Origin of the sequence: Vreelandella halophila, from assembly GCF_009856365.1 — a bacterium.
GTDB lineage: Bacteria > Pseudomonadota > Gammaproteobacteria > Pseudomonadales > Oleiphilaceae > Halospina > Halospina utahensis_B.
Window position 1 is genome coordinate 344226 of sequence record NZ_WMEX01000001.1, and the last position, 113449, is coordinate 457674.

General features: G+C 62.0%; 111 protein-coding genes (2 of these 111 only partly in view). 58 read left to right on the top strand and 53 right to left on the bottom strand.

Going from position 1 to position 113449, the window contains the following annotated elements; genetic code table 11:
• A protein-coding gene (locus tag GLW01_RS01465) for an adenylosuccinate synthase (RefSeq protein ID WP_151441086.1) crosses the window boundary here: on the top strand, positions 1 to 999 show its 3' portion. The gene continues 297 nt to the left of window position 1, outside the view; 999 of the gene's 1296 nt are visible here — the last part of the coding sequence; the start codon falls outside the window, past its left edge; its stop codon occupies positions 997 to 999.
• A 3-nt stretch (positions 1000 to 1002) separates the two neighbouring features.
• On the opposite strand, the gene cmoB is transcribed toward GLW01_RS01465, so the two are convergent.
• Genes cmoB through GLW01_RS01485 form a run of 4 tightly spaced genes read right to left on the bottom strand, consistent with a single transcriptional unit; the run spans position 1003 to position 4246 of the window.
• The gene (cmoB, locus tag GLW01_RS01470; protein ID WP_160897898.1) at positions 1003 to 2001 is read right to left on the bottom strand and encodes a tRNA 5-methoxyuridine(34)/uridine 5-oxyacetic acid(34) synthase CmoB; all 999 of its coding nucleotides are present in this window, start codon (positions 1999 to 2001) and stop codon (positions 1003 to 1005) included.
• Positions 1998 to 2765 carry a carboxy-S-adenosyl-L-methionine synthase CmoA gene (gene cmoA / locus GLW01_RS01475; protein WP_160897899.1) on the bottom strand — a complete coding sequence of 256 codons (768 nt, stop codon included), beginning with the start codon at positions 2763 to 2765 and terminating at the stop codon, positions 1998 to 2000. Before cmoA ends, cmoB begins: the two co-directional genes overlap by 4 nt.
• A gap of 29 nt (positions 2766 to 2794) precedes the next feature.
• On the bottom strand, positions 2795 to 3790 hold the full coding sequence (locus tag GLW01_RS01480) for a serine/threonine protein kinase (RefSeq protein ID WP_151441089.1): 996 nt from the start codon (positions 3788 to 3790) through the stop codon (positions 2795 to 2797).
• A 3-nt stretch (positions 3791 to 3793) separates the two neighbouring features.
• Positions 3794 to 4246 (bottom strand): hypothetical protein, encoded by a 453-nt coding sequence (locus tag GLW01_RS01485; protein WP_151441090.1) that lies wholly within the window; start codon positions 4244 to 4246, stop codon positions 3794 to 3796.
• Positions 4247 to 4327: 81 nt separating this feature from the next.
• On the opposite strand from GLW01_RS01485, the gene GLW01_RS01490 reads away from it, so the two are divergent.
• Positions 4328 to 5428: an NAD(P)/FAD-dependent oxidoreductase gene (locus GLW01_RS01490; RefSeq protein WP_160897900.1), complete on the top strand. Its 1101-nt coding sequence runs from the start codon at positions 4328 to 4330 to the stop codon at positions 5426 to 5428.
• A 3-nt stretch (positions 5429 to 5431) separates the two neighbouring features.
• Here GLW01_RS01490 and GLW01_RS01495 read toward each other — a convergent pair whose 3' ends face one another.
• Positions 5432 to 6127 (bottom strand): ComF family protein, encoded by a 696-nt coding sequence (locus tag GLW01_RS01495; RefSeq protein ID WP_160897901.1) that lies wholly within the window; start codon positions 6125 to 6127, stop codon positions 5432 to 5434.
• Positions 6128 to 6234: 107 nt separating this feature from the next.
• Here GLW01_RS01495 and bioB point away from each other — a divergent pair, with 107 nt between their 5' ends.
• From bioB to GLW01_RS01540, 9 genes are all read left to right on the top strand, one after another.
• Complete coding sequence (bioB, locus tag GLW01_RS01500; RefSeq protein WP_160897902.1) at positions 6235 to 7290, top strand: biotin synthase BioB; 1056 nt, start codon at positions 6235 to 6237, stop codon at positions 7288 to 7290.
• Positions 7283 to 8446 (top strand): 8-amino-7-oxononanoate synthase, encoded by a 1164-nt coding sequence (gene bioF, locus GLW01_RS01505; RefSeq protein ID WP_160897903.1) that lies wholly within the window; start codon positions 7283 to 7285, stop codon positions 8444 to 8446. Before bioB ends, bioF begins: the two co-directional genes overlap by 8 nt.
• Positions 8443 to 9156 (top strand): hypothetical protein, encoded by a 714-nt coding sequence (locus GLW01_RS01510; protein ID WP_160897904.1) that lies wholly within the window; start codon positions 8443 to 8445, stop codon positions 9154 to 9156. The genes bioF and GLW01_RS01510 overlap by 4 nt, the downstream gene beginning before the upstream one ends.
• Positions 9153 to 9956, top strand: a complete 804-nt coding sequence (gene bioC / locus GLW01_RS01515; protein ID WP_160897905.1) for a malonyl-ACP O-methyltransferase BioC — start codon at positions 9153 to 9155, stop codon at positions 9954 to 9956. The genes GLW01_RS01510 and bioC overlap by 4 nt, the downstream gene beginning before the upstream one ends.
• 21 nt (positions 9957 to 9977) lie before the next feature.
• Positions 9978 to 10679: a dethiobiotin synthase gene (gene bioD / locus GLW01_RS01520; RefSeq protein ID WP_160897906.1), complete on the top strand. Its 702-nt coding sequence runs from the start codon at positions 9978 to 9980 to the stop codon at positions 10677 to 10679.
• 80 nt (positions 10680 to 10759) lie between these two features.
• A complete protein-coding gene (locus GLW01_RS01525; RefSeq protein WP_160897907.1) occupies positions 10760 to 11029 on the top strand; it encodes a flagellar biosynthesis protein FlgE in 270 nt (89 codons plus the stop codon).
• An 18-nt stretch (positions 11030 to 11047) separates the two neighbouring features.
• Positions 11048 to 11983, top strand: coding sequence for a putative metalloprotease CJM1_0395 family protein (locus tag GLW01_RS01530; RefSeq protein ID WP_202405509.1), 936 nt, complete (start codon positions 11048 to 11050; stop codon positions 11981 to 11983).
• 105 nt (positions 11984 to 12088) lie between these two features.
• On the top strand, positions 12089 to 13888 hold the full coding sequence (locus tag GLW01_RS01535) for an acyl-CoA dehydrogenase C-terminal domain-containing protein (protein WP_160897908.1): 1800 nt from the start codon (positions 12089 to 12091) through the stop codon (positions 13886 to 13888).
• A gap of 105 nt (positions 13889 to 13993) precedes the next feature.
• Complete coding sequence (locus tag GLW01_RS01540) at positions 13994 to 15787, top strand: acyl-CoA dehydrogenase C-terminal domain-containing protein (protein ID WP_151441099.1); 1794 nt, start codon at positions 13994 to 13996, stop codon at positions 15785 to 15787.
• Here the strand turns inward: GLW01_RS01540 and holA are convergent.
• The 3 genes from holA to leuS are packed head-to-tail and all read right to left on the bottom strand — an operon-like array spanning position 15784 to position 19943.
• On the bottom strand, positions 15784 to 16788 hold the full coding sequence (holA, locus tag GLW01_RS01545; protein WP_160897909.1) for a DNA polymerase III subunit delta: 1005 nt from the start codon (positions 16786 to 16788) through the stop codon (positions 15784 to 15786). The two genes, GLW01_RS01540 and holA, sit on opposite strands and share 4 nt — an antisense overlap.
• Positions 16785 to 17339 carry an LPS assembly lipoprotein LptE gene (gene lptE / locus GLW01_RS01550; protein WP_151441101.1) on the bottom strand — a complete coding sequence of 185 codons (555 nt, stop codon included), beginning with the start codon at positions 17337 to 17339 and terminating at the stop codon, positions 16785 to 16787. Before lptE ends, holA begins: the two co-directional genes overlap by 4 nt.
• 18 nt (positions 17340 to 17357) lie before the next feature.
• Positions 17358 to 19943: a leucine--tRNA ligase gene (leuS, locus tag GLW01_RS01555; protein ID WP_151441102.1), complete on the bottom strand. Its 2586-nt coding sequence runs from the start codon at positions 19941 to 19943 to the stop codon at positions 17358 to 17360.
• 122 nt (positions 19944 to 20065) lie between these two features.
• Between leuS and GLW01_RS01560 the strand changes: the two genes are divergently transcribed.
• Positions 20066 to 20623: a zinc ribbon-containing protein gene (locus tag GLW01_RS01560; RefSeq protein ID WP_151441103.1), complete on the top strand. Its 558-nt coding sequence runs from the start codon at positions 20066 to 20068 to the stop codon at positions 20621 to 20623.
• Between the two features lie 78 nt (positions 20624 to 20701).
• A complete protein-coding gene (locus GLW01_RS01565) occupies positions 20702 to 21685 on the top strand; it encodes an aspartyl/asparaginyl beta-hydroxylase domain-containing protein (RefSeq protein ID WP_160897910.1) in 984 nt (327 codons plus the stop codon).
• Here the strand turns inward: GLW01_RS01565 and lnt are convergent.
• The 13 genes from lnt to GLW01_RS01630 form a co-directional block, all read right to left on the bottom strand.
• The gene (gene lnt, locus GLW01_RS01570; protein ID WP_160897911.1) at positions 21682 to 23193 is read right to left on the bottom strand and encodes an apolipoprotein N-acyltransferase; all 1512 of its coding nucleotides are present in this window, start codon (positions 23191 to 23193) and stop codon (positions 21682 to 21684) included. The genes GLW01_RS01565 and lnt overlap by 4 nt on opposite strands.
• Positions 23194 to 23206: 13 nt before the next feature.
• Positions 23207 to 24046, bottom strand: a complete 840-nt coding sequence (locus tag GLW01_RS01575; RefSeq protein WP_151441106.1) for an HlyC/CorC family transporter — start codon at positions 24044 to 24046, stop codon at positions 23207 to 23209.
• 32 nt (positions 24047 to 24078) lie between these two features.
• Positions 24079 to 24528 (bottom strand): rRNA maturation RNase YbeY, encoded by a 450-nt coding sequence (ybeY, locus tag GLW01_RS01580; RefSeq protein WP_160897912.1) that lies wholly within the window; start codon positions 24526 to 24528, stop codon positions 24079 to 24081.
• Positions 24525 to 25496 (bottom strand): PhoH family protein, encoded by a 972-nt coding sequence (locus tag GLW01_RS01585; RefSeq protein WP_151441108.1) that lies wholly within the window; start codon positions 25494 to 25496, stop codon positions 24525 to 24527. Before GLW01_RS01585 ends, ybeY begins: the two co-directional genes overlap by 4 nt.
• Positions 25497 to 25508: 12 nt before the next feature.
• Entirely contained in the window at positions 25509 to 26852 is a 1344-nt protein-coding gene (gene miaB, locus GLW01_RS01590; RefSeq protein ID WP_160897913.1) for a tRNA (N6-isopentenyl adenosine(37)-C2)-methylthiotransferase MiaB, read from the bottom strand.
• 674 nt (positions 26853 to 27526) lie between these two features.
• Complete coding sequence (locus tag GLW01_RS01595) at positions 27527 to 28546, bottom strand: nucleoid-associated protein (RefSeq protein ID WP_160897914.1); 1020 nt, start codon at positions 28544 to 28546, stop codon at positions 27527 to 27529.
• 3 nt (positions 28547 to 28549) lie between these two features.
• Positions 28550 to 30214 carry a sulfate adenylyltransferase subunit CysN gene (gene cysN / locus GLW01_RS01600; protein ID WP_151441111.1) on the bottom strand — a complete coding sequence of 555 codons (1665 nt, stop codon included), beginning with the start codon at positions 30212 to 30214 and terminating at the stop codon, positions 28550 to 28552.
• Positions 30215 to 30248: 34 nt separating this feature from the next.
• On the bottom strand, positions 30249 to 31232 hold the full coding sequence (cysD, locus tag GLW01_RS01605; protein WP_425356587.1) for a sulfate adenylyltransferase subunit CysD: 984 nt from the start codon (positions 31230 to 31232) through the stop codon (positions 30249 to 30251).
• Positions 31233 to 31265: 33 nt separating this feature from the next.
• A complete protein-coding gene (locus GLW01_RS01610) occupies positions 31266 to 31685 on the bottom strand; it encodes a PilZ domain-containing protein (RefSeq protein ID WP_160897916.1) in 420 nt (139 codons plus the stop codon).
• A gap of 111 nt (positions 31686 to 31796) precedes the next feature.
• A complete protein-coding gene (gene gatB, locus GLW01_RS01615) occupies positions 31797 to 33251 on the bottom strand; it encodes an Asp-tRNA(Asn)/Glu-tRNA(Gln) amidotransferase subunit GatB (protein WP_160897917.1) in 1455 nt (484 codons plus the stop codon).
• A 4-nt stretch (positions 33252 to 33255) separates the two neighbouring features.
• Entirely contained in the window at positions 33256 to 34710 is a 1455-nt protein-coding gene (gene gatA, locus GLW01_RS01620; RefSeq protein ID WP_160897918.1) for an Asp-tRNA(Asn)/Glu-tRNA(Gln) amidotransferase subunit GatA, read from the bottom strand.
• A gap of 8 nt (positions 34711 to 34718) precedes the next feature.
• Positions 34719 to 35006: an Asp-tRNA(Asn)/Glu-tRNA(Gln) amidotransferase subunit GatC gene (gene gatC, locus GLW01_RS01625; RefSeq protein ID WP_151441116.1), complete on the bottom strand. Its 288-nt coding sequence runs from the start codon at positions 35004 to 35006 to the stop codon at positions 34719 to 34721.
• Positions 35007 to 35065: 59 nt separating this feature from the next.
• Complete coding sequence (locus GLW01_RS01630) at positions 35066 to 36208, bottom strand: hypothetical protein (RefSeq protein WP_160897919.1); 1143 nt, start codon at positions 36206 to 36208, stop codon at positions 35066 to 35068.
• A 292-nt stretch (positions 36209 to 36500) separates the two neighbouring features.
• Here GLW01_RS01630 and GLW01_RS01635 point away from each other — a divergent pair, with 292 nt between their 5' ends.
• The 7 genes from GLW01_RS01635 to GLW01_RS01665 all read left to right on the top strand — a co-directional run bounded on the left by GLW01_RS01635 (position 36501) and on the right by GLW01_RS01665 (position 45937).
• Positions 36501 to 37541, top strand: coding sequence for a rod shape-determining protein (locus tag GLW01_RS01635; protein ID WP_095618296.1), 1041 nt, complete (start codon positions 36501 to 36503; stop codon positions 37539 to 37541).
• 94 nt (positions 37542 to 37635) lie between these two features.
• Complete coding sequence (gene mreC, locus GLW01_RS01640) at positions 37636 to 38505, top strand: rod shape-determining protein MreC (RefSeq protein WP_160898113.1); 870 nt, start codon at positions 37636 to 37638, stop codon at positions 38503 to 38505.
• Between the two features lie 2 nt (positions 38506 to 38507).
• Complete coding sequence (gene mreD / locus GLW01_RS01645; RefSeq protein ID WP_151441119.1) at positions 38508 to 38987, top strand: rod shape-determining protein MreD; 480 nt, start codon at positions 38508 to 38510, stop codon at positions 38985 to 38987.
• Positions 38988 to 38992: 5 nt separating this feature from the next.
• The gene (locus tag GLW01_RS01650; protein ID WP_160897920.1) at positions 38993 to 39607 is read left to right on the top strand and encodes a Maf family protein; all 615 of its coding nucleotides are present in this window, start codon (positions 38993 to 38995) and stop codon (positions 39605 to 39607) included.
• Positions 39600 to 41075 carry a ribonuclease G gene (gene rng / locus GLW01_RS01655; RefSeq protein ID WP_151441121.1) on the top strand — a complete coding sequence of 492 codons (1476 nt, stop codon included), beginning with the start codon at positions 39600 to 39602 and terminating at the stop codon, positions 41073 to 41075. Before GLW01_RS01650 ends, rng begins: the two co-directional genes overlap by 8 nt.
• A 33-nt stretch (positions 41076 to 41108) precedes the next feature.
• Positions 41109 to 45098, top strand: a complete 3990-nt coding sequence (locus tag GLW01_RS01660; RefSeq protein ID WP_160897921.1) for a YhdP family protein — start codon at positions 41109 to 41111, stop codon at positions 45096 to 45098.
• Positions 45095 to 45937: a carbon-nitrogen hydrolase family protein gene (locus GLW01_RS01665; RefSeq protein ID WP_151441123.1), complete on the top strand. Its 843-nt coding sequence runs from the start codon at positions 45095 to 45097 to the stop codon at positions 45935 to 45937. The genes GLW01_RS01660 and GLW01_RS01665 overlap by 4 nt, the downstream gene beginning before the upstream one ends.
• Here GLW01_RS01665 and GLW01_RS01670 read toward each other — a convergent pair.
• The 13 genes from GLW01_RS01670 to GLW01_RS01730 form a co-directional block, all read right to left on the bottom strand.
• Positions 45934 to 46227 (bottom strand): ComEA family DNA-binding protein, encoded by a 294-nt coding sequence (locus tag GLW01_RS01670; protein WP_151441124.1) that lies wholly within the window; start codon positions 46225 to 46227, stop codon positions 45934 to 45936. The genes GLW01_RS01665 and GLW01_RS01670 overlap by 4 nt on opposite strands.
• Positions 46228 to 46486: 259 nt before the next feature.
• Positions 46487 to 47011 carry a ribosome biogenesis factor YjgA gene (gene yjgA / locus GLW01_RS01675; protein ID WP_151441125.1) on the bottom strand — a complete coding sequence of 175 codons (525 nt, stop codon included), beginning with the start codon at positions 47009 to 47011 and terminating at the stop codon, positions 46487 to 46489.
• Positions 47008 to 47277 (bottom strand): HPr family phosphocarrier protein, encoded by a 270-nt coding sequence (locus GLW01_RS01680; RefSeq protein WP_151441126.1) that lies wholly within the window; start codon positions 47275 to 47277, stop codon positions 47008 to 47010. The genes yjgA and GLW01_RS01680 overlap by 4 nt, the downstream gene beginning before the upstream one ends.
• A 16-nt stretch (positions 47278 to 47293) precedes the next feature.
• Positions 47294 to 48166, bottom strand: a complete 873-nt coding sequence (gene rapZ, locus GLW01_RS01685; protein WP_151441127.1) for an RNase adapter RapZ — start codon at positions 48164 to 48166, stop codon at positions 47294 to 47296.
• Positions 48167 to 48199: 33 nt separating this feature from the next.
• Positions 48200 to 48679 (bottom strand): PTS IIA-like nitrogen regulatory protein PtsN, encoded by a 480-nt coding sequence (gene ptsN / locus GLW01_RS01690; protein WP_151441128.1) that lies wholly within the window; start codon positions 48677 to 48679, stop codon positions 48200 to 48202.
• 15 nt (positions 48680 to 48694) lie between these two features.
• Positions 48695 to 49003 carry a ribosome hibernation-promoting factor, HPF/YfiA family gene (gene hpf / locus GLW01_RS01695; protein ID WP_077530637.1) on the bottom strand — a complete coding sequence of 103 codons (309 nt, stop codon included), beginning with the start codon at positions 49001 to 49003 and terminating at the stop codon, positions 48695 to 48697.
• Positions 49004 to 49069: 66 nt separating this feature from the next.
• On the bottom strand, positions 49070 to 50635 hold the full coding sequence (locus GLW01_RS01700; protein ID WP_160897922.1) for an RNA polymerase factor sigma-54: 1566 nt from the start codon (positions 50633 to 50635) through the stop codon (positions 49070 to 49072).
• 152 nt (positions 50636 to 50787) lie between these two features.
• The gene (gene lptB / locus GLW01_RS01705) at positions 50788 to 51513 is read right to left on the bottom strand and encodes an LPS export ABC transporter ATP-binding protein (RefSeq protein WP_160897923.1); all 726 of its coding nucleotides are present in this window, start codon (positions 51511 to 51513) and stop codon (positions 50788 to 50790) included.
• Between the two features lie 9 nt (positions 51514 to 51522).
• Entirely contained in the window at positions 51523 to 52065 is a 543-nt protein-coding gene (lptA, locus tag GLW01_RS01710) for a lipopolysaccharide transport periplasmic protein LptA (protein WP_151441131.1), read from the bottom strand.
• A gap of 23 nt (positions 52066 to 52088) precedes the next feature.
• Positions 52089 to 52694: an LPS export ABC transporter periplasmic protein LptC gene (lptC, locus tag GLW01_RS01715; protein ID WP_160897924.1), complete on the bottom strand. Its 606-nt coding sequence runs from the start codon at positions 52692 to 52694 to the stop codon at positions 52089 to 52091.
• Positions 52691 to 53221, bottom strand: a complete 531-nt coding sequence (locus GLW01_RS01720) for a KdsC family phosphatase (RefSeq protein ID WP_160897925.1) — start codon at positions 53219 to 53221, stop codon at positions 52691 to 52693. The genes lptC and GLW01_RS01720 overlap by 4 nt, the downstream gene beginning before the upstream one ends.
• Positions 53222 to 53230: 9 nt before the next feature.
• The gene (locus tag GLW01_RS01725; RefSeq protein WP_160897926.1) at positions 53231 to 54205 is read right to left on the bottom strand and encodes a KpsF/GutQ family sugar-phosphate isomerase; all 975 of its coding nucleotides are present in this window, start codon (positions 54203 to 54205) and stop codon (positions 53231 to 53233) included.
• Positions 54206 to 54213: 8 nt separating this feature from the next.
• Positions 54214 to 55197 (bottom strand): calcium/sodium antiporter, encoded by a 984-nt coding sequence (locus GLW01_RS01730; RefSeq protein ID WP_160897927.1) that lies wholly within the window; start codon positions 55195 to 55197, stop codon positions 54214 to 54216.
• Positions 55198 to 55326: 129 nt separating this feature from the next.
• Here GLW01_RS01730 and GLW01_RS01735 point away from each other — a divergent pair, with 129 nt between their 5' ends.
• The 8 genes from GLW01_RS01735 (at position 55327) to GLW01_RS01770 (ending at position 61983) form a co-directional block, all read left to right on the top strand.
• Positions 55327 to 55776, top strand: a complete 450-nt coding sequence (locus GLW01_RS01735) for an outer membrane lipid asymmetry maintenance protein MlaD (RefSeq protein ID WP_237416469.1) — start codon at positions 55327 to 55329, stop codon at positions 55774 to 55776.
• Between the two features lie 36 nt (positions 55777 to 55812).
• Positions 55813 to 56502, top strand: a complete 690-nt coding sequence (locus GLW01_RS01740) for an MlaC/ttg2D family ABC transporter substrate-binding protein (RefSeq protein WP_202405510.1) — start codon at positions 55813 to 55815, stop codon at positions 56500 to 56502.
• Positions 56503 to 56616: 114 nt separating this feature from the next.
• Positions 56617 to 56862, top strand: coding sequence for a BolA family protein (locus GLW01_RS01745; protein ID WP_077530645.1), 246 nt, complete (start codon positions 56617 to 56619; stop codon positions 56860 to 56862).
• A 28-nt stretch (positions 56863 to 56890) separates the two neighbouring features.
• Positions 56891 to 58153, top strand: coding sequence for a UDP-N-acetylglucosamine 1-carboxyvinyltransferase (murA, locus tag GLW01_RS01750; RefSeq protein WP_151441137.1), 1263 nt, complete (start codon positions 56891 to 56893; stop codon positions 58151 to 58153).
• A 23-nt stretch (positions 58154 to 58176) separates the two neighbouring features.
• A complete protein-coding gene (gene hisG / locus GLW01_RS01755) occupies positions 58177 to 58821 on the top strand; it encodes an ATP phosphoribosyltransferase (RefSeq protein ID WP_095618276.1) in 645 nt (214 codons plus the stop codon).
• Positions 58822 to 58831: 10 nt separating this feature from the next.
• Positions 58832 to 60139 (top strand): histidinol dehydrogenase, encoded by a 1308-nt coding sequence (hisD, locus tag GLW01_RS01760; protein WP_160897929.1) that lies wholly within the window; start codon positions 58832 to 58834, stop codon positions 60137 to 60139.
• Positions 60140 to 60148: 9 nt separating this feature from the next.
• The gene (hisC, locus tag GLW01_RS01765; protein WP_160897930.1) at positions 60149 to 61225 is read left to right on the top strand and encodes a histidinol-phosphate transaminase; all 1077 of its coding nucleotides are present in this window, start codon (positions 60149 to 60151) and stop codon (positions 61223 to 61225) included.
• Positions 61222 to 61983, top strand: a complete 762-nt coding sequence (locus tag GLW01_RS01770) for a Nif3-like dinuclear metal center hexameric protein (protein WP_160897931.1) — start codon at positions 61222 to 61224, stop codon at positions 61981 to 61983. Before hisC ends, GLW01_RS01770 begins: the two co-directional genes overlap by 4 nt.
• Positions 61984 to 61989: 6 nt before the next feature.
• On the opposite strand, the gene GLW01_RS01775 is transcribed toward GLW01_RS01770, so the two are convergent.
• Entirely contained in the window at positions 61990 to 62457 is a 468-nt protein-coding gene (locus GLW01_RS01775; RefSeq protein ID WP_160897932.1) for a YhcB family protein, read from the bottom strand.
• A 165-nt stretch (positions 62458 to 62622) separates the two neighbouring features.
• Here GLW01_RS01775 and zapE point away from each other — a divergent pair, with 165 nt between their 5' ends.
• Positions 62623 to 63747 carry a cell division protein ZapE gene (gene zapE / locus GLW01_RS01780; RefSeq protein WP_095618271.1) on the top strand — a complete coding sequence of 375 codons (1125 nt, stop codon included), beginning with the start codon at positions 62623 to 62625 and terminating at the stop codon, positions 63745 to 63747.
• A 5-nt stretch (positions 63748 to 63752) separates the two neighbouring features.
• On the opposite strand, the gene GLW01_RS01785 is transcribed toward zapE, so the two are convergent.
• A complete protein-coding gene (locus GLW01_RS01785) occupies positions 63753 to 64943 on the bottom strand; it encodes a thiolase family protein (RefSeq protein ID WP_160897933.1) in 1191 nt (396 codons plus the stop codon).
• Between the two features lie 182 nt (positions 64944 to 65125).
• Here GLW01_RS01785 and GLW01_RS01790 point away from each other — a divergent pair, with 182 nt between their 5' ends.
• On the top strand, positions 65126 to 67066 hold the full coding sequence (locus GLW01_RS01790; RefSeq protein WP_160897934.1) for a DUF1302 domain-containing protein: 1941 nt from the start codon (positions 65126 to 65128) through the stop codon (positions 67064 to 67066).
• Between the two features lie 61 nt (positions 67067 to 67127).
• Positions 67128 to 68486, top strand: coding sequence for a DUF1329 domain-containing protein (locus GLW01_RS01795; protein WP_160897935.1), 1359 nt, complete (start codon positions 67128 to 67130; stop codon positions 68484 to 68486).
• Positions 68487 to 68576: 90 nt separating this feature from the next.
• Here GLW01_RS01795 and GLW01_RS01800 read toward each other — a convergent pair whose 3' ends face one another.
• From GLW01_RS01800 to pilB, 12 genes are all read right to left on the bottom strand, one after another.
• On the bottom strand, positions 68577 to 69488 hold the full coding sequence (locus tag GLW01_RS01800) for an acyltransferase (protein ID WP_160897936.1): 912 nt from the start codon (positions 69486 to 69488) through the stop codon (positions 68577 to 68579).
• Positions 69489 to 69585: 97 nt separating this feature from the next.
• Positions 69586 to 70479, bottom strand: a complete 894-nt coding sequence (locus GLW01_RS01805; protein ID WP_160897937.1) for a glucosaminidase domain-containing protein — start codon at positions 70477 to 70479, stop codon at positions 69586 to 69588.
• Between the two features lie 48 nt (positions 70480 to 70527).
• Complete coding sequence (locus GLW01_RS01810) at positions 70528 to 72627, bottom strand: hypothetical protein (protein WP_160897938.1); 2100 nt, start codon at positions 72625 to 72627, stop codon at positions 70528 to 70530.
• An 89-nt stretch (positions 72628 to 72716) separates the two neighbouring features.
• Positions 72717 to 73301, bottom strand: a complete 585-nt coding sequence (locus GLW01_RS01815; RefSeq protein WP_151441149.1) for a YfaZ family outer membrane protein — start codon at positions 73299 to 73301, stop codon at positions 72717 to 72719.
• 73 nt (positions 73302 to 73374) lie between these two features.
• Positions 73375 to 74085: a tRNA (N6-threonylcarbamoyladenosine(37)-N6)-methyltransferase TrmO gene (gene tsaA, locus GLW01_RS15775; protein ID WP_160897939.1), complete on the bottom strand. Its 711-nt coding sequence runs from the start codon at positions 74083 to 74085 to the stop codon at positions 73375 to 73377.
• On the bottom strand, positions 74082 to 75152 hold the full coding sequence (locus GLW01_RS01825) for a hypothetical protein (RefSeq protein WP_160897940.1): 1071 nt from the start codon (positions 75150 to 75152) through the stop codon (positions 74082 to 74084). The genes tsaA and GLW01_RS01825 overlap by 4 nt, the downstream gene beginning before the upstream one ends.
• Complete coding sequence (locus GLW01_RS01830; protein ID WP_151441152.1) at positions 75149 to 75835, bottom strand: LrgB family protein; 687 nt, start codon at positions 75833 to 75835, stop codon at positions 75149 to 75151. The genes GLW01_RS01825 and GLW01_RS01830 overlap by 4 nt, the downstream gene beginning before the upstream one ends.
• Positions 75832 to 76176, bottom strand: coding sequence for a CidA/LrgA family protein (locus tag GLW01_RS01835; RefSeq protein WP_160897941.1), 345 nt, complete (start codon positions 76174 to 76176; stop codon positions 75832 to 75834). Before GLW01_RS01835 ends, GLW01_RS01830 begins: the two co-directional genes overlap by 4 nt.
• Positions 76173 to 76790: a dephospho-CoA kinase gene (coaE, locus tag GLW01_RS01840; RefSeq protein ID WP_160897942.1), complete on the bottom strand. Its 618-nt coding sequence runs from the start codon at positions 76788 to 76790 to the stop codon at positions 76173 to 76175. The genes GLW01_RS01835 and coaE overlap by 4 nt, the downstream gene beginning before the upstream one ends.
• A 1-nt stretch (position 76791) precedes the next feature.
• A complete protein-coding gene (locus tag GLW01_RS01845) occupies positions 76792 to 77724 on the bottom strand; it encodes a prepilin peptidase (protein ID WP_202405512.1) in 933 nt (310 codons plus the stop codon).
• A 23-nt stretch (positions 77725 to 77747) separates the two neighbouring features.
• Positions 77748 to 78965: a type II secretion system F family protein gene (locus tag GLW01_RS01850; RefSeq protein ID WP_160897943.1), complete on the bottom strand. Its 1218-nt coding sequence runs from the start codon at positions 78963 to 78965 to the stop codon at positions 77748 to 77750.
• Between the two features lie 4 nt (positions 78966 to 78969).
• Entirely contained in the window at positions 78970 to 80697 is a 1728-nt protein-coding gene (gene pilB / locus GLW01_RS01855; RefSeq protein ID WP_160897944.1) for a type IV-A pilus assembly ATPase PilB, read from the bottom strand.
• A gap of 305 nt (positions 80698 to 81002) precedes the next feature.
• Here pilB and GLW01_RS01860 point away from each other — a divergent pair, with 305 nt between their 5' ends.
• The 13 genes from GLW01_RS01860 (at position 81003) to GLW01_RS15715 (ending at position 93127) form a co-directional block, all read left to right on the top strand.
• Positions 81003 to 81446, top strand: a complete 444-nt coding sequence (locus GLW01_RS01860; protein WP_160897945.1) for a pilin — start codon at positions 81003 to 81005, stop codon at positions 81444 to 81446.
• Between the two features lie 123 nt (positions 81447 to 81569).
• Positions 81570 to 83288, top strand: a complete 1719-nt coding sequence (locus GLW01_RS01865) for a PglL family O-oligosaccharyltransferase (protein WP_160897946.1) — start codon at positions 81570 to 81572, stop codon at positions 83286 to 83288.
• Between the two features lie 70 nt (positions 83289 to 83358).
• Positions 83359 to 83976 carry a sulfotransferase family 2 domain-containing protein gene (locus tag GLW01_RS15820; RefSeq protein WP_353653836.1) on the top strand — a complete coding sequence of 206 codons (618 nt, stop codon included), beginning with the start codon at positions 83359 to 83361 and terminating at the stop codon, positions 83974 to 83976.
• Positions 83977 to 83979: 3 nt separating this feature from the next.
• Positions 83980 to 84825, top strand: coding sequence for a sulfotransferase domain-containing protein (locus GLW01_RS01875; RefSeq protein ID WP_160897948.1), 846 nt, complete (start codon positions 83980 to 83982; stop codon positions 84823 to 84825).
• Complete coding sequence (locus GLW01_RS01880) at positions 84818 to 85612, top strand: glycosyltransferase (RefSeq protein ID WP_160897949.1); 795 nt, start codon at positions 84818 to 84820, stop codon at positions 85610 to 85612. The genes GLW01_RS01875 and GLW01_RS01880 overlap by 8 nt, the downstream gene beginning before the upstream one ends.
• A 16-nt stretch (positions 85613 to 85628) precedes the next feature.
• Positions 85629 to 86942, top strand: a complete 1314-nt coding sequence (locus tag GLW01_RS01885; RefSeq protein ID WP_160897950.1) for a lipopolysaccharide biosynthesis protein — start codon at positions 85629 to 85631, stop codon at positions 86940 to 86942.
• On the top strand, positions 86929 to 87504 hold the full coding sequence (locus tag GLW01_RS01890; RefSeq protein ID WP_160897951.1) for a phosphoribosyltransferase family protein: 576 nt from the start codon (positions 86929 to 86931) through the stop codon (positions 87502 to 87504). The genes GLW01_RS01885 and GLW01_RS01890 overlap by 14 nt, the downstream gene beginning before the upstream one ends.
• A 14-nt stretch (positions 87505 to 87518) precedes the next feature.
• Positions 87519 to 88145 (top strand): HAD family hydrolase, encoded by a 627-nt coding sequence (locus GLW01_RS01895; RefSeq protein WP_160897952.1) that lies wholly within the window; start codon positions 87519 to 87521, stop codon positions 88143 to 88145.
• A 3-nt stretch (positions 88146 to 88148) separates the two neighbouring features.
• Positions 88149 to 89504 carry an exopolysaccharide biosynthesis polyprenyl glycosylphosphotransferase gene (locus tag GLW01_RS01900; RefSeq protein WP_160897953.1) on the top strand — a complete coding sequence of 452 codons (1356 nt, stop codon included), beginning with the start codon at positions 88149 to 88151 and terminating at the stop codon, positions 89502 to 89504.
• Positions 89505 to 89594: 90 nt separating this feature from the next.
• The gene (locus GLW01_RS01905) at positions 89595 to 89978 is read left to right on the top strand and encodes a histone-like nucleoid-structuring protein, MvaT/MvaU family (protein ID WP_095618254.1); all 384 of its coding nucleotides are present in this window, start codon (positions 89595 to 89597) and stop codon (positions 89976 to 89978) included.
• 158 nt (positions 89979 to 90136) lie between these two features.
• Positions 90137 to 91552, top strand: coding sequence for a mannose-1-phosphate guanylyltransferase/mannose-6-phosphate isomerase (locus GLW01_RS01910; protein ID WP_160897954.1), 1416 nt, complete (start codon positions 90137 to 90139; stop codon positions 91550 to 91552).
• 55 nt (positions 91553 to 91607) lie between these two features.
• Positions 91608 to 92648, top strand: a complete 1041-nt coding sequence (locus tag GLW01_RS01915) for a hypothetical protein (protein WP_160897955.1) — start codon at positions 91608 to 91610, stop codon at positions 92646 to 92648.
• 8 nt (positions 92649 to 92656) lie between these two features.
• The gene (locus tag GLW01_RS15715) at positions 92657 to 93127 is read left to right on the top strand and encodes a cold-shock protein (protein WP_151438858.1); all 471 of its coding nucleotides are present in this window, start codon (positions 92657 to 92659) and stop codon (positions 93125 to 93127) included.
• A gap of 18 nt (positions 93128 to 93145) precedes the next feature.
• On the opposite strand, the gene dapE is transcribed toward GLW01_RS15715, so the two are convergent.
• The 5 genes from dapE to map form a co-directional block, all read right to left on the bottom strand.
• Positions 93146 to 94297 carry a succinyl-diaminopimelate desuccinylase gene (gene dapE, locus GLW01_RS01925; protein WP_160897956.1) on the bottom strand — a complete coding sequence of 384 codons (1152 nt, stop codon included), beginning with the start codon at positions 94295 to 94297 and terminating at the stop codon, positions 93146 to 93148.
• Between the two features lie 8 nt (positions 94298 to 94305).
• Positions 94306 to 95337, bottom strand: a complete 1032-nt coding sequence (gene dapD / locus GLW01_RS01930) for a 2,3,4,5-tetrahydropyridine-2,6-dicarboxylate N-succinyltransferase (protein ID WP_151438860.1) — start codon at positions 95335 to 95337, stop codon at positions 94306 to 94308.
• Positions 95338 to 95355: 18 nt separating this feature from the next.
• A complete protein-coding gene (gene dapC / locus GLW01_RS01935; protein ID WP_160897957.1) occupies positions 95356 to 96567 on the bottom strand; it encodes a succinyldiaminopimelate transaminase in 1212 nt (403 codons plus the stop codon).
• Positions 96564 to 99284 carry a [protein-PII] uridylyltransferase gene (locus GLW01_RS01940; protein ID WP_160897958.1) on the bottom strand — a complete coding sequence of 907 codons (2721 nt, stop codon included), beginning with the start codon at positions 99282 to 99284 and terminating at the stop codon, positions 96564 to 96566. The genes dapC and GLW01_RS01940 overlap by 4 nt, the downstream gene beginning before the upstream one ends.
• A gap of 109 nt (positions 99285 to 99393) precedes the next feature.
• Positions 99394 to 100164 carry a type I methionyl aminopeptidase gene (gene map, locus GLW01_RS01945; RefSeq protein WP_160897959.1) on the bottom strand — a complete coding sequence of 257 codons (771 nt, stop codon included), beginning with the start codon at positions 100162 to 100164 and terminating at the stop codon, positions 99394 to 99396.
• A 316-nt stretch (positions 100165 to 100480) separates the two neighbouring features.
• On the opposite strand from map, the gene rpsB reads away from it, so the two are divergent.
• The 14 genes from rpsB to lpxB all read left to right on the top strand — a co-directional run.
• On the top strand, positions 100481 to 101230 hold the full coding sequence (gene rpsB, locus GLW01_RS01950; protein ID WP_077530678.1) for a 30S ribosomal protein S2: 750 nt from the start codon (positions 100481 to 100483) through the stop codon (positions 101228 to 101230).
• 54 nt (positions 101231 to 101284) lie between these two features.
• A complete protein-coding gene (gene tsf, locus GLW01_RS01955; RefSeq protein ID WP_151438864.1) occupies positions 101285 to 102145 on the top strand; it encodes a translation elongation factor Ts in 861 nt (286 codons plus the stop codon).
• 120 nt (positions 102146 to 102265) lie between these two features.
• Positions 102266 to 103000 carry a UMP kinase gene (gene pyrH / locus GLW01_RS01960; protein WP_077530680.1) on the top strand — a complete coding sequence of 245 codons (735 nt, stop codon included), beginning with the start codon at positions 102266 to 102268 and terminating at the stop codon, positions 102998 to 103000.
• Between the two features lie 17 nt (positions 103001 to 103017).
• A complete protein-coding gene (gene frr, locus GLW01_RS01965) occupies positions 103018 to 103575 on the top strand; it encodes a ribosome recycling factor (RefSeq protein ID WP_151438865.1) in 558 nt (185 codons plus the stop codon).
• Between the two features lie 22 nt (positions 103576 to 103597).
• Positions 103598 to 104380 carry a polyprenyl diphosphate synthase gene (gene uppS / locus GLW01_RS01970; RefSeq protein WP_160897960.1) on the top strand — a complete coding sequence of 261 codons (783 nt, stop codon included), beginning with the start codon at positions 103598 to 103600 and terminating at the stop codon, positions 104378 to 104380.
• Positions 104381 to 104389: 9 nt separating this feature from the next.
• Positions 104390 to 105226, top strand: coding sequence for a phosphatidate cytidylyltransferase (locus tag GLW01_RS01975; RefSeq protein WP_160897961.1), 837 nt, complete (start codon positions 104390 to 104392; stop codon positions 105224 to 105226).
• 25 nt (positions 105227 to 105251) lie between these two features.
• Positions 105252 to 106445 (top strand): 1-deoxy-D-xylulose-5-phosphate reductoisomerase, encoded by a 1194-nt coding sequence (gene ispC / locus GLW01_RS01980; RefSeq protein ID WP_160897962.1) that lies wholly within the window; start codon positions 105252 to 105254, stop codon positions 106443 to 106445.
• Positions 106442 to 107791, top strand: coding sequence for an RIP metalloprotease RseP (rseP, locus tag GLW01_RS01985; RefSeq protein ID WP_160897963.1), 1350 nt, complete (start codon positions 106442 to 106444; stop codon positions 107789 to 107791). Before ispC ends, rseP begins: the two co-directional genes overlap by 4 nt.
• Positions 107792 to 107928: 137 nt before the next feature.
• The gene (gene bamA / locus GLW01_RS01990) at positions 107929 to 110250 is read left to right on the top strand and encodes an outer membrane protein assembly factor BamA (RefSeq protein WP_160897964.1); all 2322 of its coding nucleotides are present in this window, start codon (positions 107929 to 107931) and stop codon (positions 110248 to 110250) included.
• Between the two features lie 86 nt (positions 110251 to 110336).
• Positions 110337 to 110867: an OmpH family outer membrane protein gene (locus GLW01_RS01995; RefSeq protein ID WP_160897965.1), complete on the top strand. Its 531-nt coding sequence runs from the start codon at positions 110337 to 110339 to the stop codon at positions 110865 to 110867.
• Positions 110868 to 110895: 28 nt separating this feature from the next.
• The gene (lpxD, locus tag GLW01_RS02000) at positions 110896 to 111921 is read left to right on the top strand and encodes a UDP-3-O-(3-hydroxymyristoyl)glucosamine N-acyltransferase (RefSeq protein ID WP_160897966.1); all 1026 of its coding nucleotides are present in this window, start codon (positions 110896 to 110898) and stop codon (positions 111919 to 111921) included.
• 17 nt (positions 111922 to 111938) lie between these two features.
• Complete coding sequence (fabZ, locus tag GLW01_RS02005; RefSeq protein ID WP_151438872.1) at positions 111939 to 112373, top strand: 3-hydroxyacyl-ACP dehydratase FabZ; 435 nt, start codon at positions 111939 to 111941, stop codon at positions 112371 to 112373.
• Complete coding sequence (gene lpxA, locus GLW01_RS02010; protein WP_151438873.1) at positions 112373 to 113164, top strand: acyl-ACP--UDP-N-acetylglucosamine O-acyltransferase; 792 nt, start codon at positions 112373 to 112375, stop codon at positions 113162 to 113164. Before fabZ ends, lpxA begins: the two co-directional genes overlap by 1 nt.
• 6 nt (positions 113165 to 113170) lie before the next feature.
• Positions 113171 to 113449 carry the start of a lipid-A-disaccharide synthase gene (lpxB, locus tag GLW01_RS02015; RefSeq protein WP_160897967.1) on the top strand. The gene runs 936 nt beyond the window's last position, so the window shows 279 of its 1215 coding nt (coding positions 1-279); it begins with the start codon at positions 113171 to 113173; the stop codon falls past the right edge of the window.

A 113449-nucleotide genomic window follows, 5' to 3' on the forward strand; every position in this document is an offset into this window, starting at 1 on the left:
GTCAGCGAGGCCTGCCCGCTGATCCTGCCCACCCATGAGCGCCTTGATCAGGCCCGTGAGCGTGCCCGAGGCAAGGACTGCATTGGTACCACCGGGCGTGGTATCGGCCCTGCCTATGAGGACAAGGTATCCCGGCAGGGCCTGCGCTTCGGTGACCTTGCGGATCCGGAAGCCTTCGAAAGGGGCCTGCGCCACCTGATGGGCTACCACAACTTCGTACTCACCGAGTACTACGGCGAGGAGCCGGTGGATGTGGAAGCCACCCTGGCGGATTTTCGCGCCTACGCCGAAGAGCTGCTGCCCATGGCGGCGGATGTTACGGACATGCTGCATGATCTGCGCAAGCGCGGTGAGCACATCCTGTTCGAAGGGGCCCAGGGGGCGCTGCTGGACATTGATCACGGCACCTACCCATTCGTCACCTCGTCGAACACCACTGCCGGTGGCGCGGCAACGGGCACCGGTTTCGGGCCCCAGTACATGGACTATATCCTGGGGATCACCAAGGCCTACACCACCCGTGTTGGTTCCGGTCCCTTCCCGACGGAGCTGTTCGACACCTGCGGTGAGCACCTGGCGCGCCAGGGGCACGAGTTCGGCACCACAACCGGGCGCGCCCGGCGCTGTGGCTGGTTTGACGCGGTAGCGCTGCGCCATGCCATCCAGGTGAACAGTGTCTCCGGCATCTGCCTGACCAAGCTGGATGTTCTGGACGGCCTGGACGAGGTGAAGGTCTGTGTGGGTTACATCACCCGTGAAGGACGCGTAACCCGGCCGCCGATCCGCGGCGCCCAGTACGAAGCCATTGAGCCGGTGTATGAGACGCTTCCCGGCTGGTCGGAAAGCACTTCGGGCATCACGGCCCTGGATCAGCTTCCCGAGAATGCGCGCAATTACATCCGCTTCCTCGAAGAGCAGATCGAGGCGCCCATCGACGTCATCTCCACAGGGCCGGACCGGATCGAGACCGTTACCCTGCGCCACCCCTTCAACGCCTGAATCTCAGGCCGGCTTGCGGGCCACCAGGGTGGCCCGACGGGGCGCCGGATAGCCTTCAATGGTCCGGTGCTCGTCCTCCGGATCCAGGAAATCGGGCAGTGACTGGAACTGCATCCAGTCCGTGGCGCGCTGTTCGTCCGTGGTGGTGCGCGTTACATCCACACACTCAATCTCCCGGTAACCGGCACGCTGCAGCCAGCGCTTCAGGGTGGGGACGCTGGGAATGAACCAGACGTTGCGCATGCGCGCGTAGCGGTCTTCCGGCATCAGCGTCTCGCCCATTTCGCCCTCAATCACCAGTGTCTCCAGTACCAGCTCGCCGCCGGGCTTGAGCGTGCCCTTGAGTTCGATCAGGTGGTCGATGGGCGAGCGCCGGTGATAGAGCACCCCCAGTGACAGGGTGGTATCGAACAGCTGGAGCTGGTGGGGCAGGTCCTCCAGCCGCTGTGGCAGCAGGTGGGCATGTGGATCACCCAGGTAGGTACGCACCGCCTGGAACTGCATCAGGAACAGCATGCCGGGGTCGATGCCGACCACCCTCTGGGCCCCGGCTCCCAGGATGCGCCAGCAGTGGTAGCCGGAACCGCACCCAACATCCAGTACGGTACGGCCGCGCAGGTCACTCAGACCGGGCCGGACCCGTTCCCACTTCCAGTCGGATCGCCACTCGGTGTCGATATGGGTCCCGAAGAAATCGAAGGGCCCCTTGCGCCAGGGCATCAGGCCCCGCAGCCCCTGTTCAAGCTGCTCCCGTTGGGCCTCCGTCAGGGGCTCGGGTGTTGTGAGCGTGACCGTCGGTTGATCGAGGTCCGCTTCGGCGCTGGGGATCCGGGGAAGCTGATTGAGCGCCGCCATCCAGCGCGGCAGGTCGCCGTGCGGGTGGGTCTCGAAGACGCTGGTCAGGCGCTGTTGCAGTTGCTCGTGCCACTCTGTTCGGCCGCTGTCGTGCAGCCAGTCCAGCAGGTTGGCGTATTCGCTGCGCCAGTCAAAGTCCGTGCTCATGCCGTCGCCTCCGGCGCAATGGCGAGGATGGAGACAAAGTTCAGCGACTGGTGCCAGAGCGTGACCTGCTCAAAGCCGGCCGCTTCCAGCCGCTGGCGGTGCGTCGCTATGGACTCGGGGATCAGCACTTCTTCCAGCGCGTTGCGTTTGCGGCTGATCTCCATCTCGGAATAGCCCTGGGCACGCTTGAAGTCCAGGTGCAGCTCCTCCAGCAGTGACTGCTCGGCGGCATCCGCGAACGCCACCTTCTCCGAAAGCACCAGGGCGCCGCCCGGTGTCAGGGCCTGGCAGAGGCGCGCCAGAAGCGCGTCCCGGTCCTCCGGGGGCAGGAACTGGAGGGTGAAGTTCAGGGCCACCACGCTGGCGGGCTGGTAGTCGATGTCGCGGATGTCGGCGCACTGGAGAGCCACCGGCAGCTGGCCGTCGTCCAGGGCAATGTAATGGCGGCAGCGCTCGACCATGGAGGCAGCGTTGTCGACAGCCACAATGCGGGCGCCATGGACTTTCACGCTGTGGCGCATGGCCAGGCTCACGGCCCCCAGTGAGCACCCCAGATCATAGAGCGCCGTGTCCGGCCGTGCGAAGCGCGCGGCGATCACCCCGATCATGGGCACAATGGTGGTGTAGCCGGGCACAGAGCGCCGGATCATGTCCGGAAAGACGCGTGCGACTGCCTCGTCAAACCGGAACGGGTCATCGGAGGCGCTGGCGCCGGCATACACGGCATCAGTTTCGGTATCGAAGCGACCGGTTGGATCATTCATGGTGCGGTTTCCGTTGTTCGTGGGCGCTGTCAGGGCCCGGGAGGCCGGACCGGTGGCTGCTGCAGGCTGGCGAGCTGTTCGCGCAGCATCAGAATATGGTCGGACCAGAATCGTGCCTGGCCGAACCAGGGGAAGTGCATGGGGAAGGTGGGGTCGTCCCACCGCCAGGCCAGCCAGGCGGCCTGGTTGATCAGTCGCATGGTGCGAAGAGGCTCAATGAGGTGGCATTCCGCCGGGTTGAACTGGTTGAACTGCTCGTAGCCCTCGATGAGCTCTCCCAGCTGCCAGCGCTGCTCCTCGGCGTCGCCACTGAGCATCAGCCAGATGTCCTGGACAGCCGGGCCCTGACGGGCGTCGTCAAAGTCCACGAACAGCAGCCGTTCCTCGCGCATCAGGATGTTGCCCATATGGCAATCCCCGTGCAGCCGCTGGATCGTCACCTCGCCGGCGCGCTCCTGGCAGGCGCGGATGGCATCGAGCAGGTCCGGGATCAGGCTGCGGTAGGCCGCCACCAGATCGTCCGGCACAAATCCGGCATCCAGGACATAGCGCTGCCCCTCATCAATCACCCGGACCGGGTCAATGGTGGGGCGGTGCTGGAAGTCCCTGCGCGCGCCAACCTGATGGATGCGCCCGAGCCACTGGCCAATGCGGAACAGTGTGTCCGGAAGCGTGATGTCCGGGGCCTGGCCGCCGCGCTGGGGGTAGAGCGCCAGCGTGAAACCGCCGTAGTCCGCCAGGTAGCCGCCGCCGGGCATGGGGAGCGCACCAACCGCCGGGATCTCGGCGGACTCCAGCTCGGCCACAAATCCGTGCTCTTCCTCCAGCTGCGGTCGGGACCAGCGTCCCGGGCGATAGAACTTGGCGATCAGCGGCTTCTGGTCCTCAATCCCGACCTGGTAGACACGGTTCTCATAGGAATTAAGCGGGAAGAGTCGGCCGTTAACCGCGTAGCCACAGGCCTCTACCGCATCGAGAACCAGGTCGGGGGTGAGGTGCTGGTAGGGGTGCGCCATCGTCTCCATGGGTCAGCTGCCTGTCGCGGGGTTGATGGGGGCCGCGTGACCGGGGGTGCGACGGGTCTCCATGTTATTGAGGTAGTACCAGTTCTCGTCCAGCTCCCAGCGTACCCGGCGGATGCTGCCCGAGGCGGTGACGGTCTCACTTGCCCGTGCCTGAAGGCGGGCGTACTCCTGTTCAGCGCGGCGGAATTCGCGGCTGGTTTCCGGTATCCGGCGCAGGTCAGGGAACAGTTCCCGCATGGCCTGGGCGGTGTCCACACGGGGCGAGCGAAGTGTGCTCATGACGGCCGTGTCTCCTTCCACGCGCAGCACGCGGAAAGGATAGGGGTAGTCCGCCAGCGCGGACTGTTCGCGCAGCGTTTCATTGAGTTCCATCACGGTATAGCCGCGCCAGCCCAGCCAGCTTACAAACAGGGCTGCCACGATCATGACCGCAATGAACTGGCGGATGTCCGACATACTTCCCCCGCTGAAATGGCCAGGTCACCAGTATAACCGCTTGGGCGTTTCAATCAGAGTCCCGGCTGGTATCCTTTGCCCATGGATTCAGAACAGGTTGATGCGGTCGTCATTGGTGCGGGGGTTGTGGGGCTGGCCGTGGGGCGGGCCCTGGCCAGGGCCGGACACGAGGTACTGGTGCTTGAGCGCCACGCTCTCCCCGGTGAGGAGGTCTCCTCGCGCAACAGCGAAGTCATCCACGCGGGCATCTACTATCCGCCGGGGTCGCTCAAGGCGGAGCTGTGCCGTGAGGGCCGGGACCGGCTGTACGCTTTCTGCGAGCGTCACGCTGTCGCCCACCGGCGCTGCGGCAAGTGGCTGGTTGCCACCGGTGAGGCTGAAATTCCCGCCCTGGAGCGACTGCGCCGCAATGCCGCGGACAACGACGTGGTACTAGAGTGGCTCAGCACCCGTGAAATCGCCCGGGAGCCGGAGCTTCACGCGGCGGCCGGGCTGGCGTCCCCGATGAGCGGCATTGTGGATTCCCACGCCTTTATGCAGGCTCTGCTCGGGGATATGGAAGCCCATGGCGGCTGGCTGGTGCGCCAGGCGCCGGTGGAGCGGATTGAGACCGTGCAGGGGCGCCACCGCGTCCAGGTGGGCGGCGATGCACCCTGCGAACTCAGCGCCGCCATCGTGGTTAATGCCGGTGGGTTGGGGGCTGTGCCCGTTGCCCGGCGATGGGAAGGGATGCCTGCAGAGGCTGTGCCGCGCCAGTGGTTCGCCAAGGGCCACTACTTCGCCTACAGCGGCCGTCACCCCTTCCAGCGCCTGATCTACCCGTTGCCGGCTGCAGGTGGGCTTGGCGTGCACCTGACCCTTGATATGGCCGGTCAGGCCCGGTTTGGGCCGGACGCGCACTGGGTGGATGCCCTGGAATGGTCCGTGCCGGAATCACTGGCTGCCACTTTTGCCGACGCCGTCCGCCAGTGGTGGCCCGGGCTGGACCCCGCGCGCCTGACGCCCGCCTATGCCGGCATCCGTCCCCGCATTCACGGCCCTGACGACAAACCGGCGGATTTCATGATCCAGGGGCCGAGGGAGCACGGCCTGGCCGGGGCGGTGAATCTGTTCGGTATTGAGTCCCCGGGGCTCACTGCTTCCCTGGCGCTCGCCGACCGTGTGCTCCAGCAGCTGTACTGACGCCTAGGGTGTTCTTGCCAGTGCCCAGACCTCCAGGCGTTGCACTCCCGCCCGGCGCAGGCAGTGCCCCATGGCCTCCGCTGTCGCGCCGGTGGTGACCACGTCCTCGATCAGGGCGACATGCTCCGGAAGGGGCGCGCTGCCGGCAACGAAGAAAGCCTCCCTGAGGTTGCGCCGTCGCTCGGAGCGCGACAGGCTGGCCTGGGCACGATAGCCGCCATGGCGCTGGAGCCGGCTGGGCAGCACCGGTATCCCTGTGGAGCGACCGAGCCAGTCCGCCAGCTCCGCCGTCTGGCTGAAGCCGCGCTCGCGCAACCGTTCCGGATCCATGGGCGCCGGAATCAGGGCCAATGGTCGCGGCTCGGGCATGCCAGCGGCCCGCAGCCAATTGCGGGCCAGAGCGGCGCCCTGGGCGCGTGTGCCGTGGTACTTGTAGTTCTGGATCATGCGGTCCACGGGGCACTCGTAGCGCCAGGGAATGCGGCTCCGGTCCTGGGGTGGGTCGGTGCGCTCGCATTGCCGGCACAGGCTTGCTCCGCGTTCCCCAATGGACAGTGGCAGGGCGCAGCGCCGGCAACAGGGACCTGTTGCCGGAAGGTCAAGAAGGCATGCGTGGCAGAGTCCGCCGCCCTGGTCCGGGCCCAGGCAGATGACGCACCGGCTCAGCCTGGGGCGGGTTGTGTTCACCCTGTTAACCATCAGGGTTGCTCTGGTTGACAGCCGTCTGGCCATCCTTATCATGGTTTCCATTCCGTCTGGACACCTCCGTGTGGCAGACCATTGATCAGCAGGATAAGGACACCAGTATGACCACTTCCGATGCCATCCGTCACGACTGGACCCTGAAGGAGGTCCGTGAACTTCTGGATATGCCGTTCAACGACCTGGTCTTCCGGGCCCAGCAGGCGCACCGCCAGTGGTTTGATCCCAATGAAGTGCAGGTTTCAACCCTGCTCTCCATCAAGACCGGTGCCTGCCCCGAGGACTGCATGTACTGCCCGCAGAGTGGCCATTACAACACCGGTCTCGAAAAAGAGAAGCTGATGCAGGTCGAGAAGGTCCTGGAGCAGGCGAAAGCGGCCAAGGAAACCGGTGCAACCCGCTTCTGCATGGGCGCGGCCTGGCGCAGCCCCACGAAGAAGGATCTGCCGCACGTGCTGGAAATGATCCGTGGCGTGAAGGACATGGGGCTCGAAACCTGCATGACTCTGGGCATGCTCACGGAGGACCAGGCCGGTGAGCTGGCGGAAGCAGGGCTGGATTACTACAACCACAACCTCGACACCTCCGAGCGCTACTACAACCAGATCATCACCACCCGGACCTACCAGGACCGTCTGGATACCCTGGAGAACGTGCGTAATGCGGGCATGAAGGTCTGCTGCGGCGGCATCATGGGGATGGGCGAGGATGAGGATGACCGGGCAGGGCTGCTGCTGCAGCTGGCCAACCTGCCGGATCACCCGGAAAGTGTGCCCATTAACATGCTGATCAAGATTCCGGGTACACCGCTGGAAGACGTCGAGGACCTCGATCCGTTCGAGTTCGTGCGTACCATTGCCGTGGCGCGCATTCTCATGCCGAAGAGCCATGTCCGCCTGTCCGCGGGGCGTGAAGAGATGAACGACCAGATGCAGGCACTGTGCTTCATGGCCGGCGCCAATTCCATTTTCTACGGCGATCAGCTGTTGACCACGGAAAACCCGCAGGCCGAGCAGGACAGGGCGCTGTTCCGGCGCCTTGGCATCGTGCCGGAGCCGCTGGCCACGGACCGTTCGGACGAGGACGAGGTCGACGAGCTGACCCGCCGCATGGAGCAGGAGCGCCAGAGTGCCCTGTTCTACGACGCGGCCAATGCCTGATTACAGCGCCGAGCTCGAAACACTGCGGCAGCAGGGGCTGCTGCGGGATCGCCGGGTTCTGGATTCCGCCCAGGGCCCGGAGATTGTTGTGGATGGCCGCAGCATGCTGGCCTTCTGCAGCAATGACTACCTCGGGCTTGCCAACCACCCCGGTGTGATTGAGGCGCTCACAGACGCAGCCCGTGAACACGGGGTGGGCAGCGGTTCCTCGCATATGGTGAATGGTCACCACCGGCTCCATCAGGAGCTCGAAGAGGCACTGGCGGCACATACCGGCCGGGAAGCGGCGGCGCTGTTCTCCACGGGGTATATGGCCAATCTCGGTGTCACTGCCGCCATGGCCGGGCGCCATGACGTGATCCTGCAGGACCGCCTCAACCACGCCTCACTGCTGGACGGTGCCCGTCTCGCGGGTGCCCGCCTGAAACGCTATACCCACGCCGACACCAGCGCCGCCGCCCGGCTTCTGGAGGCGGAGTCGCGCTGTGCGCTGGTGGCAACGGATGGGGTTTTCAGCATGGACGGCGACCTGGCACCGCTGGACGGTCTGTCCGCGCTGTGCCGGGAGCAGGGTGTGCCCCTGATGGTGGACGACGCCCATGGTCTGGGCGTGCTGGGCAGCAAGGGCGGCGGTATCGCCGAGGTCCGCGGTCTTGACCAGTCCGCAGTGCCCATACTGGTGGGCACACTGGGCAAGGCACTGGGTGTCGGTGGCGCTTTTGTTGCCGGCTCACGTGAATTCGTGGATTACCTGGTGCAGAAAGCGCGCACCTATATCTACACCACCGCCATGCCGCCGGCGATGGCGGCCGCAACCCGGCGCAGCCTGGAACTTTGTCGGGAAGAGGGCTGGCGGCGTGAACGCCTGGCGAAGCTGGTGGCGTGGTTCCGGGATGAGGCAACCGCGCTCGGCTACCGGCTGATGGAGTCCTGGACGCCGATACAGCCCCTGATCTTGGGGCCATCGGACCGTGCCATGGCCCTGAGCGGGGCACTGGCGCGGCGGGATATTCTGGTGCCGGCGATCCGTCCGCCCACGGTTCCCCAGGGTGAAGCGCGTCTGCGCCTGACCTTCAGCGCCAGCCATACGGATGAACATATGGAGCGGCTCCTGGAGGCGCTCAGGGCGGCGCGCAGCGAAACGGGGGCGGCATGACCAGGGCGGTTGTTGTCGGCGGCTGGGGTATCCCGGCGGAGGCGCTGCGGCCACTGCTGCCCGCTGAGGTGGAGCCCGTGCTGCTGGAGCCGGCACGGATGGCGATCGGGCATCAGGATCTGGAATCCGCGCTGGACGCTGTTATGGCCCGTGTTCCCTCGGGAGTGCCCTGGCTGGGCTGGTCCCTGGGCGGACAGGTGGCCATGGCGGCCCGTGAGCGCTTTCCTGGAACGGTGAGCGGTGTGGTGACCCTCTGTTCGACTCCCCGCTTTCTGGAGGGGTCGGACTGGTCCGTGGGTATGGCGGATGCCGACTTCCGTGGTTTCCGGGAGGGTATGCGGGTGGATGTGGAGCAGACGCTCGGTCGTTTCTGCGCCCTGGTCAGCCAGGGCAGCGCATCTCCCCGGCAGGTACGCCGTGAACTCCAGGCCCTGGATTGGCCGGAGCTGACCCTGGACTACCGGCAGGGTCTTTCAGACAGTCTGGAGTGGCTTGCCCGGCTCGATCAACGGGCGCTCTGGCAGCAGGCAGGGGCATGGGCACAGCACCTGTTCTGCGGGCGTGATGCGCTGGTCAGTGGGGCGGTACCGGAAGCACTTGGCCTGGTCGGTGAACGCTGTCATCTGGCGGCTGAATCCTGCCACTGGCCGGCTTCCGCCGCTGGGGCAACGGATTGGATCAGCGGGGCTATGAAGCAGGTGGCACCATGAATGCGCGGCAGTTCAACCAGGTCAGTCGCCAGCGCGTATCCGATGACTTCGGCGCGGCCGCTGAGAGCTATGACGCGGCGGCACGGCTGCAGCAGCGCGTGGCGCTGGATCTGCTGGCCCGCATGGAGGCTCCGAGCGGTGGTGTGGGACTTGATCTGGGCTGCGGTACCGGTTTCAGTCTGCCGGAGCTGGAGCGCGAGCTGGCCCCCGAGGAACTGATCGCCGCCGACCTGTCTCCCGGAATGGTCGATTATGCCCGGGCGCACCGGGGCGTGGATGCGCGCTGGCTCGTGGCTGATGCCGCGAATGTGCCGCTGGCCTCGGGCAGCCTGGATTGGATCCAGTCGAGCCTGATGATCCAGTGGTGCGAGGACACCGGTGCCGTTGCCCGGGAGATGGCAAGACTGCTTAAGCCCGGGGGCGGGGCCCATCTCGCGACCCTGGTGGACGGAACCCTGACCGAACTGGAATCCGCGTGGGCGGAGGCCGATCCCGGCCGTCGCCACGTCAATCGTTTCCTGACCCGGGCGGAGCTGGAGGCGCGGCTGGCCGAGGGCTTTGAGAGGGTGACTGTTGATGTTGAACCGCTGGTACTGTGGTACCCGGATGTCATGGCGCTGCTGGGAGAGCTCAAGACCCTCGGGGCCCGCTACAAGGATGAACACCGCCACCGGGGTGCGCTCGGCCCCGGGCGCCTGAGAGCCATGCGCCGTGCCTATGACCGCCACCGGGATTCCCGGTATGGTGTGCCCGCAACCTGGCAGGTGGCTTTTGCGCACCTGACCGGCCCCAGGCAATAACCGGAACCTTCCATAACGCCCATGCCACGACAATCCTACTTCGTCACAGGTACTGACACGGACTCCGGCAAGACGGTGGTCACGGCTGGCCTGCTGCGCCTGGCAGCCCGCAATGGCCTGCGTACCCTGGCCATGAAGCCCCTGGCTTCCGGCTGTGAGCAGACCCCTGAAGGCCTGCGCAATGCCGATGCCCTGGCGCTGTCACAGGCCATGACCGAGTCCATGCCCTATGAGTCGGTGAACCCGGTGGCGCTGGAACCGGCAATCGCGCCCCACGTAGCGGCCCGGGAAGCCGGGCGCCGGGTCAGTGCCGAGCGCCTGGCGGGGTTTTGTCGGGGTGCCATGATGCGCCCTGCGGACCTGTTCCTGGTTGAAGGCGCCGGTGGCTGGCGTGTGCCGCTCAATGACCATGAAACCTGGGTGGATCTGGTGAGCGATCTCCAGTTTCCCGTCGTCCTGGTTGTCGGATTGCGCCTGGGCGCCATCAACCACGCGCTGCTCAGTGCCGAGCTGATCCAGCGTGACGGCTGCCGCCTGGCGGGGTGGGTGGCCAATCGCTGCACTCCCGAGCCCATGGCGCGGGAAGACGAGACGTTCGAGACGCTCTGCGAGCGCATGCCCGCGCCGTGCATGGGGCGTGTGCCCTGGCTGGCTTCGCGGGATCCCACCGCCATGGTGGAAGAGGCCTCCCGGCACCTTTCGCTGCCCCTGCCTGGAGCGTAAACAGGCCTGCTCCGTCTGTTTGAATTTTGAACACTGCTGTGGTGTAATGTTCATGAACGTTCTGGGCGGGAGGTGTGCCCATGATCAGTAATGCCCTGTCCATTGGTGTGAACGGTGTTCAGGATGCCCAGCGCGGCATGCAGGATGCGGCCAGCCGTATTGCGCGTTCGGGAACCACAGAGGCGCCTGCCCGGGAAGCCGCTGCTCCTGATGGTGCTGGTGCCGTCGAGGACAGCCTGGCGGGCTCCATCGTGGATCTTAAGGTCAACCAGCGGAATGCCGAGGCTTCCATCGAAGTGGTTCGGACAGCGGACGAGATGGTGGGGACGCTGCTCGATGAACGTGCCTGACGCCGGAATGGAATCGCCGTGCAGCTTACATCCATCCAGCCCGCGATCAGCAACGCCGGCGGTGCTGTAACCCGAAGCGCCGCTCCTCCAGGTACGGCTTCCGGCAGCGTGCCGCAGACCAGCACGCCCAATAACAGTACGTCACCGTCCTATTCCAGTGCTTCTGTCAGTCCGGTAACGCCCTCCAGTCCGACGGCGCCTTCCAGGTCTGCGTCTCCCGCAACGCGTGGTGACAGCAGCAGTCGTGGTGGCGTCGAGGTTTCCATCAGTGAACAGGCCCGCCGGCAGAACCCGCAGGAAGGGGGGCGTAACGCCCGGGGGGCAGACGATGAGACGTCGCCGCCGCGCCCGGAAAGTCCCCGTCGTGAGGCGGGTCAGGAACCCGGATCGGAGAACCGCGAGGGCGAGCGGCAGCAGCCGGAACAGGGTTCTGATGGGCCATCCCCGGAACAGCAGTCGGCCGTCCAGGAACTCAGAGGCCGGGACCGGGAGGTGCGCCAGCATGAACAGGCGCATCAGGTCGTGGGTGGCCAGTACGCCGGGGCGCCTACCTACACCTACCAGCGCGGACCGGATGGCCAGCTCTATGCCGTCGGCGGGCAGGTCTCCATTGATACCAGTGTCATCGCTGATGACCCGGAAGCCACCATCAGCAAGATGCAGACCGTGCGCGCGGCTGCGCTTGCCCCGGCCGAACCGTCGCCCCAGGATATCCGCGTCGCGCAGGAGGCGACCCGTCAGCTTCTTCAGGCCCAATCGGAGCTGCGTTCCTCGCGCCAGGACGAGGGCAGCAGTGGGGAAGGGCGGGTGGAGCGCGCTCAGGAAACGGACGCCTCTGCTTCCGAGCGTCCCGGCGGAGATGATACCCGTATCAGCCTCTTCCGTGACGTGGATGAAATGCCCTCCACCGATTCTGCTACCGCCACTACTACAGGCTTCCGTGCCACAGCCTGAGCGCCCCTCGGAATGCATTCACAGCGGTTATGTCTCTTGACACGAGGCCCGCCCCAAACGTATGTTTCAAACAGCCGTTTAATTGCATGAACCGAGGTACGAGCCATGCCCCAGTACAAAGCACCGCTGCGCGACATCCAGTTTGTTATGAACGAGCTTCTGGATACTGAAACGCATTACCAGCATATCCCGGGTGGCGAGGAAGCTACGCCGGACATGGTCAATGCCATCATCCAGGAAGGGGCCAAGTTCTGCGAGCAGGTGCTGTCGCCGCTGAACCAGACCGGCGACCAGGAAGGCTGTACCCTGGAAAACGGGGAAGTGAAGACCCCGACCGGTTTCAAGGAAGCCTACAAGCAGTACATTGAGGGTGGCTGGCCTTCGATGACGGCCGATGAGCAACTTGGCGGCCAGGGGCTGCCCGGCTCTCTTTCCATGGTCATGAGTGAAATGGTGGGGACGGCCAACTGGTCGTTCGGCATGTACCCCGGCCTCAGTCACGGTTGCCTGAACACGCTGGAAGCCCATGGCTCGGAAGAGCAGAAGCAGACCTACCTGCCCAAGATGATCAGTGGCGAATGGACAGGCACCATGTGTCTGACGGAATCCCATTGTGGCTCTGACCTCGGCATTATGCGCTCCAAGGCGGAACCCAATTCTGACGGCAGCTACAGCATCTCCGGCGAGAAGATTTTCATCTCCGCGGGCGATCACGACATGTCGGACAACATCATCCATCTGGTACTGGCCAAACTGCCTGATGCGCCCAAGGGCACCAAGGGCATTTCGGTTTTTGTGGTTCCCAAGTTCATTCCCGACGAAAACGGCAACCCGGGCGAGCGCAACAGCGTCTCCGTTGGCTCCATCGAGCACAAGATGGGCATTCACGGCAACGCCACCTGCGTGCTGAACTTTGATGGTGCCAGGGGCTTCCTCATCGGCGAGCCGCACAAGGGCCTGAATTACATGTTCACCTTCATGAACATTGCCCGTATCGGTACCGCCATCCAGGGGCTGGGCTCCGCGGAACTGGCCTTCCAGGGGTCGCTGGAATACGCCAAGGACCGCCAGGCCATGCGCTCTCTCTCCGGGGCCAAGAATCCGGACGGCGCGGCCGACCCCATTATCGTCCACCCCGACGTCCGGCGCATGCTGATGACCCAGAAAGCGCTCGCTGAGGGCGGTCGTGCCATGATCTATTACGCCGCTCAGCAGGCGGACATCGCCACGCGTGGCCAGGACGAGGACGCCCGCAAGGAAGCTGATGAACTGCTTGGATTCCTGACGCCCATTGCCAAAGCATTCCTGACTGAAACCGGCGTTGAGGCGGCCAACCAGGGCATGCAGGTTCTGGGTGGGCATGGCTATATCTCTGAGTGGGGGATGGAGCAGATCGTCCGTGATGCGCGCATCGGTACCATCTACGAAGGCACCACGGGCATCCAGGCACTGGATCTGTTGGGCCGCAAGGTTCTGATGACCCAGGGCGAGTCGCTCAAGCGCTTTACCAAGAAGGTCCACCTGTTCTGCAAGGAGCACGGTGACAACAAGCAGCTGGCCGAGTTCATCGAGCCACTGGCGGCCTTCAACAAGGAGTGGGGCGACCTGACCATGAAGCTGGGTTCGGCCGCCATGAAGGACCGTGAAGAGGTCGGGGCGGCGTCCTACGACTACCTGATGTACTCAGGCTACGGCGTGCTCGCCTACCTCTGGGCGGAGATGGCGGAAGTGGCCCAGCGCAAGCTGGAGGAGGGCACTGCTGAGGAAGCCTTCTATAACGCCAAGCTCCAGACGGCACGCTTCTACTTCAAGCGGATGCTGCCTCGGGCGAAGGCCCACGCCGACGCCATGATCAGCGGTGCGGACAACCTGATGGACATTCAGGAAGAGCATTTCGCCTTCTGAACCGGTATGATCCGGTAAGCATGAAAAAGCCCGCCACGTGCGGGCTTTTCTGTGAGAAATCCCGGGGTAGAATAGCCCCGCAGACGTTCAAAGTGAGGACAATCCATGGCTGACTACAAGGCTCCCCTGCAGGACATGCGGTTCCTGCTCAATGAGATCTTCGACGCACCGGGGCAGTGGGCTTCCCTGCCCGGACTCAGCGAAAGCGTGGATCCGGAGACGGCGGATGCCATTCTGGAAGAAGCCGGCAAGATCGCAGCAGGGACGCTCGCCCCCATCAACCAGAGTGGCGATGAGCAGGGCTGCCAGTGGAAGGACGGCGAGGTGACCACGCCTGACGGCTTCAAGGAGGCCTACCAGACCTTCGCCGAAGGCGGCTGGGTCGGCCTTGGTGGTGATCCCAACTACGGCGGCATGGGCATGCCCAAGAGCCTGGTTGGGCAGGTCGAGGAGATGATGCAGGGGGCCAACATGGCCTTCGGCCTCTGCCCCATGCTGACCGCCGGCGCATGCCTGGCGCTGCATGCCCACGGCAGTGAGGAGCTCAAGGAGAAGTACCTGCCGAAGATGTACGATGGCACCTGGTCCGGGGCCATGGATCTGACCGAGCCCCACGCCGGCACGGATCTGGGCATTATCCGGACCAAGGCGAAGCCAAACGATGATGGTTCCTACAGCATCTCAGGCACCAAGATCTTCATCACCTGGGGTGAGCACGACATGGCGGAGAACATCATCCACCTGGTGCTCGCCAAGCTGCCGGACGCCCCGGCGGGACCCAAGGGCATCTCGCTTTTCCTCGTGCCGAAATACGAAGTGAATGAGGACGATTCCCTGGGCGCGCGCAACAACGTCTCCTGCGGGTCACTGGAGGAGAAGATGGGCATCCACGGCTCCGCGACCTGTGTCATGAACTACGATGATGCCCGTGGCTGGCTCGTGGGCGAGCCCAACAAGGGCCTGATGGCCATGTTCACCATGATGAACTATGAGCGTCTGGGTGTGGGCATCCAGGGTGTGGGCGCGGCGGAAGCTTCCTACCAGCACGCCCTGGCCTACGCCCGCGAGCGCATCCAGAGCCGCTCGCCCAACGGGCCCCAGAACCCCGACAAGCAGGCGGATCCCATCATCGTGCACCCGGACGTGCGCCGGATGCTGCTGAAGATGAAGGCGCATACCGAAGGCAGCCGTGCTTTTATCACTTACGTAGCCCAGTGGCTCGACCAGGCCAAGTTCGCCGAAGACCCGGAAGCGAAGGAGAAAGCCGATGGCATGGTGGCGCTGCTGACGCCGGTGGCCAAGGCCTTCCTGACCGACCGGGCGCTGGATACCTGTGTGATTGGTCAGCAGGTCTACGGCGGTCATGGCTACATCCGTGAGTGGGGCCAGGAGCAGCTGGTGCGTGATACCCGCATCACCCAGATCTACGAGGGGACCAACGGCATCCAGGCCATGGACCTGATGGGGCGCAAGGTGGTCGGTAATGGCGGTAAGTTCTTCGAACTCTTCGCGAACGACGTGGCCGACTACATCAATGCGAACCAGGATGATCCGGCAGTGGCCGACTACATCCAGCCCCTGGCGGCGGCTCTTGAGCGTCTTTCCGATGTGACCGAGAGCGTCATCAAGGCAGCGGATGGCAATCCGGCGGAGATCGGTGCGGCCGCAGTGGACTACCTGGATCTGTTCGGCCTCACCGCCGAAGCCTATCTGTGGGTCCGCATGGTGCAGGCAGCCGCGCCCAAGGCGGAGAACGATACTTCCGGCTTCTATACCGGCAAGCTCAAGACCGCGCGCTTCTTCTTCGACCGCATCCTGCCGCAGTCGGTTGCCCTGACGGAGTCCATCCGCAACGGCGGCGACAGCATGATGGCGTTCGACGAGGCCGAGTTCGGCTAGGCGGAGAGCGTCTCCACTAGGGCGGCGAGGGCGGACCAGGGCGGCATGGCCGGGTCCTGGCCCTTGCTGGCCCTGTCCACCTGCCGGGCCTGTTCCCAGGCCCTGCTGATCGATTGGCTGCTGTGCCGGCGTGAGGCCTTTTCCAGGGCCTTTCTCAGCGGCGGCTGGCGCACTCCGTTGTGCTTGAACCAGGTGGCGGCATTGCTGCCCTGACGCAGGCTGTGCTGCAGGCTGGCAAGGTGCTTCAGGTCACGCTGGAGCACACCCAATACGGCCAGTGTGCTGGTTCCTTCCTCCTCGAGACGCCGCAGCATCTGCAGGGCGTGAACCCGGTTGCCGGAAAGCGCCTCGGCGCTCAGCTCGAAGGCGTTGTAACGGCTGCTGTCCTCAACACCTCCAATCGCAACGGCGTCATCCACCGGTTCATCCCCGGCGACCACCCTGAGCCGTTCCAGCTCCTGGTGGGCCGCCAGTAGGTTGCCCTCCAGGCGCTCGCTGAGCTGGGCCACGGCGTTGCGGGTGAGCTTCAGGCCCATGGTTTCGGCGCGGCGTGAGAGCCAGCGGGGGAAGTCCGCTGGATCCACCGGCCAGACCGGAACGTGGAGGCCGACCTTCTGCCAGTTGCGGAACCAGGCCTTGCTGGTCTCGCCGCTGTCCAGGCGTGGGCCAGACACAATCAGGATGACGTCCTCCGGGGGCGCCTTGGCGAAGGCTTCCAGAACCTCACGGCCCTTGCCGGGCTTGCCACTGTGCAGGCGCACCTCGATGCGACGGCGGCTGGCGAACAGCGACAGTGCCTGGGTCTCGTCGTGGACCTGCTGCCAGTCGAACTGCGGGTCCGTCTGGAAGACCGTGCGTTCCTCGTAGCCTTCTGCAACGGCCCGTTCGCGGATGCGGTCGCAGGCTTCCTGGACCAGGAGGGGTTCATCACCGGTAACCAGGTAGCCGGCATCCAGGCGCTTGGCCAGCTGATCCGGGAGCTGTTCCGGGGTGACCTTCATTCGTCCGTGTCCGTACTGCTTTCGTGCTCGGAGCGGATCCGGCGGATACGCTCCTCGGTGAAGGGCATCAGCCGGCGGGTGACCTGTTGCACCAGCTGGTCTTGGAGAAGGCCCTCGATACCCTGCTGTTCCCGCTCTCCGGCCAGCACCTGCTGCTCATCCGCCTGGTAGAACTCACGGGCACTCAGTTCGGTATCCGCCAGAAGGGGAATGCCGTCCCTGGTCGTCAATTCCACCGCTATGCGGGCACTGAGTTCGTATTCGCTGGCGGCTGCCCGGTCATCCAGGGCGCTGGTCCGCCGTTCCTGCTCGTAACCGCTGAGCGTCAGGCGGTATTCCGGTGTCTCGCCGTCTTCCGCCAGCAGGTTGTACAGGCCCAGACGCTCGCGGGCGCCTGAGCAGACGGAGGTGGGGACGCCCTCGCCACAGGACAGCGTTAAAGGCGCCAGTGCATCCGGTACCAGGGCGCTGCCCCGGAGCTGGAAGCCACAGGCGCTGAGAACCGTTGTCAGCATGAGTACGGTGATGGGTTTCCAGGCGACCTGGGGCATGATCTCCTCCGGACCGGGTCAGTTGGCGACCACGTTCACAAGCTTGCCGGGAACAACCACCACCTTGCGAATGGTCTTGTCCTCGATGAAGCGCTGGACGTTGTCATCCGCAAGCGCCAGGGCCTCGAGCTGGTCCCGGTCGGCCTCGGCGTCCGCCTGGATGCGCGAGCGGAGCTTGCCGTTGACCTGGACCACCAGCTCAATGCTGTCCTGTTTCATCAGGTTCTCGTCGGCTACGGGCCATTCAGCGTCGACAACGGCGGTTGTGTAGCCAAGGGCCTGCCACAGTTCATGGGTGATGTGGGGGGCCACAGGCGCCAGCACCAGAACGGCTGTTTCCAGCACCTCCTGCATCACCGCCCGGTCGCCGTCATTGCGGATCTCAAACCGTCCGGCGTCGTTGAGCAGCTCCATTACGGCGGCAATGGCCGTGTTGAAGGTCAGGCGTCGGCTGAAGTCGTCGCTGACCTTGGCAATGGTTTGATGCGTCTTGCGGCGCATGCCCTGCTGGGCTTCATCGGGGTCGCCCGGCATGGCCCCGTCTGTGCCGCCGTCACTCACGTGCTGGTGCACCATCCGCCAGAGCCGGCGCAGGAAGCGGTGAGCGCCTTCCACACCGCTGTCGGACCACTCCAGCGACTGCTCCGGCGGGGCCGCGAACATCATGAACAGGCGCACGGTGTCGGCACCGTACTCGTCGATGATGGCCTGGGGATCGATGCCGTTGTTCTTGGATTTGGACATCTTGGTCACGCCACCGGGGTGGACAGGCTCGCCATCCGCCTTGAGCGTGGCGCTGACCACGTTGCCTTTGCCATCGTACTCCGCGTCCACATCCTGCGGTGAGAACCACTCTTTACCGCCGTTGTCCGTCTCGCGGTACCAGGTTTCGGCCAGCACCATGCCCTGGCACAGCAGGCGGTTGAAGGGCTCATCGCTGTTGACCAGGCCGACATCGCGCAGCAGCTTGTGGAAGAAGCGCGCGTAGAGCAGGTGCAGGATGGCGTGTTCAATACCGCCAATGTACTGGTCCACGGGCAGCCAGTAGTTGGCCGCTTCCGGGTCCAGCATGCCGTCGTCCTTCCAGGGGCTGCAGAAGCGCGCGAAGTACCAGGAGGACTCCATGAAGGTGTCGAAGGTGTCCGTCTCGCGGAAGGCGGGCTCACCGTTGTAGGTGGTCTTTGCCCACTCGGGATCGGTCTTGAGCGGCGACTGGACGCCGTCCATGGTCACGTCCTCGGGCAGTGCCACTGGCAGGTCGCTTTCCGGTACCGGGGCTGACTCACCGTTTTCGAGGGTGAGCATGGGGATGGGCGCGCCCCAGTAGCGCTGGCGGGAGACGCCCCAGTCGCGCAGGCGGTAATTGGTCTTGCGCTTACCGATGCCGCGCTTTTCCAGATCCTCGGCGATGGCCGCGAAGGCCTCGTCGGAGCTGGTACCGGTGTAGGGGCCTGAGCCGGTCAGCAGCCCCTTCTCGGTGAAGGCCTCCACATAGGTGTCCACGTCGCGGCCGTCGCTGGGGCTGATGACCTGGCGGATGGCGATGCGGTACTTGCGGGCGAACTCGTGGTCGCGCTCGTCGTGGGCGGGCACTGCCATCAGAGCGCCGGTGCCGTATTCGTGCAGCACGAAGTTGGCAACGTAGACCGGGAGGCGCTCGCCGGTCAGCGGGTGGAGGGCATACAGGCCCGTCTCCACGCCTTTCTTCTCCATGGTTTCCACATCGGCGGTGGAGGCAACCGTGTGGCGGCACTCCTCCACGAACTCGGCCACTTCGCGGGACCGCTCAGACGCCTTTTCCGCTACCGGGTGACGTGCGGACACGGCCATGTAGGTCACGCCATAGAGGGTGTCCGGACGGGTGGTATAGACCCGCAGGGTTTCGGAACCGTCCTCCATCTGGAAGTCGAGCTCGACCCCTTCGGAGCGGCCGATCCAGTTGCGCTGCATGGCCTTGACCTGTTCCGGCCAGCCCTCGAGCTGATCCAGGTCGTCCAGCAGTTCATCGGCGTAGTCGGTGATCTTGACGAACCACTGGGGAATCTCTTTCTGTTCGACCACAGCTCCAGAGCGCCAGCCGCGGCCATCCACCACCTGTTCGTTGGCGAGTACCGTCTGGTCTACCGGGTCCCAGTTGACGGTGGCGTTCTTCTTGTAGACCAGGCCCTTTTCATAGAGCTTGGTGAAGAACCACTGCTCCCACTGGTAGTACTCAGGATCGCAGGTCGCCAGTTCCCGGTTCCAGTCGTAGCCGAAGCCCAGGCGCTTGAGCTGGGTCTTCATGTGTTCAATGTTCTGCCGGGTCCAGGCGGCGGGGGCGGTGCGGTTGCTGATGGCCGCGTTCTCCGCCGGCAGCCCGAAGGCATCCCAGCCCATAGGCTGCAGCACATTCTTGCCCTGCATGCGCTGGAAGCGCGAGATCACATCACCGATGGTGTAGTTGCGCACATGCCCCATGTGCAGCTTGCCGCTGGGGTAGGGGAACATGGAGAGGCAGTAATACTTGGGCCTGCCGGGTTCTTCCCGTACCGCGAAGACATCGTTGGACTCCCAGTACTGCTGGGCGTTGCGCTCGACGGCGTCGGGGCGGTAATGCTCTTCCATGGGTCGGTGCCTTATGCTCTCGGATCGAAAATGGCTGTTGCATCGGGAAAGGGCTCATTCTAGCGTAGAGAGAAGGTGACAGGTAGGCATGCCGACTTCCAACCCATCAGCAGGAGAAAACAGTGGCCGATAAGCAGCGCCCCCGTCTCAGTGACGGTGCCGAGACCGCCTACAACCGCATGCTTGAGCGGGTGGAGTCCCGCCTCGCGGAAGCGGAGGAACGAACCTGGGAGCAGCTCCAGCAGGAAATTGAGGAAGCGGTTGAGTTTGAGCAGGAGGTGGCGGAACTCACCCGTGATGAGCTGAATCTGCTCGCCGCTTACCTGCGTCGGGATCTCTCCCATCTGCTGGGCTTTGTTTCCAGTACCGGCGACGGCGTGGCGGAGTGGCTGCGCACGGACCTGGAATGGATCGAGGACTGGCTGGTGGAGCGGCTGCTGTCCATAGCCGATCCCACCCGCCTGGATACCCTGGAGCTCCAGCAGAAGCTTCAGAACACGGACGCGGATCACTATTTTGCAGGCGAGCTCGCCATGGCGGGTGTTCTGCGCTGTCTGAACTGCGGTCACATGCGGACACTGGCTGAAACAACCCGCCTGGAGCCCTGTGAGCGGTGTGAATCCCATTACTTCGAGCGGATTACGGCGCACACGCCGGATGTGGAGCCTGGCACAGGCTGAGCACGCGGCCTTTGCTTGATTTTTCGAACTATCCCAGAATGATTGGCGGTTCAAACCATTCATTCCGGGAGGTTGCCCATGCCGGTCGCTGTGACCGTTTTTATCCTGATCGTGGCCTTTGTTGCAGGATCCATGATCTATGTGTACCGATTCCGTGGCCAGGAGCGCTATAAGAGCGCTGGTGAGTACTGGCGCAAGGGCTGGCCGATCTTCAGTCCGCTGAACTGTCTGCTCTATCTCTTCACCGAGAAACGGGCGCGGGCCCCCATCATGGATCGGGATCAGTTCCCGGAACTGCAGGTGATCCAAGACAACTGGGAGACCATCCGCCGTGAGGCGGTGGGGCTTTATGAGGATCGGGTCTTCGACCAGACCAGTGACCCGGAATCCAGCGCCTACTATGACATCGGTTTCCGCACCTTTCAGAAGTATGGGTGGAGCAAGTTCTATATCAAGTGGTATGGGACCAAGCACAACTCCGCCCAAGCCTCGTGCCCGGAGACCCTGAAGATCCTCGATCAGGTGCCGTCGGTGAACGGGGCCATGTTCTCGATCCTCCCGGTGGGCTCACAACTGACCCGGCATGCGGATCCGGTGGCCTGCTCGCTGCGCTATCACCTGGGGCTGTCCACGCCCAACGATGACCGCTGCTACATCAATATTGATGGCCAGGACTATTCCTGGCGCGATGGCGAGGACCTGATCTTTGACGAAACCTACCTCCATTACGCCCACAACGATGCCAAACAGTATCGCCTGATCCTGATGTGCGATGTGGAGCGGCCCACATGGTTGCTCGGGAGTGTAATCAACGTCTTCTACAAGGGGCTGATGCGGCTGACCGTGGTGCCCAATATGGATGGCGACCAGCGTGGCTTCGCCAACAGCCTGTTCGCGCGGATCTCGCCGGCACTGGCCCGGGTGCGGGAACTGAAGAAGACCAACCGGCGTCAGTACAAGGCGCTGAAGTACTCCGTGAATACCCTTCTGGCCCTGGCGCTCGGTGGCGTGATTCTCGGTGGGCTGGTGGCGATTGACGGGCTGGTGGCTTCGATCGCCTAGGCCGTATTGCGCTTCCCGCGCTGGCGGCCGAACACGATCATCACGGCCGCCAGCGTTATGACCGGCCATGAACCGGTAGCCATGAAGGGCGTGGTGCCGGTTACCGGCTGGATTTCCCCCTTCAGAACATCCCGCTCATAGTGCCGGGCCCGGTCTCGGATCCGGCCTTCGCGGTCCACGATGGAAGTGATCCCGTTATTGGTTGCGCGCAACAGTTCCCGGCCGGTTTCCAGTGCCCGCATGCGGGCGATCTGGTGATGCTGGAAGGGGCCGAGTGAACGCCCGAACCAGGCGTCGTTGCTCACTGTCATCAGGAATCCTGTTTCAGCTGTGTTGCGGGCGACGAAGTCCGCGTAGGCGATCTCATAGCACACGGCCGGATGGGTGCTGGTGTCGTCGAAGTTCAGTGGTGACTGGTTTTCCGGGCCCGGACGGAAGACCGACATGGGCAGGTTGAAGAACTCGATGGTGCCGCGTAGCAGTGATTCCAGCGGCACGTATTCACCGAATGGCACCAGCCGCTGCTTGTGATAGGTTCCCTGGCCGGGGCCCACTGTCATCAGGCTGTTGTGGAAGACCGGCTCCGCGTAGTGTGGGCTGTTGCCGTACCAGGGCAGGCCAGTGATCAGCGTCGTGCCGGTCTCGAGTGCGCGGCTTTCCAGTGCATCCAGAACCTGGGCCGCCTGCCCCTGGGTGGCGGGCAGTGCGGTTTCCGGCCAGAGGATCAGATCCCGGCCCCAGAGCGGCTCGGTGAGCTCCCGGTAGATCCGGATCTGCTTCCGGAGCATGTCCGGATCCCATTTGTCATGCTGGGAGATATTGCCCTGGACGGCGGCGACCGACAGGGGCTCGCCTTGCGGCTGGGTCCACGCCACCAGGCTGAGCAGCGGCGCCAGCAGCCAGGGCAGTATGGCGGCGGCCACGAAGCCGGCGGGCAGCCAGCGGGGGCCGCTGCGGTAATGGTGCCAGGCGGCGACCAGCAGGGCGGCTGTGACAGCTGTAACAAAGGTGACGCCGTGTACGCCAAGGACCGGTGCCCATGGCGCCAGGGGACCATCCACCTGGGCGGTGCCGGCGTAGAGCCAGGGGAAGCCGGTCAGAAGCCAGCCACGCACCCAGTCCATCAGGACCCAGACGGCCGGGAACAGCCACAGGCTGCGCCCGGTGTGAGTGCCCGCGAGCCGGCCCCAGCACCAGAAGGCGATGGCCGGGAACAGCGCCAGTCCCATGGCGAACAGCAGCGTCATGATCGCGGCCAGCGGCGCGGCCGTCATGCCGTATTCGCTGATGCTGACGTAGACCCAGGAGGCGCCGCTGCCGAACAGCCCCAGGCCGAGGAACCAGCCGTCCCGGAACAGGGGCTTCGCCTCCCGGCCGCTGCACAGAAGCAGGATCAGCATAAGGGACAGCAGCGCAGCGGGCCACAGATAGAAGGGGGCAAACGCGAGTGTCTGGAGCGCGCCGGTGGCCACCAGCGCGGGAATACGGAAAAGGCGGTTCTGGATCATGGCGCGTCCCGCGTCATGCGATGGGTTTGACCTGGATCAGGCGGATCTTGCGGTTATCGGCGTTCAGCACCTTGAACCGGAAACGGTCCACGGTGGTGGTTTCACCACGCCTTGGCAGGCGGCCGAACTCCTTGAGCATCAGGCCACCGATGGTGTCGAAAGCTTCCTGATCCAGATCCGTGCCGAAGAATTCATTGAACTCATCGATGGGCGTCTGGGCCTTGACCGCGTAGATGCCGTGTTCGCGCTCGCGGATGCGATCGTCATCATCAACGTCGTGCTCGTCCTCGATGTCGCCGACGATCTGTTCAAGCACGTCCTCAATGGTGATCAGCCCAGCCACACCTCCGTATTCGTCGACCACAATGGCCATGTGGTTGCGGTTTTCCTTGAACTCCTTGAGCAGCTGGTTGCAGCGCTTGCTCTCGGGCACGACAGTGGCCGGACGCAGGATCTCTCGGATGCTGTCGCGGGTCAGGTTGTTGCGCAGGGCCAGTGGCAGCAGATCCTTGGCCAGGAGGATGCCGACGATCTCGTCCGAGGTATCGCCGATCGCCGGGAAGCGCGAGTGGGCGGATTCGATGACCTCGCTGATGTAAGAGGAGGGGTCGGCGTCGGCCTTGACCGTCACCATGCGCGAGCGTGGAATCATGATCTCTTCCACGCGCATGTCCGTCACCTGCATGGCACCCTCGATGATGCTCATGGCATCGCTGTCGATCAGCTGCTGAAACTCCGCGTCGCGCAGAACGCGCAGCAGATCTTCGGGGGTGCGGGGATCACTCGAGAAAGCCTGGGATAATCGCTCCAGCCAGGAGTTTTTTGTCTGGCCGTTGGATGAGTCGTCGCTCATGGGGTCCTTTCCGGATTGCTGTTCGCGGGATGCTACCGATAGGGGTCGGGAAAACCAAGCTCGGCAAGGAGATGCACTTCAAGATTCTCCATGGTTTCTGCCTCGTCTGGGTCCTGATGGTCGTAACCCTGCAGGTGAAGCATGCCATGAATCAGCAGGTGTGCCCAGTGGGCTTCAGGCGTCTTGCCCTGCTCATGGGCTTCCCGTTCGACGACCCCGGCGCAGATGACGAGATCTCCGAGCAGGCCCAGCTCCACCCCGGGGGGCGCCTCGAAGGGGAAGGAAAGCACGTTGGTCGGATAATCCTTTCCCCGGTACTGGTGATTCAGCTCATGGCCTTCCGGCTCGTCCACGATCCGGAGGGTCACTTCGGTTTCGCCGTCACCCTGCCAGCCCTGTTCCGCCCAGGTTTCGAAATCCGCCTGGGCGGGCAGCCCCGTGAGCCGGGTTGCCAGTTGCAGATCCAGCGTTACGCGGTTCATGCGTTGCGGTCGTCCCAGTCGTCGTAGGCTTCCACGATGCGCTGAACCAGCGGATGGCGCACTACGTCCTCGGCGCCGAAGTAGGTGATACCAATGCCTTTGACCTCCCGCAGCACACGCAGGCAGTGTTCCAGGCCGGAGTGCTGGCCGCGCGGCAGGTCGATCTGGGTGATGTCGCCGGTAATGATGGCGGTGGAACCAAAGCCGATGCGCGTGAGGAACATCTTCATCTGTTCCCGCGTGGTGTTCTGGCTTTCGTCCAGGATGATGAAGGAGTTGTTGAGGGTGCGCCCGCGCATGAACGCCAGCGGTGCAATCTCGATCACACCGCGTTCGATCAGCCTGTTCACCTGCTCGAAGCCGAGCATCTCGTAGAGGGCGTCATAGAGCGGCTTGAGGTAGGGATCGACTTTCTGGGAAAGATCCCCCGGCAGGAAACCCAGCTTTTCACCGGCCTCGACCGCTGGGCGGACCAGCATAACCCGCTTGACTTCCTCGGCCTGGAGGGCCTCCACGGCACAGGCCACGGCGAGCCAGGTTTTGCCCGTGCCAGCCGGGCCCACGCCGAAGTTGATGTCATGGGTGCGGATGGCATGTACGTAGCGCTGCTGGTTCTCGCCCCGGGGCTGGATCTTCAGGCGGGGTGTTTCGATGACCTGCTGGGCGCCGTCATAGCCGCTGGTCTCGGGCAGGCGCTCAAAGCCGGATTCGCGGATGAACAGGTGCACCGTGTCCGGGCTGATGTCATCACTGGCCTCGGTTTCCCGATAGAGGTGTTTGAGCACTTCCATGGCCGCTGTTGCGGCCTCGCCGTCACCGGTGATCCGGAAGTGGTGCCCCCGGTAGCCGATGCGCACGCCCATGCGTTTTTCGATATGCTTGAGGTGTTCGTCGAACTGACCGCAGAGCGCGGCCAGACGTTCCGTGTCGGCGGGTTCCAGCTGGAATTCTCGGGTGTCGGCGCTCAATCGGGCCTCGGCTCAGTAGCGGTTGTCGTCAATCATGACGCCGCGCAGTGAATTCGGCAATGCCTCGGTAATCTCGACGTCCACGAAGGAGCCGACCACGCCGGGCACATCGGTGCGGAAGTTGACGACCCGGTTGTTCTCGGTCCGACCCTGGTATTCACCGGGATCTTTCTTGGACACGCCCGTGACAAGGATGCGCTCGGTGTTGCCGACCATCTTACGGCTGATGTCCATGGCCTGCTGGTTGATGCGGTCCTGCAGGATCGCCAGGCGTTCTTTCTTGACCTCTTCCGGGGTATCGTCCGGCAGGTCCGCCGCCGGGGTGCCGGGGCGGGCGCTGTAGACAAAGCTGAAGGACACATCGAAGCCCACGTCGTTGATCAGCTTCATGGTGTCTTCAAAGTCCTTTTCGGTTTCACCGGGGAAACCGATGATGAAATCCGAGGACAGGCTCAGGTTCGGACGGATGCGGCGCAGCTTGCGGATCTTGGATTTGTACTCCAGGGCCGTGTGGCCACGCTTCATCAGCGCCAGGATCCGGTCCGAGCCCGCCTGTACCGGCAGGTGCAGGTGACTGACCAGCTCCGGAACCTGCTCGTAGACGTTGATCAGCGCATCCGAGAACTCCACAGGATGCGACGTGGTGAAGCGGATCCGGTCGATGCCCTCGATGTCCGCCACCCAGGTGATCAGCTCGGCCAGGTCCATGGTGTCGCCGTCCAGGGTTTCCCCGTCGTAGGCATTGACGTTCTGGCCGAGAAGATTCACTTCCCGCACGCCCTGGCTGGCGAGGTCCCGGACCTCTTCAAGGATGTCCTCCACCGGGCGGCTCAGCTCTTCGCCCCGGGTGTAGGGCACCACGCAGAAGGAGCAGTACTTGCTGCAGCCTTCCATGATGGACACAAAGGCGGAAGGGCCATCCACGCCTGGCCCGGGCAGTTGGTCGAACTTCTCGATTTCGGGGAAGCTGACGTCCACCACGCCGACGCCGCCCTCGCTGTCCGCCTTGGTGATCATCTCGGGCAGGCGGTGCAGGGTCTGGGGGCCGAAGACCATGTCCACGTAGGGCGCCCGGTCGATGATGGCCTGACCTTCCTGGCTGGCGACGCAGCCGCCGACGCCGATGATGGCGTCCGGGTTGTCTTTCTTCAGTTTTTTCCAGCGGCCGAGCTGGTGGAAGACCTTTTCCTGGGCCTTTTCACGGATGGAACAGGTGTTGAGCAGCAGAATGTCCGCGTCGTCGGCGGTGTCGGTCAGCTCCACCTCGTGACTCTCGCGCAGGAGGTCGATCATGCGCGATGAGTCGTATTCGTTCATCTGGCAGCCGTGGGTCTTGATGAAGAGTTTCTTTCCCATGGTTGGCGGCGTTCTGTCTGGTTGGAAGATCGGCGATTATAACGCCTGCGGTCTGGTTCTGTCACAAGCCTGATGGGTGATTGCTCCCCAACTACCTTATCGGAGCGTCGATGTTGTCACCAGCCTTTGGGGGTGCTGCAAGCGTCGGGCCATGGGGGTCTTTTCCGGGACCGCTGTGAACCCATCCCTGGGCGCTGGCGCGATGGCATCCCTGCCATCGAGCCTCCCGGAAAAGACCCCCATGCCCCAACGCTCAGGGACAGTTGCTATTCGCAGGCCTTTTTAGAGCTTCAGTAGAAAGCTGTGCCTCGCAGCGGAAAAATTGGCCAGCTAACGCTTACACAGGGGAGCTGCCCGTGCTTGGAAGATTATTTCTGCTCTTGGCGAATAATTGGTGTTTCAGCATTCCTCGGATCTGAAAAGGCAGAGCATGAGTCTCAGGCGGGAATGGATGCGTTACCGACTCACTCAACAGCATTGCGGTGGGGGAGCCCTTTCAGGGAGGCTCGATGACAGGATGTCATCGCGCCAGCGCCCAGGGATGGGTTCACAGCGGTCCCTGAAAGGGCTCCCCCAGCGTAATGCCTCGCACTGGCCGTCATGCCTGAGACAAGACGTAAAATCCGGAAAGTCTCCAAACAGAAGTCAAAACCGTCCAAGCTGGAGACAACACCTCAGTCAGAGGAATCATCCAGATAGCTCTGGAGCTGTTCTTTAAGACTCCGGGGGACCTGGGTGATGATCAGGGCATCCCGGTCGCGGTCGTAGTGGACCGCCTGGTTCACCAGGTCGGAGGAGAACGACAGGCTCAGGCCGTTGCCCTTGCCGGCGATGCGGACCAGTTTGCGGACCTTGCGCCGGTCCGGGTGCAGGACCTGACCCGGCCCCACGGCCTGGGATTCGGCCACATGCTCGGCAAACCGCTCCGGCTGGCTGTCATCGATGTAGCTGGAAAGGGCCGACAGGGGCACCGGCTCGCCCAGCGCCTCCTGCTCATTGCAGAACTCGAACGCCTTGTGGCGCACGCTCTGGGCGTCTTCCGGCTCGGTCTGCTGCTGGGCGAACGACTCCACCGCCTCCAGGAAAGTGCGGGTCTCCGCTTCCACGTCCACTTCCTGCTGGAAGCCCACCAGGCGCGCGAAGCACTTTCCGATCTCGCCCGTGCCGCGGCCCTGGAGCACCGTCAGGTAGTTCTCTGAGCCGGACTCGCCGCGCCAGTCTTCCAGTTCAACGCGGGCCGCCAGGTTCAGGCGGGAGCGGCTGATGGTTTCGGTGGGGGTGAGCTCCAGGTTCGGGTCCAGGGTGAAGACCGGGTCCATCTCCAGGGCGAAGAGGTACAGCACCTCGCCGTCGGCCAGGGACTCGTGGACGATGAGCAGCGGGCGCTCGGGATCGGTGTCCGCGCGGGTGATCTCGTCCTGCCACTGGCCCAGAAGCTGGTCCGTGAAGGCCTCAAAGCCCTGCTGGCCGTCCAAATAGTTGCCGAGCCACCCGCGGATGGGGTGGCTGCCAAGGTCGTCCGAAAAGCGGCCATAGGCCTTGCCGGGGCGGCTGTTGAACAGCTTTTTGAGCTGGCGGTGCAGGGCTTCGTAGTCACCACCCGGCTCGGCCATCGCCTCTCCGGCGTTGGCCCGGGCCGGCTGCCCGCCGCCGGGCAGTGTGGCTCGCATCAGCCTGAGCTGCTGAATGGCCATGGGTCAGCCCTGCAGCCGCTGTTCCCGACGCAGTGTCTGCAGCAGTTCCTGCACGGCCTTGCTGATGCCGGCGTCATTGTCGGCACTGACACTGTAGTCCGCCGGTGTGCCGCTTATACCGGCCGTGAGCACGATCAGGCCCTGGCTGCGCAGTACATCGGCCATGCTGCCACGGTCTTCCTCGGAGTCCGTATTGGTGTTGTCCAGCACAACGCCGGTCTTGCCCACGTCGAACAGGCTGCGCTGCAGGGCTGTGGCCAGCTTGTCTGCTGCTTCGCCGCCGCAGTCGATCACCAGCGGTTTCTGGTCGAGCCGGCGTTGCCATTCCTCGATAGTGACCGGGTTCATCAGGCCTTCGGCGTCGCTGGCGGTGCTCTTGATCATGCCCGCACCGATGGTGATGTTGGTCAGGCGGTCGATGATGATGAACGCCCCGGTGGAGCCGCAGTTCGGGTAGGGGTCAAAGGCCAGCGGGTGGCTGACGGCGAACTCGCACAGGCCGATCTCGTTCAGGCCCAGCTCGCTGCCTTCCTGCTGTTCCAGGGTATTCACGTCGGTCTTGTAGTGCACCCGGCGCATGGCGCCAGAGGTGTAGCGTGGCCCCTGCTTGATGTCGTACTGGCGGCCCGGTGCCAGCGGCTGGTCAGTCATCCAGACCACGTTGGCGTTGAAGGCGGTGGCCACCTCGGGCATGTTGCCGGCGTGTACCAGCATGTCGCCGCGGCTGACGTCGATCTCGTCCTTCAGGGTCAGGGTAACGGCCTGATCGATATGGGCTTCGTCCTGATCCCCTTCAAAAGTGACGACCCGGTCCACGCGGGTGGAGCGGCCCGAGGGCAGGGCAACCACTTCGTCGTCCGGCTTCACAACGCCACTGGCGATGGTGCCGCAGAAGCCCCGGAAGTCGAGGTTCGGGCGGTTCACGTACTGGACCGGGAAGCGGAAATGCTCGAAGTCCTTGTCGTGGGAGATCGGGACGGTCTCCAGCACCTGCATCATGGGCTTGCCGTCGAACCAGGGCATGTTCTCGCTGGGATAGACGACATTGTCGCCCTCGAGCGCGGAGATGGGCACAAAACGCACGTCTTCCAGGCCGAGGTTGCCGCAGAAGTGCTGGTACTCCTCCCTGATTTCATTGAAGCGCTGCTCGCTGTAGTCGACCAGGTCCATCTTGTTGATGGCGACGACCACGTGCTTGATGCCCAGCAGCGAGGCCAGGAAGGAGTGGCGCTTGGTCTGGGTCAGCACCCCATGACGGGCGTCGATCAGGATGACCGCGAGCTGCGCATTGGAGGCGCCTGTGGCCATGTTGCGCGTGTACTGCTCATGCCCGGGCGTATCGGCCATGATGAACTTGCGCTTGGCGGTGGAGAAGTAGCGGTAGGCCACGTCAATGGTGATGCCCTGTTCCCGCTCGGCCTGCAGGCCATCGACAAGCAGCGACAGGTCCAGTTTCTCGCCGGTGGAGCCCACCTTGGAGCTGTCGGACTCCAGCGCTGCCAGCTGGTCTTCGTAGATCATGCTGGTGTCGTGCAGCAGGCGGCCAATGAGGGTGCTTTTGCCGTCGTCCACGCTGCCGCAGGTCAGCAGCCGCAGAAGTTCCTTCTGTTCGTGCTGCTTGAGGTAGGCGTTGATGTCGGTGCCGATCAGGTCTGACTGATGTGACATTGGATCTTGTCTCCGAAAACCGGGTTGGGCGCGCTTAGAAGTAGCCTTCCTGTTTCTTCTTCTCCATGGAGCCGGCGCTGTCGTGGTCAATGACTCGACCCTGGCGCTCGGAGCTGCGTGTCAGCAGCATCTCCTGGATGATCTCGGGCAGCGTGTCCGCCTCGGACTCGATGGCGCCGGTCAGCGGGTAGCAGCCCAGGGTACGGAAGCGCACGGACTTCATTTCGGGCTCTTCGCCCGGCTCCAGGGGCATGCGGTCGTCGTCGACCATGATCAGGGTGCCGTCGCGCTCGACTACAGGCCGGGGCTTGGAGAAGTACAGCGGCACGATCTCGATGTCCTCAAGATGGATGTACTGCCAGACGTCCAGCTCGGTCCAGTTGGACAGCGGGAAGACGCGGATGCTCTCGCCCTTGTTGATCTGGCCGTTGTAGATGTTCCACAGCTCCGGGCGCTGGTTCTTCGGGTCCCAGCGATGGTTCTCGTCCCGGAAGGAGTAGACGCGCTCCTTGGCGCGGGATTTTTCCTCGTCCCGGCGGGCCCCGCCAAAGGCGGCGTCGAACTTGTACTTTTCCATCGCCTGCTTGAGCGACTGGGTCTTCATCACATCGGTGTGCTTGGCACTGCCGTGACTGAAGGGGCCGATGCCCTGTTTCACGCCTTCCTCGTTGATGTGGACGATCATGTCGAGATCGTACTGCTCGGCCATACGGTCCCGGAACTCGATCATTTCCTTGAACTTCCAGGTGGTGTCCACGTGCAGCATGGGGAAGGGAATCCGGCCGGGCCAGAAAGCCTTGCGGGCCAGGTGGAGCATCACGGAGGAGTCCTTGCCGATGGAATAGAGCATGACCGGGTTGTCGAACTCGGCTGCCACTTCCCGCATGATGTGGATGCTTTCCGCTTCCAGCTGTTTGAGGTGCGTGAGGTTGTATTGGGTCATCGCGCTCTGTACCGCTGTTGACTCGGAATGGAACCGCTTCTTATAACAAACGGCTTCAACTGAACGAGGAATTATACCAGAGCGTGAGGGTGAGGAAGAAGGGTCCGTTCAGACGCCGGCCGAAAGCTGTTCATTGATGTAGTGATCGAGCATCGGGACGGCGTCTTCCTCGAACTCAGCGAAGGACATGCCCACATGAAAGCAGTCGCGGGCAATGCGCCGCACTGTCACCACGTCGCAGCGGGCCCGGATGCAGGTGCTTTCGGATTCGCCTACGGGAATGGTGAACGCCACCTGGACCGGAATGGCCATCTGGGGGGCCACGGGCTCGCCATTGGGAACCAGCTGATCAAGCGTTTCCGGGGTGCACTCGATCTGGAGACCGGCGCGTGACAGATTGTTGATGGGGCAGCGGGGCAGGGCTTCGCCGCCACGCTCGAGGAACGCTTCCAGGTTCACCGGGATGCGATGGTAGTGGCGCAGGTTGGGCCTGCCGGTGAAGCCTGTGGATGACGAGAGTGCTGACATGGGTCAATACCGGTTGACGCGATTTGACTATCAGCGTAGTTGCTGTACACAGACTATACAAATCGCACGCAAGGCACTGATCTGCCGAATTCTGTTACAGAACGTAGCACCCTAATCGCTTGAGGTCAGCTTCTGCTGCAGTATGTCGTTCACCTGGGCCGGGTTGGCCTTACCCTGTGAGGCCTTCATGACCTGGCCGACCAGGGCGTTGAACTTCTTCTTCTGCTTTTTGGCCACTTCCTCGCTAAGATAGTCGTCCACCATGGCCTGGTTGTCCGCCAGCACCTGATCGACCAGCGCTTCAATCTCGCCGCTGTCCGAGACCTGCTTGAGGCCCTGCTGCTCGATGATGTCGTCCGGGCTGCCTTCGCCGTTCCACAGGGCCTCGAACACCTGCTTGGCGAGCTTGCCGGAGATGGTGCCGTCCTGGACGCGCAGGATCAGGGTGGCAAGGTCACCGGCGTTGACAGGGCAGTCCTGGATCTCGACCTCGTTCTGGTTCATCAGTCGGGCCAGTTCGCCCATGATCCAGTTGGCCGCCTGGCGGGCATCACCGCTGCCCCTGGCGACCTGCTCGAAGTAGTCTGCCAGCGCTTGGCTCTGGACCAGGGGCGCGGCTTCGTCCGCGTTCAGCCCATACTCGGTGACGAAGCGGGCCTGCTTGGCGTCCGGCAGCTCCGGCAGGCCGTCGCGGATGGCGTTGATATAGGTATCATCGATCTCCACTGGCAGCAGGTCGGGGTCGGGGAAATAGCGGTAGTCGTTGGCGAATTCCTTGGTGCGCATGGAGCGGGTCTCGTCCCGGTCCGCGTCGTACAGCCGGGTTTCCTGCTGGACTTCACCGCCGTCCTCGATCAGCTCGATCTGGCGCTCCACCTCGGTGTTGATGGCTTTTTCCACGAAACGGAAGGAGTTGACGTTCTTGATCTCGCTGCGGGTGCCGAATTCGGTCTGGCCTTTCGGGCGCACTGAGACGTTGCAGTCGCAGCGCATGGAGCCCTGGGACATGTCGCCGTCGGAGATGCCTAGATAGGTGACGATGGCGTGGATCTTCCGCAGGTAGGCTGCAGCTTCCTCGGCGCTGCGCATGTCCGGTTCGGAGACAATCTCAAGCAGGGGCGTGCCGGCGCGGTTGAGGTCGATACCGGACTGGCCCTGGAAGTCTTCGTGCAGGGATTTGCCCGCATCTTCCTCAAGGTGGGCGTGTTCGATGCCGATGGTGCGCTCACTGCCGTCGGACAGGTTCACGCTGACTTCGCCCTTGCCCACGATGGGGTGGTACATCTGGCTGATCTGGTAGCCCTTGGGCAGGTCGGCGTAGAAGTAGTTCTTGCGGTCAAAGACGGAGCGGTGCGCGATGTTGGCGTTGACGGCCAGGCCGAACTGCACGGCCATGCGCACGGCGCCTTCGTTGAGCACGGGAAGCATGCCGGGCATGGCCAGGTCGACGGCGCTGGCCTGGGCGTTGGGTTCGGCGCCGAAGGCGGTGCTGGCGCCGGAGAAGATCTTGGATTGGGTGGCGAGCTGTACGTGGACTTCCAGCCCGATCACGGTTTCCCATTGCATTGTCTTAAACCCCGTTAGGTGCCACTTGCTGGTGCCAGTCCGTCACCTGCTGGAAGCGGTGGGCGGCATTGAGCATGCGCGCTTCGTCGAAATAGTTGCCGATGATCTGCAGCCCCACTGGCAGGTTGTTCACCATGCCGCCGGGTATGGACATGGCTGGCAGGCCCGCCAGGTTGGAGGCGATGGTGAAAACGTCCTCCAGGTACATGTTGATCGGGTCGTCGGTCTTGTCGCCCTGGGCAAAGGCCGGTGAGGGCGACGTGGGGCCCATGATCAGGTCGACTTCATTGAAGGCGTCGGTGAAATCCTGCTGGATCAGGCGACGGACTTTCTGGGCCTTGAGGTAGTAGGCGTCGAAGAAGCCGGCCGAGAGGGCGTAGGTGCCGACCAGGATGCGGCGTTTGACTTCTTCGCCGAAGCCTTCGGAGCGCGAGCGCAGGTAGAGGTCGTTGAGGTCCTGCGGGTTCTCGCAGCGGTGGCCGTAGCGCACGCCGTCGAAGCGTGAGAGGTTGGCGGAGGCTTCCGCGGGCGCGATGACGTAATAGGCAGCCACGGCCAGGTGCGAGTGGGGCAGGCTGATCTCTTTCACCGTGGCCCCGAGGTTCTCGTATTCGCGCACGGCGTTGCGGACCTGTTCCGCCATCTCCGGTGACAGCTCATCCGAGAAGTATTCCTTCGGCAGGCCGATGCGCAGGCCGCTCAGGTCGTTGTCCAGGCTGGCGCAGTAGTCCGGCACTTCGCGGTCCAGGCTGGTCGAGTCCTTGGGGTCGAAACCGGCCATGGTGTTGAGCATCAGGGCCGCGTCCCGGGCGTCGCGGGTGAGGGTGCCGGCCTGGTCCAGGCTGGAGGCGAAGGCAATGATGCCGTACCGGGAGATGCGGCCATAGGTGGGCTTGAGACCTGTGAGGCCGCACAGCGCTGCAGGCTGGCGGATGGAGCCGCCGGTGTCGGTGGCGGTGGCGGCGGGCACCAGGCGTGCCGCCACCGCCGCGGCGGAGCCGCCGGAGGAACCACCGGGGACAAGGCCGTCACCCCAGGGGTTGGTCACCGGGCCGAAATAGCTGGTCTCGTTGGACGAGCCCATGGCGAACTCGTCCATATTGGCCTTGCCCACGCAGACCGCGCCGGCGTCGTCCAGCTTCTGGGCCACGGTTGAGTTATAGGGCGGCGCGAAGTTTTCGAGCATGCGCGAGCCGCAGGTGGTGAGCAGGTCCTCGGTGCAGAAGATGTCCTTGTGCGCGAAGGGAATACCGGTCAGAGGGCCTGCCCGACCCTCTGTGCGGGCCTGGTCGGCTGCGCGGGCCTGTTCAAGGGCGCGCTCTTCCGCGACGGTGATGAAGCTGTTGTAGCGTCCGTCGTGGGCCCGGATGCGCTCCAGGGTTTCGCGGGTCAGCGCTTCGCTGGTGGTTTCGCCCGCCTCGAGTGCCCGGGCCAGTTCGGAAAGGGTGCTGGTGTGCATGGCGGCGCTTACTCCACTACCCGCGGAACCAGGTAGAGCCCGTCCTGTGTCTCGGGGGCCACGGCCTGGAACCGTTCGCGCTTGTTGGTTTCGGTTACCTCATCCGGGCGCAGCCGCTGGGTGGCGTCCAGCGGGTGGGCCATGGGGGTGATGCCGTCGGTGTCCGAGGCCTGGAGCTGGTCGACCATGCCGAGGATGTCGCTCAGCTTGCCCTCGAGGGCTTCCTTCTCGGAGTCCTCAAGCCGGATGCGCGCCAGCCAGGCCACCTGTTCGATCTTGTCTCTGGAGATGCTCATGCCGTTTCCTTCCCTTCGGAGCGCGGGATGATAGCAGATGCAACGTTGATCCGAACCCCCTAGAGCGGGATGCGTACGCGCAGGTTGCCGCCACCAAAGGCGGCGCTGTGCAGCTCTACTGTGGGGTTCAGTGTGAGCTGGGCGCCGTTGCCCGGCGACCAGGTGAATGGCAGTGAGACCTTGGCATAGGTGCCGTCATGGTCGGTGCGCCGGCGGTCGATGCCCTGGATGGATTCGCCGTCCACGTGGCTGACGAACAGCTCCGGGGCGAAATGCCAGTCCGCGGATAGCGGGGTTGTCAGGCCCGCGAACACCAGGTGCTCGTCCCGGCTGGAAAGCTGCTGCGCCCCGCCGATCAGGGCGCCCTTTTCGGACAGGCTCAGGAATTCCCCGCCCAGGCGCCATTGGCTGACGGGGTCGCCGCCCAGTGTCAGTGCGATCCGGCTGCGCCAGGCGCGCCTTTCCATGGTTGCTGACCGGTTGCTGGTGGTGGCGCTTTCGTGGCGATTGGTGGCCAGGCCTTCCGCCAGCCAGCGCAGCCGGCTCCGTTCACTGAGGCGGTACTGGATACTGGCGCCACCCTGCAGGGATTCATCCCGGAAGCGACGCTCCAGTGACGGGATTTCCAGTTCCGTTTCCGGTGACGCGCTGATATAGCCGCGCAGGGTGCTGTCGGAGGACGGGTGCCATTCGCCGGCGCTGAACAGGGTGATGGGTTCGCTCAGGTACTGGCCCTCATCCTGTTTGCTGTTGAACAGGTACTCCGGGAGAACCACGGCGAATCGCGCCGCGTTTCCGGCGTCATCCTGCCAGCCCAGTTCCGGCTGGAGGTCGATGCGGGATTTGTCCCCGCGCACATCCGCCATCAGTCGCGCCTGGAAGCCGCCGCCCGGATGCACGCCAATGCCTATAAGGTTGCGGGTGTAGCGCCCGTCAAAGTCCTCGCTCCGCCGGAATCGGTACTGGAAGTCCAGCGTTCCTTCATCGTCGAATTGCCGGGTGACCTTGACGCTGGCATCCAGGAAAAGCTCTCTGGTACGCGTGCTTCCGCCCGTACCTTCAATGTGGTCGCGGGGTACTGGGGCCGCATGGAACTCGGAGGCTCTGGCCGTGAAGCTGTTGCGCTGGATGAAACTTTCGTCATTGTACTGGAAGGTGCGCCCCTGCAGGACGCGCTCCTGGCGGAATGGCTGTGGTTCCATGACCAGGGTGTCACCCCAGAAAGCGGTCGCTGAGCCGGGTACTGCCAGCAACAGCAGGGCAGCGGATCTGATGGTTGGTCCGGTTCGTCGGGCTGCCAGAGGCTGCGACATGACGTCCACTGTTGTTTATGAAACAGGCATTATTCCATTGCTGCCTGGCCGCTCACAATGCCGGTTGTCTTGCCTGAACCCCCCGCCACTGCTAAAGTTCCGGCATCCAAGAGGTTTCGCCACGCAACGGGGAGGGCGAGGCCAGCCATCGAATCCGTAAAGCCAGGTTGAAACAGCACCGATGCTCAAGAAACTCAGAGGCGCGTTCTCCAGCGATCTGTCCATTGATCTGGGGACCGCCAACACGCTCATCTTTGTCCGCGGCCGCGGCATCATCCTGGATGAGCCTTCCGTTGTTGCGGTCAGCACCTCCAACGGGCAGAAGAAAGTCGCTGCCGTGGGCAGTGAGGCCAAGCGCATGCTGGGCCGGACTCCGGGCAACATCAAGGCCATCCGCCCGATGAAGGACGGGGTGATCGCGGATTTCGTGGTCACCGAGAAGATGCTTCAGCACTTCATCCACAAGGTACACGAGAACAGCTTCATCACCCCGAGTCCGCGGGTTCTGGTCTGTGTGCCCAGCAAGAGCACCCAGGTGGAGCGCAAGGCGATCCGCGAATCCGCCCTCGGTGCCGGTGCCCGGGAGGTGTTCCTGATTGAGGAGCCCATGGCGGCCGCGATTGGCGCGGGGCTCCCGGTGGAGGAAGCCAGCGGTTCCATGATTGTGGACATCGGTGGGGGCACCACCGAGATCGCGATCATCTCGCTCAACGGCATCGTCTATGCGGAATCGGTGCGCGTTGGCGGTGACAAGTTCGACGAAGCCATTGTCACCTATGTGCGCCGCAACTACGGGAGCCTGATCGGGGACTCCACTGCCGAGCGCATCAAGCATGAGATCGGCTGTGCCTATGAAGGGCTGGAAGTGCGCGAGATCGATGTGCGCGGGCGTAACCTCGCCGAGGGCGTGCCGCGCCAGTTCACGCTCAACAGCAACGAGATCCTGGAGGCACTGCAGGAGTCGCTGTCGCAGATTGTTCAGACGGTCAAGAGCGCGCTTGAGCAGTCGCCGCCCGAGCTGGCTTCCGATATTGCGGAGCGCGGCATTGTTCTGACCGGTGGCGGTGCGCTTTTGCGTGGCCTCGACAGCCTTCTGAGCGAGGAAACCGGCCTGCCCGTGGTGGTGGCGGAAGATCCGCTGACCTGCGTGGCACGGGGTGGTGGCAAGGCGCTCGAGCGTATCGACAAGAGCGGCGTGACCATGTTTTCCCAGGACGACTGACAGAGTCGCCACCGGTTCCGGTTGAATCGCAAGAAGACCCGCCGCTGCCGTCCCGGCGCCAGCGGCGGCTGTCGTTCTGAACGGGGGACGGTCCATCAACACGCTTTTCACGCAAGGCCCACTCATTGGTCCCAGGCTGCTGCTGGTGGTGCTCCTGTCTGGAGTGCTGGTCGGCGCGGACCTGTATCTGCCCTATGGCGACCGGGTGCGCAGCTGGCTCATGACCGGCCTGACGCCGGTCTACTGGCTGGGGCACGCGCCGGACCGATTCCTTGAGTGGATGGGGGATCTGACGAGCAGCCGCTCCGATCTGCTGCAGGAGAATGAGGCCCTGGAGTCCCGCCTTCTTGTGCTGGAGCGCCGCGCCCAGCGCTACACCGCCCTTGCCGCGGAGAATGCCCGCCTGCGGGAACTCCTGAACGCTTCTGAACAGCTGGATGACAGGGTGCTCGTTGCCGATGTGGTCGGCGTGACACCGGACCCACTGACCCATGAGATCATCCTGAACAAGGGCGAGTCCGATGGGCTGAGCAAAGGTCAGGCGGTGCTCGATGCCCATGGCCTCATGGGGCAGATTGTGCATACCAGTGCCCACGCCTCCCGCGCCATCCTGATTTCCGACAACAGTCATGCGGTTCCCGTGGAGATCAACCGTAATGGGCTGCGTGCGATCATGTTCGGCACAGGGGAGCATGATCGCATGGAACTTGCTCATGTGCCGGATACCGCCGATGTCGAGGTGGGGGATCTGCTGGTCAGCTCCGGGCTGGGCGGACGTTTCCCCCAGGGGTATCCGGTGGCGCGGATCAACAGCATCAAACACGACCCGGGCGAGCCCTTTGCCCGGGTTGAGGCCCGCCCCATGGCCAAGCTCAACAGCAGCAGCCAGGTGCTGGTGGTGTTCAGCGGTGGCTCGGTCAGCGGCGGGGACACGCCATCACCGGCGACTGGGGAGGAGGACTGAGCATGGAGCACCGTTCGGTCAGTTACCCGGTGGCTATCCTGAGTGCTCTTGTTGCCCTGGTTGGCACCATCTCGCTGTTCCCGCAGCAGATCGGGCACTGGCGGCCGGAATGGATCGGGCTGGTTGTGGTCTACTGGGTGCTGCGTGCGCCACAGACCTTCGGCATTGTGCTGGCCTGGTGTCTGGGGTTGCTTGTGGATGTGCTGCGGGCGGATATTCTGGGTATGAATGCGCTGGCCATGGCCCTGATCGCCTTAATGGTGCTGGCCGCCCATCAGCGGCTGAAGCTGTTCCCCCTGGCGCAGCAGTCGCTCGTGGTTTTTCTCATGATCGGCCTGGCGCACATGGTGGTGCATTTCCTGCACCAGTTGCTGGGGCAGGCGGGCGGCGGATTTGACTATCTGCTTCCCGCGGTTACCAGTGGTCTCATATGGCCGGTCTTCCGGGGCTTCTGGGATTTCGTGAATCGTAAGCTGGAGTAAAACGAATGAGCAGCCCAGCCTTCCAGTCACTGGTACTGGCCTCCGCATCACCGCGCCGCCGTGAGCTTCTGGATCAGATCGGGATCCGGCATGAGGTTGCCCCGGTCGATATCGATGAAACGCCCGGCCAGCATGAGGCACCGGATCTGTACGTGCTGCGGATGGCCAGGCAGAAGGCTCTGACCTGTCAGGCGGGGTGGCATGATGCCGGACGCCTTTTCCTGGGCGCGGATACAACCGTGGTCATGGACGGCCGCATACTGGGCAAGCCCGCCAATGCCGGGGAAGCCCGGGCCATGCTGGCACGCCTGTCCGGGCGCGAGCACCAGGTGATGAGCGGTGTGGCGCTGACCGGACCCCACGCTGTCCGTGAACGGGTGGTTGCCTCACGGGTACGGCTGCGCCCGCTGTCCAGCGCCGAGATTGATAACTATGTGGCGACAGGCGAACCAATGGACAAGGCCGGAGCCTTCGCGGTCCAGGGGCGAGGGGCAGCGCTGGTCTCAGAGCTGTCCGGCAGCTATACCGCTGTGGTGGGGCTGCCTCTGGAGGCGGTCACAGACCTGCTGCATCAGGTGGATCAGCCCGTGCATCAGTGGTGGGTGACGTCTGATGAGTGAAGAGATCCTGATCAACGTTACCCCCGTCGAGACCCGGGTGGCGCTGGTGGAAAACGGGATGCTCCAGGAAGCCTATGTGGAGCGGACCCGCAACAAGGGCATTGTTGGCAATATCTACAAGGGTAAGGTGGTACGGGTGCTTCCGGGCATGGAGGCAGCCTTTGTGGATATCGGGCTGGAGCGGGCTGCATTCATTCATGCCTCGGATGTGGCCGAACTCGGTGGTGACAGCGACAGCAGCGCGCCACGCACCGTTCCGGACATCCGTTCGCTGCTGCGTGAGGGTCAGTCGATCATCGTGCAGGTGACCAAGGACCCGATTGGCACCAAGGGCGCACGCCTGACCACTCACCTCTCCATCCCGTCGCGCTATCTGGTCTACATGCCGGCCATGTCCCATATTGGGATTTCGCAGCGAATCGAGGATGAAACCGAGAGAAAACGTCTGCGTGATCTGATCCAGTCGGTGGCGCGGGACTATGAGCTGGATGCCGGAGGCTACATTGTCCGTACTGCCGCCGAAAGTGTGGGTGAGGACGATATCCGGCGGGACATGGACTACCTCAACCGCCTGTCCACGTCCATCATGGAAGGCGCCCGTGATGTTCAGGCCCCGGGGGTGATCTACGAGGATCTGCCGCTGTTCATCCGGACGGTGCGGGACCTGGTGCGGGTCCAGACGGAGAAGATCCGTATCGATTCGCGGGAAAGCTGCGAGAAACTGCTGGCGTTCGCGGACCGGTTTGTCGAGCAGCTGCGTGAAATGATCGAGTTCTATCCCGGCGAGCGCCCTCTGTTCGATCTTTACAGTGTCGAGGATGAGATCCAGAAGGCGCTGAGCCGACATGTGCAGCTCAAATCCGGCGGTCATGCGCTGATTGACCAGACTGAGGCCATGACCACCATCGATGTGAATACCGGCGCCTTTGTCGGTCACCGCAATCTCGAAGAGACCATCTTCAAGACCAACCTGGAGGCGGCCCGCGCCATCAGCCGCCAGCTGCGACTGCGTAACCTCGGCGGCATCATCATTATCGATTTCATCGACATGGCCGACCTGGAGCACCAGCGCCAGGTGCTGCGCATGCTCGAGAAGATGCTGGAGCGGGATCATGCCCGGACCAAGATCACCGGCGTTTCCGAGCTGGGGCTGGTGGAGATGACCCGCAAGCGCACCACCGAGAGCCTGGGGCAGCTGCTGTGCGAACCCTGCCCGGTCTGCAATGGACGAGGCTTTCTCAAGACACCGGAGACGGTCTGCTATGAGATTTTTCGCGAGATCATGCGGGTCAATCGTGCCTACGATGTGGAGGGGCTGCTGGTGATGGCCTCGCAGAGCGTGATCGACCGTCTTCTGGACGAGGATTCGGATAACGTTGCGGACCTCGAGACCTTCATCGGCAAGACCATCAAATTCCAAGTTGAGCTCGTCTACAGCCAGGAGCAGTACGATGTGGTCCTGCTCTAGCGCCACAGCCTGTCTGCCCCGGGGTTGCGGTTTATGAACAGGGCCGCATCGGGGGGTGTCCGCCCGGTGCTGTGGGCACTACTCAACCGTCTGGTAACGGTCGTCTGGATCAGCGCCCTGACGCTGCTGATGCTTGCCGCGCTCTACGTCGGCCTGGGCCGCCAGGTCATGGCGAATCTCCATCATTTTGAAGCCGAGATAGAAACAGCGCTGACTCAGGTGCTGGGCAGGCCTGTGCATCTCAGTGACCTGAGTGGTGACTGGCAGGGGCTGGATCCCGTTCTCCGGGTTGGGGAAATGGCGGTCGGAGAGAAGGGCCGGGCGGATGCTTCACTGGGGCAGCTGAAAATGCGCCTCGACAGCTGGGCCTCGCTGGTGCGTCTGCGCCTGGTGTTCCGCGAACTCCGTGCCAGTGGTGCCGAGGCGACACTGGTGCAGCAGTCTGATGGCGGGGTCGCCGTTGCCGGCCTATGGCAGCCATCCGAAAGTGGCGACGAGCCCCGGGGGCCGGCGGATGCCGCGTCGGATGCGCTGGCTGCACTGGATGGTCATCTGGGCGAATGGATCGATCAGGCGGGGCGGCTTCTGTCCGATCCCGTTGTGACGCTGACGGATCTGCGACTGCGCGTCGAGCCGACTTCCGGGGAGCCTGTATCACTCAGTGTTCCGGCAATGGACGTGCGCTTTGAGGACGGTCTGTTTTCCGCCAGTGGGCACCTGGTCGGGGGCGGCGATGACCGCCGGCGCATCGGCGCCTTTGCTCTGGAGGGCCGGCACCTTCTGAGCAGCGGGTTTACTGGGGACCTCTTCCTGGATCTGGACTCCGCCGGCATTTTCAATAACCTGCTTACCCCCTATGAATGGCGGGGGCTGGCTGTTGAGTCGCTCAATGCCCGGGCCGAGACCTGGCTGAAGTTCAGGCGGGCCCAGCTCCAGCGCGTAAGGATGTCATTGCGGCTACCTGAGCTCGGTCTGGCATCGCCAGTGGCTCCTGTGGCCCAGCTCAGGGATCTGAGCGCGGATCTGCTGTGGCGGCACACGGACGCGGGCTGGCTTCTGGAGACGCGCGGCTCGGCCTTTCGCTGGGGCGAACAGGAAGCCGGCGCGTTCTCCGCCCGAGCGGAACGCACCAGTGCTGGCCTGACTGTGGCCGCACAGGGCCTGGATCTGGGGGCGGCCAGCTCGCTGGTGCGCCACAGCGGCCTGTTGCCGAAAGAAGAGCAGGAGCGCCTGGCCGGCCATGATCCCACAGGCCTGATGGAGCATCTTGAAATCACCGTCCCCGACGACGGCGACTGGCGGCTGCGGGGTGCTTTCAAGGATATTGCTGTGGCGGCTGTCGAAGGGGCCCCTTCTGGCAGCGGGCTGGACGGCTACCTTGAGACCGGCCCCCGGCAAGGTCGAGTGACCCTTGAATCCGGCCCGGCCCGTATCGGATTCCCGGAGCTGTTCCACACGGACTGGCGTTTCCAGCGCCTTGCCGGTCGCATCCACTGGTCACGTCGCAGTGATGGCTGGGAGGTGGCCGCACGGCGTCTTGTCGGGCGGCATGAGGGTATGGATGCCTCCGGTGGATTCCGGCTGCGGCTGCATGAAGGCAGCACGGATACGCTGTCACTGCGGGTCGGCATTGCTGGCGGCAGAACCGGCATGCTGGGCCGCTTTATACCCCGGAAACGGGTGCCTCCGGAACTCTATTCCTTCCTTACCGAGGCCGTAGGCAGGGGCACCGTGACCCGTGGGTGGTATTACGGTCATGGGGATATCGGAGGTGATGATGCCGATGAAACTGCCCGTGATCGTGCCTTCACCTCCAGTATGGCGTACCGCTTCCGGGATACTGAGCTGACCTACGATCCTGAGTGGCCAGCACTGGAGGGCGCTGCCGGGCAGGTGCGGGTGCAGGGTGACGAGGGCCATATCCGGCTGGATGAAGGTGTGGTGGCCGGTGTTGAGCTTGAGCCCAGTCAGATCCGGGTAACGGGTGAGGATGGGGAAGGGCTGCGCGTGGATGTGGATACCGCGGCCCGTCGCGATGGCGAGCTGCTTACGGAGCAGTGGCGCAACAGCCCCCTCGCAGAGGTTGCCGGTGACTGGCTGGGCGACCTCCGTGTGACCGGCTCCAGCCATGTCGACCTGTCGCTCAGCCTGTGGCCGGGGCAGGCGCGGGATCCAAAGATGGATCTCCGGTTTGCCCTGTCCGATGGTCACGTGCGCTTCGCTCCGGCAGCGCTTGAGTGGCGGGATGTGAACGGGCCCATCCGGTTCTCCACGGATGACGGATTCGGCAATACGGACCTGGATGCGCGCTTCATGGGCGAGCCGGTGACGCTGCAGGTCCGCGATGGTCCGAAGCAGGCCCCGGTCTTCCGCCAGCAGGGGCGTCTGGCGGTGCCAGGGCTGGCGGAGTGGCTGGGAGAGCCACTTCCCAGGGTAAGCGGCCGGCTCGACTACAGTGCGGCCTTTCGGCCCACGGAGGGCCCTTCCCTGCGGCTGGATGGCGATCTTGCGGGCCTCGTTCTGGACTGGCCGGCACCGTTCAGCAAGGAAGCCGGTGATGACCACAGTCTGACAACCCAGGTTGACTTCGGTGGTGCGGATTCGGAGGCCGTGCGCATTGAGGGGGACTGGGAGCCACTGGGTGCGTTCCGGTTGGTGGTGCGTGACGGGGTCGTGGAGCGCGGGCGCATTGGTCTGGGTGTGCGCCGCACGGAGCTTCCGAAAGAGCCGGTGCTCAGCATCACCGGTAATCTGCCGGGGGCTGACCTGAAGCAGTGGTGGCGGGCCATGGCTGACGTTCCGGCAGGGGAAGAGGCGGCTGCTGGCCAGGGCGCTGCGCCGGAAAGGTTTGACCTGCCTCCGCTCAGGGTCGAGCTGGGTATTGGTGAGCCGCGTTTCAGTAACTGGGCTCTGTCACCGCTTCGCATCCTGGCGGAGGCTGACTTGCGGGGCGGTTGGCAGGTGCGACTGGATTCGGACTGGATCAGTGGCACCGTCGGGAATGGCGGTGAGCGGGCACTGGCGGTGGATCTCGATCATCTGGTGCTTCCGGAAACGGCGCCTGACGGCGGGGAAGCGCCAGAGCTGGACAGTGGCACACTGAGCAGTGGGGCCCGGGACTGGCCCGACATGGGTATACGCATCGGCCGTCTTGTTGTCGGCGACCGTCGGCTGACGGATCTGTCGCTGATGCTGGTGCCGGATGGCAGCCGTATCCGCGTGGATCCACTGGCATTTACCATGGGGGATCTGGTCGTGGATGGGAATCTGACCTGGCAGCCGACGGCCAACAGTGGTGTCACCGAATTTTCTGGCACCCTGGATGGCGGTGATCTCAAAGGGCTCGAAGCGCTGATCGGTCGAACCATGGTTCCGATCAGCAGCCAGCGGACCGAGGCCTCACTGAACATGGCCTGGCCCGGCGGACCCACGGATTTCAGCCTGTCCGGTCTGCGCGCGGCCATGGACTTCCGGCTTGAGGATGGCATCATTGATCAGGACATTGAGGGGGCGCGTGTGTTCCGGGTTTTTGGCCTGCTGAACACGGATACGCTCTGGCGGCGCCTGCAGCTGGATTTTTCGGACGTCTATGAGTCCGGAATTCCGTTCGACCATATCGAAGGGGAAGTGCTGATCCACGAGGGTCGCCTGATCTTTGATCCGGCTGTGTCGATCCAGGCGCCCTCCGGCGGTTTCCGTATGAGCGGCGAGGCGGATCTGATCAGTGAGGCACTCGATATGCGCCTGGTGGTGGTGCTGCCGGTTACCCAGAATCTTCCTCTGGCGGCGGTTCTGTTCGGCTATGCGCCCCCCATTGGAGGTGCGCTTTTCGTGCTCGATAAGGTGTTTGGGGGTATCCTGAGTCGGGTTACCAGTGCCACCTACACCGTGGAGGGCACCTGGAGCAACCCGGAGGTTGAACTCCGCAATCTGTTTGACACGGAGTCGGATCTGGAAAGCTATGAACGGCCCGAGGTGGGTGTGGAAGCCCCCGAAAGGCCTGCAGGGGAGATCAAGCGATGACGGCATCCGTATCGGTAGCGGCCATTCAGATGGTGAGTGGTTTCGAGGTGGAACAGAATCTGGTGCGCGCCCGCGAGCTGCTTGAGCAGGCGGCTGAGGACGGGGCTCGCGTAGCGGTGCTTCCAGAGAATTTCGCGGCCTTCCAGAACCGACGGCTGGCCGAGCTGGGGCAGTCCGAGGCGCGCGGGGAGGACGGCTCCATCCAGTCCTTTGTGGGTCGCGAGGCCGCACGCCTGGGCCTCTGGATCGTGGCCGGTTCCCTGCCCATGGGCACCCGTCCGGATGGCACCGTGGTGCCCGATGGCCGTGTGCGCGCCGCGTGCATGGTCTGGAACGATCAGGGCGAGCGGGTGGCCCGCTATGACAAGATCCATCTGTTTGATGCCATGGTGGGGGATTCCCAGGGCCGCTATCAGGAGTCGGATCTGTTCGAACCCGGCGATGAGGTGGTGACTGTGGATACTCCGGCAGGACGGCTCGGCATCAGCATCTGCTATGACCTGCGCTTTCCGGAGCTTTACCGCCGGCTGAGGGAGGCAGGTGCGGAATGGGTGGTGGTGCCGTCCGCCTTCACCCACCGGACCGGTGAGGCGCACTGGGAGCCGCTTCTGCGGGCCCGGGCGATTGAGGATCAGGTCTGGATCTGTGCCCCCAATCAGGGCGGGCAGCATGATGAGCGCCGGCAGACCTGGGGCCACTCCATGATCATTGATCCCTGGGGCAGCGTGGTTGCCGAGCGCTCCGAGGATGGGCCGGGTGTGGTCAGTGCGGTCCTGGACCGCGACCAGCTGGCCAGAACCCGCAGCGCCATCCCGGTATGGGAGCATCGGCGCCTCTAGTCGAGGCGGATCTTCTCCCGGTTGTCACTGACGGTGGCCGGGCCGATGCCGTCCACTTCCTCAAGGTGCTCGGGGGTGGTGAATTCACCCTGCTCCTTGCGCCATGAGACAATGGCGTCCGCCTTGGCCGGGCCAACACCATGGAGGGCCTCGGCGAGGACTTCCGCGCTGGCGGTATTGACGTTGACCGTTTCGGTCTCTTCCGCGGCATCCTGTGCCATGGCCGGCGTGACCGCCAGAACCAGGGTGAGCGCCAGCAGGCGGGTGGTTGCGGAAACGATTCCTTTCATCGTGATGTGCTCCTGTCTGTTCGCGATTGGGGAGGGAACAGAACAGAACCGGAGATGACGGTGCGGGGTGATTGAGGTGGTCCAGACGGGCGGCTTCCCTGCCACCCGAACTGCACCGGCCCTGCCCGACTCCCTGGGCGCTGTCCGTCCCTTTGACCAGGTGCCTCCTGCACCGCATTGCGTCCCTGCGACTGCCTATTCTAGTCAGATCCGTTTCCGGGGAAATAGGACATCGCCCATACACCGTGTAAGCGATCTCCTACAGCTGCTCGCCCTCGTCAATGCGCTCACGCAGGTAGCGGTAGAGACGTCGCCGCGGGCTGTTGCGGTCCCCGCTGTCCGACTGCCTGGCCGCATTACGGATCAGCTGGCGCAGGTGCTGGACATCGGTCTGCGGGTAACGGTCCATGAACTCGGTCAGCGCCGGCTTGCCTTCATGGATCAGGCGCTCACGCCAGCGTTCAGCCATGTGCAGGCGGCGGGTGTGCTCCGGGGTGCCGGCGGTCTGTCCGGCCGCGGCCCGGCGCAGGGCCTGCTCGTCCTCCTCGAGGATCTGGCGGCCCAGGTAGAGGGTCTGGCGACGGCGCGGGTCGCCTTCCGGCAGGTGCCGGACTTCCAGGAGTCCTTCAATGAGGGCGCTGGAGGCGGGCAGCTGGTGGATGCGCTCCTCGGGCAGGGCGGCCAGGGCCGCCGCCAGATCGCGCAGCTCATGCATCTCGCGTTTCGCCTGGCTTTTGCTGGGCAGCTCTTCCTGCGGTTGCCCTGGGGTATCAGCGTCGCTCATTCGTCCTCGTCAAAACGGTTGTTGATCAGTTCCACCAGCGCGTCCCGGGCGTCGGTCTCGTCCGCGCCCTCGATGATCAGGTCAATGTCCGTGCCACAGCTGGCTGCCAGCATCATCACCGACATGATGCTCTTGCCGTCCACTTCCCGCCCGTCACGCCCCAGCTGGATACTGCTTTCAAACTGTTCGGCGCAGCTTACAAGTTTGGCGGCGGCGCGGGCATGCAGGCCCAGTTTGTTGATGATGGTGATGGATTCTCGGATCATTGGGTTTCCGCTGTGTTCAGGGCGTCGGTTGCGCGTGGGGCAGTTCCGTGTGCCGGACCTGGACGGTGCTGAAGGCCTGGCGCAGGTGCGCCGCCAGCTCCTCGGCCATGTAGACCGAGCGGTGCTGGCCGCCGGTGCAGCCGATGGAGATTGTCATGTAGGAGCGGTTCACCGTGTGGAATTCCGGCAACCAGCGGTCCAGGAACCCCTTGATATCCTCGAGCAGGGTCGTGGTGCCGGGCTGGCCGGTCAGGTATTCACGGATCGGGGCATCCAGCCCGGTATAGCCGCGCAGGGATTCGTCCCAGAAGGGATTGGGCAGGCAGCGCACATCGAAGACGAAATCCGAGTCGATGGGCACCCCGTGCTTGTAGCCGAACGACTGGATCAGAAGGGCCATCTGCTGTTCGTCCCGCCCCACGATCCGCTCGCGTACCATGTCGCGCAGCTCGTACATGGAGCGTTCGGTGGTGTCGATGTGCAGGTCCGCCAGCCGTGCGATGGGTTCCAGCAGGGCTTTCTCGTCCTGGATGGCCTCGGACAGCGAGCGCCCCGGTGTGCTCAGGGGGTGCTTGCGGCGGGTCGCGTGGAAGCGCTGCAGCAGCATGCTGTCCGCCGCGTCCAGATAGATGACCTCCACCCTCAGGTCCGGGTGCTGGAGCTGGCGGTAGAGGTTCTCGAAATCGGCAATGTCCGCGGAGAGATTGCGGGCGTCAATGCTGACGGCGATGTCGCTCTGCTGCTCGTCCGATTCCAGCGCCTTGCGCGTCAGCGGCTGCAGCAGTCCGATGGGCAGGTTGTCGATGCAGTAGTAGCCGAGGTCTTCCAGCACATGGAGCGCTGTGCTCTTGCCGGAGCCCGAGCGGCCGCTCACGATGGTCAGTTTCACAGCCCGATCTCCCGCTGGCTGGATGGGTCGGCGTTACGGCGATGCCTTTTCGCTGGCGACAATCAGGTCATAGAGTTCCTGCGAGTCCTGGCACTGGCGCAGGCGCCGGCACAGGCCGCGGTCATTGAACTTCTCCGCCAGCTGGCTGAGCAGCTCAAGGTGCTCACTGGTGGCATTCTGCGGCACCAGGAGCACGAACAGCAGATCCACCGGCTCACTGTCGATGGCATCGAAGTTGATGGGTTCATCCAGCGTCAGCAGCGCGCCCACCACGCGCTTGCAGTCCTCGAGCCGGCAGTGCGGAATGGCGATGCCCTGTCCGATGCCGGTGCTGCCGAGGCGCTCCCGCGCCACCAGATTGTTGAAGATCTGGTTCTCCTCAAGCTCCGGGTAGTGCAGGGCCACCCTTTCGGCAATGGTCTCGAGGATGCGTTTCTTGCTGGTCCCCGGAACACCGCAGAGGGCCAGTTCCGGGGCAAGGATGGATTCAATGGACAGTGATGAATGGACCATGGATACCGCTTGGGATCAGCGGGTGGCCGCACCGTGCATGCGTTCCACCTGCTTTTCCTTATGTTTGAGAATTTGCCGGTCAAGCTTGTCCACAAGCTGATCGATCGCCGCGTACATATCGTCGTGCTGGGCCTTGGCGTTGATTTCGCCCCCGGTTACATGGAGCGTGGCTTCGGCGGTCTGTCGCTGTTTGACCACCGACAGCGTCACCTGGGTGTTGCTGATCTGGTCGGTGTGTCGCTCAAGTTTGTCCATCTTGCTCCGGACATAGTCCTTGAGGGCTTCAGTCAGCTCGATGTGGTGACCTGAAATGTTGAGTTGCATAGTCCGCTCCTGTTTCCGGTTCGGCCCGGCCACCGGAAGGTGGCCATCATACAGGCGTCAGACCCTCTAGACGAGACGTTTGCGTTCGTTCGAGGGTGGAATGTGCATCGCCTCGCGGTATTTCGCCACCGTGCGGCGTGCCACATTGATGCCCTGATCACTGAGTATAGTCGCTATACGGTTGTCGCTCAGCGGTTTTCGGCTTTCCTCCTCATTGATGAGTTTGCGGATCATGGCACGGATGGCTGTGGACGAGCACTCGCCGCCTTCGTCCGTGCTCACGTGGCTGGAAAAGAAATACTTCAGTTCGTAAATGCCCCGCGGGGTGTGCATGTACTTCTGGGTGGTGACGCGGGATATGGTGGACTCGTGCATTTCCACCGCCTGGGCGATTTCGGAGAGGATCAGCGGCTTCATCGCTTCCTCGCCCTCTTCAAAGAACCTCTGCTGATGATCGACGATCTGGGAGGCGACTTTCAACAGGGTTTCGTTACGGCTCTGAAGGCTCTTGATGAACCACTTGGCCTCCTGAAGCTGGTCGCGCAGATAGGTGTTGTCCCTGCTGCTGTCGGACTGGCGGATGAGTGACGCATAGAGGCTGTTCACCTGCAGCCGGGGCGCGATCTCCGGGTTGAGTTCGATCTTCCAGCGCCCTTCCTGGCGGGTGACGATCACGTCCGGGACCACGTATTCGGTTTCTTCCTCGCCGATGGCATCCCCGGGGCGTGGGTGCAGGCTCTGGATCAGCCCCAGGACCTCCTTGAGCTGCGCTTCGCTGAGCCGGCTGCGGCGCATCAGCTGGCGGTAGTCACGGCTGCCGAGCAGCTGGATGTAGTGGCTGATCACCAGCCGTGCCTGCTTGAGCCAGGGAGTGTCCGTGGGAAGCTGATTGAGCTGGATCAGCAGGCACTCGCGCAGGTCCCGGGCGGCCACCCCGGGCGGGTCGAAGTGCTGCAGCCGGTGCAGGACCGCTTCGACCTCGTCCATCTCCAGTGGATCCTCATCGTCCGGCGCGCTCAGACCCTGGTGGATCTCTTCGAGGCTCTGGGTCAGATAACCGGTATCGTCGATGCCATCCACCAGGGCGTGGGCAATGGCGCGGTCGCGCTCGGACATGGGGGTGAGGTTGAGCTGCCAGTGCAGGTGATCCTGGAGAGTCTCGCCACGGCTGTTGCGGCTCTCAAAATCCGATTCGCCGCCTTCATCCTCGGGGCGTGAGCTGGCGGGCGTGGCGGGTGCGGTCTGGTAGACGTCGTCCCAGGCGGTGTCCACGGGCAGGTTGTCGGGGATTTCGCTGTTGTCCTGCCAGTTCTCGTTCTCCCAGCTCTCGGGCTCGGCGCCGGCGGTTTCCCGTGATTCGTCTTCCTGCGATCCCTCTGACTCACCGGATTCGCGGCCATCTTCCCTGCTGTCACTGTGTTCACTGGTGTCAGCGGTTTCGCTGTCGTCAGTCCCGGCTTCAGCTTCCGCTTCGGCTTCCTCGGCGGTTTCAAGCATGGGATTGGATTCCAGCTGCTGCTGGATCTCCTGCTGCAGGTCGAGTGTGGAGAGCTGGAGTAACCGTATTGCCTGCTGAAGCTGGGGCGTCATTGTGAGCTGCTGGCCCATCTTCAGCTGCAGGGACGCTTTCATGACCATCGACTGCTTTCCCGTTACCGATTGTCCCGCATTTACGTAACCTTAATCCGACCCTGTGGCAGGCCGGCAGGGATTTTGCTTAATGTCTTTTGAATTGAGTGTACAGGCCAATTGGGCAGGGCGACAACGGTTTTGGGAGGACCGTGTCACAGACGGAATTCGTCGCCCAGATAGACTTCCTTGACCTGCTGGTTAGCGAGGATGTCCTCGGAGGTGCCGGAGGCGATGATGTGGCCTTCGCTGACGATATAGGCGGTTTCGCAGATGTCGAGCGTCTCGCGCACGTTGTGGTCGGTGATCAGGACACCGATGCCCCGGTCACGCACCTGGCGCACGATCTGCTTGATGTCGCTGACCGAGATCGGGTCCACGCCGGCGAAGGGTTCGTCCAGCAGGATGAAGGCCGGCTCCACCGCCAGCGCACGGGCGATCTCGGCGCGGCGGCGCTCACCGCCGGAAAGGCTCATGCCCAGGCTGTTGCGGATGTGGCTGATGTGGAACTCACGCAGGAGTGACTCCATGCGTTCCTCACGTTGGGCCTTTGTGAGGTCGCTGCGGGTCTGCAGGATCGCCATCAGGTTCTGCGCCACGGTCAGGCGCCGGAAGACCGAGGCTTCCTGTGGCAGATAGCCGATACCGGCACGGGCGCGGCCGTGCATGGGCAGGTGGGTGATGTCGCGGTCATCGATGCGGATGCGGCCCCGGTCATGGGGAACCAGGCCCACGATCATGTAGAAACAGGTGGTCTTGCCGGCGCCATTGGGCCCGAGCAGCCCGGCGATCTGACCACTCTGGATGCTGAGGGAAACGTCCATCACCACCGGGTGGCGGCGGTAACTCTTGGCCAGGTTCAGCGCTTCCAGTCTCGCCATGGGGTCCGCTCAGTTGCTGTTGTCGTTGCCGCTGTCGCGGCCGGGCTGGATGGTCATTTCAACCCGGTCATCCGCGTCGTCCTCGGAGCTGGAGGCGGTGACCACCCTTTCGGCCACGTCGTACACGATCCGGTTGCCCCGGAAGGTGTCGCCCTGCTGCCGGATGAAGGCCTCGTTCTCAAAGGTGATGCGTTCTTCGTCGGCCCGGTAGATGATGGTCCGGCCCTCGGCGTAGACGGCCGGGCCCTGTTCGGTTTCCGGTTGTTCGTAGGTGGCGGGGTCGCCGGTGGCTACCATCCGGTTAAGGCTCTGGGCCCCGCCCCTGTAGAGAACCACTCTGTCCGCCGTCAGAAGGGCTTCGCCCTGGGTAACCCGGACACTGCCGGTATAGGTGGCGGTTCCTTCCTGGTCATCCAGGCGGGCATTGTCGGATTCAACCCGGATGGGCTTGTCGGAATCCAGATTGAACGCATACAGGGGCAGTGACAGGCTGCTCAGAAGCAGCCCTGCCAGAAACCGCCAGGCGTTTCGGGTGCGTGCCGGGTTGGTCATGAGCAGGCTGTGTCTCCTGTGCGTCAGCGGTTGAAGTACCGGCTGCGGACATCATTCTCGAGCCTGACCGCGCGTTCGTCGATCCACCCCGTCATGCCGACGGCATGGGTCACGCTGCTGCGGTCGATCAGGGTCACCGGCGCATCAGTCTGCACAATCCGTTCGTTGTTATCCAGCGTCATCCGTTCGCTGAGGATCAGCACATCCCCGCGCTCGGTGCTGCTGTGGCGGGCCCGGACATCCTTCTCAAGCATGAGTTTGGCCACATCTGGCCGGTAAAGCCCGGTACGTGAACGCACGAACCAGGGAGCGCCGCCGTTGCGGGCCATGAGCATGGCACGGGGGCGCTCCATGGTGACCCGGTTCTCATCCTGGAACTGTTCAGCCCGGCGGGTGCGGATGCGTGACTTGAGGCGGCCTTCACTGTCGAAGGCGCGGAAGGTGGCGTTGACCACGAAGCCATCCGGCTTCTGTGGGCCGCGCAGGTCGGTGGCCGTGGTGTCGCGGATCGGGTCATCCTCCTGGAGCACCAGCAGGGCGAGGCCCAGGAGCACGACGCCGACAATGCCCCAGAGGGCAATGGAGCGGTCCCTCAGCCAGGCCAGCAGCATCCAGTCGGGCAGTTTCATGGCGCACGGTACCCGTCAACCAGTTGATCCAGGACCCCGCGACACGCCAGAAGCCATTCGCAGACCTCGCGGATGGCACCACTGCCGCCGGGGGCAGTGGTGCACCAGTCCGCCGACCCGCGCACCGCGGCGCAGCCGTTGGGCACGCTGATGCCGATGCCTGCTGCCTCGATGGCGGCAAGATCGGGCAGGTCATCGCCGACATAGGCAATGGCGTCCAACGGTATCGAGGTCCGTTCAGAGAGTTCGCGCAGTGCGGTCAGTTTGTCCGTGCGGCCCTGGATCAGATAACCGATGTCGAGGTTTCTGGCTCTGGCCTCTGTCAGTGGCGATGTACGGCCCGTGATGAAGGCGGTGATCAACCCCTGCTTCTGGATCAGCCGCAGGCCCTGACCGTCGAGGATGCTGAAGGCCTTGAGTTCATCGCCGCTGGCGGCAAAGTAGAGGCTGCCGTCGGTCAGAACGCCGTCCACGTCCATGGCCAGCAGCTGGATCGTGGCGCCGCGCTCGTTCAGGGGTGCCGTCATTCCGTTCTCCTAGACCACGCCCGCGCGCAGCAGGTCGTGCATGTTGAGGGCCCCCACCAGGCGCCCCTCGCCGCTGGTCACCAGCAGGCCGTTGATCTTGTTGTCCTCCATGATCTTCAGGGCTTCGGCCGCGAGGATATCCTCGCGCGCGGTGCGGCAGTGGCTGGTCATGACGTCCCCGATGGGGGTGCTGTGGATGTCCACGCCCTGATCCAGGGTCCGGCGCAGGTCACCGTCAGTGAAGATGCCGATGACCCGGTCGCCGTCGTCCACCACGGCGGTCATGCCCAGTCCCTTGCGTGAGACTTCCAGCAGGGCCTCACCCAGGGGCGTCTGCTGGGTCACGCGTGGCAGGGCGTCGCCGGTGTGCATGAGGTCCGAGACCTTGAGCAGCAGCCGCCGCCCGAGCGAGCCGCCGGGATGGTAGAAGGCGAAGTCCTCGGCCCCGAAACCGCGCGCTTCCAGCAGTGCGACCGCCAGGGCATCGCCCATGACCAGTGTGACCGTGGTGGAAGAGGTTGGCGCCAGGTTCATGGGGCAGGCTTCCTGCTCCACGGCAATATCCAGATTGGCATGGGCCTGGCGGGCCAGCTGGGAGTCGGCTTTGCCGGTCATGCTGATCAGCGAGGCGCCCTTGCGCTTGATCAGCGGCAGGATGGTGACCAGTTCGCCGGTGCTGCCGGAGTTGGAGATGGCGATGACCACATCCTCCCCGGTGATCATGCCCAGATCACCGTGGCTGGCTTCCCCGGGATGCACAAAAAAAGCGGGCGTGCCGGTGCTGGCCAGGGTCGCCGCGATCTTGGTACCGATATGGCCGGATTTGCCCATGCCGGTGACCACCACGCGCCCCTTGCACTGCAGGATGAGCTCGCAGGCATGACTGAACTGCTCGTCGATGCGCGGCAGCAGGGCGTCGATGGCATCGCGCTCCAGGGTGATGGTGCGGCGGGCCGATTCCTTGAGTGCGTCCGAAGGCGCCATGGTTCTCCTCAGAGTGCTGACAGCGTTGCCGCCGGCACCGGCGTATCACCGGTTACCAGAAGGGCAACGTAGCCGATGTAGAATGCCAGCAGTATACCACCTCCGATCCGGCTCAGCCGCCCCTGGCGGTGGTAGACGATGGCCAGCCCCGCCAGCAGAAGGGTGACCGCCACCATGGCCCCGTAGTCCCGGGTGATGGCATCGCTGTTCAGCGGGATGCCGGCGACCAGCGCGGGCACCGCCAGCACCAGCAGAAGATTGAACAGATTGGAGCCGATCAGGTTACCCATGACCATATCGTGACGCCCCTTGAGAGCGCTGGCGATGCTGGCGGCGAGCTCGGGCAGGCTGGTGCCCACGGCGACCACGGTCAGGCCCACCACCAGCTCGCTCACGCCCAGCGTCAGCGCCAGTTCAACCGCGCCCCAGACCAGCAGCCGCGAGCTGGCCAGAAGCAGGATAAGCCCGCCGGTTATCTGCAGGCTCAGAAAGCCGGTTGAGCGGTTCTCGTGGGGTTCCGGCATCTCCTCGGCCAGCATGCTGGCGGCCTGGCCATAGCGCACCAGCAGGGTGAAGGCCACGGCCAGGATGCCGAGCATGAACAGGCCATCCCAGGCGCTCAGGTGATCGTCCTGGAACAGCAGCCAGGTGCCAATGGTCACGATGGCGAGCAGGGGCAGCTCGATGCGCCGGGTGGGGCGGGCCAGCGCCACCGGTGCCAGAAGGGCGGTAATGCCCAGCACCAGCCCCAGGTTGGCGATGTTCGAGCCGATGGCGTTGCCCACGGCAATGTCGCCGGCGTCCGTGATGGCGGCGACCACCGAGACCAGCACCTCCGGGGCCGAGGTGCCGAAGGCCACCAGCGTCAGGCCGATCAGCATCGGGCTCATACCCAGGCGCCGGGCACTGTCGATGGCGCCGGTGATGAACTGGTCAGCGCTCCAGATCAGCAGGGTCAGACCGAGCAGCACCGCGAGCAGGGCAGTGACCATGATGTAAGGCTCCGTGGGTTGTGGGCAGCAGATTGGCGTCGTACTGTATCGGCTGGCCGGATCTTCGTACAGCCGGGGAGCCGGCAGGATGATCCGGGAGGCCGGGCAGGAGAGACGATTCCATTGCACATGCAGCGTCTGGTGTTCTTTGCCCTGGGCAGTGTGGCCACGCTGGCACTGCTGCTGGCCACGGGGTGGCTGGCGCCGCCCGGCGGCAGTGAGCGGGCGGATAACGGCGAGCACTACACCCTCTACGCCGAGTTCGCGGATGCTGGCACACTGAAACCGGGTGCCCGTGTTGCGCTGGCCGGGGTGACCGTGGGCGAAGTGGCTGACGTACAATTGAATGCGCGTGGTTACCGGGCAAAGGTACGGATGCGCATTGATCAGAGCCTCGATCACCTGGCCATCGACAGCGTCGCCATCATCATGACCGCAGGGCTTCTCGGCGAGCAGTATATTGAGATCTCCCCCGGAGGCCACCCGGAAACGCTCTCGGATAATGACTATATCGAGGATACACAGTCGGCAATGAGTATTGAGACACTGATCCGTCGACGCATTGCCAGGCCACGCTGAGCGTGGCGGTACCGCTGCAGCACACAGGAGGACGCAGTGAACAGAATCCGAACCCTGACCCCCATTACCCTGCTGGTGGGTTTCATCATCGCGCTGCTGGCAGCGCCCTTGGCCACGGCCCAGTCCAAGGAGGAACAGCTGCGGGAGTACGTGCGCGAGAACAGCATCCGCCTCGTGGATCAGCTGAATGAAATCCGTGAGCTCTATAACTCGGACCGCGAAGCTTTCTATGAGGCCATGGATGACGCCCTGGGTGAGTTTGTGGCCTTCCGGCGCGTGGCTGCCCGGATCATGGGCAAGTATGCGCGGCAGGCGAGCCCGGAGGAGCGCGATGAGTTCGTGCGGGCCTTCCGCCGCAGTCTTTACGACGCCTATGGTGGCGCCGCGGTCAGCATCGACAGCAGCGATTTTGAGCTGGAAGTCGACAGCGTCAAGATCAATCCCCGCCATGAGGACCGTGCCACGGTGAATCTCTCCATCATCACCAACTCCGGTGAGCGCTATGGCGTGGCCTACTCCATGTATGAGCCGGATGACGGCAACTGGCAGGTCGAGAACGTCATTGTTGAGGGCATCAACATGGGGCTGGCCTTCCGCGACCGGTTTGAACAGGAAATGCGGGCCGCTGAGGGCAACGTGAGCAGGGTTATCGACGAATGGTCCGCCGATGTGGGCGACATTGAGGGCCTTGAAGATGCCGTTGACCAGCAGAAGGGCAACGGGTAAGCGTCGACTGCCCCGCACGCAACGTGTCAAGCACCCGCCATCTGGGCTATAATCGCGCCCCCGGCGCGGTGTCCGCGTCGGCGACAGTAACCGCCGGAGACAACGGGAGTTTGGATGCAGGCTGAAGATGTTCAGAAACGGCTCGTGGAAGCGCTGCCGGAGTGCGAGATTGAGGTTCAGAACGACGGTAACCGTTTCCTGGTTGTCGCTGTTGGCGAGCGCTTCGCCGATCTCAACCGCGTGAAGCGCCAGCAGCTGATCTACGGGGAGCTCGAGGATCTGCTGGCGGAAGGCACAATCCATGCCCTGACCATCCGCGCCATGACGCCGCAGGAATGGCAGGCGCGCCAGAGTCAGTGAAGGCGGCCCAGAGCCCCGGGAGCATAACGTGGACAAACTGCTGATTCAGGGCGGCCAGCCGCTGCACGGCGAGATCCGGATCTCCGGCGCCAAGAACTCGGCCCTGCCGATACTGGCTTCAACCCTGCTGGCGGACGGCAAGGTGAGCGTGGGCAACCTGCCGCACCTGCACGACGTGACCACCATGATCGAGCTGCTCGGTCACATGGGGGTTGAGCTCATGATCGACGAGCGCATGAGCGTTGAGGTGGATTCGACCACCATCAACAACCTCACCGCGCCCTATGAGCTGGTCAAGACCATGCGGGCCTCCATCCTTGTGCTGGGGCCCATGGTGGCCCACTTCGGCGAGGCCCATGTATCGCTGCCCGGTGGCTGTGCCATCGGTACCCGCCCGGTCAACCTGCATCTTCAGGGGCTGGAGCAGATGGGCGCCGAGATCCAGGTCGACAGTGGCTACATCCACGCCTATGCGCCGCAGCGGCTCAAGGGGGCCCATATCTTTCTTGATACGGTCACCGTCACGGGCACCGAGAACCTGATGATGGCGGCGGCGCTGGCGGATGGTGTCACCATTCTCGAAAATGCGGCGCGTGAGCCGGAGGTGGTGGATCTTGCCGACTGCCTCAATGCCATGGGTGCGGATGTGCGCGGGCAGGGAACAGCTACCATCGAGATCCACGGCGTGGAGCGGCTGAACCCCTGTCACTATGATGTGCTTCCGGACCGTGTCGAGACCGGCACCTATCTCACGGCGGCTGCCGCAACCAAAGGCCATGTGCTGCTCAAGGACACCCGTGAGGACATCCTGGAGGCCGTGCTGATCAAGCTGAGGGAAGCTGGGGCTGAGGTGAACACCGGGGCCGACTGGATTGAACTCAACATGCACGGGCAGCGCCCCAGGGCGGTCAACCTGCGGACGGCTCCCTATCCGGCCTTCCCGACGGACATGCAGGCCCAGTTCGTGGCCATGAACGCAGTGGCCGACGGCATCGGGTCGGTGACGGAAACGGTTTTCGAAAACCGCTTCATGCACGTCCAGGAGCTGATCCGCATGGGCGCGGATATCGGCCTGGAAGGCAACACTGCCATCGTGCGTGGCGTTGACCGGCTCACCGCCGCGCCGGTGATGGCCACGGACCTGCGTGCCTCAGCCAGTCTGGTGATTGCCGGACTGGTGGCTGAGGGCGAGACCATGGTCGACCGTATCTATCACATTGACCGGGGTTACGAGTGCATCGAGGAGAAGCTCCAGCTGCTCGGCGCCACCATCCGCCGGATGCCCTCGTGACCTCCGCAGACACTGACGGGACTATGTCGGAACAGCTGACCATTGCCCTTTCCAAGGGCCGTATTCTGGAAGAGACACTGCCGCTGCTCGCCGGGGCGGGTATTGAGCCCGAAGAGGACCCGGAGAAAAGCCGTAAGCTGGTCTTTGAAACCACCGTGCCGGGCGTGCGGTTGCTGATCATCCGCGCCACGGATGTGCCCACCTACGTGCAGTACGGGGGAGCGGACATGGGCGTGGCCGGTAAGGATGTGCTCATGGAGCACGGCGGTGACGGCCTCTACGAGCCGCTGGATCTCGCTATTGCCAGGTGCCGCCTTATGACCGCAGGCGTGGCCGGCCAGGCCGTGCCCGAGGGCCGTGTGCGCGTGGCCACCAAGTTCACCCGCCTGGCACGGGAGTACTACGCGGCCCAGGGCAAACAGGCGGACATCATCAAGCTCTACGGCGCCATGGAGCTGGCGCCGCTTCTGGGGTTGGCGGATGAGATCGTGGATATTGTTGATACCGGCAACACCCTGAAGGCGAACGGCCTGGAGCCGCGCGAGACCATCGCGGACATCAGTTCCCGGGTCGTGGTCAGCCGTGCCTCCATGAAGATGAAGCACGCACGGATCCAGCCGATCCTGGATCGCATGGGCGAGGCCGTCGCCCGCAGGCAGACGCAGTGAGAGTAAAGGCATGAGTGAACTGTCCATTAACCGGCTCAATACCGCTGACCCGGACTTCGAGGTGGCGCTGCGCCGCCATACCGAGTGGGAGGAAGGCGTCGACACCAGCGTGCGCCAGACCGTGGCCGAGATCCTGAAACGGGTGCGCCAGGAAGGCGATGCCGCGGTGCTGGAATACACCGCGAAGCTGGATAAGCTCAGCGTGGCGTCCGTGAACGAACTGGAAGTGCCGCGCGAGCGCATCGACGCCGCCATGCACGCCATCACGGATGAGCAGTTCCAGGCGCTGGAAACGGCTGCTGACCGGATCCGGCGCTACCACCGCGAGCAGCTGCCGCAGGACTGGTCCTATGAGGAAGCGGACGGTACCCGCCTTGGCCAGCGGGTACTGCCAGTGGACCGTGCCGGCCTCTATGTGCCCGGTGGTAAGGCGGCCTATCCCTCCTCGGTACTGATGAACGCCATCCCGGCGAAGGTGGCGGGCGTCGAGGAGATTGTCATGGTGGTGCCGGCGCCGGGCGGCGAGCTGAATGACCTGGTACTGGCCGCTGCTCGGGTAGCCGGCATCGACCGCATCTACACCCTGGGTGGCGCCCAGGCGGTGGCGGCACTGGCCTACGGCACCGAAACGGTGCCGGCGGTGGACAAGATCGTGGGGCCGGGTAATATCTACGTGGCCGAGGCCAAGCGCGAGGTCTTCGGGCGCGTGGGCATCGACATGGTCGCCGGTCCCTCCGAGATCCTGGTGATCGCTGACGGCCATACGGACCCGGACTGGGTCGCCATGGACCTGTTCTCCCAAGCCGAGCACGACGAGCAGGCCCAGGCGATCCTGGTCTCGCCGGATGCGGATTACATCGCACGGGTTGAGGCGAGTATGGCGCGCATGCTGCCGGAGATGGAGCGGGCGGAGATCATCCGCCAGTCGCTGGCCGATCGCGGCATACTGATCCAGTGCGCCTCTCTGGAAGAGGCGGCCCGGGTAAGCAACCTTGTGGCTCCTGAACACCTTGAGCTGTCGCTCGCCGATCCGGAGGCACTGCTGCCCCAGATCCGCCACGCGGGCGCCATCTTCATGGGCTCCTGGGCAGCCGAGGTGATGGGGGATTACTGCGCGGGCCCCAACCACGTACTGCCCACCAGTGGCACTGCCCGCTTTTCGTCCCCTCTGGGCGTCTATGACTTCCAGAAACGCTCCTCCGTGGTGCACTTCTCGGCGGCAGGCGCGGATCGCGCCGCCCGCTGTGCCTCCGTGCTGGCCCGGGGCGAGGGGCTGACGGCGCACGCACGCTCGGCCGAATACCGTATCCGCGACTGAGGAGCGACCATGAGCCGGTTCTGGAACGAACGGCTGCAGCAGCTCACCCCCTATGTACCGGGTGAGCAGCCGCAGATGACCAATCTGGTCAAGCTCAATACCAACGAACATCCGTTCGGGCCCGGTGAGGCGGTCACGCAGGCAATCCGCGAGGCCGCGGATGAGCGTCTCCGCCTGTACCCGGATCCGGACGCCACGCAGCTGCGCCAGGCCATCGCGGACTGGTTCGGTCTGGAGGTCTCACAGGTGTTCCCGGCGAACGGCTCCGATGAGGTGCTGGCGTTCATCTTCCAGGGCCTGTTCCGGTCGGGCGAGCCGGTGCTGTTCCCGGACATCAGTTACAGCTTCTACCCCGTCTACTGCGGGCTCTACGGTCTGGAGAGCCGCACCGTGGCGCTGGATGAGCAGCTGCGGATCCCGGTGGAGGCCTTCCAGCCGCCCAACGGTGGTGTGATCTTCCCGAATCCCAACGCGCCCACCGGGCGTTTCCTGGATCTGGAATCCGTCGAGCGTATTCTCGTGGCCAACCCGGACCGGGTGGTGGTAATCGACGAGGCCTATGTGGATTTCGGCGGTGAGAGCGCTGCCCGGCTGATCCCGGATCATCCCAACCTGCTGGTGACACAGACCCTGTCCAAGTCCCGCTCACTGGCCGGGCTCAGGGTAGGGTATGCACTGGGGCAGCAGCACCTGATCGAGGGGCTGGAGCGGATCAAGAACAGCTTCAATTCCTATACCCTGGATCGGCTGGCGCAGGCCGGTGCCATTGCGGCTTTCCGGGATGAGGCGGGGTTCCGGGCCGGGCAACAGGCGGTCATCGAGCAGCGTGAACGGCTCAATGCTGGCCTGGAAGCGTTGGGTTTCGAGGTGGTGCCCTCCAGAGCGAATTTCGTTTTCTGCCGCCATCCGGCGGTCAGTGGCGCTGAGCTGGCGGCGCAGTTGCGTGAGCGTCACATCATTGTGCGCCACTTTGATAAACCACGGATCGAGCAGTATCTGCGGATTACCATCGGTACGGGCGATGAGATGACGGCGCTGCTGACCGCCCTTGATGACATTCTCAACAGTGGCGAGGTGACGGCATGAGCGCACCACGGCGGGATGAACTTGTCGCGACCATGGACCAGTGGCTGCGTCCGGAGCTGTTCCGGGACTACTGCCCCAATGGCCTCCAGGTGGAAGGGCGTGACCGCGTGCGTACGGTCATCTCCGGAGTAACCGCCAGCCAGCGCTTCCTGGAGCAGGCGATTGAGGCTGGCGCCGACATGGTGCTGGTGCATCACGGCTATTTCTGGAAGGGCGAGGATCCGTGCATCCGGGGTATGAAGCAGCGGCGGATCGAGCATCTTCTCAGCAACAACGTTTCGCTGGTCGCCTATCACCTGCCGCTGGATGCGCACCGGACCATGGGCAACAACGCTTGCCTGGCGCGCACACTGGGCGCTTCCGATGGCGCGCCGGTTTCGGACGACCCCTGCGAGCTGATGTGGGCGGGAAATCTGGATGAACCGATGACACCGCAGGCGCTGGCTTCACGGCTGGAGTCGCGCCTTGAGCGGGCGCCGCTGCCTGTTGAAGGCGGCCCGGAGCTGATCCGGCGGATGGCCTGGTGCAGTGGCGGTGCCCAGGGCATGATTGACCGGGCTGCCGCTCTCGGGGCGGATGCCTATCTTTCCGGCGAGATCTCGGAGCCGACGGTCCACAGCGCTCGGGAGCAGGGGCTTCACTACTTTGCGGCGGGGCACCACGCCACGGAGCGGGACGGAGTGCAGGCACTGGGTGCGGCACTCGCCGAGGCTCACGGTATTGAGCACCGCTTCATCGAGGACCCGAGTCCGGCGTAGCCGGGCTCAGGTGGCTGAGCTGCGGCTGCCGTTTTCCGACGCTTCTTTCTTAAGGCCGAAATCCTCAGAGAGCATGCCGTTGTCGTTGCGCGTGTTGCGCGGGGCATAATCCCGCGGAGGCTCCACGCCGCCCTCATCGTCAGTGGGGCCCTTGTAGCTCAGCTGGTGGTCACGCTGGACCTGCTCCAGCTCTTCGCGGGCATCGGTTTCTGTGCACAGGCGTGAAGCCCCCTTGGCAAGGTGCTCATGCACTTCCCGATAGGAATCATTGAGCCGCCGGAAGAGTTCCGCCGTCTCCATGAAGTGTTCATTCACCTGCGCCTGATAGCGGGTGTGCTCGTTCTGAAGCGCGTCGAGCTGCTGGGCGAGCCGGCGTTGGCGCACATTGCGTCCGCCTGTTGAGCGTGCAATAACCCAGCCCAGAGCGAGGCCGATCACCAATGCCGCAATACCGACAGCGAGCATGGACTCCATAGTACGATCCTTCTGTTGCCTGGAAGGCGCTGGTCTGTGACCAGCCGTAACGCGATCATGGTATGACAAAGCGCGCCCCGGCAACAGTCCCGACCATAGTGGGATTTTGAGGGCGGCGCAAAAATCCGGATAATGCCCTCCTCAAATGGCAGTCGTGAGGCACGCATGAGCGCCAGTGACGCAACACCATCCGCGGGGCCGCTGGCCCGCTACCGCGAGGATCAGGATCACGCCGGCTTCCAGCGCGACAGCGCCCAGGAGACCGCTATCCAGAACCTCCAGTCCCTGTATGAGAAGCTTGTGGCCGCCGAGGCTGGGCGTAACCGGGCTGGCAAACGGCTGATGCGCAAGCTCCGGCGTGGGCGTGAGGAACCGGTCACCGGGCTGTATTTCTGGGGTGGGGTTGGTCGCGGCAAGACCTACATGATGGACCTTTTCTACGACTCATTGCCGTTCGAACGCAAACTGCGGGTCCACTTCCACCGCTTCATGCAGCGGGTCCACCGGGAACTGGCGGAGCTGGAGGGTTACAGCGATCCGCTGGACACCATCGCCGAACGGTTCGCGGCCGAGTGCCGGGTCATCTGTTTTGATGAGTTCTTCGTCTCCGAAATCGGAGACGCCATGATTCTGGCGAACCTGCTCGATGGGCTCTTCCACCGGGGCGTGACCCTGGTCTGCACCTCCAACATTGAGCCGGACGGCCTGTACTGGAACGGCCTCCAGCGCGCCCGCTTCCTACCGGCCATTGACCTGCTCAACCGCTACACGAAGGTGTTGAACATCGACGGTGGGGTGGACTATCGGCTGCGGACCCTGGAGCAGGCCCAGCTGTTCCACACCCCGCTGGGGCCGGAGGCGGAAGAGAGCCTGCTCAAGAGCTATGAAGAGCTGGCGCTGACCGGTGGTGACCAGGGGCAGGATCTGGAGATCAACGGGCGTCTGATCCATGCGCGGCGCCATGCCGATGACGTGGTCTGGTTCGACTTTCAGGAGCTCTGTGACGGGCCCCGAAGCCAGAACGACTACATCGAGCTGGCCCGGGAGTTCCACGCCGTCGTTCTCTCGAACGTACCGGTGATGGGCGCGGACTCGGACGACCGCGCCCGTCGCTTCATCAACCTTGTGGATGAGTTCTACGACCGCTGCGTCAAGCTGATCATCTCCGCCGAAGCGCCGATCCCGGATCTCTACACCGGGAGCAACCTGGCGTTCGAGTTCGAGCGCACTGAATCACGTCTGCTGGAGATGCAGTCCCACGATTACCTGGAACTGCCCCACAAAGCCTGACACGCTCAGTCGCACAGCTCGATGGCCACGGCCGTGGCCTCGCCGCCACCGATGCACAGTGAGGCTATGCCCCTTCGACCGCCGGTGCGCCTCAGCGCGTGGATCAGGGATACGATCAGACGCGAGCCGGTGGACCCGATGGGGTGACCCTGGGCGCAGGCGCCGCCGTGGATGTTCACCTTCTCCGGGGCCAGCCCCAGATCATCCATCGCGATCATGGACACCACCGCAAATGCCTCATTGATCTCGTAGAGGTCCACATCCTGGGTTGACCAGCCGGTGCGCTCCAGAAGGCGCTGGATCGCACCCACCGGCGCCAGAGTGAATTCGGAGGGGTGGCGGGAGAAGGTGGCATGCCCGAGGATGCGCGCCAGCGGCTGCGAGCCATGGCGCTCCATGGCCGCTTCGCTCATCAGCATGAGCGCTGAGGCACCGTCCGAGATGGAGGAGGCGTTGGCCGCGGTAATGGTGCCGTCCTTCGCAAAGGCCGGGCGCATGGAGGGGATCCGGTCAATATTGGCCTGGCCGGGCTGCTCGTCGTTACTGACGGTCGTTTCATTGCCCTTGCGGTCGGTCTGGGTGATCGGAACCATCTCAGCGTCCAGCCAGCCATTGTCGATGGCGGCGTTGGCCCGCTCCAGAGAGCGGATCGCGAAGGCGTCCATGGCCTCCCGGGAATAGCCCAGCCGATCCGCCGTCTCCTGGGCGAACTCACCCATGAGGCGATCGGTCTCCGCATCCTGCAGTCCGTCCATGAACATATGGTCCTGAGGGGACTGGCCGGGGCCCATGCGGTAACCCCGGCGGGCGTCGGTCAGAAGGTAGGGTGCATTGGACATGCTCTCCATGCCACCGGTCAGAACCACCTCCGCACTGCCGGCCCGGATCAGGTCATGCCCGAACATGGTGGCCTTCATGCCGGAGCCGCAGAGCTTGTTGACGGTCGTGGCCCCGGCGCTGTCCGGCAGGCCGCCGTCCCTCGCTGCCTGGCGAGCTGGGCCCTGACCAGTGCCTGCAGGCAACACATTGCCCATCACCACTTCCTCGACAGCATCTGCGCTGAGCCCCGAGTCCGCGAGGACGGCACGAACGGCTTCGGCGCCCAGGGCAGGACTGCTGAGAGGGGAGAGTGCCCCAAGGAAGCCGCCCATCGGGGTGCGGCGGGCGGCGGTGATGTAGATGGAAGGGTCGTGCATAAAATTGCCTCTTGGATCAGTCTGCGCGTGTGATTTATTGCAATTCCGTGAAGCACTCCACGAAACACAAAATCAGCCACCGGAAAGTTGGTGGAACTGTGATTTTGTGTCTATATTGCATGTGAACTTGTGGTAATTCCATTACCCGGGTAGCGATTCAGTGATAACGGAGAAGCGTTTCAATGACAAAAAGAACACAACAGTGGCAGAAGCGAGCTCGCCTTCCCCTCGCCGTCGCCATCGCGGCGGGTATGTCGGCTCCGGCGGGTGCCTTTACGTTTAACTACGGTGAAGTGGAAGGGGCGTTTGACACCAGTCTGACGGCTGCGGCCGGCTGGCGGGTTGAGAGCCAGAACAAAGACCTGATTGGTCAGGGAAACCTGGGGATTCCAGCAGGCTCCACGACTGGGGCGTCTACTACAAACTACGACGACGGCAACCAGAACTTCGAGTCCGGAGATACCTACTCGGAGCGGGTCAGTGGCACGAGTGAGCTCTACATGAACTACGCGCCGCGTGGGGAGTATCTGTCCAGTGTCGGGACCTTTGTGCGCGGCAGGTACTGGTACGATTTCAAGACCAAGGATGATGACTTCGAGTATCCGCTCAGTGAAGGCGGTAAGGACGATGCTTCGGGCGGTGAGTTTCTGGACGCCTATGTATGGACGGACTGGAATGTCGGCGAAGTGCCCGTCACGGTTCGTTACGGGAACCAGGTCATCAACTGGGGTGAGAGTACCTTCATTCAGGGCGGTATCAACGCCACCAACCCGATCAACGTCAGTGCTATCCGGGCGCCGGGGGCTGAAATCCGGGACGCGTTACTGCCGGTTGAGGCGCTCTACACGTCGATTGGTCTGACACAGAATATAACTGTCGAGGCCTATGCGCAGTTCGACTGGGATGAGACGCGTCTTGAGGATTGCGGGACCTTCTTTTCAACAAATGACTTCACTGCGAATGATTGTGGGCCGATTTATCCAAGTGGAGCTGTCTCTCAGAAGAATTTCCCCGATAGTGGGCCTCAAGTGATCAATCGTATTGCTAACAATGAGCCTGATGGTGATGACCAGTTTGGTGTTGCCTTGCGGTGGTATTCACCAGAGTTAGGCAATACCGAATTTGGCCTTTATCACGTACGTTATGACAGTCGGTTGCCCTACATAAGCGGCAAGCTTAGAACTCAGCAGGAGATACAGGCTGGCAGTATTCTGCCCGACTATTACGCTGATTACCCAGAAGATATCAAGCTCTTTGGAATCAGTATGAACACAAACGTCCCAGGTGGTTGGTCGATCGGTGCTGAGTACAGCTTCCGAGAGAATATGCCTCTTCAATGGAATGCGTTTGATCTACTTAATGGTGGCATAACGCCTGCGGTACAGGGGCAGCTTGCTCAGCAAGCTCAGACGTTCGCAGCTAATGGTCAGAATGCCCTCGCTGCTGAGTATCAGCAAGCGGCTCAGGATGCGGCAAAAGTTTCGAAGCTTTACGAGCAACGCCTCCAGGAAGCGGGAGGGCAGGCACCTCTGGGTGAAACCATTCGTGGCCATGACCGGCACAAGGTGTCCCAAGCTCAAGCGACATTCATCAAGTTCTTTGATCGTGTTCTTGGGGCGAGTCGGCTTAGTTTCGTCGGTGAGGTGGGCATGACGTATGTTCACGATCTTCCCTCGAAGTCTGAAGCGCGATATGGGCGTTCCGGCATCTATGGAGTTAGCGATTATGAAGAGGGGGCGTTTGCTTGTGATAGTCCGACCATAGATGTGACTGGTTCGCCTGAAAATAGTTTCTATAACATCAACCCCAGTAACTGCACTAACGATGGTTTCGTGAGTGACTTCTCCTGGGGCTATCGCATGCGCGGCACGCTGACCTACAACAACGCCTTCATGGGCGCGACGCTCAAGCCGTCGCTTTCCTGGTCGCACGATGTGAACGGCTATGCGCCAGCACCGGGCGGGGCCTTCAACGAGGGCAATAAGGCGGTTGGTCTGGGTCTGGCGGCCGAGTACCGCAACAACTACGAAGCGGCGATCAACTACACCAACTACTTTGGTGGTGATTACAACACCCGTGAGGACCGGGACAACATCACGGCCAGCGTGACGTATTCGTTCTGATCCGTGAGAGTGTGTGAAGAAATAAAGCTGTACCACCAACGTCTAGCGAGGTAGACGAGCGATGAATTTTCGAAAGAACGTACTGACAGGGAGCATTGTCTCCCTGGCGCTGGCAGCCGCACCGGCTCTGGGCGCGGTCTCCGAGGAGGAGGCCGCGAAGCTGGGCAACGAGCTTACGCCCATCGGTGCCAAGAAAGCTGGCAATGGCGATGAGATCCCGGCTTGGGATGGCGGGCTGACGACGCCGCCGGACAACTTTGAGGGGAACCATTACCTGGATCCCTTCCCGGAGGACGAGCCGCTGTTCGTGATCGACCAGAGCAATGTGGACGAGTACAAGGATCGTCTGACACCGGGGCAGGTGAAGATGATCAACGAGTACGAAGACTACAAGATGCCGGTCTATAAGACCCGCCGGACGGCGGCTCTGCCCGAACGCATCTATGAGAAGGCGAAGAAAAACGCCACCAACACCACCCTGGTTGAGGGCGGTAACGGTCTGGAGAACTTCGATACCGCTGTGCCTTTCCCGATTCCGGAGAATGGTCTTCAGGTGATCTGGAACCATACAACCCGGTATCGGGGTGGGGCCGTAAAGCGGAATGTCCACCAGGCGGTACCCCAGGAAAATGGGGCCTTTACGCCGATTCATTTTGATGAGGAATTCGCCTGGAGAACATCGCTTCAGGACTATGACCCGAGCGAAGATTCCAACGTCCTGTTCTACTTCAAGCAGGCGATCCGCTCACCTTCACGCCTGGCCGGGAACGTGCTGCTTGTGCACGAGACCATCAACCAGGTGAAGGAGCCGCGCCGGGCCTGGGTGTACAACGCGGGTCAACGCCGGGTGCGCCGCGCACCACAGGTGGCCTATGACGGGCCGGGTACAGCTTCGGATGGCCAGCGTACCTCGGACAACCTCGACATGTTCAATGGCGCACCGGACCGGTACAACTGGGAGCTGAAAGGGAAGAAGGAGATGTACATTCCCTATAACGGCTACCGGCTGGACGACCCGTCCCTGAGCTATGATGAGCTGCTTGAGGCAGGCCACATCAACCAGGATCACGCTCGCTATGAGCTGCATCGGGTATGGCATGTGACTGCTACCCTCAAGGACGACGAGCGCCACATCTACGCCAAGCGTGATTTCTATATCGATGAGGACACCTGGGGCGCAGCAGTCGTTGACCATTACGACGGCCGTGGCGAACTCTGGCGTGTGGCTGAAGGGCATGCCATGCAGTACTACGATCAGAAAGTGCCGTGGTACGCCTTTGAGACACTGTATGACACGCTCAACGGCCGCTATCTGGTGCTGGGTCTGACCAATGAGATGGAAGATCCCTATACCTTCGGCATTGAGCGTCAGCTCCGGGATTACACGCCAAGCGCTCTGCGCCGTGCTGGGCGCCGTTGATCCCCTGCCGGCCCCATGGGGTCGGCACTGAAAACAGAAAAGCCCCGCTCCGGCGGGGCTTTTTCGTATGGGAGTTCTGGATGAGTGGCGTCAGGATGGATCCGCGGTTTCCTGTTCCTTCATCCGGTCAATCAGCTCATCCTTGTTGTTCCATAGCTCGCTGATCCACTTCTGGAACTCGATCCGGAACTCGCGGTCGTTCTGGTAATCCCGCCCCAGGAACTGCTCCGGAATCCGCTTCTCATCAACCCGTATGATCACACGGCGTGTGCGCCCGCTGAGATAGTCCCAGATGCCACCCGGGCCATCTGGATAGACGATGGTGATGTCGAGCATGATGCTCATCAGGTTGCCCATGGCGCCCAGCACAAAACCGGTGCCACCGGAGCGGGGCTTGAGCAGGTTGCGGTAGGGGGAGTTCTGCTGCTCATGCTTTGCCGGGGTGAAACGGGTGCCTTCCATGAAGTTGAATACCGCAACCGGCGTGTACTCGAACTTCTCACAGGCTTTGCGGGTGGTCTCCAGGTCTTTGCCCCTCAGATGGGGCTTTTTCATGAGCTGCTGCTGCGTATAGCGCTTCATGAAGGGAAAATCCAGAGCCCACCAGGCAATGCCGAGCAGTGGTACCCAGATGAGCTCCTTCTTCAGGAAGAACTTCATGAGAGGGATACGACGGTTGAGCACCACCTGGGTTACCAGGATGTCCGCCCAGGACTGGTGGTTGCAGGTGACGAAGTACCACTGGTTCCGGCTCAGGTTGGCATTGAGCTCAACGTCCCACTCGATGCGGTTGAGCAGGCGCATGAACAGCCCGTTGTTCTCGATCCAGACGAAGGCGATGGCATTGAGCCCCCGTGTGCACAGCTTGCGTACCGGCGTGATCGGAATGATCAGCTTGAGGATGGCAAGCAGGAGCAGAAGGGGGTACAGAACCAGGGTGCTGAGAAGGATCAGCAGAACACAGAGTGTGCCCTTGAGCGGTGCAGGAAGGAAATCCAGCATGTTGGCGACCGTCTGTCCGGTGAATGGGTTACTCGCGACGGACGCCATTATACATTGGCAGTGCGCCCTGCCAATTTTTCAGTGAACAGCTGTTATCTCAGTTGCTGAACCGGTCCCTGTAATCGCTGATCAGTGCATCCAGCTTCTCAAGAGGGTTCTCTGCCGCTGACAGCGCCTGTTGACGCTGATCGTAATCCGAAAGGTTATTGACGCGGATCATACTGCGGATTTCTTCCACGTACGCCTGTCCGCGTTCGGAATACGACTGCAATCCGCCCGCGAGATTGATGCCGTCGGGGAACCGGTTCTCGTTCAGTAATGCAAGCCGGCGTTCCCTCAGGTTCTGGTAGGCGTTGTGGCGATTGAGGTTGGTGAGATAGGCCCGGATGGAGCGGTAAGGCGACTTGAACACTTCCACCTCATGGGTCATTCCCGCCGGGCGGCTGTTCGGGACCAGGCCGCAGCCGGGGTTGAAGCACCATTGGCCGAACAGGTTGTTGCCCTGGGTGGCGAAACGGCTGGTGCCCCAGGCGGATTCATTGGCGGCCTGCGCCAGTACCAGTGACGGCGGAATGATGTGCATCCGGCGCTCAAGACCACTGACCAGATCCTCTGTCGTCTCACCATCAACCCGCAGGCGTGTGGCGCGGGTGGTGAGCCATTTCCGTTCTTCCTCGTTCAGCTCCGGCTTGTTGCTGAGCTGTTCCAGGTAGTCCCGGGCAGCCTGGATCCGCAGGTTGGCCAGGGCAATACGGGGGAAGAGGTAGCCGAAGAAGGCGTCCTTCTTCTCGGAGACGACGCTGTACTGGGTGAAGTCCGGCAGGGGAGCCGTCGCCCATCCTGGGATGGCATCAGTGTCCAGAAGTTGCGGTTCGGAAACCTTCGGCGTGGGCCGTTCAAACTCCACCTGGCTGGCAATAAAGCCGGCGGCCAGACCACCTACCACAAGAACGGCCACCAGAATCAGGGCTGGTACGGGACGAGATTCCATCAATACCTCCGGGTTTAGATACAGCTACGCGGAGGGCTGGAGTTCGGATCAGTTGGGGCACCCCTCCACGCTGTCGTCCCTGAATCCTAACAGGAATCCTACGGATTCGTTAGATTTGGTGATCATGATGAGGGTGTCGCCGCTGTCTGCGGCGACACCACGGATTTCCCTATCTGTAGAGCCATCACACGAATTAATCATAAAACCGGGTGTGGCGCTTGAATCCAATGTGCACTGAAGTGTTCCCGGAGCGAAGTCCCTGGCCACATTAAACTGGGAGCTGCCGCTGTCGTAGTCGGTTCTATGACCCTGGAGGTTGATTTTGGGGCCTCCTGTACCTGAGGTATCTATACATGCATTTTCATGCTGGATCAGCGCTTCGGAGCTGCCGGTATCTTCAACACTGAATCCTGTCACCCGGTATTGGGTATTGTCCTGAATCTCAGCGGTGGTGTCTGCCTGGCGCGCAATTCTCAAAAGGTCGCCCGCGTCAGTGTCGTTGCGATCATCCCGGCGTGTTGAGAACGTCATCCAGGTTCCTTTCGGGCTTATTGCGCCATTGGGAACTCTGGGAGTAGTTCCAGGATCCTGAGAATCACTGTCATAGTTGAGGAACAGGTTCCCTTTGAATTTTCCATCGGAATTGACTGTTTCGAATTGATCCTGTCTGGTTATCTCAAATTCTTTGTACGGGGATGCTATCGGTGAAGATGGAATAGTCCACTCTTCTACTTCTGTTTCTGAACCTGAACCTGAGCCTGAGTTGAAACCCCAATTACCAATCGTCGCGCGAGCAAACGTAAGAGAGCCGTCATTGGGGTTCGCTTTCAGTTCAAAACCTGCAAATACATAATTTTCGGTTGGTTCTGTGTAACTGCCAGTCTGCTGAAGGTCGAATTCGATTCCAGCTATAGCCTGTTCTTCAAGTAGGTGGCTGCGCTCGTAATCTTCCTCTGAACTTCCAGTCAGCTCTATCCCACGGGCGCCCATGAAATAGCTACTGAAAAGTGCAGAGGGTTCCTTCATGGTGCCGCTAAAGCTCGCCTCATAAAGGTCTGGGTTAGGTGCCCAGCCGATGGTTCTCTCGTCACTGGTAGTGTCAATGGTCTGGAAAAGTGGGCGGAAACTCACCAGGTTACCGTTGTTGTATCGGTAGAGGCGGTTGGTACCCGTACCGTAGCTGCTGAAAACACTGTCTAGATTCGATACTCCCCAGCTACTCCGCTTATAGGGGGAGTCGATCCGGGCGGCAGAGAAATCGAAGTTGAGTGGAATATCATCAGGGGCATCAACCCCACTTATGGACAGGAAGGGATATATGAAGCTCGTGCCTTCACTGTTGGTACTCTGTGCCCTGCTCGTTGTATGTGAGGCCCAATAACCAGTGTTGTTGTCCTCAAGGTCATGGGTAAGGCTGACCCCATACTGCACGGTGTTGAAAGTCTCGCTGATCTGACTGTTCTCGTCGCCCTTGAATTCAGCTGGGTCATGAGTGAGGTATCTGCGGGCATCCCTGAGAAAAGTAGCAAAATCCTCCCGTTCATTCAGCGCACTGGCATTGATTTCAAAGTTCTGAATCCTGTCGGCCAGTGGCGCCCAGCGAATCGTATAGGGGCATCGTGTATTGCTGCATTCGTTGATGTAATCGATCTCGTCTGGATCAAGTTCCTTAACAATGTCACTGATCAGACGGTCCGAGAATGGATTGACGAAGACGTGACCGCAGGACGTGGCTATTGGTGCACGGTGTTGTTCACCATCAGGAAGTGTTGCCCTTATGAATACTTCTATATCCTGCGGTATTCCATCAGGAAACGTCAGGATGTAATCGTCACCCTCCGTTCTGGAATTGAATGTATAGGTACTTCCGTTGACTGATTCAACGCGGAATGACGCATCTGTTGTTTTGCTGAGCTCACGCTTGAGGTCAGAGCTTGACGGACTGGGTGTCTCGACACTCACCAGCAGTTCATTGTCGTCGAGGCTGCGGGTGTTACTGCAGCGCGAGGGCGCGCCGCGATCCTGAAAATCCGGGGGCGGCTTTACGCCAAAGGAATTCTCATCGCTCACGGATGGATCCCCACTGCCGCAGGCGGTCAGTGCCAGGGCGCTCAGGGTGAGCAGGGGATAAAACAGGCGGGTACGCATCTAACCCTCCGGGCTGGTCCCGTAAAACACGATTGTTCTACGAGTCTAAACCAGCGCCGGAGGCCCTGCCGTGAACCATTCCGGGTTCTTCAGAAGAGGATGCGCATGCCGCCGATCAGGCCTTCCTCAAAGCGGTAGTCGTCGTCACCGCGGGTATCGAGATCCGCGCCCACGTAGCGGTAGCCGGCAAAGATCTCGGAGTTGCGGATCAGTCGATAGCTGACGGTGGCGTCGGTATGGCGCATGCCGTCCGCATCCCCGTAGGAAAGAATCGATGGGGAGAGGTAGAGGCTGCCGCCAACGGAAAGCCCGGGAACCTCCGGGATATTCATACGGGCAAAGACCCCTGGCGCGGTGGCGCCGCCGTCGATGTCACGGTCGCCGTCATCGAAGTACATGTTGCGCACACCCAGGCCCACGGTCATGGGGATGTTCTGGATAGCGGTGCGGCCCTGAGCGTGCAGATCGAGCGTTGCCAGATGGCGGCTGCCGTCATGATAGGTGTAGCCCACGCCACCGCCGAGCTCCTCACTGGCGTCGGTGAAGCTGTATTCACCCCGAACGGAATCGTTGCTCAGGCTGAGGTCCAGGCTGTCCGCATGGGTTGTGCCGGCAAACGCGGTGAACAGGGCGGCGCCGAGGCAGGTGGTGCGGATCAGTCGGTTGTATCGCATAGGGGCTAGTGCTCCTGTCAGTGACCATGGTGACTCAACGCTTCATGATAGTGTCACCGGTGCCGTTCCACAATTACGCCTTTTCAAGGCGTTCGACGACACAGGTACCGTTCGCTACCAGCCAATGGACATCGAGGTCGTACAGGCGGAGCGCATAACGCCGTTCCGGATCATCCCGGTGGTAGGCGGGTCGTGGGTCCTGGTTGAGAACCTCGCGGATGAGATCGCGCAGCTCCGGATAGTCCCACTGGATCTGCTGTAATCGGTGCTCCGCTTGCGGACTGAATCTTACAGGCAGAGTGGCGGCCGGTGGTTCGCTGGCCCAGGCGCCCGTGGCCGCTTCCGGGGCATCGCACCAGGGCAGGAAGGGTTTGATGTCGAGCACGGGGGTGCCATCCACCAGATCGATCTCGCTGATCGCCAGACACAGTTCCCCGTGGCGCCGGGTGAGGCCCTGGTTTCGCACCAGTGACAGGCCAAGGCGGTTGGGTCGGAAGGGAGAGCGGCTGGCAAAGACGCCGACCCGGGTGTTACCGCCGAGTCTGGGGGGTCTGACCAGTGCTGAGGGTGCCTGATCCGCCGGGACCTGATGGAACAGAAAGCTGATCCAGACGTGGGAAAAATCCTCGATCCCCCGGAAGGCCTCCTCGGTGTTCCAGGGGGAGCTGAGAACCACCTCGCCCCGGGCGTGTGGGCAGAGGAACGGCTGGCGGGGAACGCCGAATTTGTCCGGAAAACAGGAGCGGACCGTGCCAATGGGCGTGACGCCATAATCGCTGTTCACTGGAGATCTCCGCTGCTTGAGAAGAACATTTCGATGCGGAAGGTCAGGCTGGCTTCAGGCTGGAAGTCCTCTTCGCGACGGTAACGCAGGGAGGGGATGATTTCGCCGTAAAGCCAGTCATCATGAAGGCGCTTGCGGTAGAGCATGTCCGTGAAGTATTCGGTGCGGGCCCAGTTATTGAAGGTGTCTCCCAGAACGCCAAACCGCAGGCGCACGAAGTGCCGGTTGCGGTAGCGGCGCTGCAGGCGGAAGATCTGGGCCATCTCGAATCCACGTTTGCGGTGGACCCAGCGCACCTCTGATGATGCCCGGAACCGCCAGTGGGGGCCAAGCGGGCGGTGAACCCCGAACCATGACCGGGAGATCCAGCCTTCCTGGAGGTACCAGAACACCCGTTGATCCACGCGCAGCCGCCATTCTCTGGAAAGCTGCCAGTCAGACCAGGTGCGTGCCCGGGCAAAGAACTCCAGTGGCATGTGCAGCCGGGCCCCCACATCAGTGCTGGCGTTCCAGCGCTCGGAAAGAGGCGACAGAAAACGCAGGGCACCGGCTGTAAAGCTGTTCTCATCCGCCTCTTCCGGCGTCAGCGTACCCCGCTGCTGCTGCTCGGAAAGAGGGGCCAGATCATTGGCATCGCTTTCCACAATGATACGGAATTTTTCTTCAGAGGTGGGCACATCGAGCTTGAAGCGGGCTTCCGGCTCAAAGCCCATTTTCCCGTCCTCGGTATAGCGGTTGAAGGCGCCCAGCCGCAGGTAGCTGTCGTTATCCTGATCCACCCAGGTCTGGCCGGAAAGGGTCTGGTCAATACCCTGGCCCAGAGCCTCGACATGGCGCGAATGGATGCGCCGGCGGCGGACCACCCAGTGGCCGGCCTGGTCGAGCCAGGTGTCTTTGGGTTTCAGGTAGCGGGGGCCGTCCCAGTCGAAGAAGTCCGCAGGAAGCTTCTCAATGTCCACCCGGGGCGGTGGCTCCGGCTTCGCGGGTGGGGCCAGGGTGGCCCAGGTGGGTTCCAGACTGCCGAACGCGAGACAGCTGATGCCGATCAGGGAACGGATCCAGCTCACGGCATCAGCAGCCCCAGGCCGATGGCGGTGTAGAGGCCCATCAGGCCGATTGAGAGTGCAGAGAAAGCGCCGGTTTCCGAGCCCATTTCAAAGGCTCGGGTAGTGCCCACACCATGGCCGATCATGCCCATGGCGCAGCCTTTGGCGGCGGGGTGCGTGACGCCGGTGATGCGCAGTACTGGCCCGCCGCAGGCGGCCACAAGAATGCCGGTGACCATAACGAATCCGGTCGCCAGCGGAGGGTAGCCGCCGATGGATTCGGTCACGGAGATCGCCATTGGGGTGGTGATGGACTTGGTGGCCATGGACATCAGGGTGGCGTGGTCCGAGCCGGTGAGCCAGAGCAGGCCGGTGGCGCTGCCCGCTGCCACAACGCCGCTTACGGCCAGTGTGACCATCAGGGGCAGCAGGTGGCGGCGAATGAGGCCAAGGTTCTGGTAAAGCGGCAGCCCCAGGGCCACGGTGACGGTGCCAAGCATGAAGTGGATGATACTGGCACCCTCCATGTAGGTGCCGTAATCGAGATCCAGCACCAGCAGCGTGGCCCCCACGAGGGCGATGCCGGAAACCACGGGCTGAAGGAAGCTGGGCTTGCCGGTGATCCGGTACAGGCCATGGCCGGCGAGATAGGCCAGCAGGGTCAGGGTAATGGCGAAATGGGGCGAGTTCAGTAGGGTGCTCATCGGCTCAGCCACTGCATGAGATGGGCGGTGGTCACGAATGCGATCAGGGTGCCCAGGGTCAGTGCCAGTGTGATGCCTAGGGCCTGCTCCATGAGCAGTGCCCCCAGCGTCACGATGCCCGCGCCGGCCGGTATATAGAACAGCGCCATGTGACTGAGCAGGTGGCGGGCCGCTTCGCGTTCCGGCTCATAGCCTCCACCTGTGATCACCAGATAGAGAAAGAACAGTACCATGCCGGAAATCGGTCCGGGCAATGGCATGCCCGGAATCTGTTCCAGTGCCAGGCCGGCGAGCTGGAACAGCAGGATGATGGCAAGGCCGGTAACAACGCTTCCCTTCATGAAAGGGTGTCCCCGGAAACCTCGGCAGCGATGGCAAGCAAGTGCTGATGCAGGCCCGCGACCTCCTCGCGCACGCGCTCCAGCGGCTGGTCATTGTCGATCACGTTGCCCGCAGCCCTGAGCCGGTCCTCCCGGGGCATCTGCGCGGCAATAATGCGTTCCACCTGGGCGCGGTCATTGTCATCCCGGCTCATGGTGCGCTGGATCTGGGTCTCGTGGCTGACGTCCACCACCACGATGTGCTGGCAGAGCCTGTGCTGATCGGTTTCCAGAAGAAGCGGCGACACCAGCATCTGATAGGGCGAGTCAGCCTCGCTCAGGTAGTGCTTCAGGCGTTCGGCAATGCGGGGGTGCAGCAGGGCCTCCAGCCACTGGCGTTCGCCGTCATCGTTGAAGACACGTTTGCGCAGCGCGGCCCGGTCCAGGGTGCCGTCCTGCTGGAGAACGGCATCGCCAAAGTGGCTCCGGATGGTTTCCAGTGCCGGTTCGCCGGGCTCAACCACCTCGCGGGATACATCATCCGCGTCAATCACGAAGATGCCGTGCTCACGGAAGAGATTGGCCACGGTACTCTTGCCGCTGCCAATGCCTCCGGTCAGGCCAACCACAAACATGTCAGACCCTCATCAAGGACAGCCACAGATCCAGCAGTTCCGGCCCATACCAGAGCGCGATCACGCCCGCGGCGGCGAGGTAGGGGCCGAAGGGAATCGGAATATTGCGATCATGCCCACGTATGGCAATCATCGCAATGCCCACCACGGCACCCACAAGGCTGGAGAGCAGAATGATGGCTGGCAGCATGGTCCAGCCCAGCCAGGCACCGAGGGCGGCCAGCAGCTTGAAATCCCCATGGCCCATGCCTTCCTTGCCGGTCAGAAGGCGGAAGAGATGGTAGACACTCCAGAGACTGAGATAGCCCGCAACGGCCCCCCAGAAGGCGGCTTCGAGCCCAACCTGGCCCAGCCCCAGGGCGCTGGCCACAAGCCCGGCCCAGAGCAGTGGGAGGGTGATGCTGTCCGGAAGCAGGGTGGTTTCCAGGTCGATGACCGTCAGGGCAAGCAGTGCCCAAACGAGTGGAAGGGCAATCAGTGCCTCGACGCTGGTGCCCAGGATGAGCACGGTAAGCACTGAAAGCGCTGCCGTCAGCGCCTCGATCGCCGGGTAGCGCACGGAGATGCCGGTGCCGCAGTTCCGGCAGCGCCCGCGCAGGAAGAGCCAGCTGAGTACTGGGATGTTGTCGATGGCCCGGATCGTATTACCACATTCCGGGCAATGCGAGCGAGGATAGGAGAGCCCGTAGGAGCGGCCACGGCCGCGATCAGTATCCTGCTCAGTACCGGGTTGGGCGGAATCGAGGCCTTGGCCGCTCCTGCCAGGTTCCTCGGCGAACAGGGCTTCGCATTCCTGGCGCCAGGCCTGTTCCATCATCCGCGGCAGGCGCAGGATCACCACATTGAGGAAGCTGCCCACGCACAGCGAGACGCCCACCACCGCTGGCCACAGGAGCCAGGGTGTACTGAGAATGATCTGTATCAGGTTCTGCAAGACCGGATCCTTGGTGTAAAGGGTTACATGGCCGAGCCCATCTGGAAGATGGGGAGGTACATGGCGATGATGAGGCCGCCGACGAGAATGCCCAGAACGGACATGATCACCGGCTCCATGAGCGAGGTCAGGTTATCGACCAGGTCATCCACCACGGCCTCGTAGTGGTCGGCCACCTTACCAAGCATCTCGTCCAGGTTACCGGATTCCTCACCAATGGAGGTGAGCTGGATGGCGAGCACCGGGAAGACGCCGGTCTGGCGCATGGCGGTCTGCAGCTGCGTACCCGAGGATACCTCTTCTTTGACCTGGAGGATGGCATCCCGGTAGACGGCGTTGCCGGTGGCGCCGGAAACGGAATCCAGGGCATCGACCAGTGGCACACCTGCGGCGAAGGTGGTGGAAAGAACCCGCGCGAACTTGGCTACGGCGGACTGGTCAAGGATTATGCCCACAACAGGGAGCTTGAGCACGTACTTGTCCACGGCATCGGAAAAGCGCGGGGACCGTTTCTTGGCTGTCCGGAACCCGAAGACCGTACCGATTATGCCGATCAGCACGGCCCACCACCAGGCCTGGAGCCATTCGGACATTCCGATCACCATCTGGGTAAAGGCGGGCAGGTCCGCGCCAAAGCCCTGGAACAGGGATTCGAACTGCGGCACCACCTTCACAAGGAGGATGGCCGTAACGATGACTGCCACGATGATGATGGAGATCGGGTAGGTCATGGCCTTCCGGACCTTGCGCTTGAGGTTCTCGGTTTTCTCAAGGTAGGTCGCGACCCGGTCCAGCATGCTTTCCAGTGCACCAGCGGCTTCACCTGAATCCACGAGGTTGCAGTAGAGGTCGTCAAAGTGCTTCGGGTGCTGGCGCAGGGCGTTGGCGAAGCTGTTACCCGAAGCCACGTCGTTACGGATGGCGATGATCAGCTCCTGAAGCCCCTTGTTCTCAAGGCCGTCGGAGACAATGTCAAAGGACTGGATCAGCGGCACGCCCGCCTTCATCATGGTCGCCATCTGGCGGGTGAAGGTGGCGATATCAAAGGGCGTGATTTTTGTCCGGCCACCGAAAAGCGGCTTGCTCTTTTTCTTGATCTTGCCGGGCTTGATGCCCTGCTTGCGCAACTGGGCCTTGACCAGCGCCGGAGAGGCGCCGGTGGTCTCGCCGCTGGTCTTGTTGCCCTTGCGGTCCTTGCCTTCCCAGGTAAAGGTGTCCAGCTTCTGTTCGTTGGCCGCCATGGAGTTAATCCTTCGTTACACGGTTCGCTTCTTCCAGACTGGTCACGCCCTGAATCACCTTCTCGAGCGCGGACTGGCGCAGGCTGTTGAAGCCTTCATTACGGGCCTGGCGGGCGAGCTCAATGGAGCTGGCCTCGTTCATGATCATGCTCTCCATGTCCTCGGTGATACGGACCACCTCGAGGATGCCTACCCGGCCCTTATACCCGTTTTTACATTTATCACAGCCTACCGGTCTGTAAAGCGTAAACCCTGTATCAATCTGTTCCTGTGTGAAACCTTCCTTGAGAAGAATGTCCTGGGGAACGTCGGCGGGTTGCTTGCAGTTGCTGCACAGGCGGCGCCCCAGCCGCTGGGCAATGATCAGGCTGACCGAGGTGGCGATGTTGAACGAGGCGACCCCCATGTTCATCATCCGGCTCAGTGTCTCCGCAGCACTGTTGGTGTGCAGGGTGGAAAGGACCAGGTGGCCGGTCTGGGCCGCCTTGATGGCGATATTCGCGGTCTCCAGGTCCCGGATCTCGCCCACCATGATGATGTCCGGGTCCTGACGCAGGAAAGAGCGTAGCGCCTCGGCGAACGTCAGACCTACCTTGTTGTTTACGTTGACCTGGTTGATCCCCTCCAGGTTGATCTCCGCCGGGTCTTCCGCCGTGGAGATGTTCACTTCCGGGGTGTTGAGGATGTTCAGACCGGTATAAAGGGAAACTGTCTTACCGGAACCGGTTGGGCCGGTGACCAGGATCATGCCCTGGGGCGATTTGAGGGCCTCGAGGTAGAGCTGCTTCTGGTCCTCTTCATAGCCGAGCTGGTCGATCCCCATCTGAGCGGCGGTTGGGTCCAGTATCCGCAGTACGATCTTTTCCCCCCAGATCGTGGGCAGTGTGTTGACCCGGAAGTCGATCGATTTGGACTTGGAGAGCTTGAGCTTGATCCGCCCGTCCTGGGGCACCCGGCGTTCGGAAATGTCCATCTGGGACATGATCTTTACGCGCGCCGCCAGCTTGTGGGAGAGCTTTATCGAGGGCTTGGCGACCTCGTTCAGGATACCGTCGGACCGGTAGCGGATGCGGTACATCTTCTCATAGGGCTCGAAATGGACGTCTGAGGCGCCCTGTTTGATGGCATCGAGCAGCAGCTTGTTCACGTATTTGACGATGGGCGCATCATCGGTGTCCGTGGCGTCTACGGCGTTTTTGTCCTGTCCCTCTTCCTCGTCGCCGCTCTCGAAGTCCACATCCTCAAGATCCGAGTCCCCGCCCAGATCCTGCATGGAGGTGTCCTGGGACTCCATGTACTTGTCGATAGTCTGACGGAGACTGCTTTCTTCCACCAGAACTGCTTCGGTACTCAGCCCGGTGTGGAACTTGATCTCATCCAGCGCCTGCAGGTTGGTGGGGTCCGCCATGGCGACGAACAGCCGCTTTCCGCGCTGGACCAGCGGCAGTACGCTGTGGGCACGGATCAGCTTCTCGTCCACCAGCCCTTCCGGCATCATGTCGGCGGAAAAAGCGTTCAGGTCCATCACCGGAACGCCGAATTCCATAGCGGCCGAGAACGCCAGCGCCTGACCGGGGGCGAGCTCGTTCTGGATGAGATAGGTGATCAGAGGGATGCGGTCCTGGTTGGCCTGGACAAAGGCCTCCCGGGCCACGGTCTCTTCCAGGATGCCGTCATCCACAAATCGCCGGGCCAGCCCGGTAAGCGTTACGTTCTGGGGGTCAGAAGCCATGGTCTCTCTGGTCTTGTGTTGAACTGCCCCAAGAGTCTAGTGCCTGCCTCAGTGTTCAGCCAGTGATGAAAAGGGGATGACAGTGACGTAATGCGTCACCTCAGCTTGTCAAACAGTGTCACATTGGCGTCTTTGGGGAGGTGGCTTGTTTACGAGGCCGCTCTCCAGGTGGCTGATTGTAGGTCGTTCTCGTTTTTTAAGGAAAACTGGCATGGGAGCTGCTAACTTCAGTCCAAGGCAGGCAAAGGCAGGGTCCATTGCTGATGCCGGTACTCAAAAAGACAACACCCTCAGGAGGTGCGCCAATGCAATCGATTCAGATGAATCACAAACAGCAGGGCTTCACGCTCATCGAACTGATGATCGTGGTTGCCATCATCGGTATTCTGGCGGCGATCGCGATTCCGCAGTATCAGGATTATATCGCGCGAACCCAAGTCAATCGGGCGTACGGTGAAATTTCGGCATTGAAGACCGCTACAGAAGAATCGATGAACCGTGGACAGGTTCCCGGCGATGCGGCAAGCCTCGGTTTCACCAGCAGCACGCTCATGACAAGTGTGCCTTCGGTTAACGAAAACAGTGGTGCTGTGAGCATCTCCGCAACTCTGGGTAATGACGCAGCAATTGCCGTTTCTGGTACTACGATCACTCTGAATCGTACCGCCAGCGGGGTCTGGAGCTGTGACGTGGGAACCGGTAGCGCCAACAGCTGGGACGAAAGCTACATGCCAACTGGGTGCGAGTGAGTTCAGTTGAGCAACACCTGAAGACTCACTATCCTGAAGGGCGTCATTTTGACGCCCTTTTTTGTGTCTGACTGAAACAGTGGGGGATCCGTGCGGATAGAACGTTTCAGCTACTGGGTTCTGATGAGCCTGTTTCTGCTCGTGGCTTTTTCCGTGCCTTTTCATCTTGCTCCCATCGGTTTTTTTCTTGAGGAGATTACTGCGGCGGCTGCGATTGTCTGCGGAGGTGCTCTTTCATGGGCGCTGATGGGAAAAGACCGAAGTGTGTCCGCAGTGCTGCCCCTTTGGTGCGTCTGGGGTGGCGTCATCCTTGCCTCCTACTTGAATGGCAACTATTCCCTGAATACCGCAGCATTATGGGCACTGGTCTATTGGAGTATCGGCTGCCTCGCGATTGTGTGGTTTTCACGGCTGCAGGAAATTTTTGGCCGAGCAGGAACCATCGAGGTGATTGCCAGCCTCATGGTTTTTGCGTTGGTTCTGCAGGCCATTCTCGGTGTAGCGAAATTTTATGGGCTTCTTCGTTTTCTGACTATTCAGGAGCTGCCCAGTAGCCGTATGCCGGGTCTGTTGAATCAGTTCAATGTGACGGCGTGCTTTGTCACTATTGGTCTCGTATCAGTTATTTTTCTTTCTCTGAAGGAAAGGCTTGGGCTCACTTTACAGTTTGTGTTGGTTTGGATGGGTGGAGTTGTGCTCTTCCTGACGGACACCCGGACGGTGTGGGGATATTTTGCCATTATCGCAATCGCCGTTCTTATCGTGTCATTCAAAACGAGCGACGTTTTTCTGCGGCGGAGATTGATCCGGTCATCGGGGGTCGCATGTGCTGGCATTGTTGTGGCTTTCTTCAGTCAAACGCCTCTGGATCACGGGCTTACTTATCTGGCGCCGGAGAACCTTGGCAGGCCCTCAATCGAGAAAGCCGATTCAACTCGCAGCGCCACTGATCCTGGAATCCGACTTACAGAACTCGAAAAAGTATGGGAAGGAGCACTTGAAAAACCCTGGCTCGGCGTCGGTATCAACAACTACCCTTATTTCAGTTTCCGAATGGATTCCAGGGTAGCTGACCCGACCCGAGCGGGAACACTTGTGACACATTCGCATAATATTTTCAGCATGATCCTCGCCGAGCAGGGCATTATCGGCTTGGGGATCTTTTTGGCACTTATATTCTGGCTTGCTGTTCGGGTGTTTCGTCTTACCAAAAACGCCGAATGGTTCTGGGTAGCTTCGGTTCTTGGTATTTTCTTTCTCTTTTCCAATGTTGAGTACCCTCTTTGGTATCTCCATTATCTCGTATTGTTTCTTGGAGTTCTGACATTTGCGCTACCAGTTTTTTACTTCAGAGTCAGCTCTCGGCTGTTAGCGGGAGCCTCCAGTGTTGCGGTGCTTGTTACTTTCCTTTTTCTGGGGGCGGGAGTTCTTCGTGGTTATTATGTTTTTGCCACCGCCTACATGAATCCAAATTGGGATCAGGAGAGGATTAAGCAGATCCAGGCCTGGCGCAGCAGTTCGTTTGTTGGTCCTTATGGAGATCTTCTGGTCTATCAGTATCTGCTGCCAACTGAAGGGGGCTATGAGCAACAGCTCAACCAGGTCCAGCGCGTAATCGAATGGCGGCCCCAGGGATCGGCGCTGTCCACCAAGGTCATGTTGCTGGCCCTGCTGGAGCGACACGATGAGGCGTGTCAGTTTGCGGAAAAAGCCATTCCCTTTATTCCCTCTACGGCAACCAGGTTGCAAGCGGACTTCCCCAAACTGGAAGAAGGGTATGATGTTGAACTTGACCCTGTTCAAGAGTGTGTGAGCGATATCGCCAAAGCCCATGATGAGTAATTCGACAACATGGCAAGATGAACTCTTCCTACGATATTGGAATGTCGGACGTCAGGTCCGTCTTTACTTGATGGGTCAGCTACGGCAGCAGCTTCCATGGGAGGTTCTCGACAAACAGATCCTGTTCATTCATATCCCGAAAGCGGCTGGCAGTAGCATCTGTGATTCCTTATACGGTCGTCAGCTTGGTCACGTTCGCTGTATTGACTACCAAAGGATCAATTCGGGCCAATTCCGGTCAATCCGCAAGTTTTCAGTAATTCGTAACCCGTATGAGCGGGTCTATTCCGCTTACTGCTTTTTGAAGGACGGGGGGTTGCCTGCCTTCCCTGCCGATCAGAGGTTGTCGCGAATCATTCAGCGGTATGGGGGGTTTGAGAGTTTTGTTCTCAACTGGCTCTCCTGTCGCAACAATCGAAACAGCTACATTCACTTTATGCCCCAGAGCGATTTTGTTACTGACAGACAGGGTTGCTTGATGGTCGACAGGCTGGGAAAGCTGGAGGAGCTGAATGACTTTATTCAGACTCTTGAATGGGAGTGGGGGGTGCAATTGGAACTCCCCCACCTTAACAAAAGTAACCGAGGTGGATTGGATACGGGCAGGGAGTGGTTCAGTGAGCCTGTGCGTGAAGTAATCGGCGAACTATATTCCGATGATTTCCGACTTGGCGATTACAGGCGCTAGTTTATGCGTGTTGGATTCTTTTATATCGGCCCGGGTAAGACAGCGACGACATGGCTGTTCAAGGTACTGGAGGAACACCCGGAAATCTGTCTCCCGCCCAGCAAGGACCTGAATTTTTTCGACAGCTTTCACGAGCGGGGGGTGAGGTGGTATCACCGCCAGTTTGGCTGCGATCCTGCAAATACACTTGTGGGTGATGTCAGTCACGACTATCTGCTCAGTGATAGTGCACTGGCAAGGATACGGGAATACAATTCCGAGGCGAAGCTGATAGTGGGGTTGCGTAATCCCTATGAGCGTGCCGAATCAGGCCTTAATTTCCTGAATCGAAACGGGTTTTCTTATACGGATATGCAGGCAGCTGCTGAGAATCATGTCGAGCTAGTGCGTGGCGGACTGTATGGGGAAAATCTGAGGCGGGTGTACCGGTACTTTCCTGGGGATCAGGTGTTGCTGGCCGACTACAGCCTGCTTGTTGAGGATCCTGCAGAATTCATTGCAAGAGTCTGTTCATTTCTGGGAGTTGAGGTTATCCAGTTTGCTCGCCTTAATGAGAGAGTCAACGAACGGGCGGTACCCCGATCACGATGGCTTGCCTCAATGGTTAAGGCTTTGGCTCTCAAAGCTCGGGCATTGGGGCTGAATCATCTGGTGGGGCAGATAAAGCTCAATCCGCTGGTAGTTGCGGCTCTTTATCGCCCCTCCCGCGATGGCTACCGGCTGACCGCATCGGATGTCGGGTTCCTGGCTAAGTATTTTGAGCCGGATATTTCGGATCTGGAGTCGCTGACCGGACGGTCCTTCGGCCACTGGCGAGAAGGGGGGAGTTCAGGAGGCCGGCGTGAATAGAACGCTGGTGGTGATTCCCCACTTGAATAATCTTGCAGGTTTGCAGCGGTCTATCGCCGACATTGACCCCGATGAGCATGTGGATGTGCTGGTGATTGATGACGGCAGTGAGCCTGCTCCGGCTGAGTGTGATATTGCGCCGTATTTCCGGGGTCGGGGCAACCTGTGGCTTGAGAGTTTTCCGGTTAACCGCGGTATTGTCGAAGCTCTGAATCTTGGCGTAAACGTGGCCCAGGATAATGGGTATGCGTTTCTGGCCAGACTGGACGCTGGGGACAGAGCACTGAAAGCGCGATTTGCGATCCAGCAGGCGTTTCTGGAGAAGCATAAGGACCACGTACTGGTTGGATCCTGGGTGGAATTCATCAGGCCGAGTGGCGAGCACCTTTTCCATTTCAGGCCTCCAGAATCCGATGCCAAGCTGCGCAGAGCTCTTAAGCAGTACAACCCGTTCATACACCCTGGTGTGATGATGAGTGTGGAGGCCATTGGCCGCGCTGGCGGGTATCCCGTTGATTATCCCGCGCTTGAGGATTGGGCGCTGTTTCTGGAACTGAAGCGGTTTGGAAAAATCCATGTCCTCCCCAGGGTACTTCTGAAATACGAGGTCGCTGAGAGCAGTATTTCTTCAAGGCGGCGGAGGGAACAGGCAGCGAGCAAAGTGCGGCTGCTCTGGAACCATTTTGACGGTACGCCAGGGGCGGTAGTGGGGTTGGTGCGGACGTTCATGGTTTATTGTTTCCCGCGTCATATCCTAAATCAGCTCAAGCGGCTGGTGTATCGGTGATGGGCTGCAGCGCGGGATGAGTCGAGTCAGCTGGCGCTCGTTCACTATTGGATTAGGGGTTGTGCTGGGGGTTAAGGTCGCCGGTGCCTTTTCGCTCTTTCTCCTTTATGCGTGTCTGGCATTGACGCTTCCCGACGAGATGGAAGGCTATGGCATGTATGGCCTTACTATGATCATATTCTTTGGAGCCATTGGAAGGATTGGTCTGGATCGGTTTGTGGAGCGTGAAGGCGCCCGTCTGCACGCGGAAGAGCGCCCGAGGGACCTCTATGGGTTCTATCTGAGCGCACTGGGCTGGAGTAGCGTCGTTCTGCTGCTCATTACACTGCTTCTCATGGTTTTTGCCGAACCATTGGCGGTATTGGTCTTTTCTAGTGGCGAATTATCCAGCGTCATCTACTACTCGGCGCCTGGTATTGTTGGGGCAGGCCTGAGTGGCGTGATTGCCCATTTTCTGCTTGCTGTTCGGCGACCTGCAGTGGGGATGGGGGTGCTCAGTCTTGTCGGGCCGCTGGGTAGTGCCGTTATGTTGGTCTTGGCCAGACCCGTGAGCTATGAAGGGTTGGGGCTCGCGCTTTCGGCCGGTTTCAGTATCGGGGGGGTCATTGGAATGCTCCTCTGGAGGCTCTCGTTCAGAAACGTTTCTCCCAGCTCCTTCAATCCAATTCGGGGCACAACCTGCTTCGTTTTCTGGATCATCGTGGTGACCCAACAACTGGTTCAGTTCTCCAATCAGCTTATTGGTGCCAGTTTTCTGAATGGTGATGAGTTGGGAACTCTGACAGTCGCGCATCGGGTTACGTTGCTGATTTCCTTGATTGTTGTGGCCTCTAATGCGTTTGCAGGCAGCCGCTACGCAACCGCAATGGCTGAGGGACGGGAAAAGGAGCTTGAAAAGCTACTCATCAAGAACCAGAGTCTCTCCTTGCTGTTTGCAGCGCTTCTCATGGGCACGATGGCCATTTGGCCAGCTCTGTATCTATTGCCGTTCGGGGGAGATGCCGGGAGCGTTTATGGGCTCATGCTGATCATGATGATTGGCCAGGGGCTTAACGTGCTTTTCGGACCAGGCGGGCATCTGCTGCTGATGAGAGGCTATGAGCGTGACTGGGCCGGCGCGAGTTGTGTCGTGGGCGTGCTGACAGTTCTGGTGACACTGGTTTTCTCCTCCCTGCTGGATGTCAGGGGCGCGGCTTTAGCAGCTGCGGCGGCGGTCCTTCTGCAGAATGTAAGTGGTTGGTATCTGGTACGGCGGAAAATCGGGATCAACTTGCTCATGCCATGGTTAGGCCATCGGGCAATTGAAGGACGTAGCAATGCGAGTCATTGATCTGGCGCGTGAGGAAGATTTCGCCGTAGCCTGTCAGGCCCTGTTTGATAGGGTGAGTTGTGAGCTGGGGGAAGACTGGCTGATCGTGGGGATTGAGACAGGTGGAATGCGTGTGGTCGAAGCTTGGGCTGCGTCTCGGGTTCTCAGTTCCTGCAGTATTCGGGCACAACGCCCCGCGACGGGAGCAAAGGGCCGCATGCGGCCATTGATCCGACGTCTCCCTCCCGCTGTCGCGAATATTCTGAGAAACATTGAGCGATTGATCTTTCGGAGCCTGAGGAAGTCGGGGCGGACGAGTTCTAGGGACGTGTTCCTGCCGCAGGAAGCGAAGTTGAGTATAAGCAACGCGGCACGGATATTGGTTGTTGATGATGCGATTGATTCCGGGGAAACGCTGAAAGCTTGCCTTGACGCGATCAATGGATTGAACTCGACGGCTAGGGTTAAAACGGCGGTGCTCGCCGTTACGGAGTCGGACCCGATACTGACGGCGGATGTGCAGCTTTATGAGGGGGTAATGCTGCGCTTCCCCTGGTCGAGCGATTCGGTGGTACAAACGTGAGACAGAGACTGGTCGTGTGTGATCTGGACGGCACGCTGTTATCGGTCAATTCTTTTCGCCTGTGGGTCCTCTACTGGGATGTAATGGGTCTGTTCTGTCCACCTTTTCTCGCAGTGTGGTTGATTGCCCAGGGTCGACGTCTGGTTGGGGGATCAGATCGGGCAGTGATGAAAATGGAGCTGATGCGGACCTACGAGCGTTTTGAAGGTCGTTTACCGATGCGGTTGAAGTCCTGCTTCCTGTGGCTTCTGAGGATGACCATTAATCGAAGGGTTCAGCGCATGATTGAGGCATATCGGGGCGATGGTGTACCGGTTCTTCTTGCTACCGCGGCCCCTTGTTTCTATGCCACGCCGTTCGGGGAATGCCTGGGAGTGGATGGAACAGTTGCGAGTTACCTGGAGAAAGGCAGGATGATGGAAATGGTCGGAGACTGTAAAAGAGTTGCGGTTCTACATTGGCTTGGAGCCGATGGAGGAGGGCGCGCCGACTGGATTATGGTTGCCCTTACTGACCATCAGGATGATCTGCCTCTCGCTCTGGAAGCTGATTGGACTTACCTGGTAAATCCATCAGCAGAGTCATGCCGTTCTTTTAAGAGCGCTGGAGTTGCATTCAAGGTGTTAAAGAGTCGTGGGTGAACTATGATCAGGTCGACGTTTGCACGAATTGATCACGATGTACGTTTGCTCAGTCTTCTTGTACTGCTTGATGTGTTCAGTCTTGTTCTTGCTGCGGATCTTGCACACTTTCTCCGGTTTCAGCATCTAACGGTCAGGCCAGACTACCAGCTGATCATTTTTATTGCTGTCATATTCATCGTTTTTGGCTTCGCGAATTTCAGGGTTTATGAAGACATAACAAATCACGACTGGGGGGTCGTGGCAACCCGCCTTCTCACAGGATACGGGGCTCTGGGTTTGGCTCTTGTATCCCTGCTTTTCATATCCAAGACGTCGGCGGAGTTTTCCCGGATATGGCTGATGACCTGGCTTGCATTTGGGTTTTTGCTTTCAATTCTGTTTCGAAAGGGGAGTATAGAGTGTCTGAAGCGTCAGGGAGGATTGGAAAGTCGTCGAAGCGTCACGCTGATAGGTACCTCAGAGGCCTGTACACGTATTTGTCAGGCGCTTGAGAAGAATCGAGGCTCCCAGTACGTGATCCATGAGGTGAAATGGATTGATGAAATGTACTTTAAGGATTCGGCGAATTTATCCGGAGACATAACGACGGACGAGATATGGTTCTGTGCTCCTCTGAGGTATGGTCGGGACGTTGCAGAAATGTCGAAACAGATGAGCACCTATAGTGGTGACATTCGCTACGTGCCGGATTTGGATGATCTGGCTGTTTTGAATCATGGAGTTTCAGATCTGGGAGGGTTCTTTTCCATAAATCTGAGTTGTTCGCCGCTTCAGGGCCTAAAGCAGGTGCTGAAATCGTTGGAGGATTACGTTCTGGGTCTGTTCCTTGTCGCCGCCTCCAGCCCTGTGATGTTGCTCGTTGCGATAGGCATCAAAATGACTTCTTCTGGGCCGGTGCTTTATCGGCAGGAGAGGGTTGGGTGGAATGGGCGATGCTTCGATATGCTCAAGTTTCGTTCTATGGCGGTCGGTGCCGATTCACGTAATCAGCGTTGGGGAGGAGCGGCAACCAAAGAGGTTACAGGTTTTGGTGCATTTCTGAGAAAGACAAGTTTGGACGAGCTACCTCAGTTGTTTAATGTTCTTCGGGGTGAAATGTCTTTAGTAGGGCCTCGGCCTGAGCGCTCTGAATATGTAGAAACATTCAAGGAAACTATCCCGGATTATATGAGGAAGCACCTTGTCAAGGCCGGGATTACGGGGTGGGCCCAAGTGAACGGACTTAGGGGAGATACGGACCTTGATAAACGCATCGAGTATGATCTGTACTATATCGATAATTGGTCACTAGGGCTGGACTTTCGAATTATTGCAAGGACGGTTCTAGGGGGATTTTTGAATCTTAGGAACAATTAAATCATCAATCATAATGGTAGCTCAGGGTTGAGTTTTTGGAAATAGTAAGTTAATTTTCCTGAGATCATAAATTGTCGAAGTGAGGTCTCGATGGGTAAAATCTCCACCTACTACGAAAAACAGAAAGCCGTAAAGCAACTTCAGGACGAACTCCAGAAGATGGAAGAGGATAAGGAGCTCAAGAAAGAGCTCGACTTCAAGGAGGAGTTGAACCAGTTGATGGAAAAATACGGCAAGTCCGGTAAGGATATGCTGGAGGTTCTGGCGACGCTGGATTCGAGTGTTAAGAACAAGCTGGAGCAGGGCGGTGGTTCGTCCAGTGCGAATGATGGCCGCAAGAAGCGCCCGCTCAAGACCTACCGCAATCCGCACACCGGCGAAGTGGTCCAGACCCGTGGTGGTAACCACAAGACGCTGAATGCGTGGCGGAAGCAGTATGGCAAGGAAGAGGTTGCCCGCTGGCAGGAGAGCTGAGGCAGCTGCATTATGGCTGTGGGAGCGGGCTCTAAAGGCGGTCTATAAAAGATCGCGCGTGAGCGCGCTCCTACGGTCTGCATTTGATCCGGGATGGATTGTTTTCCCGGGCGTTTGGCTGCGGTACCCTTTGGGTCATCAGACAACAGGGAAGAATCATGCACGCAGTCATCCTTTCCGGTGGTTCCGGTACCCGTCTCTGGCCTCTGTCCCGTGAGGCTTACCCCAAGCAGTTCCTGGCACTGAACACCCACGAATCCCTTCTGGACGAGACCCTGCAGCGTGCCTGTGCGGTGTCCGGCTGTTCGAGTCTGTCCGTGATCACCAATGAGGCACACCGTTTCATTGTGGCGGCGCATCTGCAGCGCTACGGGCAGCAGGCGGAGGCCGGGCGCATTCTTCTGGAGCCAGTGGGGCGCAACACGGCGCCGGCCATTGCACTGGCAGCACTGCGGATTCAGGAGACGGATCCGGACGGTGTGATGCTGGTGCTGCCGTCGGATCATGTGGTCAAGGACACCCAGGCCTTTGCCCGCGCGGTTCAGGCGGGTGAGGAGGCGGCCCGCGAGGGTCGGCTGGTGACGTTCGGGGTTGTACCGAACTGTGCGCATACCGGCTATGGTTACATCCGGGCCGAGTCCGAGCAGGTCGCTGGCGGTGCACGGCCTGTGGCGGCATTTGTGGAGAAGCCGGATGCTGCTACGGCCCAGGGGTACCTGGATGACGGCCATTACTACTGGAACAGTGGTATGTTCCTCTTCCGGGCCAGTGACTACCTGGCGGAACTGGAGCGCCATCGCCCGGACATCCTGGAGGTCTGCCAGCGGGCCTGGGCTTCACGCCGGGATGATCAGGATTTCGTTCGGGTTTCAGAGGCGGTCTTTGCGGAGTGCCCTGAAGAGTCCATTGACTATGCGGTGATGGAGCGGACAGAGCGCGCCGTCGTATTGCCGCTGGACGCTGGCTGGAGTGATGTGGGGTCATGGTCATCGCTGTGGGAACTGCAGGATCAGGATGACGATGGCAATGTCGTTCGCGGTGATGTGATCACTGAGGACGTCCATCAGTCCTATCTCCATTCCGAAGGGCGCCTGGTGGCGGCAATAGGCGTGGACAACCACGTCATTGTTGAGACGGATGATGTGGTGCTGGTTGCGGATCGCAGCCGGGTACAGGATGTGAAGAAACTGGTGAGCCGCCTGAAGGACCAGAATCGCGATGAGTACCGCTTCCACCGCAAGGTCCATCGGCCCTGGGGCAGCTATGAGGGCGTGGCCCGCAGCGAGCGTTTCCAGGTTAAGCGGATAACGGTGGATCCCGGAGCCACACTGTCACTGCAGAAACATCATCATCGCTCGGAACACTGGGTGGTTGTGAGTGGGAGCGCACTGGTTACACGTGGTAATGAGGAAACCTTGCTGACCGAGGATGAGTCCACGTATATTCCACTGGGCGTGACCCACCGTCTGTCCAATCCCGGGGTGATCCCCCTGGAGGTGATTGAGGTGCAGACGGGCAGCTATCTGGGAGAGGACGACATTGTCCGTTTTGAGGACAATTACAACCGCGTCTGACTGAGATTGACCCCGGGCGGCCGGATGCCGCCCCCACAGACCAGAGGGAATTGGTATGGAAGACTGGCATAACGCCACGGAACCCCTTCTCATCAACACCCCTAATGCTTATCCCGAGCGGATTGCGCCTGTTGGCGAAGCGGCACTGGCCCAGTCCCGGCGCCTTGCAGCGCTTGCCGGTTCCGTGCGCGGGCCGATTGAGCTGTGCCGCGGGGGCGCTCTTGCCTCCAGAGGCCTGGCGGAACACGCCCGTGAGGTGGCGGAAAAGGCCACGGGGTATGAGCATGAGCTCTGGGTAGTGCCCGTACTGGCGCTGATCCGCAATGGGGAGGCCGTATGCCGGACCATGGGGGAAATCCGGGCCGCCACTGATGCTGGTGTCTGCTGGTTCCTGCTGGAGTCCACAGGGGCTGAGCTGTTGGCATCCGTGGTTCAGGCGGAGGGACTTCTGGCGTGGTCGGAGCTGATCGGTGACCCCTCGATTGCTTTGATGGTTGCCCACGACGGTCCTCCGGAGTCACGGGTGCCTGCTGGCACACCCCGAATGCGCCACAGCCTGCGGGTGCCTGCCTCCAGTGCGGTGGATGTACTGGCATGGTGCCGGCAGCGCCAGCCGGCGATGGAGGCGTGGCTTGGCATGAAGGTGGAGCAGTCGGCTATGGAAGTGGCAGTGAGCTCGGCAGCGACCTCCCAGGGAGAGCACAGAACCTTCGGCTCCATGGAAGAAGGGCTTCTGGGCCAGGAAGCCGACCCGGGGCATGTGCTGTCCGTGCTCAGTGCCGCTGCGGCCATGGTCCGGTTTGAGTGGGCCTGTGGTCCCGTGCGGCTGGCCCATCTTACCCGCAGGCAGGCCATGGACGAGCAGGCGGAACTGGTGAGCCTGGCACGCGGCGATACCCCCGGGAAGGCCCTGAACCATGATGCCTCCGTGGAGCGTGCGGCTCTGGACGTGGAGTGGCATGAGACACCACCCGAGCTGATTCTGGATCAGGCTGCAGTGGTTTCCTGGCTGGAGTGTGCAGGGGCGGCTTCGTCAGCACAGGATGCGTTCTGGTATGATGCGCGCTGCCTGAACAAAGAGGTCACAAGAGAGTAACATCAACCATGCCAATCAATCGCAAAGCACTTTACGCATCACTGCTGGTCTCCCTGCCGGCGCCGCTCATCCTGGCGCTGATCCCCATGAACGGGAATATCGAGCTGTACCTGGAGACCTCAGCATCACTGGTGGACTACCTGCTCGCCTATCTTCTGTTTGTCATCGTGGCGCTGGTGGCGTCCGGTCTTGCCACACGCACGGGGAGCGGTCAGCAGAAGCAGGCCTCCAAAGGTGGTAAGAGTTCTGGTCGCAGGAAGGGCAAGGACTCGGAAGAGGGCACCGTCAAGTGGTTCAACGTCAAGAAAGGCTTTGGCTTCATCACCCGTGACAGCGGTGGCGACGTGTTCGTTCACTTCCGTGCTATTCAGGGCGAAGGCCGGCGGGTCCTCCGTCAGGGCCAGCGGGTAAGCTACACCGTGGTCGAAGCGGAAAAGGGCCTTCAGGCCAACGACGTAACGACCCTCGACGACGACTGATTCGTCTCCCTCCGCGGGTCAGGCTACCTGGCCCGCGAGCAGTTCCTCCAGAATCCCCTCGTAGATTCCTGAAAGCATTTCCAGATCGGCGACCGAGACGCACTCATCCGCCTTGTGGATGGTGGCATTGAGCGGGCCGAGTTCCATCACCTGGGCGCCGGTGGGCGCGATGAAACGACCATCCGAGGTGCCGCCGCCGGTTGAGAGCGCCGGGCGCTGGCCAGTAGCCTTTTCAATCACGCGCACGGCGGCATCGATAAAATCGCCGCGTTCCGTGAGAAAGGGCTCCCCGCTGAGGTGCCACTCCAGCTCGTAGTCCAGCCGGTGACGGTCGAGCAGGGTGGTGACCCGTTCCCGCAGCCGGGCTTCGGTGACCTCCGTGGAGAAACGGAAGTTGAAGTCCACTTCCATGGAACCGGGGACCACGTTGTTGGCGCCTTCCCCGGCTTCCACTCGGGTGATCTGGAAGCTGGTGGGCGGGAAGTGGTCATTGCCCGTATCCCATTCGGTATTGATCAGATCGGCCAGCGCGGGGGCGGCCCGGTGCACCGGGTTGTCCGCGAACTGGGGGTAGGCCACATGGCCCTGGGTGCCTCGAACGCGCAGCTTGCCGGAGAGAGAGCCACGGCGTCCGTTCTTGATGGTGTCGGCCACCCGCTTGCTGCTGGAGGGCTCGCCCACCAGGCACCAGTCCGGGCGGATGCCCTTTTCGGAGAGGGCATCCACCACGCGGCGGGTACCGTCCCGCGCAGGGCCTTCCTCGTCACTGGTCAGAAGCAGGGCAATGCTGCCCCGGTGCTCCGGGTAACGGACCACAAAGCGCTCCGTTGCCGTCACGAATGCCGCCACCGAGCCCTTCATGTCCGCCGCGCCCCGACCGTAGAGCATGCCATCACGCTCGGTGGGCTCAAAGGCCGGGGTGGTCCAGTCGTTTTCCGGACCCGGGGGTACCACGTCTGTGTGGCCTGCGAATACGAACAGCGGGCCACCCCCGCCACGGCGAAGCCAGAGGTTGCGGACTTCCCCGAACGGGTAGTCTTCCCCTCTGAAGCCTGCCTCAGCCAGGCGTTCTGTCAGCATCGGCTGGCAGCCGGCGTCGTCCGGCGTAACCGAGGCCCGGCTGATCAGCTCCCGGGCCAGTTCGAGGGTGGCGCTGCGCGGCTCGCTCATTCGCTCACTCAGTTGTTGGCGTGGAGTTCTTCGTTCAGCGTAATCGCTGTCTTGTTGGTCCGGCACTCGACCGCCCCGGTCTCGGAGTTGCGGCGGAACAGCAGGTCAGCCTGCCCGGCCAGGTCACGGGCTTTAACGGTCTGAACATGCTCGCCACTGTCATCCAGCACCTGTACCTTGGTGCCGGCGGTGACATAGAGGCCGGCTTCCACCGTGCAGCGGTCACCCAGAGGGATACCAATGCCGGCATTGGCGCCCAGCAGGCAGTTCTCACCCAGCGAGATGATGATGTTGCCGCCGCCGGAGAGCGTGCCCATAGTGGACGAGCCACCGCCCAGGTCCGAGCCCTGCCCCACGACCACGCCGGCCGAGATACGGCCCTCGATCATGGACTTGCCTTCGGTGCCGGCGTTGAAGTTGATGAAGCCCTCGTGCATCACGGTTGTGCCTTCGCCCACATAGGCGCCCAGGCGCACGCGGGCGGTATCCGCGATCCGCACGCCTTTCGGGACCACGTAGTCGGTCATGGGCGGGAACTTGTCCACGGCCTTCACTTCCAGAACCCGGCCGGCGGCACGCGCCTGGAGCTGGCGCTGGGGGAGTTCCTCAAGGTCGATGGCTCCCTCGTTGGTCCAGGCCAGGTTCGGCAGCAGCGGAAAAATGCCCTTGAGGTTCACGCCATGGGGCTTCACCAGCCGGTGGGAAAGCAGGTGGAGCTTGAGGTAGACCTCCGGGGTGCTGCTCGCCTCGGCGTCGGTGTCCAGAAGCGTTACAACCACTGGCAGCGAACTCTCACTGGCCTGATCGGCGAGCGCCCCAAGGTCCGCGTAGCCGGCTTCCTCCAGCCGGTCCGCCAGGGTCTGAAGCTGGTTGGCGTCGGCATCCGCGGCCGCGTTGCCTTCGCCTAGACCCTCAATGTTGTCGCGCACGATCCCGACCAGTGTACTGTCGGGGTCATGAATGGGCTGCTGGTAATACACCTCCAGCCATTCGTGTTTCTGGTTGCGGGTGCCGATGCCAATGCCGAATGCGAAGCTCATGGTCCTGGTTCTCTCCTGTTAGATGGATCCGTTCTGTGTCCGGCGTTCAATGAAGCGGGCGATGCGCTGCGCGGCTTCCACGCATTCCTCCTGAGAGGCGACCAGCGCCATGCGGACCCGGTTTTCGCCGGGGTTCACGCCGTCGCTGGTGCGTGACAGATAGCGCCCCGGCAGTACGGTGACATTTTCCTCGTTGTAGAGCGCTCTGGCAAAGGTCTCGTCGTCCATGGGCGTGCGTGGCCAGAGGTAGAAGCCGGCCTCGGGACGTGCCACGTCCAGCCAGGGCGCCAGGATGGGAAGTACAGCATCGAACTTGGCCCGATAGGCCTCGCGGTTGGCCTGGACGTGTGCCTCATCATTCCAGGCGGTGATGCTGGCCTGCTGGTGATGGATGGGCATGGCGCAGCCGTGGTAGGTGCGGTAGCGCAGGAAGCGGGCCAGGCAGTCCGCATCCCCGGCGACGAACCCCGAGCGCAGGCCCGGCAGGTTGCTGCGCTTGGACAGGCTGTGGAATACCACGCAGCGGCGGTAGTCGTCGCGGTCGAGCCGTCGGCAGGCCTCGAGCATGCCGAGCGGCGGCTCGACTTCAGGGTGGTAAATCTCCGAGTAGCACTCGTCCGCCGCGATCACAAAGTCATGCCGGTCCGCCAGTTCCAGCAGCTGGCGGTAGTCCTCAAGGCCCATGACCGCCCCGTTGGGGTTGCCCGGTGAACACAGATAGACCAGCTCACACCGGTCCCAGGTGGCAGCCGGCACACTGCTGAAATCGGGCAGGCCTCCGCCATTCCGCGTGCTGTTGACGAAATACGGCTGGGCGCCGGCCAGAAGGGCCGCCCCCTCGTAGATCTGGTAGAAGGGATTGGGGCTGACTACCAGTGAATCCGGGGTGCCGGACAGCATGGCCTGGGCAAAGGAAAAGAGGCCTTCGCGGGTGCCGTTGAGGGGCAGGAGCTGGGTGTCAGGGTCCAGGTTGCCCGTCCCGAGATTGAAGCGGCGCGTGGCCCAGGTCGCGATGGCCTCCCGCAGTTCAGGCAGGCCCTTTGTGGCGGGGTATCGGGCCACGTCCGCGAGGCTGTCACGCAGGGTATCCAGCACGGAAGCCGGCGCCGGGTGTTTGGGTTCGCCAATGGAAAGGGCGATGTGCGCCTGCTCTGGCGGTTGCGTCCCCTCAAACAGCTGGGCCAGCTTCTGGAACGGGTAGGGGTGGAGGTCGTCGAGCTTCGGGTTCATATCGTGATTTCCTGTTCGCTGTGGCCATTGAGACCGGCCACTTCGTCCAGCTGCTGGCACAGCGCCTGGCGCACGGACTCACAGGCTTCCGGATCTTCCACCGGGTTGCCGCGTTCATCGGTCACGAAGAAGATGTCCTCCACCCGTTCGCCCAGGGTGGCGATCTTGGCGCTGACCAGCCGCATGTGGTGGTCCAGCAGGATGCGGCCGATGCGCGCCAGAAGGCCGGGGCGATCCGGTGTGACCACTTCCAGCATGGTGCGGTGGTTGGCCGTGTCCGTTGAGATGGTCACTTTCGTGGGGAAGGCGAAGTGCTTGAGCTTGCGCGGCACACGGCGCTCGATGATGGCCGGGTAGTCGTCCGGGTCGTCCAGCTCCTCCACCAGCCGGTCCCGGATGTGGTCCCGGCGCTCCGGGTCCTTGCCCAGGGGCTGGCCCTGCTCGTCCACCACCACGTAGCTGCTCAGGTTGTAGGGGCCCTCGCCCGAGAGGATGCGGGCGTCGACGATGTTCAAGTGCAGCTGCTCCAGTACCGCCGTGGTGGCGGCGAAGAGGGCGGCCCGGTCGCGCATGTAGATGATGATGTGGGTGTAGCCGTCCGTGGGGCCGCCGGTGGTATCCCGGATCATCACCAGCGGGTCCGGGTTGTCGCCGTGGCGGATGATGGCGGCGCTCTGCCAGACGATGTCGACCGTGGCGTCCTGCAGGAAGAAGTCATCGTCCAGGGTGTTCCAGACCCGGTCGATCTGCTCGTTGCTGTAGCCCTGGCTGCGCAGCATGTCCCGGGCTTCCTCGCAGGTGGCGCGGATCCAGTCGTTGCGGTCGAAGGGGCTGTCGATGCCCTGGCGCAGGACCCGGCGTGTCTCGATGTAGAGCTGGCGCAGCAGCGAATCCCGCCAGGTGTTCCACAGGTTCGGGTTGGTGGCGGCGATGTCGCACACGGTCAGGATGTAGAGATAGACCAGGTGTACCTTGGACGGGATCTTGCGCGCGAACTCGCGGATGATGGCCGGGTCCGAGATGTCGCATTTCTGCGCGGTGAGCGACATCAGCAGGTGGTTCTCGATCAGCCAGGCTACCAGTTTGGTGTCCCGGTCGCTCAGGTGGTGCTGTTCGCAGAAGCGGGCGGCATCGATGGCGCCGAGCTCCGAATGGTCGCCGCCACGGCCCTTGGCGACATCGTGGAACAGGCCGGCCACATACAGCAGTTCCGGTTTGGGCAGCTGGTGGCTCAGCCGTGAGGCCAGCGGGAACTGCTCACGGCCCTCGGTGGTCTGCATGTGCACCATGTTGCCGATTACCCGCAGGGTATGGGCGTCCACCGTGTAGACGTGGAACAGGTCGTACTGCATCTGCCCGATGATGTTGCCGAACTCCGGGAGGTAGCGCCCGAGGACGTTGTAACGCTTCATGTAGGACAGGGTGGTGTCCAGTTCGTGGGGCGTGCGCAGCAGTTCCATGAACAGCGTGGTGCAGGCCAGGTTCTGGCGGAAGGCATCGTCAATCAGGTGCCGGTGGGCCCGGATGGCCCGGATGGTCGGGGCCCGGATGCCTTTCACTTCCGGGTGCTGGGCCAGAACCACGAAGATCTCCAGCAGCGCGTAGGGCGCATAGGCGAAGACCTGGGTGTTGGTGGCCTCAAGATAGCCATTACGGATCTGGAAGCGGCGGTTGACCGGCTGGATCTGCTCCGGTTCGTCCGCACGCAGGATCTCTTCATCCAGATGCTGCAGGATCACATCCGTGAGCTCCGCCAGTGCCAGCACCCTGCGGTAGTAGGCCTGCATCATCAGTTCCACGCCCAGGCGCCCATGGTGTTCCTCGAAGCCGAGCATGCGGGCGAGATCCGGCTGATAGTCAAACAGCAGCCGGTTCTCGTTGCGTCCGGCGAGGATCTGCAGACCGAAGCGCAGCTGCCACAGGAACGTCTCACCCTCGCGCAGGATCTCGAATTCCTCGTCTGAGAGGATGGCGAAGTGCATCAGGTCGGATGGGTCATCCAGCCCGAAGTGGCGGCGGGCCACCCAGATGATGGTCTGGATGTCGCGCAGCGCGCCGGGTGAGGCCTTGAGGTTGGGCTCCAGATTGTATTCGGTGGCCCCGTACTTGCCGTGGCGCTGCTGCTGCTCGCGGCGCTTGGCGGCGAAATACGCACGGTCGGAGAGGGTGTCGCTCGAGTACACACGCTTGCGGAGCTGCCTGGGGAGCTCGGTGTTGCCGGCGATCAGCCGGGTTTCAAGCATATTGGTGAGGATGGTGGCGTCCTCGCGCGCGGTGGATACGCACTCTTCAATGCTGCGCACACTGTGGCCGATGTCCAGGCCCAGATCCCAGAGCAGGGTCAGGAAGTCGGAGAGGGCTTCTTCGTGCGCCTGGGCTCCGGCTTCCCCGGTCAGGATCAGAAGGTCGATATCCGACCAGGGGTGCAGTTCGCCACGGCCATAACCGCCGACGGCCACCAGGGAAAGATCCTGAGCTTCCCCCAGGGGCGAGTGTTCCCAGAGCAGTGCCAGCACGGTATCCATGATGCGGGCACGACCGTGCACCAGTGAGCGCACATCGGTACCGGCACGGAAAGCATCCGCCATGACCTTCTGAAGGCGCTCAAGATGGCGGCGTACCGGCACACCGGGGGAGGCCGCATTCTGGATTTCGTCCGCCAGCGCGGTGGCATCCAGGTGCTGGTCCGGATCGAAAACGGGCGCCGAGTGATCCATCGGTGACTGCCTCATGGGTCAGGGTAGGAGCGGCCATGGCCGCGATGGTCCTTCCACGGTGCTCTGATCGCGGTTCAGGCGCGGTTCGCGCGAGCGCGCTCCTACGGGATTATGCGGGCTCCTCACCATTGCGCAGGGTAAGGATCTCATACCCCTCGGCGGTGACCAGGACCGTGTGCTCCCACTGTGCGGACAGTTTGCGATCCCGGGTAACCACTGTCCAGCCATCCGGCAGTACCTTGCTGTGGCGTTTACCCTGATTGACCATGGGCTCAATGGTGAAGGTCATGCCCTCCTGCAGTTCCAGGCCGGTGCCCGGCTTGCCGAAGTGCATCACCTGGGGCTCCTCGTGGAAGCCCTGGCCGATGCCGTGACCGCAGTACTCGCGGACGATGCTGTAGTGGTTGGCCTCGGCGTGCTTCTGGATGGCGGCGCCGATGTCGCCGAGCTTCGCGCCCGGGCGCACCATCTCGATGCCGCGGAACAGGCATTCCCGGGTGACCCGGTTGAGCCTTTCGGCCGCGGGGTTGGCCTTGCCGGCGACGAACATCATGCTGGTATCGCCGTGATAGCCGTCCTTGATGACGGTGACGTCGATGTTGAGGATGTCGCCGTTCTTCAGGGCCTTCTTCTCATTGGGAATGCCGTGACAGATCACCTGATTGACGGAGATGCACACGGACTTGGGGAATCCCTTGTAGTTCAGCGGTGCCGGGGTCGCCCCATGCTCAACGATGTACTCATGGCAGATCCGGTCGAGTTCCTCGGTGGTGACGCCCGGCTTAACATGCTCGCCGATCATCTCCAGAACACTGGCGGCCAGTCGGCACGCCACCCGCATCTTCTCGATTTCCTCGGCGGTTTTGGTCTGAACGCTCATGCCGCTCCCGCAGTCTGTTGATTCAAAGGCAGCCTATTCTACCGGCTCAGGCCCGGAGATTGAACCTGCCCGCGGCGACGGCGGTAGGGCGGGCAGAAGGCAATTCATTCGGTGGTGTAACTTCCTTTCTGGCGCGTTTTATGGTAAAAATTCGCGCGCCGTTCCGGGGAGTTCCAGGCGAATCCACCGGAAGCGGTAAAAACCAAATACACACACGTATCGGCACATTGTCCCGGGTGCTCCGGTGGCCAGGTGGCCCCAGAGTCGGATAATGGGATGCGTGGAGGCGTAACCCAACCAGACAAAGGTGATAGCAATGGCACAGGTGAGCATGCGCGACCTGCTCAAGGCGGGCGCACACTTCGGACACCAGACGCGCTACTGGAACCCGAAGATGGGCAAGTACATCTTCGGCGCGCGCAACAAGATCCACATCATCAACCTCGAACATACCGTTCCGGCACTGAACCAGGCGCTTGATCAGGTTCAGAAGATGGCCGAGAACAAGAACCAGATCCTGTTCGTGGGGACCAAGCGCTCCGCCAGCAAGATCGTGAAGGAAGAAGCGGAACGCTGCGGTATGCCGTTCGTTAACCACCGCTGGCTTGGTGGCATGCTCACCAACTACAAGACCATCCGCCAGTCCATCCGCCGCTACCGCGATCTGGAGCAGCAGGATCAGGATGGCACGCTCGACAAGCTGACCAAGAAAGAGGCGCTGGACCACCGGCGCGAGATGGAAAAGCTTGAGCGCCACATTGGCGGTATCAAGGATATGGGCGGTCTGCCGGACGCGCTCTTTGTCATTGACGTGGATCACGAGGACATCGCCATCAAGGAAGCCAACAAACTGGGTATTCCGGTGATTGGTGTGGTGGATACCAATAGCGATCCCAAGGGCGTTGACGTGGTCATCCCGGGTAACGACGACGCCATCCGTGCGGTCCAGATCTACGTCCGCGCCGTGGCTGACGCCGTGATTGAAGGCACCCAGGCAGGTGGTGGTGCCGCTGATGAGTTTGTTGAAGTCAGCGAAGACGAACCGCAGGCGCCGGCGGCTGAATAAGCTCCGGCCCGCGCGAACGGCAACAACCGAATTGATTCAAGTGGGGAACAGATAATGGCTGCAATCTCTGCCGCACAGGTCAAGGAGCTGCGTGAGCGCACCGGCCTGGGCATGATGGAATGCAAGAAAGCGCTGGTGGAAGCGGAAGGTGACGTCGAAACCGCCATCAGCAACCTGCGCAAGAACTCCGGCCTCAAGGCTGCCAAGAAGGCGGGTCGTACCGCCGCTGAAGGTGTTGTACGCCTGAAGGTGACCGATGACGCCAGCGTCGGCATGATGGTCGAGGTCAACTCCGAGACCGACTTTGTCGCCCGTGATGAGGGTTTCCTTGCGTTTGCGGATCGGGTGCTGGACGCCGCGTTCCAGAACGGCGAAACCGATATCGAGAAGCTGGTCGTTGATGACCTGGAGAAAGAGCGCGAAGAGCTCGTCCAGAAGATCGGCGAAAACATTACGGCACGCCGTGCTGTCCGCCTTGAGGGCGACGTTGTGGGTGGCTATGTTCACTCCACCAATGGCATGGGCGCGCTGGTGGCGCTCAAGGGCGGCTCCGGTGAGTTGGCCCGCGATCTGGCAATGCACGTCACGGCCGTGAACCCGCGGGTTGGTACGCCGGACGACATGCCTGAAGAGGAAGTCGAGAAGGAGCGCGAAGTCATCCGCTCCCAGCCCGACATGGAAGGCAAGAAGCCGGAAATCGTCGAGAAGATGATGACCGGTCGGATCCAGAAGTTCCTGAAGGAGAACAGTCTGGTCGAGCAGGGCTTCGTCAAGAACCCGGATCAGGCCGTCAAGGATCTTCTCAAGGAGCATGGCGCCGAGCTCGTGAGCTTTGTACGCTACGAGGTGGGCGAAGGCATCCAGAAGGAAGAGACGGACTTCGCCTCCGAGGTTGCGGCGCAGCTCAAGGGCTGATCCCTAAGCAGCCGGCGGGCATGACCCGCCAATAACTCGGGCCGCATCTCCCGTCGCATGGCGCGTTGGGGAGACTGCGGCCGGTTTGTATCCAGAACACCGGTTAGGAGGTCACAGGCCATGCCCACCCAGAGTACGACACAGACCCGATACAAACGCGTTCTGCTCAAACTCAGTGGCGAGGCCCTGATCGGTGATCACGAATTCGGGATCGACCCCAAGGTTCTTGACCGCATGGCGGTCGAGATCGACTCACTTGTCAGTATTGGCGTGCAGGTGGCCATCGTTATCGGCGGAGGCAATCTGTTTCGTGGAGCCGTGCTGAACGAGGCTGGCATGGATCGGGTGACCGGTGATCACATGGGCATGCTGGCTACCATGATGAACGGTTTGGCCATGCGTGATGCGCTCGAGCGCTCCAACATCCAGAGCCGGGTGATGTCGGCTATCCCCATGAGTGGCATCGTGGAGCACTATAACCGCCGTGAGGCCACGCGTGACCTCAAGGGCGGCGATGTGGTGGTCTTCACCGCTGGTACCGGTAATCCGTTTTTCACGACAGACTCGGCGGCGTGCCTGCGGGCCATTGAGATTGACGCCGATGTGGTGCTGAAGGCGACCAAGGTGGACGGTGTCTACAACGACGATCCGGTCTCCAACCCGGAAGCCTTCAAGTACGATCGGCTCACCTACGATCAGGTGCTGGAAAGCCGTCTGGGGGTGATGGACCTCACCGCCATCTGCCTGTGCCGGGATCACAACATGCCGGTCCGTGTGTTTAACATGGGCAAACCCGGTGCTCTGCGTGACATCGCACTGGGCGGCAACGAAGGAACACTCATTGAGGAAGCCTGAACAAGAGGGCGGAAACCGTGTTAGACGAGCTCAAGCAAGACGCTGAAGAACGCATGCAGAAGGCGGTGGATTCCGTCAACAAGGCCTTTGCACGTATCCGGACAGGGCGGGCACATCCCAGCATTCTGGATGAGGTGACGGTGGATTATTACGGCATGGAGACACCGCTCAAACAGGTCGCCAACGTCTCCGTGGAGGACGGGCGTACACTGGCTGTGTCGCCGTATGAGAAGAACCTGGCGCCCAAGATTGAGAAAGGCATCATGAAAGCCGATCTGGGTCTCAATCCGGCGACCACGGGCGAGGTTGTGCGTGTTCCCATGCCCACCCTGACCGAGGACAGTCGTAAGGAATACGTTCGCCATGCGCGCAACGAGGCTGAGCAGGGGCGGGTCGCGGTGCGCGGCGTACGCCGGGATGTGAACAGCGACATCAAGGATCTGCTCAAGGAAAAGGAAATCACCGAGGACGAAGAGAAAAAGGCTGAGGGCGATATCCAGAAGCTTACGGACAAGTACGTCGCCAAGATCGACGAGCTCCTCAAGAACAAGGAAAACGACCTGATGGCCATCTGAGGTCCGGGGTCCAGGGGCAAGCATGAGCGAGACGGATCAGGAAACGGACATGCCGCCACTGGCGGGCTGCCCGCGTCACGTGGCGGTGATCATGGATGGCAACAACCGCTGGGCCCGGGCCAGGGGCCAGCGTGGTATCAGTGGTCACCGTGCGGGTGTGAAATCCGTGCGCGCGGCCATTGAGACCTGCGGCAAGTCCGGTGTTGAGGTGCTCACCCTGTTCGCCTTCAGCAGTGAGAACTGGCGCCGCCCGGAAGAGGAAGTCAGTGCCCTGATGACGCTGTTCCTGCGTTCGCTGCGCAAAGAGGTGAGGCGTCTCAGGGAGAACGGCATCCGCCTGTCTTTCATCGGCAATCGTGAGCGCTTCAGCCATACGCTCCAGGAACACATGGCCCGGGCGGAACAGGAAACCGCGCATTGCGACAGCATGGAGCTGGTGATTGCGGCGGACTACGGCGGGCACTGGGATGTGGCCCAGGCCAGCCGTCGCATTGCGCAGGAGGTGGCGGCGGGGCGTCTTAGCCCGGACGAGGTGGATGAAAACCTGCTCCAGCGCTACATCAGCCTGGGCGACCGGCCCATGCCGGATCTGCTGATCCGTACCGGTGGGGAGCAGCGCATCAGCAATTTTTTGCTGTGGCAGTTCGCGTATACCGAATTCTATTTCTCTCCCTTGTACTGGCCCGACTTCCAGCATACTGCCATGCGTGAGGCGCTGGCGGACTTCGCGGGCCGTCAGCGCCGTTTCGGGCGTACCGGTGAACAGGTTGCCGAGCCTGTCATGCCCCAGAGGCAGTATGGATAAGGAGGCGCAGTGCTGAAGCAGCGGGTGATCACGGCTGTCATTCTGGCACCCATTGTTGTGGGTGGTCTCTTTCTGCTGCCTCCGATGGGTTTTGCTGTATTTACCGGCGCCCTCTTGGCCATTGCCGGCTGGGAATGGGCCAACCTCTCTGGGTTTGAGGGAGGGCTGCAGCGGTGGGCTTTCGCGCTGGTGCTGGTTGTTCTTATGGCCGTCTTCCAGACGTTGCCGGTCGTGCCCCTTCTCGGGGTGCTGGCGATGTTCTGGCTGCTGGTGGCGGCAATGGTTGCCGCCTATCCAGCAGGTACAGGGCTCTGGCATCCGCGGCCGGTACGGCTGGTCCTGGGCATTCTGGCGCTCGTCGGTGCGTGGCTGGCACTCAACCACCTGCGTGCTGGCGATCTGGTGCTGGGGCATACCGGCAACAACCTGCTGCTGATCCTGTACACCTTTCTTGTGGTCTGGGGCGCGGATATCGGCGCCTATTTCGCCGGCCGTGCCTTCGGGCGCCGCAAGCTGGCGCCGGCGGTCAGCCCTGGTAAAACATGGGCGGGCGTCTGGGGTGGCCTGGCAGTGGTGGCGGCACTGGCACTGGCCGTGGCCTGGTGGCTTGACCTCGCCAGCATCGCGGTGATTCAGTTCGTCCTTGCCTCGGTGCTGACCGCGCTCGCGTCGGTGCTGGGGGATCTGTTTGAGAGCATGCTCAAGCGCCATCGCGGCATCAAGGACAGCAGTCAGCTGCTGCCCGGGCACGGTGGTATCCTGGATCGCATCGACAGCCTGGTGGTTGCGATCCCGGTGCTGGCATCCTGTTTTACCCTCCTGGGCTGGCTGACGCCGGTTCAGTAACGCTTCGATACGGACTGGAACCCGGATGGGTGAAATCTCACCACAGACCCTTACAATCCTTGGAGCTACCGGCTCCATCGGCACCAGCACGCTGGACGTGGTTGCGCGTCATCCTGAGCGCTTCCGCGTGCACGCCCTGAGTGCCCACGCCAACGTGGAGGAGCTGGCACGGCTCTGCCGACAGTTTCGACCCCGGATTGCGGTCATTAGTGATGCTGCTCGCGAGACCGAGCTCCGGGATGCTCTCGGGGACTTGGACATTACGGTTCTCAGTGGCGAGGCGGGGCTGTGCGAGGCCGCTTCGGATGCCGACGTGGATACGGTGATGGCGGCCATTGTGGGCGCTGCCGGCCTCGCTCCGACGATGGCGGCCATTGAGCAGGGTAAGCGGGTGCTTCTGGCCAACAAGGAGGCCCTGGTGATGTCCGGAGGGCTCTTCATGGAGGCTGTTGAGCGCCATGGTGCCACGCTGCTGCCCATAGACTCCGAGCACAATGCCATCTTCCAGTGCCTGCCCCGGGCCGGCGCCGGCGTTGGGGAATCGGGCGTCACGCGTATTCTCCTGACCGCCTCCGGTGGCCCCTTCCGGACCACACCGGCCAGCGAACTCGAGCACGTGGGGCCGGATCAGGCATGCGCCCATCCCAACTGGGCCATGGGGCGCAAGATCTCGGTGGACTCGGCCACCCTGATGAACAAGGGGCTGGAGCTGATCGAGGCCTGCTGGCTGTTCGGTACCACACCGGAGCATGTGCAGGTCCATGTGCACCCTGAGAGCATCATCCACTCCATGGTCGAATATCGGGATGGCTCCGTGCTGGCGCAGCTGGGCAGTCCGGATATGCGTACCCCCATTGCCAACGCTCTGGCCTGGCCGGAACGTATTGAAGCAGGGGTGGCACCGCTGGATCTTTTCGAGCTGGCATCCTTTCATTTTGAGCGGCCGGACCTGGAGCGATTCCCAGCCCTGCGCCTGGCTGCTGAGGCTTTCCGGGCCGGAGGCACGGCGCCCGCCATCCTGAACGCGGTCAACGAAGTGGCAGTGGATGCCTTCCTTGGTGGGCGCATCGGCTTTACCCGCATCGCCGGTCTCGTGGGCGAGGCTCTGGCGGAGCTGGCGCCGCGCCCGGCCGACTCCATTGAGGCGGTCATGGCCTGTGATGGGCGCGCCCGTGAATGGGCCATGAACCGACTCAACGTCGCGGAGAACGCCTCATGAGTGTGATCCAGACCATTCTGGCGCTGATCGTTACCCTGGGCATCCTGGTGACCGTGCATGAGTTCGGCCACTTCTGGGTGGCGCGCCGCCTGGGTATCCGGGTGCTGCGTTTTTCGGTCGGCTTCGGCAAGCCACTTTTCATGCGCCGCGATCGCCATGGCACCGAGTACGCTGTGGCTGCGATCCCGCTTGGCGGGTATGTGAAAATGCTGGATGAGCGCGAAGGCGAGGTGCCGGAAGAGGAGAAACATCTGGCCTTCAACCGCCAGACGCCTGCGCGTCGTATCGCCGTGGCGGCCGCCGGTCCCATCGCGAACTTCATCTTTGCGGTTTTCGCCTACTGGCTTCTGGCCGTGATCGGGTTCACAACGATTGCGCCTGTGGTGGGCGATGTGGAGCCTGGCACCCCTGCGGAGCGGATGGCGCTTGAGTCCGGCATGGAGGTGCTGGAGGTCGACGGGCGCCAGACCCCTTCCTGGCGCCATGTGGGCATGGCGCTGCTGCAGCGTGCCGGTGAGCAGGGTGAGGTGAGCCTTACCCTGCAACAGGAGGGCCGCCGTCTTGAGCGCAGTACGGCCCTGGACGGTTGGCTGGGTGGCGCCCGGGACCCGGACCCGGTCAGGGAATTCGGTATCGAACCGTGGCGGCCTGACATTCCTCCTGTTCTGGGCGAGATCCGGCTTGGATCTCCTGCAGAGGAGGCCGGTCTTCAGCCCGGCGATCGCATTCTGGCTGTGGAGGGCGAGGCGGTTGCGGACTGGTTGGCGCTGGTGGATCGCATCCAGGCGGCGCCTGGCGAGGCGCTTTCCATGCGCATTGAGCGCGATGGCAGCGAGCGCACCATCACCGTGACGCCGGCCGCCCGGACGGATGGGGAAGGTGAGCGCATCGGCCGTATCGGGGCCGGTGTGCAGTCGGTATCCTGGCCTGAGGACATGCGGCGTCAGACCCAGCTGGGGCCGGTCCGGGCGGTGCCGGAGGCGTTTAACCAGTTCTGGAATGACACCCGCACCACTCTGGTGGCTGTGGGCAAGATGGCCAGCGGGCTGCTTTCCGTGCGCAATATAAGCGGTCCCATCACCATCGCACGTGTGGCTGAGACCACGGTTACCACGGGTTTCGAGTCGTTCGTGCGGTTCCTGGCGTATCTGAGTATCAGTCTGGGGATCATCAATCTGCTGCCCATTCCCATCCTCGATGGCGGTCACATCCTGTTCTATGCGTGGGAATGGGCGCGCGGACGCCCGGTTTCAGAGGCGGTCCAGGGGCTATGGCTGCGGCTGGGCCTTCTGCTGATCGCGATGCTGACAGTCCTTGCGCTTTACAATGACGTGCTCCGATTGTGAGAATTGCCCGGCTCTGTCGGCGCCCGGTCGCCATGACATTTTCGTAATGGGGCGGCGTGTTCGCCGAACTGATGGTATCCGTTAGGCTGTCAGCCCTGTTTTCCAAGTCACGAGATCAGAAGGCGTTTAGCGAATCCATGAAAGGCCTTTTACGGACGTTGCTGCCGGCGGTAGTACTGGCACTGGCCAGCCTGTCGGCTCCAGCCGAGACCTTCGAGGTTTCGGACATTCAGGTGGAAGGTCTTCAGAGGGTCTCGGCGGGCAACGTCTTCAGCGCTCTGCCGATTGAGGTTGGTGACCGGATCAACGACGCTACGGTCGCCGACGCCATCCGCAATCTCTTCCAGACCGGCCTCTTCGCCAATATCCGCCTCGCCCGTGAAGACAGTGTGCTCATTGTCTCCGTCGAGGAACGCCCCTCCATTGCCCGGATTGAGGTTGAGGGTAACCAGAACATCAAGACAGAACAGCTCCTGGAGGGCATGCGTCAGGCCGGGGTGGAGGAAGGCCAGATCTTCCAGCGTGCCACTCTGGAGCGCCTTGAGCTCGAGATCCTGCGTTCCTATGTCGCTCAGGGCCGCTATAACGCCGATGTGAATGCCGAAGTTGAGGAGCTCGCGCGCAACCGCGTCGCCATCAACTTCAACATCAATGAAGGCGAAGTCGCCGCCATCCAGCACATCAACATCATCGGTAACGAAGCGTTCACCGAGGAAGAACTGATCAGCCTGATGGAGCTGCGTGAGACTGGCTGGTGGAACTCGATCACCAACGCGGACAAGTACGCGCGCGAGAAGCTCTCCGGCGACCTTGAGAGTCTGCGCTCCCATTACCTCAACCGCGGCTATGTCGAGTTCAGTGTGGAGTCCACCAATATCTCACTGGCCCAGGACAAGAAGCAGGTATTCGTAACCCTCGCGGTGGATGAGGGTGAGCAGTTCAAGGTCCGTGAGGTCACGCTCAACGGCAACCTGATTGTGGACGAGGAGGAGCTGCGCAAGCTGGTGGTGCTCGAGGAGGGTGAGCTCTTCTCCCAGGAACGTATGACCATGACCACCGATCTGATCACACGGCGGCTGGGGCGCGAGGGCTACAGCTTCGCGAATGTGGAGGCCACGCCCCGCACCCATGATGACGGCACCGTGACGGTCGCCGTGGATGTTCAGCCCGGCAAGCGCACCTACGTGCGCCGCATCCGCTTCGAGGGCAATACGGCCACCCACGATGAGGTTCTGCGTCAGGAAATGACGCAGATGGAAGCGGGTGTGGCCTCCTCGAGCCGGATCGAGACCTCACGCAATGAGCTTGAACGTACCGGTTACTTCGGGCAGGTCAGTGCCGATACGTCACCAGTGCCCGGTACGGACGACCAGGTGGATGTCACCTACTCGGTGGAGGAGCAGCCCACCGGCAGTCTCTCCGCCAACATCGGCTTCTCCCAGACCTCGGGGCTGATCTTTGGCGCCAGTGTCTCGGAGAAGAACTTTCTGGGCAGCGGCCGGCGTGCCTCGCTGGGCCTGAACAAGAGTGACTCGGTCACCAGCGCCAACATCTCCTACACGAATCCCTTCTACACCGTTGACGGGGTCAGCCGTGGCTTCAGTCTTCAGGCGCGGGAAACCGACTATGAGGAGGAGGAGGTGTCCTCCTTCGTGCTGGACACCATCAGCGCGCGCATGAACTTCGGTTATCCGATCAGCCAGTACACGCGCCTGAACTTCGGGCCCGGGTATGAATACAACCGGATTGAACCCGGGCGTTTCCCGGCCCAGGAGGTCACCGGGTTCATTGATGAAGAGGGCAACTCCCAGAGCGCCTTCCTGCTGCGGGGTTCCATTGTACGCAATACCCACAACCGGGGGCGCATGCCAACGGCAGGCTCGCGCAACAGCCTGACCGTGGAGACCGCAGTGCCCGGCAGTGACCAGACCTACTACAAGATCACCCAGAGAACCGACGCCTACTACCCGCTGACCAGTAACCAGCGCTGGGTGGCGCGGCTGCGTACCAAGTTCGGCTATGGCGATGGTTTCTCTGATACCGGTTCGCTGCCCTTCTACGAGCATTACTACGCGGGGGGGTACCACTCGGTGCGCGGCTTCGAGGCCAACAGTCTGGGCAATCGGGCGACTCCTGCTGAGGATGATCCCTTCCCGAATGATGACCGGCCCTTCGGCGGCAATATCATCGCGGAAGCCAGCGCCCAGCTGATCTTCCCGGTGCCGTTCGCGGCGGACAGCCGCAGCATGCGCTCCTCGGTGTTCCTGGACGGCGGTAACGTCTTTGATACCGCGCGTGGTTTTGACCCGGCGGCTGATGAGATCCGCTATTCCGTGGGCATCGGTTTTGAATGGATCACCGCCATCGGTCCGCTGGGCTTCAGTTTCGCGGAGCCACTTAACAACGAAGCGGAAGACGACACGCGCCGCTTCCAGTTCTCACTCGGTCAGCAATTCTGAGTGGGCCTCTGGAAGAATCCCGCCCAGGCGGGCACAATGGGCGGCATTCATTCAGCATGACAAACATCAACACGGGGAGGCGATCCATGAAACGGACGCTGACAGTCGCTGCGGCTCTGCTGATGCTGGCAGCATCGGTGCCGGTACTGGCACAGGAACGCATTGGCGTCGTCAACCTGCGTGAGGCGGTATTCTCCTCGAATGCGGGCGCCGAATTCGGTGACGTGATTCAGGGCCAGCTGAAAGAGGAACAGCAGGCCATCAGTCAGCTCGAGTCGGAAGCCATGGAGATGCAGGAGCGCCTTGAAAGTGATGGCGCCATGATGAACGAGTCCGAGCGCGAAGACCTGCAATCCCGGTTTGAGAAGAAGGTCCAGGAGTATCAGCAGCGGCGTGCCCGCTTCCAGCAGGCCGTGAACCAGCGCCAGCAGCAGTTTCTCCAGCAGTCCCGGCCAGCGGTGGACGCGGCCATGGAAACGCTGCTGGAAGAGCATGATCTGGACATCGTCATTCCGGCCGAGGCGGTCATCTACGCCAAGCCGGATATGGACCTGACCGACAAGATGATTGAGCTGCTCAATGAGCAGGCCGGTGACGGTGACACAAACAACAATTGAGCGGCGCTGATCCGCGGCGGGAGTGTGGATGCACAGCGTGGAACGAACCCTTTCCGAACTGGCTGACCTGCTGGGCGCGGAGCTCCGGGGCGATGGCAGTAAACGGATCACCGGCCTGGCTACTCTGGCCAGTGCCGGTGAGGATGACATAACCTTTCTGGCCAATGAAAAGTACGCGCGCCAGCTTGGTACAACCCGGGCTGGCGCGGTTCTCGTTCGGCCGGGGGAGGCCGACCAGTGTCCGTGCAGTGCGCTGGTGACGGATGACCCCTATCGGGCGTTTGCCCGTTTGAGCCACCTTTTCAATCCGGAGCCGGTACGCGAGGCGGGTATCCATCCCTCCGCGTTCGTGGCCGAAAGCGCCTCTGTTGCCGAGACCGCCTGGATCGGACCGGGCGCGGTGATCGACCAGGAAGCGGAGATCGGTGAACGGGTGCGGGTAGGGCCGAACAGTGTTGTGGGTGCGAGGTCACGCGTGGGTGCGGATACCGTGCTGGCAGCCAACGTAACGCTCTACCACGGTGTCACCATGGGTGAGCGCTGCCGCATCAGCAGTGGTGCCGTGATTGGCAGTGATGGCTTCGGGTACGCGCACACCGGCAGGAACTGGGAGCGGATTGCCCAGATTGGCGGTGTCCATATCGGTGACGACGTGGACATAGGCGCCAATACCACCATCGATCGGGGCGCTCTGGACGATACCGTCATCGGCAATGGTGTGAAGATCGATAACCTTGTGCAGGTGGCCCACAATGTGGAGATCGGTGACCATTCCGCCATGGCGGCCCTGGTCGGCATCTCGGGCAGCACGCGCATCGGGCGGCACTGCGTTTTCGGCGGTGCCTCCGGAATCGGTGGCCACCTGACCATCGCCGATGGCGTGCAGCTTACCGGTATGACCATGGTTACCCGCAGCCTCAAGGAAGCGGGAGTGTATTCCTCAGGGACAGGGGTGGAACCCAATCGTGACTGGCGTCGCAGTGTGGTCCGGTTTCGTCAGCTCGACGATATGGCTCAGCGCCTGCGCCAGATTGAAAAAAAACTCAGTGAATGACGTCGAGGCTGTGGCGCATGCAGATTGAAGACATTAAACAGTACCTTCCGCACCGATACCCCTTCCTCATGGTGGATCGGGTGACCGAGGTGCGCGCCGGTGAGTATATTGCCGGAATCAAGAACGTCTCCGTCAACGAACATTACTTTGAGGGGCATTTCCCCACCAAGCCCATCATGCCGGGCGTCATGATCGTCGAGTCGATGGCACAGCTCTCCGGTGTACTCGGGTTTGTCACGGTTGGGCGCTCACCGGCGGATGGCTTCACCCATTACTTTGCCGGCTGCAACAAGGTCCGCTTCAAGCGCCAGGTGGTGCCTGGGGATCAGCTCGCGCTGGAGGCCACACTGATAGCCGACAAGCACAATATCTGGAAGTTCGACTGCAAGGCCTGGGTCGGTGACCAGCTGGCCTGTGCCGGCGAGATCACGACCGCCGAGGGAGCGATCTGATGACGGCCGATGCTCATCCGGGAGTGCATCCCCAGGCCATTGTTGATCCCGGAGCCCGGCTCGGGGAGGGGGTAACTGTTGGCCCCTGGACCTGGATCGGGCCCGATGTGGAGATCGGTGACCATACCGAGGTGCGCTCCCATGTGGTGATCAATGGCCCCACCCGGATCGGCGCCAGCAACCGCATCTTCCAGTTCGCCAGTGTCGGTGAGGAATGCCAGGACCTGAAGTATGGCGGTGAGCCCACCACCCTGGTGATCGGTGACGGCAATATCATCCGCGAGAGCTGCACCCTACACCGGGGCACTGTGCAGGACCGGGGCGAGACGCGGGTCGGCAGTAACAACCTGTTCATGGCTTATGTCCATGTGGCCCATGACTGCATGATCGGCAACAACACCATCCTGGCCAACTGCGCCACTCTGGCCGGCCATGTGGACGTGGACGACCATGCCATTCTCGGCGGCGGCACCATGGTGCATCAGTTCTGTCATCTGGGGGCCCATGCCATGACCGCCGGGGGCAGCATCGTGCTCAAGGATGTGCCCGCCTTTGTCATGGCCGGTGGCCAGTCCGCCGGCGCCCATGGACTCAACATCGAAGGCCTCAAGCGTCGTGGTTTCAGCAAGAGTGCGCTGCATGAGCTGCGCCGTGCCTACCGCATCGTCTACCGTGAAGGCCTCACCCTGCAGCAGGCGATTGAACGCCTGGATCAGGAGTTTGAGGGCAGTGACGAAGTGGCGCTTTTTGCCAGTACCCTGCGGCGGGCGGAACGCGGCATCGTCCGCTGATTGGCCATGGACGCGCTGCTTTCCCGGGGCTCAGCCCCCGCGCCCGGCCCGATCATTGTCCTGGTGGCGGGAGAGGTCTCCGGAGACCTTCTGGGCGCGGACCTCATGCTCAGCCTGAAACGCCATTTTCCCCATGCCCATTTTGTCGGTATCGGCGGTGAGCGCATGATGGCCGCAGGCCTCCACTCCATCGTCCCCATGGAGCGCCTATCCGTGATGGGACTGGTGGAGGTGCTGGGACGCATCCGGGAGCTGTTCGATGTCCGCGCCCGGGTGCGCGAGTAC

Coding starts and splice junctions, on each gene's coding strand:
- gatC (WP_151441116.1), bottom strand. CDS start 35,006: ATGAGCATCTCCAGAGACAAGATCGAACAGGTGGCCTGGCTGGCGCGC.
- bioB (WP_160897902.1), top strand. CDS start 6,235: ATGACCACTTCCGATGCCATCCGTCACGACTGGACCCTGAAGGAGGTC.
- GLW01_RS01860 (WP_160897945.1), top strand. CDS start 81,003: ATGCAATCGATTCAGATGAATCACAAACAGCAGGGCTTCACGCTCATC.
- GLW01_RS01610 (WP_160897916.1), bottom strand. CDS start 31,685: ATGTCAGCACTCTCGTCATCCACAGGCTTCACCGGCAGGCCCAACCTG.
- mreD (WP_151441119.1), top strand. CDS start 38,508: ATGGAGCACCGTTCGGTCAGTTACCCGGTGGCTATCCTGAGTGCTCTT.
- rpsB (WP_077530678.1), top strand. CDS start 100,481: ATGGCACAGGTGAGCATGCGCGACCTGCTCAAGGCGGGCGCACACTTC.
- GLW01_RS01650 (WP_160897920.1), top strand. CDS start 38,993: ATGAGCAGCCCAGCCTTCCAGTCACTGGTACTGGCCTCCGCATCACCG.
- GLW01_RS01490 (WP_160897900.1), top strand. CDS start 4,328: ATGGATTCAGAACAGGTTGATGCGGTCGTCATTGGTGCGGGGGTTGTG.
- GLW01_RS01660 (WP_160897921.1), top strand. CDS start 41,109: ATGAACAGGGCCGCATCGGGGGGTGTCCGCCCGGTGCTGTGGGCACTA.
- GLW01_RS01885 (WP_160897950.1), top strand. CDS start 85,629: ATGAGTCGAGTCAGCTGGCGCTCGTTCACTATTGGATTAGGGGTTGTG.
- cysN (WP_151441111.1), bottom strand. CDS start 30,214: ATGTCACATCAGTCAGACCTGATCGGCACCGACATCAACGCCTACCTC.
- ptsN (WP_151441128.1), bottom strand. CDS start 48,679: ATGGTCCATTCATCACTGTCCATTGAATCCATCCTTGCCCCGGAACTG.
- GLW01_RS01915 (WP_160897955.1), top strand. CDS start 91,608: ATGGAAGACTGGCATAACGCCACGGAACCCCTTCTCATCAACACCCCT.
- GLW01_RS01725 (WP_160897926.1), bottom strand. CDS start 54,205: ATGGCGCCTTCGGACGCACTCAAGGAATCGGCCCGCCGCACCATCACC.
- GLW01_RS01700 (WP_160897922.1), bottom strand. CDS start 50,635: ATGAAAGCGTCCCTGCAGCTGAAGATGGGCCAGCAGCTCACAATGACG.
- fabZ (WP_151438872.1), top strand. CDS start 111,939: ATGCAGATTGAAGACATTAAACAGTACCTTCCGCACCGATACCCCTTC.
- bamA (WP_160897964.1), top strand. CDS start 107,929: ATGAAAGGCCTTTTACGGACGTTGCTGCCGGCGGTAGTACTGGCACTG.
- GLW01_RS01595 (WP_160897914.1), bottom strand. CDS start 28,546: ATGGCCATTCAGCAGCTCAGGCTGATGCGAGCCACACTGCCCGGCGGC.
- lpxD (WP_160897966.1), top strand. CDS start 110,896: ATGCACAGCGTGGAACGAACCCTTTCCGAACTGGCTGACCTGCTGGGC.
- map (WP_160897959.1), bottom strand. CDS start 100,164: ATGAGCGTTCAGACCAAAACCGCCGAGGAAATCGAGAAGATGCGGGTG.
- dapC (WP_160897957.1), bottom strand. CDS start 96,567: ATGAACCCGAAGCTCGACGACCTCCACCCCTACCCGTTCCAGAAGCTG.
- GLW01_RS01940 (WP_160897958.1), bottom strand. CDS start 99,284: ATGGATCACTCGGCGCCCGTTTTCGATCCGGACCAGCACCTGGATGCC.
- GLW01_RS01810 (WP_160897938.1), bottom strand. CDS start 72,627: ATGCGTACCCGCCTGTTTTATCCCCTGCTCACCCTGAGCGCCCTGGCA.
- tsf (WP_151438864.1), top strand. CDS start 101,285: ATGGCTGCAATCTCTGCCGCACAGGTCAAGGAGCTGCGTGAGCGCACC.
- rseP (WP_160897963.1), top strand. CDS start 106,442: ATGAGTGTGATCCAGACCATTCTGGCGCTGATCGTTACCCTGGGCATC.
- GLW01_RS01875 (WP_160897948.1), top strand. CDS start 83,980: ATGCGTGTTGGATTCTTTTATATCGGCCCGGGTAAGACAGCGACGACA.
- hisD (WP_160897929.1), top strand. CDS start 58,832: ATGAGTGAACTGTCCATTAACCGGCTCAATACCGCTGACCCGGACTTC.
- GLW01_RS01495 (WP_160897901.1), bottom strand. CDS start 6,127: ATGGTTAACAGGGTGAACACAACCCGCCCCAGGCTGAGCCGGTGCGTC.
- gatB (WP_160897917.1), bottom strand. CDS start 33,251: ATGCAATGGGAAACCGTGATCGGGCTGGAAGTCCACGTACAGCTCGCC.
- lptE (WP_151441101.1), bottom strand. CDS start 17,339: ATGCCCCAGGTCGCCTGGAAACCCATCACCGTACTCATGCTGACAACG.
- GLW01_RS01815 (WP_151441149.1), bottom strand. CDS start 73,301: ATGCGATACAACCGACTGATCCGCACCACCTGCCTCGGCGCCGCCCTG.
- lnt (WP_160897911.1), bottom strand. CDS start 23,193: ATGATCCAGAACCGCCTTTTCCGTATTCCCGCGCTGGTGGCCACCGGC.
- GLW01_RS01795 (WP_160897935.1), top strand. CDS start 67,128: ATGAATTTTCGAAAGAACGTACTGACAGGGAGCATTGTCTCCCTGGCG.
- GLW01_RS01510 (WP_160897904.1), top strand. CDS start 8,443: ATGACCAGGGCGGTTGTTGTCGGCGGCTGGGGTATCCCGGCGGAGGCG.
- ybeY (WP_160897912.1), bottom strand. CDS start 24,528: ATGAACCGCGTAACGCTGGATCTGCAACTGGCAACCCGGCTCACGGGG.
- GLW01_RS01800 (WP_160897936.1), bottom strand. CDS start 69,488: ATGCTGGATTTCCTTCCTGCACCGCTCAAGGGCACACTCTGTGTTCTG.
- lpxA (WP_151438873.1), top strand. CDS start 112,373: ATGACGGCCGATGCTCATCCGGGAGTGCATCCCCAGGCCATTGTTGAT.
- GLW01_RS01565 (WP_160897910.1), top strand. CDS start 20,702: ATGCCGGTCGCTGTGACCGTTTTTATCCTGATCGTGGCCTTTGTTGCA.
- miaB (WP_160897913.1), bottom strand. CDS start 26,852: ATGGGAAAGAAACTCTTCATCAAGACCCACGGCTGCCAGATGAACGAA.
- GLW01_RS01630 (WP_160897919.1), bottom strand. CDS start 36,208: ATGGAACCACAGCCATTCCGCCAGGAGCGCGTCCTGCAGGGGCGCACC.
- GLW01_RS15820 (WP_353653836.1), top strand. CDS start 83,359: ATGGGTCAGCTACGGCAGCAGCTTCCATGGGAGGTTCTCGACAAACAG.
- cmoA (WP_160897899.1), bottom strand. CDS start 2,765: ATGAATGATCCAACCGGTCGCTTCGATACCGAAACTGATGCCGTGTAT.
- GLW01_RS01485 (WP_151441090.1), bottom strand. CDS start 4,246: ATGTCGGACATCCGCCAGTTCATTGCGGTCATGATCGTGGCAGCCCTG.
- GLW01_RS01720 (WP_160897925.1), bottom strand. CDS start 53,221: ATGACGGCACCCCTGAACGAGCGCGGCGCCACGATCCAGCTGCTGGCC.
- pyrH (WP_077530680.1), top strand. CDS start 102,266: ATGCCCACCCAGAGTACGACACAGACCCGATACAAACGCGTTCTGCTC.
- GLW01_RS01540 (WP_151441099.1), top strand. CDS start 13,994: ATGGCTGACTACAAGGCTCCCCTGCAGGACATGCGGTTCCTGCTCAAT.
- GLW01_RS01775 (WP_160897932.1), bottom strand. CDS start 62,457: ATGGAGTCCATGCTCGCTGTCGGTATTGCGGCATTGGTGATCGGCCTC.
- GLW01_RS01730 (WP_160897927.1), bottom strand. CDS start 55,197: ATGGTCACTGCCCTGCTCGCGGTGCTGCTCGGTCTGACCCTGCTGATC.
- GLW01_RS01635 (WP_095618296.1), top strand. CDS start 36,501: ATGCTCAAGAAACTCAGAGGCGCGTTCTCCAGCGATCTGTCCATTGAT.
- GLW01_RS01575 (WP_151441106.1), bottom strand. CDS start 24,046: ATGAGCGACGACTCATCCAACGGCCAGACAAAAAACTCCTGGCTGGAG.
- GLW01_RS01770 (WP_160897931.1), top strand. CDS start 61,222: ATGAGCGCACCACGGCGGGATGAACTTGTCGCGACCATGGACCAGTGG.
- GLW01_RS01785 (WP_160897933.1), bottom strand. CDS start 64,943: ATGCACGACCCTTCCATCTACATCACCGCCGCCCGCCGCACCCCGATG.
- GLW01_RS01905 (WP_095618254.1), top strand. CDS start 89,595: ATGGGTAAAATCTCCACCTACTACGAAAAACAGAAAGCCGTAAAGCAA.
- leuS (WP_151441102.1), bottom strand. CDS start 19,943: ATGGAAGAGCATTACCGCCCCGACGCCGTCGAGCGCAACGCCCAGCAG.
- GLW01_RS01910 (WP_160897954.1), top strand. CDS start 90,137: ATGCACGCAGTCATCCTTTCCGGTGGTTCCGGTACCCGTCTCTGGCCT.
- GLW01_RS01745 (WP_077530645.1), top strand. CDS start 56,617: ATGCAGGCTGAAGATGTTCAGAAACGGCTCGTGGAAGCGCTGCCGGAG.
- GLW01_RS15715 (WP_151438858.1), top strand. CDS start 92,657: ATGCCAATCAATCGCAAAGCACTTTACGCATCACTGCTGGTCTCCCTG.
- uppS (WP_160897960.1), top strand. CDS start 103,598: ATGAGCGAGACGGATCAGGAAACGGACATGCCGCCACTGGCGGGCTGC.
- dapE (WP_160897956.1), bottom strand. CDS start 94,297: ATGAGCGAGCCGCGCAGCGCCACCCTCGAACTGGCCCGGGAGCTGATC.
- GLW01_RS01890 (WP_160897951.1), top strand. CDS start 86,929: ATGCGAGTCATTGATCTGGCGCGTGAGGAAGATTTCGCCGTAGCCTGT.
- GLW01_RS01900 (WP_160897953.1), top strand. CDS start 88,149: ATGATCAGGTCGACGTTTGCACGAATTGATCACGATGTACGTTTGCTC.
- hisC (WP_160897930.1), top strand. CDS start 60,149: ATGAGCCGGTTCTGGAACGAACGGCTGCAGCAGCTCACCCCCTATGTA.
- GLW01_RS01805 (WP_160897937.1), bottom strand. CDS start 70,479: ATGGAATCTCGTCCCGTACCAGCCCTGATTCTGGTGGCCGTTCTTGTG.
- hisG (WP_095618276.1), top strand. CDS start 58,177: ATGTCGGAACAGCTGACCATTGCCCTTTCCAAGGGCCGTATTCTGGAA.
- ispC (WP_160897962.1), top strand. CDS start 105,252: ATGGGTGAAATCTCACCACAGACCCTTACAATCCTTGGAGCTACCGGC.
- gatA (WP_160897918.1), bottom strand. CDS start 34,710: ATGCACACCAGCACCCTTTCCGAACTGGCCCGGGCACTCGAGGCGGGC.
- bioF (WP_160897903.1), top strand. CDS start 7,283: ATGCCTGATTACAGCGCCGAGCTCGAAACACTGCGGCAGCAGGGGCTG.
- cmoB (WP_160897898.1), bottom strand. CDS start 2,001: ATGAGCACGGACTTTGACTGGCGCAGCGAATACGCCAACCTGCTGGAC.
- GLW01_RS01865 (WP_160897946.1), top strand. CDS start 81,570: ATGAGCCTGTTTCTGCTCGTGGCTTTTTCCGTGCCTTTTCATCTTGCT.
- GLW01_RS01670 (WP_151441124.1), bottom strand. CDS start 46,227: ATGAAAGGAATCGTTTCCGCAACCACCCGCCTGCTGGCGCTCACCCTG.
- GLW01_RS01665 (WP_151441123.1), top strand. CDS start 45,095: ATGACGGCATCCGTATCGGTAGCGGCCATTCAGATGGTGAGTGGTTTC.
- lptC (WP_160897924.1), bottom strand. CDS start 52,694: ATGAAACTGCCCGACTGGATGCTGCTGGCCTGGCTGAGGGACCGCTCC.
- GLW01_RS01535 (WP_160897908.1), top strand. CDS start 12,089: ATGCCCCAGTACAAAGCACCGCTGCGCGACATCCAGTTTGTTATGAAC.
- bioC (WP_160897905.1), top strand. CDS start 9,153: ATGAATGCGCGGCAGTTCAACCAGGTCAGTCGCCAGCGCGTATCCGAT.
- lptB (WP_160897923.1), bottom strand. CDS start 51,513: ATGGCGAGACTGGAAGCGCTGAACCTGGCCAAGAGTTACCGCCGCCAC.
- bioD (WP_160897906.1), top strand. CDS start 9,978: ATGCCACGACAATCCTACTTCGTCACAGGTACTGACACGGACTCCGGC.
- GLW01_RS01680 (WP_151441126.1), bottom strand. CDS start 47,277: ATGATCCGAGAATCCATCACCATCATCAACAAACTGGGCCTGCATGCC.
- hpf (WP_077530637.1), bottom strand. CDS start 49,003: ATGCAACTCAACATTTCAGGTCACCACATCGAGCTGACTGAAGCCCTC.
- GLW01_RS01995 (WP_160897965.1), top strand. CDS start 110,337: ATGAAACGGACGCTGACAGTCGCTGCGGCTCTGCTGATGCTGGCAGCA.
- rng (WP_151441121.1), top strand. CDS start 39,600: ATGAGTGAAGAGATCCTGATCAACGTTACCCCCGTCGAGACCCGGGTG.
- holA (WP_160897909.1), bottom strand. CDS start 16,788: ATGAAGGTCACCCCGGAACAGCTCCCGGATCAGCTGGCCAAGCGCCTG.
- GLW01_RS01790 (WP_160897934.1), top strand. CDS start 65,126: ATGACAAAAAGAACACAACAGTGGCAGAAGCGAGCTCGCCTTCCCCTC.
- yjgA (WP_151441125.1), bottom strand. CDS start 47,011: ATGAGCGACGCTGATACCCCAGGGCAACCGCAGGAAGAGCTGCCCAGC.
- GLW01_RS01525 (WP_160897907.1), top strand. CDS start 10,760: ATGATCAGTAATGCCCTGTCCATTGGTGTGAACGGTGTTCAGGATGCC.
- zapE (WP_095618271.1), top strand. CDS start 62,623: ATGAGCGCCAGTGACGCAACACCATCCGCGGGGCCGCTGGCCCGCTAC.
- GLW01_RS01735 (WP_237416469.1), top strand. CDS start 55,327: ATGCAGCGTCTGGTGTTCTTTGCCCTGGGCAGTGTGGCCACGCTGGCA.
- coaE (WP_160897942.1), bottom strand. CDS start 76,790: ATGTTTGTGGTTGGCCTGACCGGAGGCATTGGCAGCGGCAAGAGTACC.
- pilB (WP_160897944.1), bottom strand. CDS start 80,697: ATGGCTTCTGACCCCCAGAACGTAACGCTTACCGGGCTGGCCCGGCGA.
- GLW01_RS01480 (WP_151441089.1), bottom strand. CDS start 3,790: ATGGAGACGATGGCGCACCCCTACCAGCACCTCACCCCCGACCTGGTT.
- GLW01_RS01850 (WP_160897943.1), bottom strand. CDS start 78,965: ATGGCGGCCAACGAACAGAAGCTGGACACCTTTACCTGGGAAGGCAAG.
- GLW01_RS01835 (WP_160897941.1), bottom strand. CDS start 76,176: ATGAAGGGAAGCGTTGTTACCGGCCTTGCCATCATCCTGCTGTTCCAG.
- dapD (WP_151438860.1), bottom strand. CDS start 95,337: ATGAGCTTCGCATTCGGCATTGGCATCGGCACCCGCAACCAGAAACAC.
- GLW01_RS01830 (WP_151441152.1), bottom strand. CDS start 75,835: ATGAGCACCCTACTGAACTCGCCCCATTTCGCCATTACCCTGACCCTG.
- lptA (WP_151441131.1), bottom strand. CDS start 52,065: ATGACCAACCCGGCACGCACCCGAAACGCCTGGCGGTTTCTGGCAGGG.